The 115,343-nt window shown below is 38.9% G+C and carries 98 protein-coding genes and 1 pseudogene (1 of these 99 running past the window's edge); 26 read left to right on the forward strand and 73 right to left on the reverse strand.

What is annotated here, in order from left to right; translation table 11 throughout:
- Window positions 1–245: 245 nt before the first annotated feature.
- From E1I69_RS05925 to E1I69_RS05960, 8 genes and pseudogenes are all read right to left on the reverse strand, one after another.
- On the reverse strand, window positions 246–1,790 hold the full coding sequence (locus E1I69_RS05925) for an ABC transporter permease subunit (protein WP_136378685.1): 1,545 nt from the start codon (window positions 1,788–1,790) through the stop codon (window positions 246–248).
- A gap of 15 nt (window positions 1,791–1,805) precedes the next feature.
- A complete protein-coding gene (locus E1I69_RS05930) occupies window positions 1,806–2,825 on the reverse strand; it encodes an ABC transporter permease subunit (RefSeq protein ID WP_136378686.1) in 1,020 nt (339 codons plus the stop codon).
- Window positions 2,826–2,998: 173 nt separating this feature from the next.
- The gene (gene pdxA, locus E1I69_RS05935; protein WP_136378687.1) at window positions 2,999–4,015 is read right to left on the reverse strand and encodes a 4-hydroxythreonine-4-phosphate dehydrogenase PdxA; all 1,017 of its coding nucleotides are present in this window, start codon (window positions 4,013–4,015) and stop codon (window positions 2,999–3,001) included.
- A gap of 2 nt (window positions 4,016–4,017) precedes the next feature.
- Window positions 4,018–5,307 carry a four-carbon acid sugar kinase family protein gene (locus tag E1I69_RS05940; RefSeq protein WP_136378688.1) on the reverse strand — a complete coding sequence of 430 codons (1,290 nt, stop codon included), beginning with the start codon at window positions 5,305–5,307 and terminating at the stop codon, window positions 4,018–4,020.
- Window positions 5,308–5,443: 136 nt separating this feature from the next.
- A pseudogene (locus E1I69_RS05945) lies at window positions 5,444–5,664 on the reverse strand (2-keto-3-deoxygluconate permease); the annotation flags it as partial.
- Window positions 5,665–5,833: 169 nt separating this feature from the next.
- Entirely contained in the window at window positions 5,834–7,516 is a 1,683-nt protein-coding gene (locus E1I69_RS05950; RefSeq protein ID WP_242634544.1) for a sigma-54-dependent Fis family transcriptional regulator, read from the reverse strand.
- A gap of 487 nt (window positions 7,517–8,003) precedes the next feature.
- Window positions 8,004–8,831, reverse strand: a complete 828-nt coding sequence (locus E1I69_RS05955) for a lipoate--protein ligase family protein (RefSeq protein WP_136378689.1) — start codon at window positions 8,829–8,831, stop codon at window positions 8,004–8,006.
- A 97-nt stretch (window positions 8,832–8,928) separates the two neighbouring features.
- Complete coding sequence (locus tag E1I69_RS05960) at window positions 8,929–9,468, reverse strand: CarD family transcriptional regulator (RefSeq protein WP_136378690.1); 540 nt, start codon at window positions 9,466–9,468, stop codon at window positions 8,929–8,931.
- A gap of 209 nt (window positions 9,469–9,677) precedes the next feature.
- On the opposite strand from E1I69_RS05960, the gene E1I69_RS05965 reads away from it, so the two are divergent.
- On the forward strand, window positions 9,678–10,106 hold the full coding sequence (locus E1I69_RS05965) for a MarR family winged helix-turn-helix transcriptional regulator (protein ID WP_136378691.1): 429 nt from the start codon (window positions 9,678–9,680) through the stop codon (window positions 10,104–10,106).
- A gap of 157 nt (window positions 10,107–10,263) precedes the next feature.
- Here E1I69_RS05965 and pta read toward each other — a convergent pair whose 3' ends face one another.
- Window positions 10,264–11,235, reverse strand: a complete 972-nt coding sequence (pta, locus tag E1I69_RS05970; RefSeq protein WP_136378692.1) for a phosphate acetyltransferase — start codon at window positions 11,233–11,235, stop codon at window positions 10,264–10,266.
- A 294-nt stretch (window positions 11,236–11,529) separates the two neighbouring features.
- Between pta and hemQ the strand changes: the two genes are divergently transcribed.
- The 3 genes from hemQ to gerQ all read left to right on the forward strand — a co-directional run bounded on the left by hemQ (window position 11,530) and on the right by gerQ (window position 13,582).
- The gene (gene hemQ / locus E1I69_RS05975; RefSeq protein ID WP_116351927.1) at window positions 11,530–12,282 is read left to right on the forward strand and encodes a hydrogen peroxide-dependent heme synthase; all 753 of its coding nucleotides are present in this window, start codon (window positions 11,530–11,532) and stop codon (window positions 12,280–12,282) included.
- Window positions 12,283–12,621: 339 nt separating this feature from the next.
- Window positions 12,622–13,044, forward strand: coding sequence for a cell wall hydrolase (locus E1I69_RS05980; protein WP_136378693.1), 423 nt, complete (start codon window positions 12,622–12,624; stop codon window positions 13,042–13,044).
- A gap of 52 nt (window positions 13,045–13,096) precedes the next feature.
- On the forward strand, window positions 13,097–13,582 hold the full coding sequence (gerQ, locus tag E1I69_RS05985) for a spore coat protein GerQ (RefSeq protein WP_136378694.1): 486 nt from the start codon (window positions 13,097–13,099) through the stop codon (window positions 13,580–13,582).
- Window positions 13,583–13,654: 72 nt separating this feature from the next.
- Here the strand turns inward: gerQ and E1I69_RS05990 are convergent, their stop codons facing one another.
- Window positions 13,655–14,026, reverse strand: a complete 372-nt coding sequence (locus E1I69_RS05990) for a DUF423 domain-containing protein (protein ID WP_136378695.1) — start codon at window positions 14,024–14,026, stop codon at window positions 13,655–13,657.
- Between the two features lie 81 nt (window positions 14,027–14,107).
- Between E1I69_RS05990 and pxpB the strand changes: the two genes are divergently transcribed.
- From pxpB to E1I69_RS06005, 3 genes are all read left to right on the forward strand, one after another.
- Window positions 14,108–14,836: a 5-oxoprolinase subunit PxpB gene (gene pxpB, locus E1I69_RS05995; protein ID WP_136378696.1), complete on the forward strand. Its 729-nt coding sequence runs from the start codon at window positions 14,108–14,110 to the stop codon at window positions 14,834–14,836.
- Window positions 14,837–14,949: 113 nt separating this feature from the next.
- On the forward strand, window positions 14,950–15,708 hold the full coding sequence (pxpA, locus tag E1I69_RS06000; protein WP_136378697.1) for a 5-oxoprolinase subunit PxpA: 759 nt from the start codon (window positions 14,950–14,952) through the stop codon (window positions 15,706–15,708).
- Window positions 15,709–15,713: 5 nt separating this feature from the next.
- Window positions 15,714–16,640, forward strand: a complete 927-nt coding sequence (locus E1I69_RS06005; RefSeq protein WP_136378698.1) for a biotin-dependent carboxyltransferase family protein — start codon at window positions 15,714–15,716, stop codon at window positions 16,638–16,640.
- Window positions 16,641–16,724: 84 nt separating this feature from the next.
- On the opposite strand, the gene E1I69_RS06010 is transcribed toward E1I69_RS06005, so the two are convergent.
- A complete protein-coding gene (locus tag E1I69_RS06010; RefSeq protein ID WP_136378699.1) occupies window positions 16,725–17,012 on the reverse strand; it encodes a YwdI family protein in 288 nt (95 codons plus the stop codon).
- Window positions 17,013–17,398: 386 nt separating this feature from the next.
- Window positions 17,399–17,677 carry an HU family DNA-binding protein gene (locus E1I69_RS06020; protein ID WP_136378701.1) on the reverse strand — a complete coding sequence of 93 codons (279 nt, stop codon included), beginning with the start codon at window positions 17,675–17,677 and terminating at the stop codon, window positions 17,399–17,401.
- A 257-nt stretch (window positions 17,678–17,934) separates the two neighbouring features.
- On the opposite strand from E1I69_RS06020, the gene E1I69_RS06025 reads away from it, so the two are divergent.
- From E1I69_RS06025 to E1I69_RS06055, 8 genes are all read left to right on the forward strand, one after another.
- The gene (locus E1I69_RS06025; RefSeq protein WP_136378702.1) at window positions 17,935–18,213 is read left to right on the forward strand and encodes an alpha/beta-type small acid-soluble spore protein; all 279 of its coding nucleotides are present in this window, start codon (window positions 17,935–17,937) and stop codon (window positions 18,211–18,213) included.
- A 16-nt stretch (window positions 18,214–18,229) separates the two neighbouring features.
- Window positions 18,230–18,370 carry a hypothetical protein gene (locus E1I69_RS24360; RefSeq protein ID WP_154670398.1) on the forward strand — a complete coding sequence of 47 codons (141 nt, stop codon included), beginning with the start codon at window positions 18,230–18,232 and terminating at the stop codon, window positions 18,368–18,370.
- Between the two features lie 102 nt (window positions 18,371–18,472).
- Window positions 18,473–19,477, forward strand: coding sequence for a sugar-binding protein (locus tag E1I69_RS06030; RefSeq protein ID WP_136378703.1), 1,005 nt, complete (start codon window positions 18,473–18,475; stop codon window positions 19,475–19,477).
- Window positions 19,474–20,943 (forward strand): sensor histidine kinase, encoded by a 1,470-nt coding sequence (locus E1I69_RS06035; protein ID WP_347561788.1) that lies wholly within the window; start codon window positions 19,474–19,476, stop codon window positions 20,941–20,943. The genes E1I69_RS06030 and E1I69_RS06035 overlap by 4 nt, the downstream gene beginning before the upstream one ends.
- Entirely contained in the window at window positions 20,936–21,769 is an 834-nt protein-coding gene (locus E1I69_RS06040; protein ID WP_431731863.1) for a response regulator transcription factor, read from the forward strand. Before E1I69_RS06035 ends, E1I69_RS06040 begins: the two co-directional genes overlap by 8 nt.
- A 465-nt stretch (window positions 21,770–22,234) precedes the next feature.
- Window positions 22,235–23,458 (forward strand): ABC transporter substrate-binding protein, encoded by a 1,224-nt coding sequence (locus E1I69_RS06045; protein ID WP_242634547.1) that lies wholly within the window; start codon window positions 22,235–22,237, stop codon window positions 23,456–23,458.
- 64 nt (window positions 23,459–23,522) lie between these two features.
- The gene (locus tag E1I69_RS06050) at window positions 23,523–24,503 is read left to right on the forward strand and encodes a carbohydrate ABC transporter permease (RefSeq protein WP_136378705.1); all 981 of its coding nucleotides are present in this window, start codon (window positions 23,523–23,525) and stop codon (window positions 24,501–24,503) included.
- A complete protein-coding gene (locus tag E1I69_RS06055; protein ID WP_136378706.1) occupies window positions 24,500–25,321 on the forward strand; it encodes a carbohydrate ABC transporter permease in 822 nt (273 codons plus the stop codon). Before E1I69_RS06050 ends, E1I69_RS06055 begins: the two co-directional genes overlap by 4 nt.
- 51 nt (window positions 25,322–25,372) lie before the next feature.
- Here E1I69_RS06055 and E1I69_RS06060 read toward each other — a convergent pair whose 3' ends face one another.
- The 6 genes from E1I69_RS06060 to E1I69_RS06085 form a co-directional block, all read right to left on the reverse strand.
- Window positions 25,373–27,034 carry a glycoside hydrolase family 13 protein gene (locus E1I69_RS06060; protein WP_136378707.1) on the reverse strand — a complete coding sequence of 554 codons (1,662 nt, stop codon included), beginning with the start codon at window positions 27,032–27,034 and terminating at the stop codon, window positions 25,373–25,375.
- A gap of 30 nt (window positions 27,035–27,064) precedes the next feature.
- Window positions 27,065–28,750 (reverse strand): glycoside hydrolase family 13 protein, encoded by a 1,686-nt coding sequence (locus tag E1I69_RS06065; protein ID WP_136378708.1) that lies wholly within the window; start codon window positions 28,748–28,750, stop codon window positions 27,065–27,067.
- Window positions 28,751–28,767: 17 nt separating this feature from the next.
- A complete protein-coding gene (locus E1I69_RS06070) occupies window positions 28,768–29,787 on the reverse strand; it encodes a LacI family DNA-binding transcriptional regulator (RefSeq protein ID WP_136378709.1) in 1,020 nt (339 codons plus the stop codon).
- A 52-nt stretch (window positions 29,788–29,839) separates the two neighbouring features.
- Window positions 29,840–30,661 carry a carbohydrate ABC transporter permease gene (locus E1I69_RS06075; RefSeq protein ID WP_136378710.1) on the reverse strand — a complete coding sequence of 274 codons (822 nt, stop codon included), beginning with the start codon at window positions 30,659–30,661 and terminating at the stop codon, window positions 29,840–29,842.
- Entirely contained in the window at window positions 30,661–31,521 is an 861-nt protein-coding gene (locus tag E1I69_RS06080) for a carbohydrate ABC transporter permease (protein ID WP_136378711.1), read from the reverse strand. The genes E1I69_RS06075 and E1I69_RS06080 overlap by 1 nt, the downstream gene beginning before the upstream one ends.
- 109 nt (window positions 31,522–31,630) lie before the next feature.
- Window positions 31,631–32,932, reverse strand: a complete 1,302-nt coding sequence (locus tag E1I69_RS06085; protein WP_136378712.1) for an ABC transporter substrate-binding protein — start codon at window positions 32,930–32,932, stop codon at window positions 31,631–31,633.
- Window positions 32,933–33,343: 411 nt separating this feature from the next.
- Here E1I69_RS06085 and E1I69_RS06090 point away from each other — a divergent pair, with 411 nt between their 5' ends.
- Window positions 33,344–33,916: a TetR/AcrR family transcriptional regulator gene (locus tag E1I69_RS06090; RefSeq protein ID WP_136378713.1), complete on the forward strand. Its 573-nt coding sequence runs from the start codon at window positions 33,344–33,346 to the stop codon at window positions 33,914–33,916.
- Between the two features lie 96 nt (window positions 33,917–34,012).
- Entirely contained in the window at window positions 34,013–36,241 is a 2,229-nt protein-coding gene (locus tag E1I69_RS06095; protein ID WP_136378714.1) for a YhgE/Pip domain-containing protein, read from the forward strand.
- 60 nt (window positions 36,242–36,301) lie between these two features.
- Here the strand turns inward: E1I69_RS06095 and E1I69_RS06100 are convergent, their stop codons facing one another.
- From E1I69_RS06100 to E1I69_RS06110, 3 genes are all read right to left on the reverse strand, one after another.
- The gene (locus tag E1I69_RS06100; RefSeq protein WP_116351905.1) at window positions 36,302–36,520 is read right to left on the reverse strand and encodes a DUF896 domain-containing protein; all 219 of its coding nucleotides are present in this window, start codon (window positions 36,518–36,520) and stop codon (window positions 36,302–36,304) included.
- Window positions 36,521–36,980: 460 nt separating this feature from the next.
- Window positions 36,981–37,349, reverse strand: a complete 369-nt coding sequence (locus E1I69_RS06105) for a DUF5412 family protein (RefSeq protein ID WP_161974845.1) — start codon at window positions 37,347–37,349, stop codon at window positions 36,981–36,983.
- Window positions 37,350–37,351: 2 nt separating this feature from the next.
- On the reverse strand, window positions 37,352–38,152 hold the full coding sequence (locus E1I69_RS06110; RefSeq protein ID WP_136378716.1) for a DUF817 domain-containing protein: 801 nt from the start codon (window positions 38,150–38,152) through the stop codon (window positions 37,352–37,354).
- Window positions 38,153–38,396: 244 nt separating this feature from the next.
- Between E1I69_RS06110 and E1I69_RS24685 the strand changes: the two genes are divergently transcribed.
- Complete coding sequence (locus tag E1I69_RS24685; protein ID WP_165439145.1) at window positions 38,397–38,543, forward strand: hypothetical protein; 147 nt, start codon at window positions 38,397–38,399, stop codon at window positions 38,541–38,543.
- Window positions 38,544–38,734: 191 nt separating this feature from the next.
- Window positions 38,735–39,889, forward strand: a complete 1,155-nt coding sequence (locus E1I69_RS06115; RefSeq protein ID WP_136378717.1) for an ArgE/DapE family deacylase — start codon at window positions 38,735–38,737, stop codon at window positions 39,887–39,889.
- Window positions 39,890–40,018: 129 nt separating this feature from the next.
- On the opposite strand, the gene E1I69_RS06120 is transcribed toward E1I69_RS06115, so the two are convergent.
- From E1I69_RS06120 to E1I69_RS06155, 8 genes are all read right to left on the reverse strand, one after another.
- Entirely contained in the window at window positions 40,019–40,210 is a 192-nt protein-coding gene (locus E1I69_RS06120) for a hypothetical protein (RefSeq protein WP_242634545.1), read from the reverse strand.
- Between the two features lie 159 nt (window positions 40,211–40,369).
- Complete coding sequence (gene tnpB, locus E1I69_RS06125; protein WP_136378718.1) at window positions 40,370–41,527, reverse strand: IS200/IS605 family element RNA-guided endonuclease TnpB; 1,158 nt, start codon at window positions 41,525–41,527, stop codon at window positions 40,370–40,372.
- 76 nt (window positions 41,528–41,603) lie between these two features.
- Window positions 41,604–41,987 (reverse strand): NUDIX hydrolase, encoded by a 384-nt coding sequence (locus tag E1I69_RS06130; RefSeq protein WP_347561789.1) that lies wholly within the window; start codon window positions 41,985–41,987, stop codon window positions 41,604–41,606.
- A 30-nt stretch (window positions 41,988–42,017) separates the two neighbouring features.
- Entirely contained in the window at window positions 42,018–42,377 is a 360-nt protein-coding gene (locus E1I69_RS06135; protein ID WP_136378719.1) for a cupin domain-containing protein, read from the reverse strand.
- Between the two features lie 101 nt (window positions 42,378–42,478).
- The gene (locus E1I69_RS06140; protein WP_136378720.1) at window positions 42,479–43,438 is read right to left on the reverse strand and encodes an L-threonine 3-dehydrogenase; all 960 of its coding nucleotides are present in this window, start codon (window positions 43,436–43,438) and stop codon (window positions 42,479–42,481) included.
- A gap of 25 nt (window positions 43,439–43,463) precedes the next feature.
- The gene (locus tag E1I69_RS06145; RefSeq protein WP_136378721.1) at window positions 43,464–44,651 is read right to left on the reverse strand and encodes a glycine C-acetyltransferase; all 1,188 of its coding nucleotides are present in this window, start codon (window positions 44,649–44,651) and stop codon (window positions 43,464–43,466) included.
- Between the two features lie 735 nt (window positions 44,652–45,386).
- On the reverse strand, window positions 45,387–46,433 hold the full coding sequence (locus E1I69_RS06150) for a serine hydrolase domain-containing protein (RefSeq protein ID WP_136378722.1): 1,047 nt from the start codon (window positions 46,431–46,433) through the stop codon (window positions 45,387–45,389).
- Window positions 46,434–46,447: 14 nt separating this feature from the next.
- A complete protein-coding gene (locus tag E1I69_RS06155; protein ID WP_136378723.1) occupies window positions 46,448–47,398 on the reverse strand; it encodes a GNAT family N-acetyltransferase in 951 nt (316 codons plus the stop codon).
- 311 nt (window positions 47,399–47,709) lie between these two features.
- Here E1I69_RS06155 and E1I69_RS06160 point away from each other — a divergent pair, with 311 nt between their 5' ends.
- Entirely contained in the window at window positions 47,710–50,343 is a 2,634-nt protein-coding gene (locus tag E1I69_RS06160; RefSeq protein WP_136378724.1) for a glycosyl hydrolase family 18 protein, read from the forward strand.
- A gap of 73 nt (window positions 50,344–50,416) precedes the next feature.
- Here the strand turns inward: E1I69_RS06160 and E1I69_RS06165 are convergent, their stop codons facing one another.
- From E1I69_RS06165 to E1I69_RS06295, 27 genes are all read right to left on the reverse strand, one after another.
- Window positions 50,417–52,189, reverse strand: a complete 1,773-nt coding sequence (locus E1I69_RS06165) for an ABC transporter ATP-binding protein (RefSeq protein ID WP_136378725.1) — start codon at window positions 52,187–52,189, stop codon at window positions 50,417–50,419.
- 63 nt (window positions 52,190–52,252) lie between these two features.
- On the reverse strand, window positions 52,253–52,855 hold the full coding sequence (locus E1I69_RS06170; RefSeq protein WP_136378726.1) for a DUF2441 domain-containing protein: 603 nt from the start codon (window positions 52,853–52,855) through the stop codon (window positions 52,253–52,255).
- 69 nt (window positions 52,856–52,924) lie between these two features.
- Window positions 52,925–53,896 (reverse strand): N-acetylglucosamine kinase, encoded by a 972-nt coding sequence (locus tag E1I69_RS06175; RefSeq protein WP_136378727.1) that lies wholly within the window; start codon window positions 53,894–53,896, stop codon window positions 52,925–52,927.
- A 72-nt stretch (window positions 53,897–53,968) separates the two neighbouring features.
- The gene (locus tag E1I69_RS06180) at window positions 53,969–54,829 is read right to left on the reverse strand and encodes a MurR/RpiR family transcriptional regulator (protein ID WP_136378728.1); all 861 of its coding nucleotides are present in this window, start codon (window positions 54,827–54,829) and stop codon (window positions 53,969–53,971) included.
- Between the two features lie 133 nt (window positions 54,830–54,962).
- Entirely contained in the window at window positions 54,963–55,910 is a 948-nt protein-coding gene (locus E1I69_RS06185; RefSeq protein ID WP_136378729.1) for a GNAT family N-acetyltransferase, read from the reverse strand.
- Window position 55,911: 1 nt separating this feature from the next.
- Window positions 55,912–56,826, reverse strand: coding sequence for an N-acetylmuramic acid 6-phosphate etherase (murQ, locus tag E1I69_RS06190; RefSeq protein WP_136378730.1), 915 nt, complete (start codon window positions 56,824–56,826; stop codon window positions 55,912–55,914).
- 12 nt (window positions 56,827–56,838) lie between these two features.
- Complete coding sequence (locus tag E1I69_RS06195) at window positions 56,839–57,987, reverse strand: exo-beta-N-acetylmuramidase NamZ family protein (protein WP_136378731.1); 1,149 nt, start codon at window positions 57,985–57,987, stop codon at window positions 56,839–56,841.
- A gap of 53 nt (window positions 57,988–58,040) precedes the next feature.
- Window positions 58,041–58,664: a YesL family protein gene (locus tag E1I69_RS06200; RefSeq protein WP_136378732.1), complete on the reverse strand. Its 624-nt coding sequence runs from the start codon at window positions 58,662–58,664 to the stop codon at window positions 58,041–58,043.
- Window positions 58,665–58,757: 93 nt separating this feature from the next.
- The gene (locus E1I69_RS06205) at window positions 58,758–60,353 is read right to left on the reverse strand and encodes an extracellular solute-binding protein (protein ID WP_136378733.1); all 1,596 of its coding nucleotides are present in this window, start codon (window positions 60,351–60,353) and stop codon (window positions 58,758–58,760) included.
- A 98-nt stretch (window positions 60,354–60,451) separates the two neighbouring features.
- Window positions 60,452–61,372 (reverse strand): carbohydrate ABC transporter permease, encoded by a 921-nt coding sequence (locus tag E1I69_RS06210; protein WP_136378734.1) that lies wholly within the window; start codon window positions 61,370–61,372, stop codon window positions 60,452–60,454.
- A gap of 13 nt (window positions 61,373–61,385) precedes the next feature.
- Complete coding sequence (locus E1I69_RS06215; protein ID WP_431731864.1) at window positions 61,386–62,363, reverse strand: ABC transporter permease; 978 nt, start codon at window positions 62,361–62,363, stop codon at window positions 61,386–61,388.
- A 119-nt stretch (window positions 62,364–62,482) separates the two neighbouring features.
- Complete coding sequence (locus tag E1I69_RS06220; protein ID WP_136378736.1) at window positions 62,483–63,193, reverse strand: PIG-L deacetylase family protein; 711 nt, start codon at window positions 63,191–63,193, stop codon at window positions 62,483–62,485.
- Window positions 63,194–63,488: 295 nt separating this feature from the next.
- Window positions 63,489–64,427: an N-acetylmuramic acid 6-phosphate etherase gene (gene murQ, locus E1I69_RS06225; RefSeq protein ID WP_136378737.1), complete on the reverse strand. Its 939-nt coding sequence runs from the start codon at window positions 64,425–64,427 to the stop codon at window positions 63,489–63,491.
- 18 nt (window positions 64,428–64,445) lie between these two features.
- On the reverse strand, window positions 64,446–65,066 hold the full coding sequence (locus E1I69_RS06230) for a YesL family protein (RefSeq protein WP_136378738.1): 621 nt from the start codon (window positions 65,064–65,066) through the stop codon (window positions 64,446–64,448).
- Window positions 65,067–65,105: 39 nt separating this feature from the next.
- Window positions 65,106–66,002 (reverse strand): carbohydrate ABC transporter permease, encoded by an 897-nt coding sequence (locus E1I69_RS06235; RefSeq protein ID WP_136378739.1) that lies wholly within the window; start codon window positions 66,000–66,002, stop codon window positions 65,106–65,108.
- 11 nt (window positions 66,003–66,013) lie between these two features.
- Window positions 66,014–66,970 carry an ABC transporter permease gene (locus E1I69_RS06240; protein WP_136378740.1) on the reverse strand — a complete coding sequence of 319 codons (957 nt, stop codon included), beginning with the start codon at window positions 66,968–66,970 and terminating at the stop codon, window positions 66,014–66,016.
- An 81-nt stretch (window positions 66,971–67,051) separates the two neighbouring features.
- A complete protein-coding gene (locus E1I69_RS06245; protein ID WP_136378741.1) occupies window positions 67,052–68,665 on the reverse strand; it encodes an extracellular solute-binding protein in 1,614 nt (537 codons plus the stop codon).
- 106 nt (window positions 68,666–68,771) lie between these two features.
- Window positions 68,772–70,385: a beta-N-acetylhexosaminidase gene (gene nagZ / locus E1I69_RS06250; protein ID WP_136378742.1), complete on the reverse strand. Its 1,614-nt coding sequence runs from the start codon at window positions 70,383–70,385 to the stop codon at window positions 68,772–68,774.
- Window positions 70,386–70,408: 23 nt separating this feature from the next.
- Window positions 70,409–72,286: a beta-N-acetylhexosaminidase gene (locus E1I69_RS06255; RefSeq protein WP_136378743.1), complete on the reverse strand. Its 1,878-nt coding sequence runs from the start codon at window positions 72,284–72,286 to the stop codon at window positions 70,409–70,411.
- 200 nt (window positions 72,287–72,486) lie between these two features.
- Entirely contained in the window at window positions 72,487–73,455 is a 969-nt protein-coding gene (locus E1I69_RS06260) for a carbohydrate ABC transporter permease (RefSeq protein WP_136378744.1), read from the reverse strand.
- 12 nt (window positions 73,456–73,467) lie between these two features.
- On the reverse strand, window positions 73,468–74,388 hold the full coding sequence (locus E1I69_RS06265; protein WP_136378745.1) for a carbohydrate ABC transporter permease: 921 nt from the start codon (window positions 74,386–74,388) through the stop codon (window positions 73,468–73,470).
- A gap of 66 nt (window positions 74,389–74,454) precedes the next feature.
- On the reverse strand, window positions 74,455–75,792 hold the full coding sequence (locus E1I69_RS06270) for an ABC transporter substrate-binding protein (protein WP_136378746.1): 1,338 nt from the start codon (window positions 75,790–75,792) through the stop codon (window positions 74,455–74,457).
- A gap of 108 nt (window positions 75,793–75,900) precedes the next feature.
- Entirely contained in the window at window positions 75,901–77,064 is a 1,164-nt protein-coding gene (locus E1I69_RS06275) for an anhydro-N-acetylmuramic acid kinase (protein WP_136378747.1), read from the reverse strand.
- Window positions 77,065–77,430: 366 nt separating this feature from the next.
- Window positions 77,431–79,197: a SpoIID/LytB domain-containing protein gene (locus E1I69_RS06280; RefSeq protein WP_136378748.1), complete on the reverse strand. Its 1,767-nt coding sequence runs from the start codon at window positions 79,195–79,197 to the stop codon at window positions 77,431–77,433.
- A 378-nt stretch (window positions 79,198–79,575) separates the two neighbouring features.
- Entirely contained in the window at window positions 79,576–80,400 is an 825-nt protein-coding gene (locus E1I69_RS06285; protein WP_136378749.1) for a carbohydrate ABC transporter permease, read from the reverse strand.
- Between the two features lie 11 nt (window positions 80,401–80,411).
- On the reverse strand, window positions 80,412–81,362 hold the full coding sequence (locus E1I69_RS06290; protein ID WP_136378750.1) for a carbohydrate ABC transporter permease: 951 nt from the start codon (window positions 81,360–81,362) through the stop codon (window positions 80,412–80,414).
- An 83-nt stretch (window positions 81,363–81,445) separates the two neighbouring features.
- Window positions 81,446–82,744, reverse strand: coding sequence for an ABC transporter substrate-binding protein (locus E1I69_RS06295; protein WP_136378751.1), 1,299 nt, complete (start codon window positions 82,742–82,744; stop codon window positions 81,446–81,448).
- A gap of 541 nt (window positions 82,745–83,285) precedes the next feature.
- On the opposite strand from E1I69_RS06295, the gene E1I69_RS06300 reads away from it, so the two are divergent.
- Complete coding sequence (locus E1I69_RS06300; protein ID WP_136378752.1) at window positions 83,286–84,659, forward strand: dipeptidase; 1,374 nt, start codon at window positions 83,286–83,288, stop codon at window positions 84,657–84,659.
- A gap of 193 nt (window positions 84,660–84,852) precedes the next feature.
- Here E1I69_RS06300 and E1I69_RS06305 read toward each other — a convergent pair whose 3' ends face one another.
- The 4 genes from E1I69_RS06305 to E1I69_RS06320 form a co-directional block, all read right to left on the reverse strand.
- On the reverse strand, window positions 84,853–85,803 hold the full coding sequence (locus tag E1I69_RS06305; protein WP_136378798.1) for an aminoimidazole riboside kinase: 951 nt from the start codon (window positions 85,801–85,803) through the stop codon (window positions 84,853–84,855).
- A gap of 287 nt (window positions 85,804–86,090) precedes the next feature.
- Entirely contained in the window at window positions 86,091–87,530 is a 1,440-nt protein-coding gene (locus tag E1I69_RS06310) for a glycoside hydrolase family 32 protein (protein ID WP_136378799.1), read from the reverse strand.
- Window positions 87,531–87,639: 109 nt separating this feature from the next.
- Window positions 87,640–89,034: a sucrose-specific PTS transporter subunit IIBC gene (locus E1I69_RS06315; RefSeq protein ID WP_136378753.1), complete on the reverse strand. Its 1,395-nt coding sequence runs from the start codon at window positions 89,032–89,034 to the stop codon at window positions 87,640–87,642.
- Window positions 89,035–89,171: 137 nt separating this feature from the next.
- Window positions 89,172–90,158 (reverse strand): LacI family DNA-binding transcriptional regulator, encoded by a 987-nt coding sequence (locus E1I69_RS06320; RefSeq protein ID WP_136378754.1) that lies wholly within the window; start codon window positions 90,156–90,158, stop codon window positions 89,172–89,174.
- A gap of 165 nt (window positions 90,159–90,323) precedes the next feature.
- Between E1I69_RS06320 and E1I69_RS06325 the strand changes: the two genes are divergently transcribed.
- A complete protein-coding gene (locus E1I69_RS06325) occupies window positions 90,324–91,160 on the forward strand; it encodes a GNAT family N-acetyltransferase (RefSeq protein WP_136378755.1) in 837 nt (278 codons plus the stop codon).
- Window positions 91,161–91,300: 140 nt separating this feature from the next.
- Here E1I69_RS06325 and kynA read toward each other — a convergent pair whose 3' ends face one another.
- The 3 genes from kynA to E1I69_RS06340 form a co-directional block, all read right to left on the reverse strand.
- Complete coding sequence (kynA, locus tag E1I69_RS06330; RefSeq protein ID WP_136378756.1) at window positions 91,301–92,122, reverse strand: tryptophan 2,3-dioxygenase; 822 nt, start codon at window positions 92,120–92,122, stop codon at window positions 91,301–91,303.
- A 156-nt stretch (window positions 92,123–92,278) separates the two neighbouring features.
- Complete coding sequence (locus tag E1I69_RS06335; RefSeq protein WP_136378757.1) at window positions 92,279–92,710, reverse strand: threonine/serine exporter family protein; 432 nt, start codon at window positions 92,708–92,710, stop codon at window positions 92,279–92,281.
- A 17-nt stretch (window positions 92,711–92,727) separates the two neighbouring features.
- Window positions 92,728–93,471, reverse strand: coding sequence for a threonine/serine exporter family protein (locus tag E1I69_RS06340; protein WP_136378758.1), 744 nt, complete (start codon window positions 93,469–93,471; stop codon window positions 92,728–92,730).
- Between the two features lie 210 nt (window positions 93,472–93,681).
- On the opposite strand from E1I69_RS06340, the gene E1I69_RS06345 reads away from it, so the two are divergent.
- Window positions 93,682–95,343 (forward strand): glutamine--tRNA ligase/YqeY domain fusion protein, encoded by a 1,662-nt coding sequence (locus E1I69_RS06345; RefSeq protein ID WP_136378759.1) that lies wholly within the window; start codon window positions 93,682–93,684, stop codon window positions 95,341–95,343.
- Window positions 95,344–95,386: 43 nt separating this feature from the next.
- Here the strand turns inward: E1I69_RS06345 and E1I69_RS06350 are convergent, their stop codons facing one another.
- Both E1I69_RS06350 and E1I69_RS06355 read right to left on the reverse strand, forming a co-directional pair.
- On the reverse strand, window positions 95,387–96,958 hold the full coding sequence (locus E1I69_RS06350) for a SpoIID/LytB domain-containing protein (RefSeq protein WP_136378760.1): 1,572 nt from the start codon (window positions 96,956–96,958) through the stop codon (window positions 95,387–95,389).
- Between the two features lie 253 nt (window positions 96,959–97,211).
- Window positions 97,212–98,930, reverse strand: a complete 1,719-nt coding sequence (locus E1I69_RS06355) for an ABC transporter ATP-binding protein (RefSeq protein ID WP_136378761.1) — start codon at window positions 98,928–98,930, stop codon at window positions 97,212–97,214.
- Between the two features lie 288 nt (window positions 98,931–99,218).
- Here E1I69_RS06355 and E1I69_RS06360 point away from each other — a divergent pair, with 288 nt between their 5' ends.
- Complete coding sequence (locus E1I69_RS06360; protein ID WP_136378762.1) at window positions 99,219–101,309, forward strand: hypothetical protein; 2,091 nt, start codon at window positions 99,219–99,221, stop codon at window positions 101,307–101,309.
- A 41-nt stretch (window positions 101,310–101,350) separates the two neighbouring features.
- On the opposite strand, the gene E1I69_RS06365 is transcribed toward E1I69_RS06360, so the two are convergent.
- From E1I69_RS06365 to E1I69_RS06380, 4 genes are all read right to left on the reverse strand, one after another.
- On the reverse strand, window positions 101,351–103,213 hold the full coding sequence (locus E1I69_RS06365; protein WP_136378763.1) for a PTS fructose transporter subunit IIABC: 1,863 nt from the start codon (window positions 103,211–103,213) through the stop codon (window positions 101,351–101,353).
- Window positions 103,214–103,228: 15 nt separating this feature from the next.
- Window positions 103,229–104,140: a 1-phosphofructokinase gene (gene pfkB / locus E1I69_RS06370; RefSeq protein WP_136378764.1), complete on the reverse strand. Its 912-nt coding sequence runs from the start codon at window positions 104,138–104,140 to the stop codon at window positions 103,229–103,231.
- On the reverse strand, window positions 104,137–104,892 hold the full coding sequence (locus E1I69_RS06375; protein ID WP_136378765.1) for a DeoR/GlpR family DNA-binding transcription regulator: 756 nt from the start codon (window positions 104,890–104,892) through the stop codon (window positions 104,137–104,139). The genes pfkB and E1I69_RS06375 overlap by 4 nt, the downstream gene beginning before the upstream one ends.
- Window positions 104,893–105,209: 317 nt before the next feature.
- Window positions 105,210–106,115 (reverse strand): LysR family transcriptional regulator, encoded by a 906-nt coding sequence (locus tag E1I69_RS06380; protein WP_136378766.1) that lies wholly within the window; start codon window positions 106,113–106,115, stop codon window positions 105,210–105,212.
- A 233-nt stretch (window positions 106,116–106,348) separates the two neighbouring features.
- Here E1I69_RS06380 and gdhA point away from each other — a divergent pair, with 233 nt between their 5' ends.
- Window positions 106,349–107,728 carry an NADP-specific glutamate dehydrogenase gene (gene gdhA / locus E1I69_RS06385; protein WP_136378800.1) on the forward strand — a complete coding sequence of 460 codons (1,380 nt, stop codon included), beginning with the start codon at window positions 106,349–106,351 and terminating at the stop codon, window positions 107,726–107,728.
- 119 nt (window positions 107,729–107,847) lie between these two features.
- On the opposite strand, the gene odhB is transcribed toward gdhA, so the two are convergent.
- A complete protein-coding gene (gene odhB, locus E1I69_RS06390; protein ID WP_136378767.1) occupies window positions 107,848–109,101 on the reverse strand; it encodes a 2-oxoglutarate dehydrogenase complex dihydrolipoyllysine-residue succinyltransferase in 1,254 nt (417 codons plus the stop codon).
- On the reverse strand, window positions 109,098–111,938 hold the full coding sequence (locus E1I69_RS06395; RefSeq protein ID WP_136378768.1) for a 2-oxoglutarate dehydrogenase E1 component: 2,841 nt from the start codon (window positions 111,936–111,938) through the stop codon (window positions 109,098–109,100). Before E1I69_RS06395 ends, odhB begins: the two co-directional genes overlap by 4 nt.
- A gap of 454 nt (window positions 111,939–112,392) precedes the next feature.
- Here E1I69_RS06395 and E1I69_RS06400 point away from each other — a divergent pair, with 454 nt between their 5' ends.
- Window positions 112,393–113,118 (forward strand): Crp/Fnr family transcriptional regulator, encoded by a 726-nt coding sequence (locus E1I69_RS06400; protein ID WP_136378769.1) that lies wholly within the window; start codon window positions 112,393–112,395, stop codon window positions 113,116–113,118.
- An 87-nt stretch (window positions 113,119–113,205) separates the two neighbouring features.
- On the opposite strand, the gene E1I69_RS06405 is transcribed toward E1I69_RS06400, so the two are convergent.
- Together E1I69_RS06405 and E1I69_RS06410 are read right to left on the reverse strand one after the other, a co-directional pair.
- On the reverse strand, window positions 113,206–114,513 hold the full coding sequence (locus E1I69_RS06405; RefSeq protein ID WP_136378770.1) for a murein hydrolase activator EnvC family protein: 1,308 nt from the start codon (window positions 114,511–114,513) through the stop codon (window positions 113,206–113,208).
- A 290-nt stretch (window positions 114,514–114,803) separates the two neighbouring features.
- On the reverse strand, window positions 114,804–115,343 hold the 3' portion of the coding sequence (locus E1I69_RS06410) for an aspartate/glutamate racemase family protein (protein ID WP_136378771.1). 168 nt of this gene lie beyond the right edge of the window; 540 of the gene's 708 nt are visible here — the last part of the coding sequence; its start codon lies off the right edge, out of view; the stop codon is at window positions 114,804–114,806.

A 115,343-nucleotide genomic window follows, 5' to 3' on the forward strand; every position in this document is an offset into this window, starting at 1 on the left:
CGAAATTTCTCAACCTCCTTAATTACGATAGGGCGGATTTTAGCACCGTGTTTTCTCTTGAAAGCTTCCCAATGTTGGTGTTTATCAAAAAATATTCTTCTCAATATATTGGTCTCCATAAAATGAAAATACCACAGCTTAAATAACTGTGGTAGACCCAAATTTTTATACTTTCTTATCTTTTCAAAAAAACCCTGCCCTTTATTTTGTTTTACATTGGCGCGGGGTTTTTCTATAACTTATAGTTACAAGCCTTCCATTTCTACTTTTTCAATCGTTTTCTCTGGTGTAAGATGAAAGATTAATGTCATACCACGAATACTAACATATGTATAGCTTTGTTCCAATAGGGAACTTTGTAAACTGTATATATATTTGCTTTCATTATCTTGAAACTCTTTTTCAATCACTGCATCTGTTGGCAAATGATCTGCCAATAACCGATAAGCTTCCTCCACAGTGGCAACAGGCTCTTTAAAAGTGAAAACCGGAAGCTCACACCGACCCGCTCCAATTGTTCTACATTTAAGAACTAAATTATCGGTCTCGTAATCCCGATCGGATTTCTTTTCCATGTGAAAATCGATGTAATGTAACTTATCATAAAAACCACCTTTTGCTGTGGTAGCAACCGTTGTCGCTATTACTTTATTATTAACAAGCATATATTTCCCATCGCCATACAGATCTTTAGCATTCAGCACGGCTTGTTCTCCCACGTTGACCGTACTGGTTTTCGAACCGTTCTTAACACCGGAAACAACGAAAGCTCCAACTGCCACCACAAACACAACCAGTGTCACAACACCAGCCATTTTACTCGCCACAAATGCTTCACCTATCCGTTCAACTGCACGACGCACGACCCCATGTTTGTCACTCGCTGCTCGTCTTTCAAACAACCTCCTGAAACCTTCGCTTAACAATTGGAATGTTAGCAACAGCAATGTAAGGGCAATCGCAGGGAATAATGGGATCCACACGGCTTTTATAACCTCATAACGGGCTGCCGACAATAAACCTGGCCAATCAAACAATCCAGTCACAGAATTATAACCAGATTCATCCTGGAATACTCCACCGCCGGGTATATAGTCAATCGCATGCTCAATAAAGTATTGAAACAATGCAAGCTGTCCCAGCAACAACGTCACGCGTGCTAAGTCATTAAAAAAGTTAACAACTAAGCTTTGGGAAACGGATGGCAGGTAATGCATCACCGATAATTGGAATGGAGTGCTCCCAACCGTTACACTCGCTTGGACAAACTCTTTTTGAGACACCTCATATATTTCGTGGGCAAAAATATAGCTAACCCGACCAACTTCAATGAGCGCAATTAAGACGACCTTCCAATCCACCCCGTTTTCAAGACCTCCTACAGGGACTATTTCTAATAGTAAAATGGCTGCAAAAATCGTAGGGATACTACCGAACAAGGAATACCAACCATTTGACACCATATAGGCAATTCCTTTTTTGGTTGAAGCCAAAAAGGCCATCGGTATCGCAATAACGTACCGAACCAACGTGATTAACACAATAATTTTCAGCGTGTCCTTTGCTCCAAGAATAATCAAACTTAAAATATCCCTGGCTTCACGATCTGTCCCGAGAGGATCTTCCTTAGAAGGCGGGAATGGAGCTCTTCCAATTTCGCCTCCATCGTAAAATCGCATTCGATGCTCGGGAGGAGTATGCTCTATAAATGAAAGCTGTGGTCCAATAAAACTTATAAATAACATCAATCCGAAAAGAACTAATCCTGTCCAAAGCGACCAATTTTTCATAAGCACCCCACCTCCCTAGTTTTCTGGATTTAAGTACGAAATAATAAAAAGGACAAAGAACCAAATAAATATGTATTGAAAAAACACTTTTGTGAGTTGCAACCAAATGTTTCGCTTCTCAACCTCGTACTTGTTTTGCCAGATCACTGACACGATTTGCGTGATTAATAGAAGCACAACAAAACAAAATGAGATTTCTGCGACTAACCCCACTTCTGGAAATTGGGCAAACGGCTTGTTCTCCGGTTTATAGACATCTAACCGTTTGATCGCTACCATCATTCGCCATGCTGCTCCCTTATACTCCATCAACCACTCAACAATTAAGAGGTTCGAAACCACATAGGTCATGACAACACCAAGATGTTGTAAAATCGAGCGGAAACATTTTTTCAGGATATGCTTATGTATGACAAGTCTCTCGTTCAAACCCTTCGCGCGAGCATACTGGATATACATCTCGCCATCTTCATTTGCAAGGGATGTAAACGTGATTCTAGCAAAATACATCATTGGGTATAGAGACACAAGGATTCCAGGTAAAATAAAGTTAAACCACTGGTCATGACCAAAAAAGTCAATAAAGTTAAAGTGGATCAAAATGACCCATTGAAGGACAATAATCATAAAAAAATCTGGTAATGAATTGAGGATTGAGGTGACCCCTGTTCCAAGAAAATTTAAGTATGTATAACGATTTCGATAATCAAAGATTCCTTTCGTAACCCCGAACGTAACCGCTAACAAAAAAGCAGTCGCTATCACTGATAAACTTCTAGGAAAATATTCAAGGACGATTTCTTCAAAAACCTCCCCATTTTTTGTTGCCCCAAGACTTCCATCAGTTTGGATATTGCTTATAAATTGCTTGATCGCGCCAAAGCTATCCGAGGCAGGTAGCATTGTTTTTATTGTTGTGAAAAAATTTGCAACATCCCTATCCCCTAAAAAGTAAGCAATCCCTAGGACGACCAGTCCAAAGTAGAGAATTGAAATCACATCTCGCCCACTAAACACTCTTACTCTTTTAAGCAACCAAATCCCCCCTTACCAGATTACCAACTGTAAAAAACAGGAACATATACCTATAGACTACCATATATGTTATTTCCAGAGAATATCCATTTAATGAGACGAAAGAAAACTATAAGAAGTTTCATGTCGCAAGGATTACAAACAAAAAAAGCTAGGAAATGAATCTCCTAGCTTCAATCATGTTTTCTCCTTAATTTTCTTTTTGGAGCTAACTCAATTGCTGAATTAATTGCTGCAATCATACTTTGCTCATCGGCAATGTTTTTGCCTGCAATATCAAAAGCGGTACCGTGGTCCACTGAAGTTCGGATTATTCCACCCTTAAGCCCAACAGTAATGTTTACGCCACTTTCAATTCCCATTACTTTAATTGGTGCATGTCCTTGGTCATGATAACATGCAACCACGATATCAAAATCCCCTCTGCCTGCTCTGAAGAAAAGAGTATCAGCAGGTAGCGGTCCAGTTACATTTATTCCTTCTGCTTGCGCACGCTCAATACCCGGTTGTAGTTTTTCCTCTTCTTCACCATATCCAAATAAACCATTCTCCCCAGCATGTGGGTTAATTCCACAAACAGCGATCTTTGGATCGTCAAATCCTGCTCTTGATAGAGTCTCATGTGCTAATTTCACTACTTTATAAGTTCTCTCTGGATTAATACTATTAATCGCATCAATTAATCCTATATGTGTAGTTAAATGAATTACTTTTAGATTTGGTGTTGTTAACATCATCGAAAAATCCTCTGTACCTGTTAAATCCGCCAAAATTTCTGTATGTCCTGGGTACATATGACCGCCCTTGTGTAACGCCTCCTTATTCAATGGTGCTGTACAAATAGAATCAATTTTTTTACTTTTTGCAAGTTCAACAGCTTTTGCAATAAATTGAAACGCTGCATCTCCGGCAACTGGAGACACTTGTCCAAATGGTAAATCCTCAGGAATAATGTTTAAATCAATTACATCTATTGTACCTAATTCAAATTTAGCTTCATCAGGGTCGTTAATAAGATTTATTTTTGCATTTGAATGAACAATTGGCTGTACTCGCTCTAAAATTTTTGCATCACCAATCACGATTGGGCGGCAATTTTGATAAATTTCTTCATGAGTTAGGGCCTTTACAATTATTTCTGGTCCAATTCCTGCGGCATCTCCCATTGTAATTCCAATCACTGGTTTCATAATTATAGATCCCCCTTTAATTTTTTGATGGCATTAATAAATACTTCTTGTGTTCCGAACCCTCCAGCCTTTGTAATAACATATAAATTCTCATGTCCAAAAAACTTCGACAGCGGAACACCCATTTCCAATTCATCCAATAATTCAAAGCCTTTTACATCCCATAGATAACAGATTTGTTTAGCCGTGTCCCCACCGGTCATCGATACCCCTTTAAAATATCCCTGTTCCAGGAGGACTGAACATACAGAACCAATTGCCTTTACAATTTCATTGCTTACCTCTTTATGTGTTAAACCCTTAGTTTCACCAACTTGCCACGCTTTTTCGATATCATTCGCTTCACCTGTGGAGTAGATAACGACATCTAATCCTTGCTTTGCTTTTTCCATTGCTAGATTAAATACTCTTCTAATCTCTTTTTCACGTTCATTTTCATCTGAAACGGACTTAAATGACTCAAACGCAATTGGGTACACATTTGTTTTGTCTATTAAAAGCTGAAGCTGTGCCCTTGAGTTTTTATTTACACTTCCGACAACAGTAAGTATTGGACCGTCATTTTGGGGAATAATAAATTTTTTCTGCCTTTTGGGCATTTCATAATAAGCAGGAAGATAATTTGCAATTCCTGCCGAACCTACCCAAGAGAACTGATAACGTAGCTTTTTAGTATAGGCTAAAATTTGTTCAATATGATACTCCTCCGTTGAATCCACAATTATATATGCGGTTTTTTGTCGGAAATACGCATCTACTTTTTCTTGAATCCACCTATAGCCCTTATCTAGGTCATCAATCGTAATCGTACCTATTTTTTGCTTTGTTTGCTCCTTTAAAAGAGCAGGCAAATAGGATTGAGTAACAGGTGTCTTTGGATCCCTTGCAATTTCAGTCTCAGCAAGCGGAATTCCATTTAAATAGTGGGTTGATTGTAAAATAGTGCGATTGTTTTTGGGATACCCTGGTGCAATCATCATAAAGTCCGGTTGCAATACATCAAATACTGCATCAATTTCAGCACCAATATTTCCTCTCATCGTTGAGTCAATTTTCTTAAATATACAAGAAAAGCCTGCATTTTTTATAAATTGGATCGCCTCTTTTACCTTTTGATAGGCCTCTTCACAATCAATAGATCGGCTATCTGTATCAAAAACAATTGCTTCATACGCATGAATAGATTCTCTATCTATGTCAAACAATACAGAGGTTTTAAGACCATGCTTTGCTAATTGAACCCCGCTATCATTAGCACCCGTTAAATCGTCTGCTATGATTGCTAATTTCATTGTGTAATCCTCCTAAAAAGAAGAGAGCATTTTATCCCTCTTCTTAATTTTAAAGCTATAAAACTTTGAATATAGAACTTTCCTCAGGTATTTTTGTGATTTGGAAAAATATTCTAATTGTCTTAATTATATTTTGCTAACCGGCCATTTCTTCAAAGGGCTTTTCTAAGAATCCCCTTACAATTGGTAGTAAAATAGCTGTTGTTACAACACTTGCTGTGATTTGAACGGTTGCTAGTTCTGCAAATTCTGCAAAGCACACATTAGCTCCGGCGTTGCAACAGCATTTCCCGCTGTTGTACCTTTTGATGCACCAACAAGTGGGTTCTTAGCCAATCCATTAAATACTAGGTAACCTCACCACTAGTGTGAAGATTACTGTCCTTTATTTTTGCAGAGTGTTTACACTAGTAATATAGAATAAATTGTTTATAAAAGCAACGATTTTTCGATATAAATTAATAAAGAGAATAAAATAGTTAAAAAATGCAACAATTAGCCCATTTAAAAAGCGTAAACCTAAAGATTACTCTTTAAGCTTACGCCATAAGGTTGCTCGATTAATTCCAAGTCGTTCAGCAGCTCTTGTTTGATTATTATTTTCTGCTTTCAAAACTAATTTAATGATTTCTTTTTCGATTTCCTTTAATGTCCCTTGTTGAAAAATGACATCAGTCGGAAGATGCTCATTTGTAGCTACTCTCTCAATTGTTTCTTTTTGAATCACATAGTCCTTTTCATTCAAAGCAACCTGTTTAATAAGATTTTTTAGATTATCAATATTATTAGGATAGGTAAAATTCTCTAAAAACTGTATGGCCTCACTGTTGATTTTAACTGGTATCGTTCCGTATTTTTGATTGTAATATGCGATAAAGTATTGAGCAAGAATGCGAATATCCTCTTTTCTTTCAGATAAATCCGGCATGATGATCTTATTCATCTTTACCTCTTGAATGAACTCAGTAGGTAACATACTTTCTGTAAGGATAAAAATCCGTACATGATGTGTCAGACACTTTTTTATAAAATGTGATAGCTTTTGGTAGTTATCTATATATTCAGGATGTACAAGTCTAATCGTACGAATATTCCTTAGCGGCAATTTATCCAAGTAGTCATGATCGAGCTCTTTAAAATTGATTGTAAGGAGCAAACCTTCATCCGAATATCGTTGGTGAATATAACGAGTAATAAAGTCCTTACTAGTCCCTTTTCTACCTTGCAAAAGGATAATTTGATTATTGTTATAGAGGTTTTCAATATGATTGAGTATATTCCTAATTTCATCCGATGCTGCTGCAATTGGTTCACTTGTCGTATCGGTATCAAGAAAAAGACCCTTTTGTTCTAGAATAGAAGCTGTTTTTTCAGTAACAATGACCTTAAAAGAATGTTGACCGACTTGAATACAATAGCCAGTTACATCCAACAAGTTGTCCTGAACCATAAAGCTCCTTGTAACCTTCTGTTTATTTATTTCAAGGTCCGTACTTAATATATATAAATCATCTTCTGTTATTGGGTTAATTTGAAAATCACTCCAACGCTCATAGATAATCTCATTTTTATCGTCCAATATCATTATATTTTGATGGTCTTTTAAGATAAATTGCTCCATGACTTTCATTAGATTCTTTTTGGCATTTAAATAACCATAAACCAATTTCGCATCTTCTAATGCATTCATTACAGACTCTTTACCAGATTGTATTAAAAACCCCTTAAGACCATATGCGTTTGATGTTTTAACAGTAATTACATCCCCCACAATTTGCTGATATCCGGAGTTTTTAAGTTCTAAGATTAAGGGTGCTACCTCATCAGAATCAGCTACCGTGAAAACCTTTAAAGGGAGATCCAATAAATCTATGATCGACTGAGCGCCTGTGGTAATATTCGAAAATCCAACAATCGCCGTCTTACTCTCCAAATTCGTAGCTAAAGATAGCGACCGGATCATGTCATACCCGGAAAGCTGCATATCCAACACAGGGACACGGACATTTTTTTTAATTAATTGAGCCGTCCCACCTCTACTAATAATGATCTCTGCCCCATTACTCACGGCTTGAACCGCCTGCTTTACTCCTTCGTTTAAGTCACCTAATGAATATTGAATGTCAAATCCAGGAAAAAGACCAATGCATTCTTGAATAACTGGAATCATCGATTCATAGGGTGCCACGATGTGTATTTTAATGTTCATCTTCACACTTCAATCCCGTCTTCTAAAATTGGTAAACTAATATAGAACAAGTACTATTACATTATATATTTTACCATTTTTGAAAAGTGAAAGCATATAAAATGAAAAGCTGAAAGCATCTGGTGGTACCTTCAGATTTTTATATTTTAATAGTGAAAATGTCAGTAACCTGGTTTTTGGTATTTTATGACGCATATGTGCACGACTATGGCGCATTTATCATTTTTAATGCGCATTTCTGTCCTACTAAAGCGCAATTATCAAAATTAAAGCGCATTTCATGCCTACTAAAGCGCAATTATCAAAATTAAAGCGCATTTCATGCCTACTAAAGCGCAATTACCAAAATTAAAGCGCATTTCATGCCTACTAAAGCGCAATTATCAAAATTAAAGCGCATTTCATGCCTACTAAAGCGCAATTACCCACTCACGCGACCCTTTTTCAACACACAAAAAGGGACCAGGAGAACCGTCCCCCTGGACCCTTATAATACCTTGTTATTCCGTTCGAGCACTCGCAAAAGGTTGTGCTCGAATAGTGGCATTTCTTCTTCGGTAAGCTTTGATGCGTAGATCTTTTCACTTTCGTTTTTTAGGGTTTGAAGTAGCAGCAGCATAACATTTTGTACTGTTAGGTTTGGGTCAATCAGTTCTGCTAAGGACGCCATCGTTTCCGGCTCCACATCCGGATAAACAAATTTCGTCTCTGCCCCTTGAAGCCCCGCCTCGTAAAATTGGCGAATGATTTCCGCGCGCTCTGCTCCACTACCGGTTACTCCTAAATAAATTTGCACAGCCACCCCATTACGAAGGCGGCGCTGGGAAATCCCTGCAAACTTTTTCCCATCGATACTTAAATCATAGCTTCCGGGACAATATGAACCGACAACCTCACGTGCTACAATGTCGACTTCATATCCTTCGAGCATTTTTCGAATCAACTCAAGCATCGTATCGTAGCCACGGTTGATATCAATGCCTTTTTCTGTTTCAGGAAAGATAAGCGAAATGTTCAGGACTCCCTCATCAAGAACCACGGCTAGCCCACCGGAATTTCGTACGATCGCACGATAACCCAATGACTCAAGAAGTTCAATCCCCTCCTCTAGAAAGGGGAGTTTCGTATCCTGAATCCCGAGCACAATGGTCTTATGGTGAACCCATGCACGTGCAGTAGCTGGTGAATCTCCTTTTCCTACAAATGAACAAAGCGTATCATCTATCGCAAAAGATTGTAATGCATCAAATTGATAGCCTAGGCTAGATTGATCTATAATCCGCCAGCTTGGCTGGTGTAAAAGACTTTCAGTCATACGTCATACTCCTATTACATAAAAAGTACTTTTTATAATCGTAGATGAACCCTAAAAAACCAGGCATTGCCTGGTTTTAACATTCCCTATTTTACCGTTAATTGATGAAATTTGCTACCTCGTGATGGGAGGTCTTGCTCATTTTATGGGCGATCATCCGATTAATATCTTTCTCTACGGCCTTAACCGTCGTATCCAATGTAATGGCTAATTCTTTAAAGAGTATTTTTTGGATATGAAGAAGAAGTCGGCGGTCATGTTCAGATAACTTCTTATCAATCATTTCAAATTCATATTTTTTACTCATTAATGTATTTAAAATACTCGAAATTTCTTTTCTGTCACCAGATGAAACTATTTCAGAATATGTTCTATGGCGTTCCGATCCATTGTCAATCCACTGAATTCCCGGTAGCTTAAATGAGTCCAAAATCTCTTCCGACTCACTTTTCCCAATGATTCCACGCATTAAAATGCGGTCGTTATCTACTGGGTTTTGGATCGTTAAAGTGCTATCCTCAATTGGGCTCATAATATAATAGTTTCGAGTAACCCCAGAATATGTTTTTTCACATATATCATCTATTCGGCAAATTCCCATATTTGAATAAATCACCAGATCCCCAATGTTAAACATGTACCATGCTCCTATCCAATGGATTGTCAACTTAGTTGACTATACTCATCATACCCTATTTTGCACAAAATGTCAACTTGGTTGACATTTGAGGATTTCATTAAGACTAAATTCGCTCACTCTTCTTATTCTGCACTTTGTCAACTTAGTTGACAACCTCAATCGTTTTATGTATAGTAATGACGATTATAAAAACGGGAGTGGAATGTATGGATCCTGTACTTCAACAATTAGATCTCATTGACCTTATAAGTGAGAGACATGGTCAACTTCGAGGCATTGCAGAAAAATTATGGAACGAGACTAGCGACTTCGCGATTTCAAATTCCGAATGGTACATCATGTCGAGAATATATAAAAAGCAACCAACGATTGCATATGTATCAAAAAATGTAGACATCACAAGACAGGCTACCCATAAGTTTATAAAAAACATGAAGGCGAAAGGGCTTGTTAACGTGATGGATGTCGAACACAACCGGAAGGAAAAATCAATCGAACTCACACCATTTGGTGAGGAATGCTACGAGAAAAATGAGTCTCTTAAAGCGAAGATTGAAAAGCAACTAGCAGAAAAAATCGGCGAAGATCAAATTGAACTTCTTAAAAATGTATTAAAAATGGACTGGGGACTCTAATATATTATTTTAAGAGCCCGGGATGAGGGTTTACTGCCACTGTTTCTGAAATACTGCCACTAATTCAAAAAATACTGCCACTAATCCTAATTTACTGCCACTCACTAAATACAACCGCAAAAAATGGCCATGTTCCCGACATGGCCATTTCTTATTCCTATAAAGCTTGTGCTGCTGTAATTAACGCAAGCTTATACACATCTTCATCATTACATCCACGGGAAAGGTCGTTTACCGGCTGATTTAAGCCCTGTAAAATAGGACCTACTGCTTCAAAGTTTCCAAGGCGTTGGGCAATTTTGTACCCGATATTCCCCGCTTCAAGACTTGGGAAGACAAATACATTTGCGTCACCCTTAATCACAGAATCTGGTGCTTTTTTCTTCGCAACAGATGGAACAAATGCCGCATCAAACTGGAATTCTCCATCCAATACCAATGTTGGATTCATTTCTTTTGCAATCTTAACTGCGTCTGCTACCTTTTCCGTTTCAGGAGATTTCGCAGATCCCTTTGTTGAGAAACTTAACATTGCCACTCTTGGCTCAATATCGAACATATCTGCTGTATTGGCACTCTCGATTGCGATTTCCGCTAAATCTTGGCTGTCTGGTGCAATATTGATCGCACAATCCGCAAAAACATATTTTTCATCTTCACGTACCATGATGAACACACCAGAAGTCTTTTTCACACCTTGTTTTGTTTTAATGATTTGAAGTGCAGGACGAACTGTATCTGCAGTAGAATGGGCCGCTCCACTTACAAGTCCGTGTGCCTTACCAGTGTACACAAGCATCGTTCCAAAGTAGTTCTCATCCTTAAGAATTTTACGTGCATCCTCTTCTGTTGCTTTTCCTTTACGTCTTTCCACAAATGAAGCAACAAGTTGATCGAACTCTGGGTAAGATTGCGCATCATAGATTTCCACTCCATCAAGTGAAACGCCTATTTCTTTTGCTTTGCTTTCAACTGCAGATTTTTCACCTACAACAACTGGTACAAGTACCTTTTCACTTGCTAAACGGCTTACTGCTGTTAAAATACGCTCATCTAGTCCTTCAGGAAACACAATTTTCATGTCCTTTCCTGATACCTTTTCTTTTAATTGAGTAAATAAATCGCTCACTTTTATTCCTCCTAAATTAGTGCATTCTCATGCATTTTATGTAAATGGGAATTGTACCCCTGCAAAACTGCCAACCATAAGGATACGGCTTTTTTCTCAAAATGAAAACTAAAAAGCTTTATAAATCCTGTGACAGTATTATGACATTATCTTCAATTTTCCCAACTACCTTACAATTTACTCACTCATGCTTATGTTCACAAAATTGTTCCGAGTTTACTAAGTTGGCTATAGGGGAAACTATGATATAGTAGTGTTGAATACATAATCAATGTAATACGAGGAGTGATAGTAATGGCGGAAGCAGCACAAACGCTTGATGGCTGGTATTGCCTTCATGATTTCCGTTCGATTGATTGGACATCTTGGAAGACTCTTTCAAGTGACGAGCGCCAAGCAGCAATTCACGAATTTCTTGGTTTAGTGGAGAAGTGGAATAAGACACAAAGCGAAAGCCAAGGAAGTCATGCATTATACACAATTGTTGGTCAAAAAGCTGATTTCATGATGATGATCCTTCGTCCAACGATGGAAGAGTTGAATGAAATCGAAAACGAATTCAACAAAACAAAGCTTGCTGAATACACAATTCCTACTTATTCTTACGTATCCGTTGTTGAATTAAGTAACTATGTGGCAGGCGAAAGCAAAGAGGATCCATACCAAAATCCTTATGTACGCGGACGCTTATACCCAATTCTACCAAAAAACAAATATGTGTGCTTCTATCCAATGGACAAGCGCCGTGAGGGCAATGACAACTGGTACATGCTTTCAATGGAAGAGCGCAAGGAGCTTATGCGTAGCCACGGTATGATTGGCCGTCAGTATGCTGGAATCGTAAAACAAATCATCACTGGCTCTGTTGGCTTTGATGATTACGAATGGGGCGTAACCCTATTCTCCGACGATGTACTTCAATTCAAAAAGCTCGTTTATGAAATGCGTTTTGACGAAGTAAGTGCACGCTATGGTGAATTCGGCGCATTCTTTGTAGGAAACATTTTAACCGAAGAAAAAGTTCCACAGTTTTTACACATTAACTAAGAAAAGTTCAAGGCGCCGTTTAACGGCGACAAGCATAAGCCGAGCGCTGACAGAAGGTGCATTCTACCTTCAGAAGCGATTGGCTTATGACCTCGAGCCGTTGGCGCATGGAACTAGACAATAAAAAAAGAGAGGGCTTCCTCTCTTTTTTTTTCATCCATATTCATAATCCTTTTTCCTCTCTCATACAATTCATTGATGAATCCACAAAACATATCCACCAGAAATCTAATAAAATATCCCAAAAACGAATCAAAAAGTAGGAACCCATTTTTCACCTTATCAATACGTTAATAAAGAGACTTTCGACATGTCTTCTTTTTTAAGTGAGGTGAAAAAATGGCAGTCGTTGCGCACACGGAGGAAGATGTAAAGCTATTAGCAAGGCTGTTGCGTGCTGAGGCTGAAGGCGATGGCAGGCAAGGCATGCTCTTAGTAGGGAATGTTGGGGTAAACCGTACGAGATCTCGTTGTCTGGATTTTAAAGACATTACCACCATTCGAGAAATGGTCTTTCAAAGTCCCGGAGGCTTTGAAGCAACGCAAAAGGGCTATTTTTATCAGGCTGCTCGACCAACCGAGATCGCACTTGCTCGAAGGGTACTAAAGGGGGAAAGATTTCACCCTGCCAGGTTTTCATTATGGTTTTTTCAACCATCAGGAAACTGTCCGGCACAATGGTATAACCAGTGGAACGTAGGACGGTATAAAGCACATTGCTTCTACCAACCTACTCAGGAGGATTGTCCTGACGTGTTTTAAGGCAATTCCCCTTTTAGAAAGAAAAGAAAACATAATCTGAGGAGGGCTTACATTGAGTAAAGACAATCAACAATCGCAAAATCCATATGAAGCTTACGGGTATATCCCTCAAAGCTATGGGCAGTATGGATTCTACATGGATCCACGCCAATTCGGATATACGTATCCAACCCAACAGCAACAAGGGGGCTTTCAGGTACCGCAAATGCCATCACAATTCCCTACTGGTGGTGTAGCAGAAAATGTACCGGGTATGCTTCCACTTGAAGAATCCTATATCGAGAATATTCTGCGCCTAAACAAAGGAAAGCTTGCGACTGTTTACATGGGCTTTGATAACACGAACCAACAAAAGGTATTCAAAGGGCTTATTGAAGCGGCAGGACGCGACCACTTGATTTTAAGTGATCCACAAACAGGCATGCGCTATCTATTGTTAATGGTCTTCTTACAATATATAACATTTGACGAAGAAATCGAGTATCAATATCCATTTGGCGGTGGAGGCCAAGGTCTTGTCTCTTACCCACCACGCTAAAAAAGAAAGGAGTGTCCGCGGACGCTCCTTTTCGTATTATTGTCTAGCTTCAGGCGCTTTGCGCTTTTCTCATTATAAATGTTTTACGGCAGCCACCATCAACAAAACCCAGCCTAGTAAAAAGGCTACGCCACCTAGTGGAGTGATGGCACCTAGTATTTTAATTCCAGATACACTCAATACATACAAGCTTCCTGAGAATAAAATAATTCCGACGAACAAACTCCAACCTGCAGTTGTAATCAGGCTTACCTGTGAAAACTTGTCCGCTAAAAACGCTACAACAAATAAGCCTAGGGCATGAAACATTTGATATTGAACCGCTGTGTTCCATGTTTTTAAATATTTTTCTGTGATCTTACCTTCTAATCCATGCGCACCAAATGCACCAAGCGCAACCGCTAAAAATGCATGAATAGCTCCCAATATTAAAAATAGTTTCATTTTCGTTCTCCATCCTTTTTTGAAAATTCCTATTTCATTTTAACATATTCATTATAAGATAGTAGTAAGAGGTGTTTTGTTATGGACCTAGACATTTTACCCGTCGGAGACATGGCCTTACAGATTTTTTACAACAGCCCGGCTTCCAAAAACTTGCAGAGACAAATTCAGCAAACAACTAAACAAATTGAAAAAATGAGGGTACAAGGAGTCGTCGAGCTTGTCCCAGCTTTTCAGTCTATCACGATTTACTATAATCCCATTCTCACTTCCTATAAAAATCTTTCTGAGCAGGTTTCAGAGATTTGCAGAGGAATTTCTCCAATCGAGAATGCCTCTTTAGAAGAGGTAATCGTGATTCCAACCTGCTATGATGGTGAGGACCTTGAGAATGTGGCTCTTAGCTCAGGGCTATCGACCGAAGAAGTCATATCCATACATAGCGGCGTCGACTATCTCGTTTATATGATTGGCTTTTTACCTGGCTTCCCTTATTTAAAGGGGCTTCCAAATAGGCTTGCAACACCGCGTCTATCACACCCTAGACTTAACGTTCCTAAAGGAGCAGTTGGCATCGGTGGTGACCAAACTGGCATTTACCCTCTCGAATCACCAGGAGGGTGGAATCTTATTGGCAGAACGCCGGTACCACTATTTGACCCTAAAAAGAGCGAACCTTTTTTACTGAAAGCAGGAGACTTTCTGCGTTTCACACCGATATCGGCTGAGGAATATCAGGAAATTGAAAATCGCGTAAACGAAAATCGATACAACTTTATTCAGCAGAAGTCCCACACTTCTGCTAAATAAAGTAAAGCCTCCGGCGGATGCCACGATTTTTCAAAGGAAATTTTTCGAGCAAGCCCGAAAAAAATCGGGCGCAAATACGCCAAGGCGCATTTGATAGGTTGAGGTGAAAAAAATTGAAAACGATTGATTTGAATTGTGATTTAGGAGAAAGCTTTGGGGCTTATAAAATCGGCAACGACGAGCAGGTATTACCACATATCTCAAGCGCCAATATCGCTTGTGGATTTCACGCTGGCGACCCGCATGTGATGAATCAAACCGTCCAGCTCGCAAAAAAACATGACGTTGCCATTGGTGCCCACCCTGGGTTTCAGGATCTTGCAGGATTCGGCAGGAGAGCCATGGCTGTTTCACCGTCTGACGTCTATGATCTCATGCTCTATCAAATCGGGGCTCTTTCTGCTTTTTGCCAGGTTCATGATGTGAAACTCACACATGTAAAGCCACATGGAGCCCTTTACAACATGGCTGCGGTCGATATTAACCTTGCTGAGGCCATCGCACAAGCCATCGCCAATCTTGACCCTACACTAGCTTTATATGGCCTTGCCGGCAGCAAACTAATTGAAGCTGGGGAAAAATACGGATTAAATGCCGTTTCCGAAGTATTTGCGGACCGAACTTATCAACTTGATGGCACCTTAACACCAAGAACCGAGACAAACGCCGTTCTTCATGATAGTAATGAAGCCATCAGACAGGTTCTGCAAATGGTGAAAGAACAAACCGTCCAAACGATCACTGGCGAAGTCATTTCCATCAAAGCAGACTCGATTTGTGTTCACGGTGACAACTCCCACGCCCTCCAATTTGTACAACAATTACGGCATGCATTAACCAATGAATGCATCACAATTAAGGCAATCAGGTGATTAATATGGGACAACCACTTTTTACCGTCCTTAAAAAAGGGCTTTATACCACTTTTCAAGACTTAGGTCGCTATGGGTATCAACAATTTGGAGTCGTCACAAGTGGCGCAATGGATTCATATTCAAGCCAACTTGCAAATATTCTTGTCGGCAATCCGAGGGGTGAAGCTGTCCTTGAAATAACCATGCTTGGACCAACATTACGAGTTGAGAGCGACACCATTTCAATCGCAGTATGCGGTGCTGATTTAAGCATGACCGTTAACGGAAATAAAGCACCGTTATGGAAATCCTTTGTCGTGAAAAACGGGGACATGATTCGGTTTGGGAAACCAGTCTCAGGTACTCGTACATACTTAGCGGTTACTGGTGGCTTTCATGCTGAGGAAGTGCTCGGAAGTAAATCGTATTACCCGAAGGCAAAGCTTGGAACAGAGATCAAAGATGGGGACATTCTTTACGGAACTTGCACCCGTTTCCGAAAAAATATCGGGCTCTCACGTCATTTTATTCCAACGTTTGAAAAAGAGGTTACAGTCCGTGCCATTCCGGGACCACACGAGGATTACTTTACAAAAGAAACGATCGAAAAATTCTTCACAGACCAGTATCGAGTTGTTCAAGGCGATCGAATGGGCTATCGATTACAGGGGACAACGCCGTTACAGCATAAAGATAAAGCTGAAATCGCATCTGACGCCATCCCGCTTGGCGGCATCCAGGTCCCAAGCAGTGGTGTACCGATCATCTTATTAGCCGATCGCCAAACGACAGGAGGCTATCCACGAATTGCAACCGTCATTACTGTTGATATTTATAAAATTGCGCAACTGGCACCCGGTGGAACAATTCGCTTTGAGCGCTGCAGGATCGAAACCGCGCATGAACTCTACAAAAATAGAGAACTATTTCTTAAAAACCTTCAGAAATAACATTATCCTGAAGGTTTTTTATCATTTCGCGTTTTAGAATATCGGACTAATCCCAAAACTAACTCAAAAAAGGAAACTCTCTACTTAAAAATCAAATAGAGAGTCTCCGTTTGCATCGTCTTCTTCTAATTTCGTAGAGTTTTGAATCGTCGTTGGTTGCATCGTCTGAATGGGTTGTACAACTTTCTGCATAGGCTGCACTGGCACAGCTGCAACGCGTCTCGCCTCAGCAGGCGCCTCATCCAAGACAAGGTCACATAATGTTCGAATGGCCATTAACCGCTCTCTTACCTTTTGTTCGCTTGCTTCACTCTTTGCCACCTGTAATTCTTGTTGCATTTTATCTAAAATCTTACCGACAGATATATTCACAAATTTCAACTCCTATGCCCGAATATCTACGTTGTAGGAAGGCTTCTGCTTCGTTTGTAGCTGCTTTTCTTCAAACTTCATACAATGTGCCCCAGAGGAACGATACACCGTGATAGAAGGCATTGCTTGCGTTTTAAAGTTGAAGGCACGACACCCACGAGGAAATTTCGGGTCCCATGTCGTGTAAAAGTGTTTGCATTTTAAGCAATTGACTCTCTTTTGCATTCCTTCACTACCTTTTTGTAAAAATCGATACCCTCATTTTCCCACGTAGGAGGATGCGCGTCAAACTCACATTTTGTCAATCTAGCAATTTGAAGTCGAACCATATGAAAAAACCCCTCAGGTCATCTCTGAGGGGCATTTACGCAGATCATTATGTAAAATTACTTACCAGCAACTGCGTCTTTAAGAGCTTTACCTGGTTTGAATGCAGGTACTTTGCTAGCTGCGATTTCGATTTCTTCACCAGTTTGTGGGTTGCGGCCTTTACGAGCAGCACGCTCACGAACTTCGAAGTTACCGAATCCGATTAATTGTACTTTATCTCCGTTGCTTAATGCATTTTGAACAGCTTCAAATACTGCATCTACAGCTTTTGTTGCATCCTTTTTAGATAGTTCTGCACTTTCAGCAACTGCACTGACTAGTTCTGTTTTGTTCATTGTTCAATCTCCTCTCCAAATAAGCACATATTCTTTTTACCACTTTTTTCATAGGTTCGCAAGATATTAAGCGAATTTTCCCTATTAAACTGTTGGTATAAGCTATTACATCACTAGTTTAGCCAAAAAACAAGGGTTTCAAACTAAATTTCGATAAATATTTTAAAAATTTCTTGTTACTACCAAGTTTTACCGAAATTCTCGTTTTTATACTTGGAGATACTATTAAAAAATAAAGCATGAAAGGAGGACTCAAAATGGCTCGAAGAAAACGTCGACCACTTGTTCCAGAAGCACGAGAAGAACTTGACCAATTAAAAGCGAACGTTATGAAAAAGCAAGGGTATAAAACAGACCCATCTAATCCCGACAGCGTAAAATACGAGGTCGCAAGGGAATTAGGCATCCCGCTAAATGATGATTACAACGGCAACCTTACCTCCAAACAAGCCGGAAAAGTAGGCGGAAACATTGGTGGTAATATGGTCAAAGAAATGATCCGCATGGCGCAGGAAAACTTAAATAAACGCGGGTAAGGAGGCATTCCTCTATATGGCAAAAAAGAAAAACCGTGTCGGTCAATCTAATCACAGTCAATACAAGGTCGCAAAAGGGCCAAAAGCCAGCGAATCAGGATATGAGGCAAGCTATGAGTACACAACAGGAAATGAGATAGGAAAGAAAGATCAATAACGTAAACTGCCCAAAACTACGTGGGCAGTTTTTCTTTTACACCCCACCCAATTATCGCTAAAATGGATATACAAACGCTTTCAAACGGGAGGTGAATTCGCTTTGTCTGCCCTTTCAAAATCCTTATACGGCATTGGGGTGTTGTTATTTCTCATCACCTTTTCGCTTACCTGCTATTATGCCTATCAAATTTTCCATTTTGGGAACACTGCTGCAAAAGCAACAAACGAAGCGCCTCGCTATCATTTCGTGCTTGTTCCACAAGAGCTAGATAATGATTATTGGCGACTTGTGGAAAATGGAGCAAAAGCAGCTGCTAAGCATTTCAATGTTGTCCTTGAATATACCGGGCCTAAACAAGCTAATACAGAGGAGCATCTTAAGACTCTAGAGATGGCCACAGCTTCTAGGGTGGACGGCATTTTAACACAAGGTCTTCAAGAAGATCAATTTACTCCGCTGATAAACCAAATCGTGGAAAAGGGGATCCCTGTGATTACCGTTGATACCGATGCAGCAACAAGTAAGCGATTCGCGTATGTGGGTACGGATAATTACTATTCAGGCTTTATTGCCGGTCAGGCGCTTATTCAAGATACAGGCGGGAAAGCAAATGTAGCGATTGTCACTGGACATTTCTACGCCTCTCATCAACAACTGCGTGTTCAAGGCTTTAAGGATGCGATTCAGCAAGAGAAAGGGATTCATATTATTGCCATTGAAGAATCAAATATCACAAGGGTTCGAGCCGCGGAGGCCGCTAACAAAATCCTTAAAGAACATCCAGAGGTTACTGCCTTTTATGGAACAAGCGCCTTAGATGGCATCGGAATTGCACAGGTTGTTGAGCATTATCAGAAACAAGATCAAATCTACATTATCGGATTTGATACCATCGAAGATACCCTTCACTATATGAAAAAAGGCACAATCGATGCTACCGTCATGCAAGAGCCTTATCAAATGGGATATCGTTCCGTACAAATGATGATTGACTTAATCGAGGGACGAAACGTTCCGGATACAGTACATACAGAGACTAGAGTCATACGATCTCAAGACCTGCCACTTGATTCAAAGCGAATCATAAGGATGGATCCATCATGATGATTCGAATCCGTACGAAATTACTTCTTTATTTTATGATTGTCTTTATGATTTTAAATGCGGTTGCCTTTTTGTTTTATAAAAGCAGTGAAAAAATCGTTTCTGAATATGATGATAGCTTTGAAAAATTTCTTTTATTAAATGATATTTCACAGCAGGTTAACCTCGTCCATGAAAAAATGCAATCCTATATCGTTGAAGAGGAAGATACTTTCCTCAAAGACTATTTTCGCGCCAGAAAGCAGCTTTTAACCTATCAGGGGCAGTTGACCAATGAGCTATCCAATGAAAATAACGCCATTACTCTATCGAATTATAAAAATATCATTAGTAGTTATATTGAAGCCACTGATCTAACGATTGGCATGTTCCAGAACAAAGAAATTAATCGGTACTCCACACACCTGAATGAAGCAACGAAATTTGCTGGGTTTATTCAAGAGACAACGCTGTCATTAGTCAATAACGAACTAACTGATTATCAATTGTTTTATCAAGAAATCGAAAAGCAAAACCGCTATTTTAATTTAATGGGGATGTCCCTGTTTAGTTCAACATTTTTATTAAGTTTGCTTCTAGCCTTGTGGTTATCTGGTGGAATTACAAAACCAATTCGCCAATTATCCAAGGCCGCCACCGAAATTTCAGAAGGTAACTTTTCTGGTGATGAAATCAAGGTGACAACCAATGATGAATTAAAATTGTTAACGAATACATTTAATCAAATGAGGCTTAATATCCGGCAATTGGTAAGTGAGATCAAGGAACAATCAGAGCTTGATAAGCTACTAAAGGAAATGGAATTAAAAAGCTTGCAAAACCAAATCAACCCTCACTTCCTGTTCAACACACTAAATACGGTTTCTAAGATGGCTTACCTGGAAGAGGCTCAAAACACGTCTCGGTTGATTGAAGCGATTGCTGCACTGCTACGCTATAATTTGGGAGATTTACATAAATCTTCGACTCTCCAAAACGAAGTCAAAATTGTTAAAGAGTATTTCTATATCCAACGTACCCGCTTTGGCGAACGGATTGATTTTAAAATGGACGTTGACCCGGATTGCTTAAACATCGAAATACCATCTCTATCTCTCCAGCCCATCGTTGAAAATGCTTTTATTCATGGAATTGAATCGATGGAGGATGGTGGTATCATCAAGCTAAATGTGTTTCGAATGTCTAATCGAATATGTGTGGAGATTACAGACAATGGAGCAGGGATGGATGAAAACACACTAACTAAACTTAGGCAATTGGCAGATGGAACTTCACAAGAGGATGGTGTCTCTCTCGAAAAATCAACCGGGCATTCAACAGGGATTGGGATAAAAAATGTCATCCAAAGACTTCAGCTATTTTATAAGCGGATGGATGTTGTAGAAATAGAATCAATAAAAGATAGTGGAACCACATTTCGACTTTTGCTTCCTTATGATCAAAAAAGGGGGATGGATCATGATTAAAGTGATGATTGTCGATGACGAATTATTTGAACGCAAGGCCATTACAAAAATCATTCAGACCGAATGTAGGGATGTTGAAGTCATCGGTGAGGCTCCAAACGGAAGAGTAGCCATTGAGAAAGCTACACACCTCAAGCCAGACTTGATACTTATGGATATTAAAATGCCTGGGATTGATGGAGTTGAAGCGGTGAAGAGAATTAAACAATTACATCCTGATATAAAATTTATTATGGTATCTGCATTTAACACGTTTGAATATGCAAAAGAAGTGATGCAGCAGGGTGTGAAGGAATACATTTTAAAGCCGAGCCGTAAAGCCGATGTTATAGCTGCCATTGATAGAGTGAAAACGGAGATTACGGAAGAAAGACGACAGATCGAAGAACAAGCCGAGCTTAAAAATAGAATGAAAGAATTGCTGGTACTCGCGCAAAAGGAAGGCATCACATCGATCAGTGAGGATCATCCACATTCAACGGAACTATGGAAAAGTAATCAACTCCATGGGATATTATCAAAAGCAAAAAAGTATATAGATTTGCGTTACTATGAATCTTTAACACTCGAGGAAGTAGCGGAATATGTGGAACTAAGTCCATATCATTTTAGTAAGCTTTTTAAGGAAAAAATGGGCGTCACATTTATTGATTATCTCACAACCGTAAGAGTGGATCATGCAAAAAAGGAAATGGATGATCCTAGTAAAAGCTTAAAAGAAATCTGTTACTCCGTTGGCTACAAGGACCCCAATTATTTTAGCAGGGTTTTTAAAAAATATACCGGTATGTCACCATCCGAATATCGAAGCATCACATTGAAATAACCCCAAAAATCAGCTGAAGCTAGGCTGATTTTTTTGTGCAAAGAGTTTATAGTTGTCTAGCTCCAGGCGCCATCGGCTCTCTGGTCTAGCCAATCGCTTCGGAAGGTAAAATGCACCTTCTGTCAGCGCTTGTCTTATGCTTGGACTTGCACAGGACAAGGAAGGCTCCGACAGCATAATCATCGCACGAAGAAAATGCATCGCATTTTCGAGGAAGTGCTGACATCGACGTTTGCCACAGGACGTGGCTGTAGTTAGTCGATGTTCCGCTAAAAGGGCGCCTTGCGCTTTTCCTACTATCACAAAAAAGTGAAGGCATTCGCAAGAAAGTACAGATTGTAGTTTCTCTCCCTCCCTCTTATCCATGCTACATTTAGATTGTTAACGTTTTCATTAATAAACAAGGGGGATTATTACATGAAAAAAGGATTTCTTATGTCATTATTGCTTGTGTTTGTTTTCGTAATGACTGCATGTAGCTCTGAGACCGGCTCAAAGGAAAAAGATGGAGACAAAGCAAAGTTAGATATCTTCAGCTGGTGGACAGGTGCTGGTGAGGAAGACGGGTTAAAGGCTTTAATCGCCTTATTTGAAGAAGAATATCCAGATGTACCGATTGAAAATGCCGCTGTTGCAGGTGGGGCTGGAACAAACGCAAAGGCTGTTCTAGCAAGTCGGATGCAAGGAGATGATCCACCGGCCACATTCCAAGTTCATGGTGGTGCTGAGCTTAACGAAGGTTGGGTTGCCGCTGGAAAAATGGAACCATTAAACGACCTGTATGAAGCGGAAGGATGGAATGACAAATTCCCACAGGACTTAATCGATATGGTCAGTAAAGACGGCAATATCTATTCAGTCCCAGTGAATATTCATCGTGGAAACGTACTTTGGTACAACAAGCATGTGTTTGAAGAAAATGGTCTTGAGGCACCGACTACCTTTGACGAATTCTTCGAGGTAGCAGATGCCTTAAAAGCAAAAGGAATTACACCACTAGCATTAGGTGATAAAGAGCCTTGGACGGCTACTCACCTCTATGAAACAGTTCTGTTAGGGGTTCTTGGTACAGAAGGTTATGGGAAGCTCTGGACAGGGGAAATAGCCTTTGATGATGCAAAGGTTGTTGAGGGTACCGAAATTTTCAAGAAAATGCTTGGATATATTAATGAAGACCATGCGTCTCGTAACTGGCAGGATGCGTCTCAGTTAGTAGCAAATGGGGAAGCGGCTATGAACGTCATGGGTGACTGGGCAAAGGGTTACTTCGTAAACGACCTAAAGCTAGCAGTCAATGAGGACTTTGGATATACTCCAACTCCTGAAACAGATGGTATGTTCATGGTTATTACGGATACATTTGGATTACCAAAGGGACTTTCAAATGCTGATGATGTGAAGAAATTCTTATCTGTATTAGGTTCAACAGAAGGTCAGGATGCATTTAACCCGCTAAAGGGATCTATCCCTGCACGTGTAGATGCTGACGTTTCTAAATATGACCAATACGGAAAAGACACAATGGAAGATTTCAAATCTGCGAAGCTAGCACCTAGTCTAGCACACGGCTCTGCTGCTGCAGAAGGTTTCCTAACAAAGGTAAACCAAGCTGTTAACATCTTCGTTACACAACTGGATGTCGAGCAATTTACAGATTCACTTACTTCAGCTGCTGCCGAGTTGAAATAATTCCATGAAGGGGATGAGAGCTCTCACCCCCTTCTTTCACTATATAACCAGAGGAGGATTATCTATGGAACTAGCAAAACAGTCGAATAAATCCACTCAAAAACAAGCAGAAATCCTTCCTAAAAAGAAACGTGTATTCAATACAGATCAATTACTGGCGATTGCCTTCCTTTTGCCCTCTATTCTGTTAATTACCATTTTTGTGTACGGGTTTATCGGATGGACCGGATACGTTTCTCTTAGTAATTGGAATTCACTTGTTCCAGATATGTCGTTTGCAGGCTTGAAAAACTATCTTTATCTTTTCGGCGACTTCCGTTTCCAAGCGGATTTACGAAACACACTGGTCTTCACTGTATTATTTATTGGGGTCGTAATTCTGATCGGCCAGCTTTTAGCCATATTGTTAGACCAAAGTCTTTTAAAAGGGGAGTCCATCTTCCGAAATATTTTCTTTTTCCCAATGGCCTTATCTTTTGTTGTAACAGGTGTCGTATGGCAATGGCTGTTAAATCCCTCCACTGGGGTCAACTTATTTTTGGAAAAAATCGGACTTGATTCAAAATGGTACACCAATACCGAAATCTTGTTTGGATTTAATTGGGGAAAAATTGAGTTTGGTATTCCATTCGCGATCATCGCTGTCATCATTGCCGCCGTCTGGCAAATGACGGGATTCTCACTTGCGATGTATCTTGCAGGGCTTCGTGGAATACCGGAAGAAATAAGAGAAGCTGCTCGCATGGACGGAGCAAAGGAGTTTCAAATCTACATAAAGATCATCCTCCCCATCCTTCGTCCAATTACGGTGAGTGTCGTTATTATCATGGCACATATCTCTCTTAAAATATTTGATTTAATTTATGCGATGACTGGTCCAGGGGCAAACTTTGTAACTGACGTACCGGGAGTATACATGTTTGAAACAACATTCCGTGGTAATTATTATGCAAACGGGGCCGCTATTGCGATCATCATGCTCATCTCTGTTGCTATTTTTATTGTTCCGTATCTGATTTCAAGTAGAAAGGGTGAAGCATCATGACCATTAAAACAATTACTCGGCCATTGCTTTACCTTGTGCTAATTGGCCTCAGCCTTTTTTATTTAATGCCCATTTACGTGATTATCGTGACAAGCCTTAAGCCACTTGATCAAATATCCTTAAGTGAGATGTGGAAATTACCTGCTACACTTGATTTTAGCAGCTATCAACTCGCATTCGAAAAGCTTGTCCCAAATTTTCTTAATTCCATTTATTTAGTAATACCCGCAACTTTGTTGTCTGCCTTATTAGGTGCATTGAACGGATATGTCTTATCGAAATGGCGTTTTAAAGGCGCTAATACGTTATTTACATTGATTTTATTCGGAATGTTTATTCCGTATCAAAGCATTTTAATTCCCATGATTCAATTTTTACGAGAAGTTGGCCTTTATAACTCTATTACCGGACTTATTTTTGTCCATGTGGTGTATGGGATTCCGATTACGACACTTATGTTTAGGAACTTTTATGCCAATATTCCTGATGAAATGATTGAATCAGCAAAAATAGATGGAGCCGGCTTCCTGCGAATTTTTAGATATATTATGGTACCTCTTTCTATTTCTGGCTTTGTTGTTGTTGCCATCTGGCAATTTACAAATATTTGGAATGAGTTCTTATTTGCGGTTACGATTACAACATCAGACCAGCAACCCATCATGGTTGCCTTACAAAATTTATCAGGCAGTCAGATTGTCCAATGGAACGTGCAAATGGCAGGGGCCTTACTTGCAGCTCTTCCAACGTTACTCGTCTACATCTTCCTCGGCAAATACTTTGTCCGCGGGCTTCTTGCAGGTTCTGTGAAGGGGTAAATTAGTCCATAACAAAACCCCTATGTCACTCAAACATAGGGGTACTTAAAATTACGCTAATCGATACACTCGTGCCTCATACGGTCTTAATTCAACCAGATCAGTTGCCTCATGGGCCACAACCGGATAATTAGCTAACATTAGTCCATCGTACGTAAACACACCCTCAGGCACTCGACAAACCGCACTTTCAGAAGACAGATTCGTTACCACAATCACTTTCTCGTCACCAAGTGTTCGTGTGTATACATACAGTTGTGGATCATCCTCTAACAATAAATCATACACACCGTAAGTGAACACCTTGTTACTCTTTTTGAGTGCAATCATTTTTTTATAAAAATGCAAGACTGAATCGTTATCAGCCAACTGCTTTTCCACATTTATTTCAACAAAATTTGGGTTTACCCCCATCCACGGTCTACCTGTAGTAAAACCTGCATTTACATCACTCGACCATTGCATTGGCGTCCGTGAGTTATCACGACTTGTCGCCCAGATTCCCTTCATAATTTCTTCGTGTGAAATGCCTTCACTGCGCTTTTCCCGATACAGGTTTTTCGTTGCAACATCGTTATACTCGTCAATTGTCTGGAATTGAACATTGGTCATCCCAATTTCTTGACCTTGATAGATAAACGGAGTTCCTTGCATAAAGAAGTACATTGTACCAAGGGCTGTTGCGCTTTGCTTCCAAAATTCCTGGTCATTTCCCCATGTTGAAACGACACGAGGTTGATCGTGATTCTCGATAAATAGTGCATTCCAGCCTTTGTTTTCAAGTCCTTTTTGCCATCTTGTAAGAACCTTTTTTAGACTAACGACATCCAGCTCTCTTTTTTCTACATCCCAAAGACCTAGGTGTTCAAACTGAAAGACCATATTGAATTTACCTTGCTTCTCATCGACCCATTCGTCCGCGTCATCTGCACTGACACCATTTGCTTCCCCAACGGTCATAATGTCATATTTCGCAAACGTTTCTTCTTTTAATTCCTGTAAAAACTCTTGAATTCCCGGCCGATTCATATGACCATCATAGGACGGAACATATTTTAAACCGTTTGGATTTGGCATGTCTGGAAAACCTGGAACCTTTTTAATATGGCTGATGGCATCCACTCGGAAGCCGTCAATCCCCTTATCGAGCCACCAATTGATCATGCTGTATAACTCATGACGAACCTTTTTATTTTCCCAGTTTAAATCAGGTTGCTTTGTTGAGAAAATATGCATGTAATATTGACTCGTTTCCTCGTCAAATTCCCAAGCTGGACCACTAAAAATGCTTTCCCAGTTATTTGGTTCCTTCCCGTCTTTTCCGTCACTCCAAATATACCAATCACGCTTTGGATTATCCTTTGAAGAACGAGATTCAATAAACCAAGGATGCTCATCACTTGTATGGTTAATCACCAAGTCAATAATTAACTTCATTCCACGCTTATGCGTTTCCTCGAGAAGCTCATCAAAATCGGCCATCTTTCCAAAGTCAGCCATTATGTCCTGATAATCACTAATATCATATCCATTATCGTCATTTGGCGATTTATAGACAGGACAAATCCAAATAACATCAATGCCAAGGTCTTTTACATAATCCAGTTTTGAAATAATCCCTTGTAAGTCACCGATTCCATCACCATTCGAATCCATAAAGCTTCTTGGATAGATTTGATAGGCGACAGCTTCCTTCCACCATACCTGCTTCATTTTTTATCCCTCTTCTTTTTGCATTTCTACTCAGATAGTTAACCGATACACTCTTGCCTCATAAGGCTTTAATTCTATTTTTTCAATTGATTCATTTCCGTCTACTTGATAATTGCTAATCAATAATTCTTGTGTTTTGTAGCTAAAATCTTTTGGCAACTCAAATAATGAAGTCTCTTTTGAAAAATTCGTTACTACAAGTAACTTTTCATTGTCTAGTATTCTAGTATACGCATAGATCGTTGGATGCTCCGGTAACAGCAAATCATAGGTCCCATACACCATAATTTCATGCTGTTTTCGTAGCTTAATTAATTGTTGATAATAGGTAAAAATAGAATTCGGATCGCCAACTTGTTTTGCTGCATTAATTTCATGATAATTTGGATTTACGGATAGCCAAGGTGTTCCTGTTGTAAACCCAGCATTTTCACTGTCATCCCACTGCATTGGTGTACGTGCATTGTCTCTTCCTTTAGCGTAGATTGACTGCATAATCTGTTCCGGTTCTACACCAGCCTCTACTTTTTCCTTATACATATTAAGGGTTTCGATATCCTTGTAATCGTCAATCGAATCAAACTGAACATTGGTCATCCCAATTTCTTCACCTTGATATATATATGGGGTTCCTTGCAACATATGCAAAAACGTTCCGAGCATTTTCGCGGACTCAGCCCAATATTCACCATCATCTGCGAACCTGGACACCATTCTAGGCTGATCATGGTTGTTTAAATACAAGCTGTTCCAGCCAGAGCCTTCAAGCCCCTTTTGCCATTTCGTAATATTTTGCTTTAAATCTAGCAAATTCAATGGACGTACATCCCATTTTTCAGTCGGGCCTGAGTCTAAATCCATATGCTCGAATTGGAATACCATATTAAGTTCATTCCGGTCTGCTCCTGTGTAAGCTTTCGCCTCATCGACTGTTACACCCGGCATTTCGCCAACAGTCATAATGTCATATTTCGATAAAACCTGTTGATTCATTTCCTGTAAAAATTCATGAATTCGAGGTCCGTTCATATAATACGGTGCACCAGACGCATATTTTTTGCCTTCCTGAAGCTCACCATCTGGTAACCCAGGTACTTTTGAAATAAAATTGATTACATCCATACGGAAGCCATCAATTCCTTTTTTGAGCCAGAACGTCATCAGATCATAGACTTCCTGACGAACTTGTGGATTTTCCCAATTCAAATCAGGCTGTTTTTTACTAAATAGATGTAAAAAGTATTCGTCTGTTTGTTCATCATATTTCCATGCTGAGCCACTAAAGACAGACTCCCAATTATTCGGTTCCTTTCCGTCTTTACCAGGACGCCAAATATAGTAATCACGGTACGGATTATCCTTGGACTTTCGTGACTGTTGGAACCATTCATGTTCATCGGAGGAATGATTGACAACTAAGTCCATCATCAACTTCATCCCGCGATCATGCATATGGGAAAGCAACTCATCCCAATCTGCCATTGTACCAAATTCTTTCATAATTTCACGATAGTTGCTGATGTCATACCCGTTGTCATCATTTGGAGATTCGTAGACAGGAGAGAGCCAGATGACATCAACGCCGAGATCCTTTAAGTAATCAAGCTTTTCCGTTATTCCCTTTAAATCCCCAATTCCGTCACCATTTGTATCCTTAAAGCTTCTTGGGTAGATTTGATAAACAACGCTTTCTTTCCACCACGTTTTATTTTCCATTTCCCATTCCCTACTTTCTACTTAATCTGCGCACACGACTTTCGTTCAATTAACTTCGCCGGTATAGTAATCCGTTTCGGTAGGACATTCGGATCTTTTATTTTTTCAAGTAAACAACTTGCACCTTGCATTCCAAGCTGAAAAATATCAATATCCACTGAAGTGAGGGCAGGCTTTGAATATTGTGCAAGTAACACATTGTTGAAGCTTGCGATTGAAACATCCTCTGGCACTCGAATATTCATTTCCTCAAAATGACTCATTAGCTCGATTGCGATAAAATCATCCGTACAAACTAATGCAGTAGGGGACTCAACAGACCTTAAAAAGGACTTGATTGCCTCTTTCCCTTTACTTAGTGTACTTTTATGAACGATATAGTCCTCATTAAACGGAATCCCAGACTCACTTAGAGCTTGTTTATACCCCTCAAGGCGGTCCAGCATAAACACGAAGTCACCATCAAAACCAATAAACGCGATATTCGTATGTCCCAATCCAATCAGATATTCTGTTACGACTTTAGTAATATAAATATTGTCATTGTCTACATGGATAACACGTTCTGCACCAAGCACTGGACGACCAATGACTGCAAAAGGAAAATCAATTTTCTGTAGATACTTAATGACACGGTCATCCGTCCGAGAATAAAGAAGAATCAAGCCATCCACACGGCGACCTTGAACCATTCCAACGACTTCCTCAAAGATTTCTTCTTCAGTTCCAGCTGTTGAAAGATACATTCCGTACTTATGCTCACGGGCTTGAACACTGATTCCTCTAATGACTTCCGGGAAGAAGGGATCCTGGAGCACATGGGAAGCTGAGAATGGCATAACAATCCCGATTGTTGCCGTGCTCTTCACCGCTAAGCTACGCGCTGTAAAATTGGGGTGATACCCGAGCTTTTCCATCGCTTCTCGTACCCGTATTTTCGTTTCTTCACTTATTCGAGGATTATCCGCAATAACCCTTGAAACCGTGGAAGGCGATACATTTGCCTCTTTTGCGACATCTTTAATCGTAATAGCCATACATACCCTCCATTTATATAAAAAAAGGGGGAGTCCCCTTGATTATCCAATTTTATTTTACAGAGCCTTCCGCAATTCCCTTGATAATGTGCTTTTGCATGAAGAAATACACAAGAATCACCGGAATAATCGCTATTGTTAAACCTGCAAGAGCTAAATGCCATTGTTTCGTATATTGACCAAAGAAGAAGAACATCTTCAACGGTATGGTATGCATTCCTTCTTGGTTAATGACAAGGGATGGTAATAGATAGTCATTCCAAATCCAAATAATATTTAAAATGGCTACAGTGACTGAAATTGGCTTTAACATCGGGAAAATGATGTGCCAGAATATTTGCCATCTGTTTGCGCCGTCAATCGTAGCGGCTTCATCCAAAGATTTTGAAATTCCTTGAAGGGAACCATGATATAAGAAAATTGATAAACTACTACCAAAACCAAGATACATGAAAATAATGCCAAATCGATTTAATAAATCAAATTTACCAAACAGTGATACTAATGGAATCATGACCGATTGGAATGGAATCAGCATGGCCGCGATGAACAGGAAGAAAATCAGACCGCTAATTTTTCCTTTCCGACGGTTTAACGCATATGCTGCCATTGATGAAAAAAGAACAATCACCGCAACACCTAAAACTGTGATCAGCACAGAGTTAAAGAAGGTGCGAATAAAATCAAGCTCTTCAAATGCTTGAACATAGTTATCAAATGTAAAAACATCCGGTAGTTTTAATGTATCTGTAAAAATTTCACGTTTTGTTTTAAATGAGTTTACAATCATTAAATAGAAAGGGGAGAGCCAAATGAGGCCAAGAACAATGCCTAGTATTTCAATCAAGTATAATTTTCTTTTTTTACTTTTCATTACATTTCGACCTCCCGTTTCTTATTAATGTATACCTGTGTTAATGAAATCGCTGCTACGATCAGGAAGAAAATAATCGCTTTTGCCTGTCCGTATGCATACTGGTTGACTGAGAACGCTGTTTTAAAAATATCCATTGCCACCATTTGTGTTGAGTTAAATGGACCACCGCCTGTTAAACTTAGGTTTTGGTCATAAAGCTTAAACGTATTAGATAACGTTAAGAATAAACTAACCGTAAACGCTGGTGCTACAAGAGGGAACGTGATATTTCTAAAACGTTGGAAGCTGCTTGCTCCATCGATTTCTGCTGCTTCTAGTAATTCCTGTGGAACACTTTCTAGGTAAGAAATGTAGATAATCATGATATAACCTGACATTTGCCAACTCATGAGAATCACCAATGCCCAGAAACCAGTTGTTTCCGTTGATAACCAGCCTTTAAAAGCCGCAATACCCGTTAAATCTCCAATACTCGTAAATACCTTCATGAAAATAAATTGCCAAATAAACCCGAGGATCAGTCCTCCAATTAAGTTGGGCATGAAAAAGATGGTACGTAAAATATTACTTGATTTTAGCTTTTGTGTAACAAGTAAGGCTAATGAAAGCCCGAAAAAGTTAATTAGGAAAATGGACACGACTGAGAATTTCACGGTAAACCATAGGGATTTCATGAAATCTTTGTCCTTAGCGAGCTTTTGATAGTGTTCAAGTCCGACAAACTCGGTAATCTTGATTCCATTCCAGTTTGTAAAAGAGTAATAAGTTCCAAAAATTAATGGTACAACTACAACAACCGCAAGTGCCAATAAGGTTGGTGCTAAAAATAACCAATACCATAGATTCCGGTTTCGCATAATATAATTCCTCCATTTGCTCGAAATCCCGAAACATTCAAGTGAGTCAACGTTTTGTTAAAAAGAAAACAAAGCAACGTTGTGCTGCTCTGTTTTCGATTGTAATTTCTTATTTTCTTGAGTCTTCCCAAGCTTTTTGAGATTCCTTCACAAGGTCATCCCAACTCATTTCGCCACTGATGTATTTTTGAATATTTACACCAAGCTGTTGCTCTCCCCAACCAGTTGGGTAGCCCATGAATACCCAAGGAATTGTTTTTCCTTCTGTTGAATACTCATATACTGCTTTTCCTAGTGGATCAGAAACTTTTGAAGCGTCAAATCCTTCATATGCAGGGATGAATTTAAAGTCTTCTAATACAGATGTTTTTCCTTCTTCAGACGTGTATAACCAATCTAAGAAGTCTTTTGCTGCCTTAACTTCTGCATCTTCTTTGTTGCTGTTTACAGCCCAGTACATTGGGATACCAACTGGGATTGAATCTTCTTTGTAGCCTTCAACAGGAATTGGTAGAATACTCACACCGTTGTTAGCAAGGTCTTCATCAATACCAGCAATTGAACCATATACCCAGTTACCTTGTTGAATCATTGCTACACGACCTGTAGAGAATAGCTCTTCTACTTGCATTGCATAGTCTAAGCTAACTGTTGGTTGAACAGAATATTCATTTTGTAAATCTAACACTTTCTTAAATGCATCACCATATTCAAATTCTACAGATTTAGAATCGAAAGTTCCTAATACATTTCCTTCAAATTCAGGAGATAAGAATGCGTTTGATAAATGTAAGCCTGTTACCCATTTTTCTTTACCTGGTAGGGCAAACACTGCATCTAAACCTAATTCGTCTTTCTTGCTATCTAATGTTTTAACTGCTTCTTCTAAAGCAGCGAATGTTGTAATTTCATCTGGATTGATTCCCGCTTTTTCGAATACTGCAGTATTGTAAATCAATCCATATCCTTCTTGGTTAAATGGAAGTCCTAAAACTTTACCGTCTTGAGAAACACCTTCAAGAGTTCCTTCTAATGCAGCATCAGCAGCTGCTGTGTCAGAAAGGTCTGCTAGGCTGTCCGCCCAGTCTGCAACGTCTTGAGGTCCACCAATATTATAGATTGTTGGCTCTTCTCCTGAAGCAAATTTTGAACGAAGTGCTGCACCGTAATCTTCTCCACCACCAACAGTTGTGATGTTGATTTTAACTCCATCATGTGATTCCTCGTATTGTTTTGCAACAGCTTCAAATTGATCTTTAAATTCTACTTTGAATTGAAAGATATCAACTGTAGTTGTTGAACCGCTTTCACTTTTACTTGAGCCTTCTTCTTTTGAAGAACATCCTACAAGTGCAACACTTATTAAAATTAATAGTGCCATTAATGTAGGGATCATTTTCTTTGCCTTCATGGTAAAACCCCCATATGTTCATTTTTGAAAGGAAGGAACCGTTGCACAAATTAAGGAAATCGTTTGCATTAATTTTGATGATTTGTCGGATTTATTAATCGTACACAAAATGACAAAATCAAACTTTATACTTATAAAACCTTGGTATTAATAGGTTTATTATGTTATATTATATTTGCGCAACTTTGCGCAAACGGTTGCATTCCCTTTACAAGATTTATATTAGCATGTACAAAATAGAATTTCAATAAAAAAGTTTAATCGTTTTCATTTTTTCTATTAAAATTATTATTAACGTTAGGAATGAATGGATACTTGCAATGTCATTTTTAATGTGATATATTGTTCGTTGTGAATTGAATGACCAGATTTCTCATTTGGTCAACGCTACTAAAAACGGGGTGGTCGAAGGTGGCAATTGATAGAAGACAACTCATCATAGAAGCTGCTACAAAGTCATTCTCTTTATTCGGATACAAAGCGACGACAATGGATCAAGTTGCCAAGCTTGCCAACGTCGGAAAAGGCACGATTTATACCTTTTTTAAAAACAAAGAGGAATTATTCGATGAAATCATTACTACTTTAATACGGGACATGAAGGTTGTAGCCGAAGAAGCGATGGACAAAAATAGTACTTTTTATGAAAATGCACACCGTGTGCTCTTTCGATTGCTAGAATTTCGTAAGTCTCACCAATTAACAATCAAGCTCTTTCAGGAAGAAAGAGATATCGGAACGCAAGCTGTTGTTGAAGTCGTTCAACGCGTCGAGCAGGCCATCATCAACTATATGAAAGGCATCATTCAAGAGGCCATTGACCGTGATGAGATCAAGCCTTGCAACCCTGAAATTACCGCTTTTGTCATGTTAAAGCTGTATGTTTCGTTAATTTTTGATTGGGAACGAAATCACAATCCACTTGAAAAAGAAGAAATCTCACATTTATTTAAACTGTATTTCTTCAATGGATTAGAAAAATAGCCATATCAAGGGTCCTCACATTGAGTACCCATCTTATTTGGTTAAAAATGACCATTTGAACGAAATAGTCAATTATTTATTTAGGAGGAATTTTATATGAAGGGATCATCCTTTTTTGCTGAATTAAAAAGCATCCTTTCCAATCGAAAAGTCCTTATTCCTATTTTAGCAGTCGCTTTTGTACCGGTCCTATATGCTGGAATGTTCCTTTGGGCATTTTGGGATCCATATGACCATATGGAGGATTTACCGGTCGCGATTGTAAATGAGGATGCCGGAGCTAATTTCGAAGGGAACGATTTACAACTTGGAAAAGAGCTAACCGATAAGCTTTCGGATAACAACAATTTTACTTTTCATATGGTGTCAAAGGAAGATGGCTATAAAGGACTTGAAAACAGGGACTATTATTTACTAGTTGAGATTCCTGAGGATTTTTCATCAAATGCAACGACATTGTTAGATAGTCATCCACAAAAATTAGAGCTAAAATATGTGCCAAATGAAAGCACAAACTTTTTATCTTCACAGATTGGGGAAACAGCGATCGAAAAAATAAAGGCCGAAATCTCAAAGAACGTAACAGCCACTTACGCTGAAACGATGTTTGATAAGGTTCAAGACTTAGCAGACGGGTTAACTCAAGCAAGTGACGGATCTGAACAACTTGCTGAAGGCGTTGCGAAGGTTAATGACGGTTCAAAAACACTAGAAGAAAATTTAGCCGTATTAGCCTCAAAATCAATTGAATTCACAGATGGGGTCAAAAAAGCGTCGTCAGGTGCAAGCGATCTTGCAGCTGGAACTAACCAAGTAAAAGCTGGTCTTGGCGAAGTGAATGAAAAACTTCCTTCTTTAATAGAGGGAACAAACCAAGTCCAAGACGGGGTTGCCCTTATGAAGGACAAACTTCCAAAGCAAATCGCTGAAGGCATAACCGCCCAACTTAACGAAAGTGTTAATCAAGTAGATGCTGGTCTTGATGAGTTAGAAACCAAGCTTAGCACCGGCCTATCCACACAGCTTACAAATGGGATTGCCGCTAATCTGTCTGAAAAGTTGGCAGATCAAATGATTGCATCTCAAACGCAACAAATGGGTCAACTAAAGGCAGCATTAATTGATAATCAAATTATGGATGAGGCACACGCCTCTGCTTTTATCGACCAAATGGCACATGGACAGCCTACAAAAGAACAGTTGCAACAACAACTTGAACAACAATTAACTCAACAGCTTGAACCTAGCATAACAGCAGGAGTGGCTAATGGACTTAATCAGGGCTTCACACAATTCAAAACCGGTTTACACCAACAATTCGGCGCAGCAACAGCAGGCTTAGAGGACCAATTAGCCTCTCAAACTGCTCCTTCCTTTAACCGATTACTAGCAGGGCTCCAACAGGTTAAGGATGGTCAAGTCAGCTTGCAACAAGGAATTGACAAATTATATAATGGATCGGTCGCACTTCAAAATGGTGCCCAAGACTTAACAGCTGGTATGGGTCAATTAACAAACGGTGCTGGTCAATTACAAAGTGGTGCAGGACAGCTTGCAGAAGGTTCGAAGGAATTAGAAGAAGGTACCGTGCAACTTGCTGATGGTTCATCTGAACTTGCAGGGAAACTAGCAGAAGGTGCTGAACAAGCAAACTCTGTTGAGGCAAATGACGAAACCTATGACATGATGGGTGAGCCAGTTACTGTCAAAAAACAAGAAATTAACAAAGTGCCTAACTACGGAACCGGCTTTGCACCTTATTTTATTTCACTTGGTTTATTTGTTGGTGCATTGCTTATGTCCATCGTGTTTAAACTTAAAGAACCAGTTATTCAACCGAAAAATGCATTCCGTTGGTTCTTTAGCAAATTTGGTGTGTTAGCAATTGTCGGCGTCATCCAGGCAATTCTAGTCGATGTCATTTTACTAGAAGGATTAAAAATTGAGGTCGCTAGCATTCCATTATTCTTTATTACATCATTGATCACAAGCTTTGTCTTTTTAACATTAATTCAAATGCTTGTTACGATGTTGGGTGACCCTGGTCGCTTCATTGCGATTGTGGTCTTAATTTTACAATTAACAACAAGTGCTGGAACCTTCCCACTTGAGTTAATACCTAATGCACTACAACCAATTAATGCCTTGTTACCAATGACTTATTCGGTTCAGTCGTTTAAAGCGGTTATATCAAGTGGTGACTTTGCCTATATGTGGCATAATAACTTGATTCTCCTAACCTATATGGTTGCTTTCATGGCGATTACAATTGGGTATTTTGCCATTAAGATGAAGAAGGAAAACGTACAGGTTGAAATGAATTAAGGTATATGAAGAAAGCTAGGGATGCTCGTTCCCTAGCTTTTTTATTACGTATAAAAGTCGCTATTCGTCAGATTTTAATTTTTTCACTTTTTCAGGTGTCACGTCATTTCCAAGTGGATCAAGCACCTTTAATGATGAGAAAGTATGAGTTACTTGACCGCGAATTTCACGCAGGTAATCTTCACGTAATACTTGTTGTTCCACTTTTTCCGCTGGTGTTAGTCCTTCTTCACGCGCTTTTTTCGCTAACTCATTGATCCGTTTTAAACCCTCAATCATAGTATCGCTCCCTCTAATGTGCTTGAAAATTAGTTTCACCTTATTTTCACATAACATCCGCGATTGGACTAGTACTTGTGGGACAGAGGGACAGGTACATTGTCCCATCTCCGTCGGAACAAGTGAGGCAATTATTGATATATATGAAAAGTGAGAGATATTTTAATAATAATTTATAGCATTGAACTCGTAATAAAATGAATACATATTGTAACGAAAACTAAAAACACCATAAACCAATTGGATAGCATCATGATATTTCTTATTATGCTGCTCTTGTTATTCAAATTTTTAATCAAGATAAATCCAATAATAATTGAAATAAGCCAAACCAACATTCCCATACTCGAAAATAAATAACTCGAATTCCTAACCCATAGTATTAAAATTACGGATTGAAATACTATTAGTAGTAAAGAGACAAATTTCATTTAGAACACCTAGCTCCTCATACTTTTTCTTAATCTCCATTGAGACCCCATCTGTAATCATAAGTATCTTTGTAAATATTTACTTTCTTTTCTCCCACTAACAAAGTACGATTATCAATCCAAGTTACACCCTGACTGTCAGGTCCAAGCCATAGAATATTCTTTTTCTTGCCAGAGTTAAATAAATCCTCCAATTCATATACGTAACTATAATCTGATTTCAGGAGAACTCCTCCGTATAGATATAAATTGAGCTTATAATGATTATCTGGAGATGATATCTCACCAATTTTCTGCACTTCTTCTAACGAAAGACTACCTAGACTTGGATAAAATATAAACTTTACTGCCATCAGGGCTACTAGTAACAGAAACAACACGATTCTTTTAATTTTCATATTCATCCTTGACCAACGGTTTGACCCGTATCAACCCTTGTAGAGTTTTTCCCCTTAACAAGTTTTAACGTCGCGACGATTAAAAAGCTAACAATCACTAATAAAAGCCAGGAACTTACCTTTCCGAGATGAACGAGACTCCATGCTTTAGTTTGGTTCGGATACTGCCACGCTCCAAAAAATGTTGCGATATTTTCAGCGACCCAAATAAAAAATCCAATGAGGACAAACGATAGTGCGAGTGGCATTCGGTAGCGAGTTCCACCAACCTCGTATGTAACCCATGATTTCCAAAAAACAATAATTACCAGAGCCGATAACCACCAACGGACGTCTATCCAAAAGTGATGGGTAAAGAAGTTTAAATAAATCGCTGCTGCGAGAGGTACCACTATCAAAAACGGGGGCCACTTAACTAGATCCACCTTGAGCCTCCTCCATGCCTGACAAAGATAGCTTGCTACACTTGCGTACATGAATCCACTATACAAAGGCACTCCAAAAATTTTGAAAAACCCTTCCTCTGGATATGACCATGACCCCATATGTGTCTTGAAGATTTCAAGTGCTAACCCAATAAGATGGAATAAAGTAATAACCTTAAGTTCATCACGCGTTTCAAGCCCGGAGCGCACCATTACCCATTGCATCAGAAGACAGATGATGAGCAGCCAGTCATACCTTGGGAGAAATGGTAGTGGAATCACTTGAGTAATCGCCAATGAAGCAAAAATAACAACAGGGAACAAACAGGATAAGGCTTGCTCCCATCCAAAACGTACAAGCTGTCTTAAAGCTCTCATCAATTATGCCTCCTTTTTTGTAAATGGGACAAAGGGACAGGTACATTGTCCCAATAAGATGCCTCACCACTTTGTTTTATATTGATTCTAATATAAATTTTATTGATTTACAATAAAACATTATTGATATTTATGAAAAAATCATTCCTCGTGCAAAGGAATGCTTTTAAACTTTGAACTATTTTCATGTATTATCGCTTTATGTAAATACTAAGCCTTGTAAATCAAATTGAGGAGGATTCGAATGCCACAAAAACAACCAAGAAATAATAATATGAAGACAGATGTTGCCGGAACCAATCCAGAGAAAGTAAAACAAGAAATCCAAAAGGATGTCAGTCAAGGACAAGGTGACATAACTTCCCGTGAAGCCGGGGCAATGCGTGACTAACACCATCTTCTACCTCTAGACAAAGCCTGTATCGGATTACTTAGTAATCAATGATACAGGCTAAAAGTCTTTGTTTAACTGACATACCGCTACCACTGTCAGAAAGCATTTTAGATATTTCCAATGCAGCCTTCGGGTAAAATAAAATAGTATTCTTATTTTAGATTAGATAAAATGATGGAGGGATTCGTATTAAACATTTTACAGAAGAAGAAAAGATACAGATTTTAGCTGATATCATAGCGATCAAATCCATTAATGAAAACGAAATCGAAGTGGCAAATTACTTGAAAGATTTATTTGCAGAATACGGCATTGATTCTAAGATTGTTCCAGTTACAGACACTCGTGTTAACTTAGTGGCAGAGGTTGGAAGTGGGAGTCCAGTCATCGGTGTTTCTGGTCATATGGATGTCGTTTCTCCTGGTGATGAGAGCGAGTGGACTTCAGATCCATTCACATTGACAGAAAGAGATGGAAAATTATACGGGCGAGGAACAAATGACATGAAGGCAGGTTTAGTAAACCTTGCTTTAGTGATGATTGAACTCAAAGAGAATAATGAACTAAAAAGGGGTACTGTCCGTTTTATGGCAACCACTGGTGAAGAAGTCGGTGGCGTAGGTTCAAAAAAATTATATGACGAAGGCTATATGGATGATGTAGATTATCTATGGGTAGCTGAACCTTCTCATGACACGATCATTTACTCCCACAAAGGATCACTTAACTTGCGTGTAATGTCTATTGGTGAAGCTGCACACAGTTCAATGCCTGACCAAGGGTATAACGCAATTAATCCATTGATGGAATACCTTTTAGAGGTAGACAAAAAATTGAATGGCGATGATCGGAAAAATGAGGTTCTAGATAAGTTAGTTATGAGTACAACTATTTTTAATGCAGGGAACCAAGTAAACTCAGTTCCTGCAAAAGCAGTTGCTGAAATAAACGTGAGGATTATTCCAGAATTTGATAACGATGAAGTGATTGACATCTTCAACACAACAGCTGAAAAATACAATAAAAAGGGCTCTGAGATTGGTGTTGAAGTCACAATGTCACTACCAAGCGTCTTCACTTCTGGACAATCTAAAATGGTTGATCTTGCTAAAGAACTCGGTAAAAAGCATTTAGGCTTAGAAATTTCTGTTAAAGGTTCGCCTGGGGTGACAGATGCATCAAACTTATTACGAGATAAAGATGAAAACTTCCCTTTCATGATGTTTGGTCCAGGCGAAACAAAAATGGCACACAAAACAGATGAATATGTCTATAAAGATTACTACTTTGCATTCTTCGATATCTATAAAGAATTAATTTTAGGCTATCGAAATGAAACATAATATTTTTAACAAGTAAGAGGTAACTGCCATTTTGGGTGATTATCTCTTTTTGCTTTGGTTTTACTTGATAAAAATAAACGGATGAAACGCCTATCCTCCGCTTTTTCCCAGTCACATTCCCAATCCTTCTTAAACATGTTCGTGTATTTTTTGAATGACTTCTTTATAAAAAGAAACTTGATGTGGAACGAATTTATCCCTATTTACTTTTTCTTTAATTCTTTTCTTTTTTCCATCATCCTCTATTTCAAATCCACTGATTTCAATTTCATCTTCTAAACCAGACCAAAGTTGATAAAAATCAATAAATTTAGCTTTCACTATTCCAGAAACCTCTTCCACTTGAAGAGTGAAGTCATCAAGGGTGTTTTTGCACTTATTTGAACTACTCGTCACTAAAGTAACGAGATTCCTGCGAACACCAGTGTAACCACCAGTTATTAAGCAGGCTAACCCCGTAGTTCCTACGGTTTAAGACTTCTATGCACTTAAGAGTCTTTTTCCTTCTTGAAGGATATTGCGACTTGCGTTGATGTCACGATCATGCAATGTTTGACACGAAGGACATGTCCACTCTCGCAAGTTGAGATTTTTGACTTCTTTATGCTGATAGCCACAGCAGGAACATAGTTGACTGCTTGGAAAGGTTTTTGCAACAATTTGCAGTTTCTTTCCGTACCAATTAGATTTATATGTCAACATTGTGCGGAATTCTGCCCAAGAAACGTCACTAATCGCTTTAGCTACTTTGTGGTTTTTAAGCATATTGGCTACTTGTAAATCCTCGATACAGATAACATCGTGGTTTTTGATGATAACTGTGGAGATTTTATGTAAATAGTCTTTTCTAGAATTAGTGATTCGCTCGTGGATACAAGCTACTTTAATGCGTTGCTTCTGCCAATTCGATGAACCGATGGTTCTTCTTGATAAGATACGTTGTTCTTTTAGTAGTTTTTGCTCCATGTTTCGCAAGAAATGAAGGTTTTGATACACTACTCCATTGGAACAAATAGCGAAATCCTTTAATCCAAGATCGATGCCAACTTCTTGTTGAGTTTTCGGAAGAGATTGAATGTCTACCTCTCCCAAAATTGACACAAAGTATTTGCCAGAGGCATTTCGTCTAATGGTGGCATTTAGGATGCGACCTTCCACTTCTCTGCTTTTGGCAAAACGAATCCATCCAAGTTTTGGTAATTTTACTTTATTGCCATCAATCGCAATATTTCCGTTTATGAATTTTGTAGTATAGGATTGCACAGGGTTCTTTTTGCTTTTAAATCGTGGTACGTTATTTTGCTTTTTGTAATAGCGGGTGTAGGCATCATGGAGAATTTCAACCGATTTTTGTAGAGAAATACTGTCTACTTCTTTGAGGAATGTATAATGTTGCTTTAGTTCTTTTACTTCTTTAATCGCTTCATATTTGTTAAAGAAATCGCCTTTCCAGTTGTTTTGAGGTAGTTGACCATTTTGAACCATTTCTTCCACAGTACGCCAATACGCATCGATTTGTTTTTGTTTCCCTAAGAAATGGTTAAAGACAAAACGAGTACAGCCGATGGTCTTATTGATTAATGTCGCTTGTTCTTTCGTTGGATAGATGCGAAATTTATAGGCTTTATGCTGTTTCAAACGGTACACCTCCCCTAGAATGACTCCCCTATTATAGAACGTATGTACTTATTTGTAAAGAGAAAATCGGTTCCATTCATCTTATGACTAAAGTCAAAAGTGTTCTGGAACCATTCATAAAATCTTCTTGCACAACAGAATAATCAAGAACACCTAATTTTATTAGCTCCTCAAAAGCAACATCTATCCCAAGTTCTTCTTTAATTTCTCTTACTCCATCTTCGACTGTTTCATCAGCTAGCAAATGTCCAGCAGCAGTAACATCGAATAGATTAGGATAGTCCTTTTTATTTTTACTACGCAGCTGTAGATAGATATAATCGATTCCCTCTTCATTATCAATAAACCAACAGTGAAACACTTCATGCCAGTATCCAATCCTGTGTACATCGCTCCGAGAAGCAACACCAATTGGGTTCTTATGATCATCAAAAATCTTTATTCTTTCTTGCTCTCCCATAAATTTCTCCCTTATCTCTTATCCGTATTGTCAAAGCTTCTTTTCCGGCATGAACAATGACGGACTCAGTTCTTCACTTTCAATGACAATCGCAGTTAATCCAGTATCTGTTCTCGTTTCGTGCCATTCATCCTGTTCCCAAAATACGGCATCACCAGGCAAAACTTTCACATACTCATCTTTTTCATTTCGGACAGATCCTTCACCGTTGACCACTAAAAATAGTTGCGGTACAGTAGCTTGGTGGTACCCAACAATCCCATTTTCCCCAAGATGCATACAACCAATGTGGGCTGGTTTACTGGTTTGGATAATACGGGACATAATGAAATTGGAATTAAACTGTGATATTTGTTTACCACTACCTATATCAAATTTATAAAATTCCATGATATGACCTCCTCTAACCGTAATTATTCAGTAGAAGCCATTGAATACCCTTCTTTCCCCATTAAAAAAGGAGTATGAATTTCTCCATACTCCTCATTTATTCATCCTGCGCTCTTTACGATCTTCATAGTTAATTGATCGAGCATATCCTTTGTCATTGTTTCAAGATTGTATCTAGCCTTAAAGCCCCATTCTTCTTTTGCCGCAGTGGCATCAATTGAATTTGGCCAGCTTTCTGCGATGGCTTGGCGGACTGGGTCTACCTCATATTTCATTGCGAAATTTGGAATATGCTTTTTAATTTCTGCAGCAATTTCCTCTGGCGCAAAGCTCATTGCCGTTACATTAAAGGCATTTCGATGTTTTAACTTGCACTCATCCGCTTCCATCAAATCAATAATAGCTTGAAGCGCATCTGGCATATACATCATATCCATGTATGTTCCTTCTGCAATATATGAAGTATAGCTTTTATTTTTTAGAGCTTCATAAAATATTTCGACTGCATAGTCCGTTGTACCGCCACCAGGTGGGGTCACATACGAAATGAGTCCTGGAAAACGCAAACCTCTCGTATCTACACCAAATTTATGATTGTAATAATCACAAAGCAATTCACCTGAAACCTTGTTTACACCGTACATGGTTGTCGGACGCTGGATGGTGTCCTGCGGGGTTCCATCCTTTGGTGTAGATGGACCAAAAGCTCCAATTGAACTTGGCGTGAAGAACTTGCAGCGCAACTCACGAGCAACCTCCAATGCATTAACAAGTCCACCCATGTTTAAATTCCAGGCTAACAGAGGCTTTGCTTCTGCTGTTGCAGACAGCAATGCAGCTAAGTGAATGAACGTATCAGCATCGTATTTTCTCGTAATGTCATACATGGCTTTTCCATCGGTTACATCTAAAAGTTCAAACGGCCCAGATTGGACAACCTCACAATCCGTTTTTCGAATATCTGTCGCAACAACATGATCAGCACCATAAACCTTGCGAAGCTTTGTGACAAGCTCTGAGCCAATTTGGCCCAGTGCTCCAGTTACAATAATTTTCTCCATTATTCATTCCCCCAAGTTGGTAAAGTTAGATAATGTTCATTTCCTTACCTACTTTTTCGTAGATGGCTACTGCTTGGTCGAGCATTTCCTTTGTATGTGCTGCAGTCGGCATATTACGTACCCTTCCTGTTCCTTGTGGGACAGTTGGGAATACGATTGATTTTGCATAGACGCCTTCTTCAATTAATCTCTTACTGAATTCCTGTGTTTTCACTTCTTCCCCAACAATAACTGGTGTGATAGGAGTTTCACTGTGACCAATATCAAAGCCGCGTTCCTTTAACTGCTGTTTGAAGTAGTTAGCATTATCCCATAGCTTGTCGTGGAGTTCTGTACTGTTCATTAAAATTTCGATCGCTTTTGTTGCAGCAGTAACATCAGCAGGTGTCACAGCAGTAGAAAATAGGAATGGTCTGCTACGAACCTTTAACCAGTCAATTAGTTCCTTTTTACCTGCTACATACCCACCAACAACACCAATGGCTTTTGAGAGAGTTCCAATTTGGAAATCAACTTTGTCGGAAAGACCAAAATGCTTAACCGTACCCGCCCCTTTTCCTAATACGCCTGAACCGTGGGCATCGTCTACATATGTAATAAGGTCAAATTCCTCAGCGATTTGTACGATTTCAGGTAGTTTTGCAATATCACCATCCATGGAGAAAACACCATCTGTGATGACCATCACTTTGTTATATAAACCAGATTCAGTTGCCTCTTTTGCTTTCTTACGCAAATCATCCATATCAGAGTGGTTAACACGGATGATTTTTGCTTTTGATAGACGGCATCCATCGATGATTGACGCATGATTGAGTTCATCAGAAAGGATCGCATCGTTTTTATCCATAACAGCTGAAATGGCAGCCATATTGCAATTAAATCCAGATTGATAGGAAATAGCCGCTTCTGTGTGCTTAAACTCCGCAAGCTTTTCTTCTAGTTTTAAATGAAGGTCAAGAGTTCCGTTGATGGTCCGAACGGCACCTGCACCAACCCCATACGTATCAATTGCTTCCTTCGCTACCTCTTTTAAGCGCTCATCTGTAGCTAAACCTAAGTAGTTGTTAGAGGAAAGGTTAATCAGTTCCTTCCCATTGATTTTGATGACAGGTCCGTTTGCACCTTGAATAGGATCAATCACATTATAGAGACCTTTCTTCTTTAAATCTTCCAGATTTTCATGCAAAAATGAGTCCAGCACCTTCGACATGGAATATCCTCCTTTTGTATGTTTGTAAAACACATGTGTACTTTCCGGGAATACACTATTGTTTTTACAAACCCTTTTATATCAACATTTATACTTTATACTTTACCACATTATTCATCAAATGTTTATACCCAGTGGACACTTTTTCTAATTATTATTATATTATTTGTCAGTTTTAAAATTGTGATACAAAAGGTCATTTTTTGTGGTTCAGAGACAGGTTTATTTGAGTGTACTTTTGGAGAATTTAGGGAAATGTTGAGGAATAAAAGTGTATTATAGATGGAGTTTTGGGAATTTTAAGGAATAGTCATTTGTAAAAAATTGTGTTACGGGAGGGATTTTGGGTATTTGTGAAAAACCGATAACATAAAAGTGGGATAAGCTATGAGTTTTGGATGTTTCTGGAATTACCTGTAATATAAAAGATAGTTTCGCATAGACTTTTGGGTATTTTCGAAAAAACCCTTCACATAAATGCATGGTATGCTATGAGTTTTGGAATAAAAAGTAATAACTCATAACATAAAGCATACTGGAGTGCCACCGATTTCCTTTTTCTAGGAGAATAACTACCCTCCAAACCCTCTGGAGTGCCACCATTTTCCTTTTTCTAGGAGACCAGTGACATCCCAAGTCCATTCGAGTGACTCAATTGCATATTTCTAGGAAATCGAGATCCCTCCCCCCACACTTTCAACCAACAAAAAAAGACCATCTCTGGTCTCGTGTAATCTAAAAATACGATCGAATCATATTATGCAATCTTGGTCTAAGACGTAAGATATGTGGGTGTCTCCCGAAATGAACGCGGTTTGTTAATAGAATGACATTAAGGTTTACTTCTGGATCGAACCAAATACTTGTCCCCGTGAATCCTGTATGTCCAAATGCCCCCGCTGAAAACAAATCACCACATGATGACAGAACTGGGCTTTTTAAAATCCAGCCTAACCCTCTGTACTCTTGATCAAAAGAGGTAAAGTTCGTTCTCGACAAATGTAGGACCGTTTCTGAGAGGATTTGTTTCCCTTTATATACCCCATTATTCTCAATCATCTCTGCGAATTTTTGGAGGTCTTTAATGGTTGAAAACAATCCAGCATGACCGCTAACTCCACCCATTGATTCTGTATTATCATCGTGGACGATTCCATATTTATAGTCTTTTAGTTTCTCGCTATACTCTGTAGCTGCATATCGATCTTTTTGAAAAGTGGGGTTAAAGCCTGTTTCAACCATTTCAAGTGGGGCAAAGACCTCTTTTTCAACAAACCTTTCAAATGGTTGGTCAGTCACAAGCTCGATAATTTTGTAAAGTGTAATTAATCCCAAATCACTATAAATCACCTTACTTCCGGAAGGAACTTCAAGTGACTCTGCATAAATCCGCTCCATGATTTGTTCTGTTGATAAATTCTCAATATAAAATTGCTTATGGGCTGGCAATCCCGATGTATGCGTTAGCAAATGTCTCAAGGTAATACGTTCCTTACCGTTTTGTGCAAATTCAGGAAGAAAAAAAGCAACTGTATCATCTAGACGGATTTCCCCATCATCGATTAGTTTTAAAATAACTGGTAAGGTTGCAACTACCTTTGTTAAAGAAGCAAGGTCAAATACGGTATTTTGTTTCATTGGCAATTCTTTCGGATACACCGCACGATTACCAATCGCCTTCTCCAAAAGGACTTTTCCATTGTGAGAAACACTGATAACGGCACCCGGAATATGTTGCATTTCAATTTCCTTGTGAAGAAACGCCAGAATCTTATCCTCCATCACAATCTCCCCCTTTATATCTTTTTAAAATAAGAATTATAGCTTTTACAAACTTCAAAACCAAGCTTGTTATAAAACGTTACTAATCCTGTCCAATCGATTAGCATTGAGCGAATATGGCGCTTATGTAAATACGAGACGGCAGCTTCAACAATAAATAGTCCATATCCATGTTTTCGTTCATTCAAATCAATACCTAAGGGACCTATACCTCCTAGTTCCTGTTGATATAATGCTGACCAATAGACATTTTGAGCAATAACAGGTGATTTCGAATCATTTATTCGGCAAAACCCAATGATCTGATTATTCCTTTTAAGGACGACGAACTCTCTTCCTTGACCCCCTTTTTGAAAGTATTGAATCGCTTCATACTCCCATCTACCAGGGAAACAACGATGCATAAAGGATAAAAACTCATCCTTTTCCTCCAGTTTAAGAAGGGAATGCTCAACTCCATCTAGTGAAGGACTCCCTATTTCATCCTCTTCAAAATGACAATCTAAATCATATTCCTGTGTACCTTTTTCATAGCCTCGTTTTTCAAACCAGTTTGCAACATCCTCATATTGAAACGGAACTCCCGGAAAATAGTGCCACGTATCCTTTCCAAGCCAAATATGATTGACACCGCTTTCTTTTAAACTACTTTCTGCATGCTGAAGTAATTTTTTACCAATCCCTTGGTTGCGGTAATGTCGGTCCACAAGCAACACTTGGATCCATCCCATTTCTTTACTTATCCCAACATCTATTTCATCCTGCCATCTTTTGGCTACAACAAATCCAACTACTTGATTTTCTTGATTAATCGCAATATGAGAACCCTCTGTAAACACGTTACAATCGTCAAAACTATTTTGTTTAAATAATTCAGCACTCATCGGAAAATCATGACCTATCTCCTGATTCCAAAGACCCAACAGCTCTTCTAACCTATCAATACTCCAACCCCTGTATTCCATACATTCATCTCCTTATTATAGGTTTTCAAATGGCTACCCCTGACTTTCATCAAAATTAGTTTCTATTAATCCGTCGTTTAAAATAATAATTTATACCTATATTAACAATATTGAAATAAAAATTCAACGGTGATAAACTAGATTTAAAATATCAATCCTTTTTTCCTAGGTTGATAGAATCAGTGGGAGGTGATTTTTAAGATAACCTTCACCAAGCTTTTACAACCACGACATGTTCCTGATAGTTTCCTCAAGAATAAACACAAGTGCATTTTCAAAAATTGGTCTAATTGATAAGGGGATGAAGAAATTTGTCGAGATTTTTCCGAATATTTTGTCTAATAATTATTATTTTTGGAAGCGTTATCACTAGTGCTTTTGCACAAGACGGTAATTCCAACTCAGCCTCCCACATCGATGTTACCACAACGGAAGAAGGTGGAAATACTGTAAAAGGCAGTCCGTTAGTTACAGCTTTTCCAGACCCTTCAAAACCAGTAGAGAAAGTACAATTCTTTGCAAAGGCTATTAATGAGCCAGATTCAATCTATTATCCGTATGCTCCATTAACAAAGGCACCTTTCTCTTGGAGTTGGCCAACAGGAGATCCGTGGGTACCAGATGGAGAATATAGCTTACGAGTAGATATCACCTATACATCAGGTGAAGTTGAAACAGTTACAAGAAACATCCTTGTACAAAACTATGCGGAGCCGACGTCTCCTGAGTCGCCTAAGGATTTACGGGTAACATCTCGAACAGCTTCAAGTGTTGCTTTAGCATGGACTAAATCTACTTCTACAAAACTATATAACTATGAAATCTACCAAGATGGGGCAAAAATTGCTGAGACAAAAGATATGTCTTATGTGATAGAAGGTCTAAATGCTGACGCTTTATACCAATTCAGAGTAAAGGCAAAGGACATCTATAATAATGTTTCTATTGATGATAATTCGATTACTGTCTTAACCAATGAAACAGTCACATCTCAACCGTTTATCAGTGAAATCCAAGCTCCTGAGCCAAATGGTGTGTCCCCTAGAAGCGAGGGGTATTCCGGCAAGATTAACGTTTCAGTCTCTGTGGAAGACCCAAGTGTAGAAAATGTTGAGATTTTTGTTAAAACAACGGCTGCACCTGAAAGTGACTACTGGAAGTTTCCTGGTACAAAAAAAGACGGTGATGTATACAGCGTTGGTTGGGATACAACATCTGCACCTGAGGGTACTGCAATTATAAAAGCAGTTGCTACAGATTCACATGGGCAGAAAACAACTGTTACAAGAGTATTTCTTGTAGATAATGTGGTTGAGGGATATATTCCACCTCAATGGGATCCTGCTGACACGCCACCTGCCAATTACATGATTGCCTATTTAGCTGGTTGGGCAACCTTAAGTGGATTTAGTATCATGCATGATTTAGATGCTAGTCGCCTTACACATATCAACTATGCATTTGGACTTGTTGGCCAAGACCATAAGATCAAAATGAGTGATCCTACAAATGATCCAATTAATTTTGCAGAACTCCGCAAATTAAAGGAAAAGTATCCACATTTAAAAACAACAATTGCTGTTGGTGGATGGGGTGGTTCTGCAGGTTTCTCAGAAGCTGCGGCAACTGATGAAGCAAGAACAATCTTTGCCGATAGTTTAGTAGAATTTATTACTGAACATGGCTTTGATGGTGTTGATTTAGATTGGGAATACCCAGTTAGTGGAGGAGGTCCTGGCACATACCCGAACCCTGCTGACAAAGATAACTACCCTCTCCTTTTAGAAAAGATTCGTGAAAAACTTGATGAACAAGGGGAAAAGGATGGTAAGCATTATTCGCTTTCTATTGCTGGAGCTGCGAATACAGGCTTTGTAAAAAATGCAACACTCGGGAAATCCCAACAATATCTAGACTATGTACAAATCATGACATATGACATTCATGGCACTTGGGAACCACTTGCGGATCATAACGCCCCGCTTTATGATGATAACGGGAAAACATGGAGTGTAGACAAGGCAGTAACTGCCTACTTAGATGCAGGTGTACCTGCTGAAAAAATCGTAATGGGTGTTCCATTCTACGGATACCGTTACAATGTAACTTCAAGTGAAAACAATGGTCTTCGTCAACCGTATGAAGGCAGTGGTTCAGCAACATACAATCGAATAATGCGTGATGATTATTTAAATAATGGGTATGAGCGTTTCTGGGATGAAGGAACACAAACACCTTATTTATTTAACGCGGAAAATTCGATTTTTATCACCTATGATGACCCAGAATCAATGCAGATCAAAGCAAACTATATCCGCGAAAGAGGCCTTGGTGGAGCAATGATTTGGGAAGTAAGCCAAGACCATGGTATCGATCTATTAGACTCTTTATATCAGGTTTTAAAGGATCCAATTCAGGTAAATTTAGATTCGGTCAATATATCTGTTGAAAATGAAACAACACAACAAAATCTTCAAGCAGAATTCAGCCTTGAAGGAATATTAGCTAACAACCAAAAAGCTGACCTGACAAATTCAGAAATTGATTGGTTTAGTTCTAATTCCAATGTTGCTTCAATTGAAAACGGAAAACTGACTGCAAATAATGCGGGAACCACAGAAATATACGCAATTGTTTCCTATAAAGGAAAAGAGGTTAAATCGAACATCATTACCATCACCGTTGAGGCAACAACCGTATCTTTAACTGAACAGATCACTAGCTTAGAGGAAAATGGTGTGATCGAGCATTCTTTATTTAAACAGTTAACAAATCGACTAAACCAGGCAGAACATCATTATCAAAAAGGAGATAGTGAACAAGCAATTAAGCATTTGGTCGATTTTGTAAAGCACCTATATAAGAGTGATGCCTCCCAAGAAGTTAAAGCGATGTTGGAAAGCAACGTGAAATCGATTGAAAAATCGTATCTAAATAAGGAATAAGTTGTAGCAAAAAAGAAGGTTTTCTTGAACGTTAGAAAACCTTCTTTTCATTTTACAACGAAAAATGGCGCAATTAATGGACCGCTTGGTTTTGAATATTGCCTTCTGTATCATTGGCCCTTTGCAAATGATACAGCCTTGCATATGTCCCACTTTTCCTCAATAGCTCCTCATGGGATCCCATTTCGGTGACTTTTCCGTCATCCATTACCAAGATGATATTTGCATTTTTTATGGTTGATAACCTGTGTGCAATGATAATAGTTGTTTTATCTTTCATTATTTGATCTAATGATTCCTGTAACACTTGTTCAGACTCGGAATCAAGTGCAGAAGTAGCCTCATCAAGCAATAATATAGGAGCATCTTTAAGAACTGCTCTTGCGATAGAAATACGCTGCTTTTGTCCACCTGAAAGCCTTGTTCCTCGTTCACCAACTTGGGTATTATAGTCATCATTTAACTCCATTATAAACTTATGGGCGTTAGCTATATTTGCTGCCTCTATTATTTCTTTCTCACTAGCACCATATTTTCCAAAAGAAATATTTTCTCTTATTGAACCATTGAATAAATATGTATCTTGAGGAACAATTGAAAAATAACTTCTTAATTCAGAAATAGTCATTTCTCCTATCGATTTACCATCAATAAAAATTCTTCCTTTATCAGGCTTACTTAAACCCAACAACAATTGAAATAATGTACTCTTACCAGAACCACTTGGCCCAACTATTGCTACAACATCACCTTTTGAAATTGTTAGACTAAGGTTCTTAATTATATTTTTTTCTTCATATGAAAAGGAGATTTCCTCTAGTTTGATGCCCTTTTTTAAATCATTTTCCTCATGCCTTTTTGACAGTTCTAATAGTTCCATTTCCTTTGGACTTTCTAAAAGAGAAAACAATCTTTCGACGGCTGACAAGGAACGTTGGAAATCAGCCCAGATATTAGCCATCCCTGTAAATGGTGAAGTTATATTTTGTAGCAAACTTACAAACGCCAACAGTGATCCAATTGAAAGTGTACCATTTACGACGAAGAAAGCTCCTAGACCTAATGAAATCATAAATGACATTGAACCAACACCTGTTACACTACCCTGCAATCCTCCTCGAAGTTTCCCATCCTTCAATTCTAGCAATAAAATGCGCTCACTATCATTTTGAAATTGATTTGAAATTTGTTGTTCTAATCCAAATACTTTCACAATAATTCTTCCAGAAAAGGTATCCTGCAGAAAGCTATTAACCCTGCCTGTTTCAATATGAATTTTTTTACTATTTGACCTTAAAGCTTTACCAAAAAGTTTTCCTAATAATAAAGCCGAAGGACCTAATAACAAGGTTAATAAAGATAATTGCCAATTTATCGTTAACAAATAAATAAAGGAAACAAGGGCAGCTAAAGGGTGACGGAATAAATTTATAATATTACTACCAATCGCACCACCAATATTATTTGCATCGTTATTTAATCTTGATACGATATCTCCTGAATGGACTCTAGTAAAATAGTAATTGGAAACACATAGAAGATGATTAAAAACATCGGATTTTATATCTTTTTTTATTTTATTTACGGAAACAGATTGGAGATATGCGTTAAAAAAGCTAATGATGACATTGGTAATTATTAATAGTGCCCCCAACAGGAAATACCATTTCACCTTCTCAAAGTCGCCCGCGACCGCTGAATCAGTAATATTTTTTAAAAACCAAGCGAAAAATAAGTCCAGAAAAACACCCATTACTAGTAACGCAAATAATAAAATATAACTTGAGGAATATCTTTTAATATAAGGCATTAATAGATAGAAAGAATGTTTTTTGGGTTGAGCCATTTATTGCCTCCTTAATCGAACTATTTCTCAATGATTGTCAATATCAAAAAAGGTTATCCACCTCTAGAAAGATATCGGTGAAAAATCATCAATAATTTCGACAACTTCAATATCTCCGTTAATCAAAATCTCGGGAAGTTCACTACTGATATTACCCTTCCAATATTCTCTCGCTTGCTCAATTTTTTTAGAAAAAGGAACCCTATCTTCCTTAGGCAAAAGATTTCCATCACTCTCAAAATAATTTCCAATGACTCGTAACTTAACAATCTGCAATACTTTACGGTTGTAGGAGTCAAATAACTCTTTCCATTTGATAGCGCCTTCATAATTTTTCGCAGCGTACAGACATGACAGTCTTGAAGGGCATTCAGGGTAATTCTGTAGTCTAACCATTTCTACTATCACTTCTCTAATCGCCCTGTTGGTTTGGTCCATATACCTAAAGGCTACATCTGAATCCTCTTTATTCAAAGTCAATCCTTCAGTTGAAATTTGACTGTTTAAAATATGAATGAAATCTTCACCTTTGGTATTTAAATGTTCTCTTTCAAAAAAGAAGCGATATAAGGTATTGTGCTGATTTTTATCAAAATTAATTTTCTGCCCACAGATCATTTTTTTCTTGGTAACAACGTGATAAACATGAAACTCATTTCCCTTCATTTTCCACCCCAATCCGAATCCATTCTACCTCACCGAAAGTTCGTTCATTTCCGGAAACTTGCATTACAATTAATGCTTACTAAATCGCTCAATAAACCCCTCATCCACTTCAATATTTTCTTCAAGTAGCCCCGCAATAACAGCCCCACCAACAGGCTCAATCCCGGGTCGAATTAACTTAGCTTTGATTGAATACTTTTCAAAAATCTCTTCCATTGGTCCCTTAAATAAATCAAGCCGATTAAAAAGACCTCCTGCAAGTACAACCGGTAATTCATGCGCTCTTTCTTTTTCGCTGAATTGCTTGTTTATTAAACAGCTAACCGCTTCTCCAATATGATTGGCATTTTTTTGAATGATTGCTTGAGCAACCATATCTCCATGATCTGCTGCTGTAAAGACATGCCTACTTAAAGAAGCAATCAGCTCTTTTGGATTTACAGCATTATAAATGGAATGAATGATATCTGGTAGGTTTTGAACTTGAAAATGCTCACATAGCAATGTGATTAATTCTGTCCCATCTGCTAGACCGTCATGAGAGCGAAAAGCTTCTTGTAATCCTTCACTACCTACGGCAAAACCACTTCCGCCCTCACCTAGTAAGTAGCCCCAGCCACCAACTCGGTCAAGAACCCCTTCACCGTTTAGACCAAAGGTAATCGAACCAGTACCTGCAATTTGAACAACTCCTGGCCTTCCCAAAGTACCTGAATACAGAGCCGTGATTGCATCATTATTAACTGTCACTGGAATGGCTTTAGGTAATACGGATTCCAGCAGCACCTTCATCTCTTTACGTGCTGACGGATGATCGACACCAGACATCCCTGCATAAACTCTTTTCACCTCTTTAAAGGCTTCCTTGCTCTCGGTCTTCAACATATCTATTAACTTAGCAAGCTCTTTTTGCAAATCTTCCTTTTTTACATTATTAGGGTTCGATGCACCTACTGTAGCTTGGGCTATAATAATTCCTGCTTCTGTGGCAATAACCCCTTTAGTTTTCGTTCCACCACCATCAATGCCTATAATATACATGAAAGGATTCCCCCGTTATTTGTGATAAAAAAGACTAACCCATTTTCGAGTTAGCCTTTGATTTTAGTTGGTCTACTTATTCTTACCCATTAGAAACTCTACGGCTTCTCGAGTGGCATTTAAATGCATCAACGTATCATCGTATTGTAATGAGGCTACACACATAAAAAGAATGTCAATAACTTGCAGTTGCGCAATCCGAGAGGAAGTAGCACCACTCCTAAACGTCGTTTCCTTTGTTACAGAAGTGTACAATTTGATATCCGCGGCATCGGTTACAATTGAACTACCGTATTTTGTTAAACTAATCGTCGTAGCCTTCTTCTCTTTTGCTAACTGTAAAACCTTAGCAACCTCTTTTGTTTCTCCTGAAAAAGAAATTCCTACAACCACGTCACCCGCTTCTGCATTTGCGACCTGTGTAGCTGCCATATGCATATCTGCAAATGCATAGGCTGTTTTATTGATTCGAAGAAATTTTTGCTGCGCATCCTGAGCGATAATACTTGAGGCGCCTACTCCAATAAAATGGATTCTCCTTGCATTTCTGACTACCTCAATCGCTTTTTCCAGTTCATCAACACTTAATAATTCTGCCGTTTCGCGAATCGTTTGAATACTATTATTGGTCATCTTTTCAATAACTGACACAATCGATTCATTCGGCTCGATATCACTAAATCCTAAATCATTCGTTTTCTGAAGGTCTCCCGCTATACGAAGCTTTAAATCCTGAAAGCCTTTTAGATTTAGTGATTTACAAAGCCTGATGACGGCCGCCCCACTCGTTGAGCTTCTTTTTCCTAATTCATTCGCAGTTAATGAAATAGACTCCTGGGGATTTTCAATAATATAAGAAGCAATTTTCTTCTCAGAGGGTGGTAAGCTTGGTAGCATCTCGGTAAGAATGACAAGTCCTCCATTTGTAGACATACATGTATCAGCTCATTTCTTTTTATCTAAATACGAGTGTTAACGGGATTTCAAAGAAATGAATCCCAATTATAACAATAGACTATTCTAATCTTTAATTTCAACTGATAGAGGACAAATTCCTCCTATAAGATTATAAATCCTTCTTCATCACATGGAAGGTACGAGTGATTGTGAATCCTGTTTTCTTATAAAGATACCCCGCTGAAGTCTTTTCACCTGTCCAAAGGAACCAAGCTCCATGTAAGCTTTCTGCTTTCATGTTTTGTAAACATAAATGTAATAAGATTTTGCCCAAGCCTTTTCCTTGTTGCTCTGGGTCAACCCCAAATGGACCGAACCGATCCGGAACCTGCTCATAGCCTCCATAAATACAGAATCCTACAACTTTATCACCCTGCCTTGCAACAAGAATTCGCTCCATCGGCAATCCCTGTAAAACGCCTTCACGGATGGCTCTTCCCCAATCTGGGTTAAACTTCAAATTAGCAAATTGGATAACCTCGTAAAGGTCTTTATCCTCTGCTTTCCTAAAGGTATAGCCCTCTTCTTCTCTTTGTTTCACAAGCTCTTTTATCTCATCGGAAAGCTTGTAATCAACTAAATTACGATCCATTGCTATTGGAGAATATAGCTTAGTAAAACCTTGTGCCTGTAAAAACTGGTAGGCATCTGGATAAGCAGCCTCATCAATCCCTGGCATGATGTAATTTGGTGCATAAGAAGAGAAAAATACATGCTTTCGATTATTCTCTCTTAAAAAGTCAACAGCCTCTTTCATCAATTGTGCACCAACACCTGTACGTTGGTAACCTTTATCAACGAAAAAGAAAGGTATCCATCCATTTTCTGGTTCTAAATCTGTTCCAAACATCGGTAAAAGTCTTCTTACTGCATACACACAGCCTATTAATTTATGATTCTCAAAAGCTAGCCTCATTCCCGCTGGATCAAAGTTCGCATCTAATAAAACTAGATTCCGAAAACGCTTGGAAGTGATCGGATCCTTCCATAAGTTTTGATTCCAAAGCTCTACAATTTGTTTTTCATCACCTGATTGATAATGTCTATATTCCACCATATTAATTCACTCCCTTACTAGCCAAATTAATTGCCTTTCGTACAAATCCATTAGCTGAATTAATGTGTTTTTTTGCGTCTTCGAAGGAAACACCTGCTTTTATCATGACAATTGCTGGCTTAACCTCGTAGTTTGTTTTCTCCAGTATCTCTGTTGCTTTTTCATAAGAAACATTTGTAATAGTGGAGACAATATTTTTGGCACGTTCCTGTAGCTTGATATTGCTTACTTTTAAATCAACCATTAGATTTTCATATACTTTTCCAACCTTTATCATTGTTGAGGTTGTGATCATATTTAAAATTAATTTATGGGCAGTCGCAGCCTTCATCCGGGTTGAACCGGTCACTACTTCAGGTCCAGTTTCAACTTCAATAGCAATGTCCGCATGCTGACTAATCTTTGAGTTTTTATTACTAGATAGGCTAACTGTCTTCGCACCAATTTGCTGAGCATATTGAAGCGCTCCAATCACATATGGTGTTCTTCCGCTTGCAGCAATCCCGATAACAACATCAATTTCTGTGAGGTTTCTTTCCTCCAAGTCGATAGCACCTAAATGGATATTGTCTTCCGCACCTTCCACTGCTTGAATAAAAGCATTACTTCCACCAGCAATAATCGCTTGCACAAGGTTAGGAGGAGTACTATATGTTGGTGGGCATTCAACAGCATCCAAAATGCCAATTCTCCCACTCGTGCCTGCGCCAATATAAAACAATCTGCCACCTTGACTTAAAGATTGATAGGCGATTTCTACAGTCTTTTCTATCTCGGGCAGAACATCTTCTACACGATAAGCGACTGTTTTATCCTCATTATTAATTGTCTTTAAAATTTCCATAGTGGACATGTTATCAATATTTGCAGAACTTTTATTTCGCAGTTCGGTTGTTAAAGCTGATATGTTTGTCATATGTTTACCATCCTATTTATACAAAAGATATGGTTCTCTTTGTTTTTTGAATGAAGCCACTTGCCCCTCACATGCCTCCAAGAAGTCTACTGAAGTTCCATGTAAAATGGAGTCCCTAAGCTTTTTCGTTCCTGCTAATAAATCAAAAAAGTATTTTCCATTATTACTACTGATGAAGCTGAAATCATGAGGATACATGTCAGCTATCGTCTCTATAAGTAAAATTCCCGCTTCCAAAGAATTTAATTTTCGTCTATCAACTACATGTAGTTGTATTCCTCGACATATTTCGTCTTTATGTTTTTGATAGGTAGGAATAAACGATGTAGGGCGTGCTAACACACCTGAAATCTTTTTTTGGTTAAATGTCTTCGCTAACCTTTGCCCATCTATAAATGGAGCACCAATGTATTCGAAGGGTCTCGTCGTTCCTCTTCCTTCTGATAAATTTGTTCCTTCCACAAGACATGTACCTGGATATAAGATGTTCATATCAATGTTTGTTGTGTTCGGAGAAGGCGGTACCCAAAAAAGACCTGTTTCATCATAATACATATCTCTTTTCCATCCTTGCATTGGAACAATGGTCAACTCGCAATCATATCCAAATTCATGCTTAAATAATATAGCTAGTTCCCCGACAGTCATACCATGTCTGTTCGGAATTGGTAATAAACCTACAAATGACCTAACATCCTCCTCAACTAAGTTCCCTTCTAATTTTTCTCCTGAAACAGGATTAGGTCGATCCAAAACAACGAATTCCTTTCCGTATTCCGCGCAAGCTTCCATCACATAGGCCATCGTGTAAATGAATGTATAATATCTTGAGCCAATATCCTGAAGATCAAAAACTACCACATCAACGGGCTCTAACATTTCCTTAGAAGGTTTTCGGCTTTCGCCATATAAACTAAAAACAGGTAACCCTGTATCTGGATCTACTGTCGTTACAACCTTTTCCCCTTCTTTCGCATCTCCACGAATGCCATGCTCAGGTGCGTATAAGGCAGTTAATTGAATGTCTGGGTGTTCATAAAATAGATCAATTGAAGGAACAAGGTTCTGATTTACACCCGTAATATTTGTTACGAGCCCAATTCGTTTACCTAGATAGCCTTTATATTGGCTCTCTAAAAAAACATCTAAACCAATCTTCATTAAACCACTCCTAACCATCCGTTTCTAAATAGAACTGTTCATGTTAATATTCATCATTCTTGGATTTCTTCTTTTGGAAATGATTTAATTGATATCCACATAAGTACATAACACAGTAAAGAACCACCGAAATAAATAATTAACATAGGTACCATTCGTAATAGAGTGAGAACCAAAAGACAACCTAGGATCATGAATAGAGTTTGAAAAGGACGACCAATCGCCATAATTAATGCATATTTGATATATTCTAACGTTTTAAACTGGTAATGAACGAATACCGGAAAAATATAGAGCACAACTGTAAAATACACCAATAATAAAAATATAAATAAATAAGAGAGAGCAAGTGTAATGATTCCATCAGATGATTGGAAAAATCGAAGGTCAACGTAAAGCAATGCGCCTATTAACGCCAATGCATAACCGAGTATGTTCGATTGAATAAATTCGGATTTGTAGTATTGCCAGAATGTCTTAAAGATTGGAATGTCTTTCTCACCTAGCATCCATTTTCGAACAACTGAAAACATCGCAGCTGTAGCAGGAAAAAAGCCTAAAACAATGACACCCAATAATGAAAAAGCTACCCAAAGAAGATTGATATACAATATTCTAGTTATAGCCTCCGCTATTCGATATATTTTCCAAATCAATCCTTCAAAACCTATACCCATTACATTTCACCTCAAAACTTGCGCCCTATTTGGGACAAGGAACCTGTCCCTGTGACCCATATGTGGTCCAGGGACAGCTCATCCTTTGTGTTATTATTTTGCTTCTGCCCAACGATCGTATGCTGCTTGGTTGATTTTTGCCATTTCTTCAGCACCTAATTTGTTTAAAGTTTTAACGAAGTTATCCCACTCACCATCAATGGATGCTTGACCCGAAACAAATTTTGCTTCCATTTGTTCTAGATAAGAATCTAAGTCTGGTTTAATTGTATTGAGTTTCGCTTGTTCTTCTTCTGTAAAGTATACTTGTGGGAATGGTAATTTTGCATATGGTAAATATTCATCTTCAATCCAACCTGAAATTAAGTGGATAGTTGGGTTATCTTCTTTCGCAAAGAATTCCTGTTCTAATACCATTGGTACAGGAGATCCAGCACCTGGAGCATGCTGTGCATTTGCTTGTGTTGTATTCATTCCTTCTGGAGCTAACAGCTTCCAGTTTCCTTTATCATCCCACTCCCAGTTCTCGCCTTCAACACCTAAACGTGCTAGGTAAGTTCCTTCTTCGGAATACATATGATCTAACCAACGCATTGTTGCCTCAGGATGCTCGTTATCTGAAGTGATCGCAGCGCGTCCTCTTTTAATTTCAGAGAGTTTTGTCATAAGCTTTTGATCATTAAACTCACTTGTTAATGGTGGTAATAGTGGATAATTTGCCCCTAATGCTGGATCAGCGTAGCCCACCATTACAATTGGCCAAGTTGGGAAAACACCTACAAGATCTTCTGCTCCTTTTGCTACATATTGTTCCCATGTATGAGAGAATACCTGTTGGTCTAAAAGCTTTTCAGAGTATAATCGGTTTAAGTATTTTAAGTATTCCTTATATCCATCCTGAACGAATGCATATCCAACCTTGCCGTCCTTTTCAAAAATTCCGCCTTGTTGGTTAATTCCGAAAGCCGGCATAAAGTGATATCTAAGTTCAGCAACACTTGAGGCAGTTAAAGGAATTTCATCCGCTTTTCCATTTTTATTCGGATCTTTTTCTTTATAATCCTTTAATAACTGGTAAAGTTCTTCTGTTGTCTCTGGTCTTTTGTCAATGCCTAAATTTTCTAACCAGTACCCATTCATCCACATAATTGGTACTTGAGAAGTTGTAGATGTATCAATCCCAGGTAGTGCATAAATATGTCCGTCTGGCGCTGTAATCGAAGACTTTAGATCTGGATATTTTTCCATAACCTTTTGTAGATTTGGTGCGTATTGGTCGATTAGACCCTCAAGTGGTGCTAGCAATCCTTGTGCCCCATAATCAACTTCTTCTGCAGCCGTGAAATTAGCCCCGAAAAAGAGGTCTGGAAGCTCCATACTTGTAAATGCTAATTGTTTTTGTTGCGCATATTGGTCTGATGTTGAAGTTCGGTAGGTGAAATCAATATTTGTTAACTCATTCATTTTCTTGAAGAAGTTCATATCTCCCCAATTTGGCTGAAGCGGAGAGCTCTGTCCCATCATTTCTAAAGTAAGTGCTTCATTTACAATTGGATAACCTGTTTCATTTAAGTTCTTTGGTGCTTCTTTTTCTTTCGATACTTCTTCCTTATTCGAACATGCTCCAAGAAGTAAACTTGATGCTAGCAACACTGTTCCAGCTATTTTCATTTGCTTTTTGAATTTCACAAAGAATCCCCCTTAAATGTTGTTATTTTTTATCTTATAAATGCCTCTTACCGTAAAATTTTTCCCTTCATTCTCACCTCCTTGTGAAATGGAAACTTTTATCCTTTTACAGAGCCAATCATGACACCTTTTAAGAAGAAGCGCTGTAAGAAAGGATAGGCGATTAAAAGTGGAGCCGCAGATACAATCATGACTGCATACTTCACAATACTTGCGATACGTGCTTGTTCCCCAATCGCCTCTATGTTTCCACCCTGCATCATAATTTCAGTTGCGATTTCTTGCTGTATTAAAATTTCCCTTAAGATAAGTTGAAGTGGGAAAAGTTCTCGATCAGTTAAATAAATCAAAGCTCCAAAATACTGATTCCAGTGGCCTACTCCATAGAATAGAGCCATTACTGCAATAATGGGTGCTGATAATGGTAGCACGATTTGAAAGAATGTTCTGAACACAGAAGCACCATCAACCTCCGCTGCTTCCTCTAATCCCCTTGGAATGGTTACCTTAAAGAACGTCATCGTTACAATGATATTCCACACAGATGCTGCACTTGGTATAACCATTGCCCAAATGGTATTGACCATTCCTAGGTCCCTAACGAGGAGGTAAGTAGGTACAAGTCCACCATCAAAGAACATAGTAAAAATCAACATTCCCATGATGACACCTTTTCCGACTAATTCTGTTCGGGATAGAGCGTACGCACATGGTAAAGTAACAGCTAGATTAATAAAAGTACCCAGTAATGTGTAAAAGATCGTGTTTCGATATCCAATCCAAATGTCTTTACTTTCAAAGACCCTTTGGAACCCTTCAAATGTAATATCCTTCGGGAACAACCACATTTCACCGGAATTTACGAAACTAGGGTTACTAATGGAGGCACTTACGATATAAATCAGTGGGTACATGATAATAATGATAAAAAACCAAACAAGAATTTTATTCGTTATATCAAATATTCGGTCTGATTTTGTTTCCACTATTTTGCTAGACTTTTTCGGTTTTATTTTCATGCTGGATACTCCTTTACCATAGACTTGTACCCGTTCTTCTTGCCAGTCTGTTAAATACGATTAAAATGATAAAGTTTATAACGGAGTTGAATAATCCTACTGCAGTCGAGTAGCTAAACTGACCATTCAATAAACCAATGTCATATACATAGGTTTGAATGACTTGTGAAGCTTCTAAGTTTAATGGATTTTGCATTAATAGAATTTTTTCAAAACCAACTGACATAAAATTCCCCATATTTAAGATAAGGAGAATAATAATCGTCGGCATGATTCCTGGTAGGTTAATATGCCATATCCGCTGCAATCTCGTTGCTCCATCTACTTTTGCGGCTTCATGCAACTGTGGATCAATACCTGCTAATGCTGCTAGATAAATAATGGCTCCCCATCCAAGGTTTTGCCATTCCCCAGAGAACACGAAGATTGTTTTAAACCAGGCAGGGCTTGTCATAAAATCAATAGGTTCAAAGCCTAATAATTGAATAAAATGATTGATAATACCTGTCGCGGGATCCAAAAATGCAATGAGCATCCCAACAAAAACAACGACAGAAATAAAATGTGGTGCATAGGTAATTGTTTGAGCGGTCTTTTTGAATTTCCCATCCCTTAATTCATTTAGTGATAATGCAACAATTATAGAAACGGGGAAAAGCAATAATTGATACAAATTAATCGATAGTGTATTCCACATTAAATCCCAGAAATAATATGATTCAAAAAAACGAGTAAAATGTTCAAACCCAACCCATTCACTACCAAGAATTCCGTCTACAGCCCTAAAATTCTTAAATGCAATTTGGACACCATACATGGGGTAGTATTTAAATACTAGAAAATAGATAATAGCTGGTGCAAGTAAGATATATAACTGCCAATGCTTAATGATCTTCCCCATTCTCTGTGTTCTTACTTTACGTTTTTTTGGTGCCCCTTTTGAAATGGTTGTTTTAAGATCATCGGTTTCAATCTTCATTGGACTATTCATAAGAGTTGAGACAACCCCTTTCATTCATATATAAGGGAAAAATCTTTGCGCTACGCTTTTGCATAGCGCCTCTTTAAGTAGTTAATCTTAAGAAATAGGGGGATTGTTCTTCTCAGACCTTAAATTTCATGTCCTGGAATAAACCCTCTTCTCACGTTACCACCAGTTGGGAATTTTAGCGTTTGAGCATATTTTGCGCGACTCACACAGCCTCGAACTGTCCCTAGTGCTTTGTAATAGTCATAGTAACGGAATGATGTTGAATTCATGATGAACCAATAGTTTGACAACGCTTCCAGATATGTGTCAAATTCTTCAGACACATCTACGAAAATATCAGGAACGTATCCCTCCATGTCCTCCCAGTTTTCACTATGATAGAATGGGTAGAAATGTGCAGGTAGACCATCTAAGTCAAATCCTGGTAGACCAGTTTTTAATTGAGCTGCTTCGACAATTCTTGCACAAGTTGAATGGTCCGAATGGATACTGTTCACCCAGTGAGTGATGACAACAGTTGGGCGAAGCTTACGCATTAATGTTGCTACACGAGTAACAATCTCATCATCTAGTTTTAATTCTGCATCCTTATAATCTAGTGTTATACTTTTCCCACCTAAGATCTCTGCTACTTTTTCAGCTTCTTTAATCTTCTGTTCACGGTATTCCTCTACTGAAAGATGTGGTGGATTACCCTTTTCACCTGCAGTTAAATGAACAAAAGTTACATCCCACCCGGCTTTTGCATATTTATGTGCGATTGCTCCACCTTGAATCTCAACATCTCCACAATGTGCACCTACTAGAACTAAATGCTTCTTTTTTTCCATTTCGTTTACACCTCTCCTATTTTTTGTTAATATGTAATTCTTTTCTAGAATACTCCTGTTATTGCACCAAAGGCTATAGGGATTAATTACCATACGTTACAAAGATAACGCTTTCAATATTAATCAAAAAAATATTAACTCTTCTATACTAAACTTTTGAACTACCATCAGTATATCACGGAATAAAAATAAATGAAATCAAATTTTATTATAAAATATAATTTATTGTATTTATATTTCATTAATTTTAATCATATTCCTCTTAAGCAAAAATTCAGGCCGACTCATGTTAGAGTCAGCCCTGTTTGTTTTTACTATTCAAATAAACTTCTTGCTGTGCTACTTGAATTGCCTCTCGAACAAACCCATTAGAGAGTTTAATACACCTTTTAGCGGTTTCCAAATTAACGCCTGCCTTAATCATCACAATGGCTGGTTTTACTTCATAATTTGTCATTTCTAGTATTTCTTCCACCTTGGGATATGGTTCATTTGTTATAGTAGATACAATGTTCTTTGCACGTTCCTTTAATTTCACATTACTAGCATTTACGTCCACCATTAAGTTTTCATAGACCTTACCTAGTTTTATCATGGAGGAGGTAGTGATCATATTCAATATAAGTTTATGAGCGGTTGCTGCTTTCATACGTGTTGAACCTGTTATGACTTCTGGTCCTGTCATCACTTCAATGGCTATATCGGAGTACCTACTAATGATCGAATCCTGATTACTTGATAAACAGATTGTTTTCGCACCAATCTGTTTAGCGTACTGAAGAGCACCAACTACATAGGGTGTTCTTCCACTAGCCGCAATTCCTACTACAACATCATCGTGGTCAAGTTTTTTTGCACTTAAATCCCTTGCCGCTAAATGAGGGTCATCCTCTGCACCTTCAACCGCCTCGACTAAAGCCCGACTTCCCCCAGCCATGATTCCTTGAACCAATTCAGGCGGGGTACGAAAGGTTGGCGGGCATTCCACGGCATCAAGGATTCCAAGACGTCCACTAGTACCCGCTCCTACATAAAATAATCTCCCTCCATTAAGAAGAGATTCATAGACGATTTCAACACTTGCTGCAATTTCAGGTAATACAGCTTCTACACGACTTGCAACCGTCTTATCCTCATCATTAATGGTCTTTAATATCTCACGGGTCGACATTTGGTCAATACTCACACTGTTATCATTTCTCATTTCTGTCGTTAAAGCTTCAATTTTTATCATGTATCATCCATCCTGTATTCATATTTCTGATGCCTTCTCATATTTAGGAAACGTTTTTGCTGCCCCCCACATAACGACGTAAGCTATTACACTTCCTCCGAAAAAGAAAAGGAACGCCGGGAAAAATTTCAATGATAAATAGGTGCTTAAACAAATTACCACCAGTAAAAAGACCGTTAGAATAGGGTGAACCATCCCAATCACGAATGACCATTTTACATATTGTCCAATCTTTAACTTGAAATGAACAAATAAAGGAAAGATATACAAAAGAATAATAATGTATATGAGAAAAAGCGCTAAAACCCCATAGCTTGCTATAAAATAAGATAGACTCTCTTGGCTTCTTAAAATTTGGAATTCAATAGACAATAAATAACCAATCAATAACATACTCATTCCAACAATATTTGATTTTATAAATTCTTTTCTATATGACTTCCAAAAGGTTTGAAAAATATTTATATCTTTTTCTCCTAATATCCATTTTCGGACAACCGCAAACATCGCTACCGTAGCTGGCATAAACCCAAGAACAATCAATCCTAGTAAGGTAAAAACAATCCATAGCAAATTGAGATATGCGAACTTAGTAATTGATACACATAAACGATAATAACCACTTACTATGCCATTCAAGTTGACAACCTCCTAAAGATTGATAGTTTTTGTGTAGCCTTATTCTTTAACAGAACCAATTAACACACCTTTAACAAAAAACCTCTGTAAAAACGGATAGACAATGAGTAACGGTAAGGCCGATACAATGATCACTGCATATTTTACGAGTGAAGCCGTTTTTACCTGGTCAACAAAGGACTGAGCTGTCCCCGCTCCCCCTGCAATACCTTCAGCACTTACTTCATTTAAGATTAAAATTTGTCTTAAAATAAGTTGCAATGGATATAGACTCTCATCAGACAGATAAATTAATGCATTAAAATACTGATTCCATAATCCAACAGCATGGAAAAGTGCCATTACAGCTATAATGGGTAACGATAAGGGTAAAACCACCTTGCGAAAGATAATAAAGTCAGAAGCACCGTCTATTTTAGAAGCCTCCACCAATTGATCCGGAATCGTCTGCTCAAAAAAGGTTTTAGCGACAAGAATGGACCACGCCCCGACGACACCAGGAATCACAATTGCCCAAATAGTATTCAACATCCCTAAGGACTGAACAACAAGGTAGGTTGGAATTAAACCGCCACTAAATAGCATGGTAATTAAAATTACCCATAACAAGATCTTTTTCCCTTTAAGTTCTTTTCGAGATAAAGCATATGAACAAGGAAGAAGAACGATTAGGTGAAGTAAGGTCCCCACGATGGTGTAAATAATTGTGTTTTTATAGCCAACCCATATGGCGTCATTTTGAAAGACCCGTTGAAAACCAGCGAATGAGACGTCTACCGGCCAAAGCCACATCCTACCGCTATTTACCGCATCTGGGTCACTAATGGAAGCACTAATAACAAAAATTAATGGATATACAATGATTAATGTAATGACTGCTACAAATATTGTATTCATCACATCGAACGCTCTATCTGATAAACTAAATGTTTTCATGTTATCACCTCTTACCACAAGCTATTGTTACTAACACGTCTTGCTAAATAGTTAACAAGTACGAGTAATATAATGTTTATAACAGAATCGAACAATCCAATAGCAGCAGCAAAACTATATTGTCCTTCAATCAAACCTGTTTGATAAACGAATGTTTGAATGATGTCCGATGTCTCGGCATTTAAAGAATTTTGCATCAATAAAACCTTCTCAAAACCGATAGACATAAAACTTCCGATATTTAAAATAAATAACACCACAATTGTAGGAAATATAGATGGAATATTAATATGAATAATTCGTTGTAATCTTGTCGCACCATCCACCCTTGCCGCCTCATGTAATTCTGGATTTACTCCTGCTAATGCAGCTAGGTAAATTATCGTCCCCCAACCAAGTGACTGCCATTGACCGGACCAAACATATATATGTCGAAACCAATCAGGGTCTGTTAGAAAGCGAATCGGCTCACCGCCAAGGGAAACAACAATATGATTAACTAAACCAGTTACAGGATCTAGAAAGGCAACTAACATACCAACGACAACAACCACAGATATGAAATGTGGGGCATATGTGAGTGTCTGTGACCATTTTTTAAATGGTCCATTCTTAAGTTCATTTAAAGCGAGGGCAAAAATGATTGGTAACGGAAATAGTATTAAACCATATGCACTTAATATGATTGTATTTTTTAAAAGTCTCCAAAAATAATAGGAGTTAAAAAAACGTTCAAAGTGCTCAAAGCCTATCCAAGGACTTCCTACGATACCTAGATTCGCATAGAAGTCTTTAAAAGCAATTTGGACCCCGTACATAGGGATGTAATGAAAGATGATGAAATATGTGAATGCTGGAAGTAAGAAAACATATAATTGCCAGTTTAGTAAAAAATTCTTTTTAGCACGTTTTAATCTACTCCCTGCAAATACTTGTGCTTGAATGGTTGTTTCTGGTTTTGCATCCATCTTATAGCCCCCTTTCCTAATTAAAAACAGGGGAGAAGAGGTTCTCCCCCCAACACGTCAATTGTTTACCCGTTTTTGTTGTTATTCTCCTTTATAACGGTCGTATGCAGCTTGATGAATTTCCATTAATTCTTCAAGTCCCATCTTTTCAATCGTTTCTACATACTTGTCCCATTCTGAGAATGGAAGGTCACCAGAAATAAATTTATCTCTTTGTTCTGCCACATATTTATTAATATCTGCTCCTGTAGACGATAGAAATCTATTTTCCTCTTCTGTATACAAGAATGCTGGCCAAATTTCTTCAGGAACATATGGCGTGATTTTTTCCGCCGCTTCTAATGAAGTTGGAGCATTTTCAGAGCCTTGGAAATATTCTTGTTTGATAATACCTTGAATCCCGCCTAACCAAGTTAGATACTTCGCTATTTCCTGTTCCATCGTTAACCCTTCTGCACTATTAACAATTTTGTCAGTATATACGTATTTTCCATCCGCAGTTTTCTCGTACGTTTCCCCCTCTACACCCATGTAATAAAGTCTCGCACCTTCATCACTATAGAAGTAGTCCATCCATCTGACTGTAGCCGCTGGATTTGGATTTTCACTCGTAATAACAAAGTTCCCAATGGATGATACTGTAGGGGCAACCTTAGAAAATTCTTGATGTCCATTAGGACCTTTTAATGCTGATGCACTTACATAATCACTACCAATTTCATCTCCAAAGAGTTCAATTGGATCATAGAATACGGTACTTGCATACTTTCCTTCTGAAGCATTCGCTAAGTATTGACCCCAATCAATAGAGAAAATATTTTGTTCTACTAATCCTTCAGAATAAAGCTTATGCACATATTCTAGTAATGCTTTAAAATCATCTGATGTTGCATAAAAGCGAACCTCTTCTTCATTTTCTGGGTTTACATCAATATTCGCATTTCTGACACCCTTATTACTGACTCCGAATGAGCCCTGTAACCAGGATACAAGTTCAGCCATGCTTGTCCCACCGTATGGAATTTTCCCCGTTTTTTCTTTTGTTGCTTTTAAGAATTGGTAGAATTCCTCGGTTGTTTCTGGTACTTCCATTCCCGTTGCATCAAGTACTTCTTGACTAAACCAAGGTCTACTTGCAATACGAACTGACATAAATTCAGGTGAAACAATAGATGGTAAGGAATAAATATTTCCATCTGGGAAAGTAATTCCTTTTCGAATCTCTGGATTCTCTTCCATTAGTTTCTTTAGATTTGGTGCATATTGATCAATTAGATCATTTAACTTAATAAAGGTCCCTTGCTTCCCATATTTAAAAAGGTCTAAGGTTGGCATTGCAGATAAGAAAAACACATCAGGAAGATTTCCACCTGCTAAAGCAAGGTTTCTTTTTTCCTCTAAGGAGTCTGTTTGGATTTGTTCCCATTCAAGATTTACATTAGTCATTTCCGCATACGTATTCCAAATCAAAATGTCGTTCCAATCGGAATTAACATTTTGAGCTGATTTCCCTGTAAAGACTTTCAATGTTAAAGGATCTTTGACAATCGGAAATCCTGTTTCATTTACATTTGCTAACGCTTCTTCATCTACTTTTGGATTATCTTCCTTTTTTGAAGATGTATTATTGCTACATGCAGCGAGGAGCATGACTAACGCTATAACTACTACAAATAATTGCTTGGTCAGTTTCATATTCTGAATTCCCCCTTCATTTGTTCCCTTTTCCTTTATTTAGATTCAAAACAAACAAATTTTCTCTTCATTACCACCTCCCTTTCGTAGAGCTAAATAGAATCTTTTATTTCCCACCTACTACTCTCTTTATAACCGTTACAGGAAGGCTCCCTTTTACCTCTTCTTTTCCAAAAATAGCGCCAGCAGCCACCTTCAAGGCTGGGTAGGTAAACTCATAGGTATTTATATAAGCTGGAACATCTGGTAAATATCCATAATCATATGGACTTCTCATCGCAATCACAATGACAGAGTCCTTTTCCTTTATTAGCTTTTCAACTAAAGTGATTTGGTTACTACTTGGTGTAATTGTGAGTGTACCAACAATTACCGTGTCATACCCGCTTGCCTTTTCAACAATAGCTGCAATCTCTTGTTCATCTAGCGCACTTGAAAACTGAAAGATATCCGCATCCTGCTGATATCCTTTGATCGCCTCACCTAACGAAAGGTTCGCATACCGCTTATCCTCCACCTGCATTGTGGTGCCATTGTCAGGATGCACCACAAGAATTCGCAAACCATTATTAGTTGTGAGTGGAAAAATCCCTTTATTCCTCACAATCGTCACACTATCCTTATAGGCTTCAAACGCAATCTTCTCATGTTGCTTACTTCCTACTGTTTCAGGTACTTCCTGTTCATCATCTAAGGGAATATCTTCCCAACTCAAGTATTTTTCTTTAAGTGCATGGATTCTTTGAAGTGCTTGATCAATTTCTTCTTCCGTTAACTCGCCATTTTCAACTGCTTTCAAGATTTCCTGAATTGCTCCAACCTGTCTTTCAAGGGTATGGGAAATCATCACATAATCTACTCCAGCTTTGAGCGCCGCAACAGCGCCCTTTTCCGTTCCGACGCCATGTAAAATGGCGTTCATTTCCATACAATCTGTAGTGACCACACCACTAAATTTTAGTTTTTCACGCAATAAACCTGTGATTACCTTTCTGGAAATGGTTGCTGGTACACCTGGTTCTGTCTCAATCGATGGAAAATATACGTGTGCAGTCATGATCGTATCTGCACCCTCTGCAATACATTCTCTAAATGGTTTTAATTCAATTTTTTCAAGGCGATCCAACCCATGTGGAATAGTCGGCAAATCCAAGTGTGAATCAACATTGGTGTCCCCATGGCCTGGGAAGTGTTTTAAGGTTGTAGCAATTCCAGCTTCCTGCATCCCTTGCATGGAAGCCCGACCAAATTTTGAAACACTTTCAGCCGATTCTCCAAATGAGCGAACTCCGATCACAGGATTATCCGGATTATTATTGACATCAAGAACTGGAGCAAGGTTCCAGTTAATCCCTAAAGCCTTTAATTCATTACCTGTAGCAACCCCCACATTGTAGGCATGGTTCGGATTACCTGTAGCACCAAGTGTCATAGCACCTGGAAAGATAGTAGCTCCTTCACCTAAACGACGAACCACTCCATTTTCCTGATCCACACATATCAAAAGTGGGTGTGTATACCCTGCCTTTTTTGCCTCTCGCTGGAGATCTGTAGTAAGTGCCAGTACTTCTTTAGGTGTTCCTATGTTTCTACCAAATAAAATAATTGCTCCAATATGGTAGGTATGAATTAAATCTCGAATTTCCTGCGGGACTTTTATTCCATTAAACCCAATGACAAGTAATTGTCCGGCCTTTTTTGCCAATTTTTCATGATCCATGCTTACACCTTCCTTTTTAAAAATTAGGTTAGATTACCTGCTGTCACAATCCTTCGGTAAATATTCCGACCTATCGAGCCTTCTGGCATTTTATATGGTCCTTCAAAATAAAGACGTTCTTCCTCAAGTTCTTCAATTCGGCTGATATTACCCTTCAGCCATTCATCGATTCTAAACTTTGCTGTTTCTAGACGGGCAAGCAATCCACCATATCGAATTTCAATGACTTCCCACCCAAACGGTTTATTCATCGAAAACCAGAGATTCCTGTGTTTCAGGCGTAGCTCTTGTGTGCTTTCTATTAATCTACCTAATTGAGTTTTAATCGATTCTATTTTCTTTTTATCCACCGCATCATATGCTTCTTTAAGGTGGATTCCAATCTCTGCCTTCACACTTAGGACTCGTGCCAGTTGCTCATAAAATCCAAACATATCTTTCCATTCAGGATTATTTTGACTTACCTCTTCTAATCTTGGAATCAACCTTTCGTAATGCTGATTCATTGGTAGACCTTGGATATTCTGATCATATAGACCAATTAAGACATCCTGCCAAAGTAAAAACTTCGATGGGTTTGATTCATGTAAATTATTCTCGGATACACCAGGTGTTTCATCAAGAAGATTTAAAACCATGAAATCGTTGTAAGTGCCACCTGTACAAAAGTGAAAACGTTCCGCAACCTCTTCTTCTGTTACGGTTTTATGATAGGAATGCTCTGCAAAAAGCTGAAGGATTGGCAAGGATGTTGCTAGTGGAGTTTCAGCACCATTGTCTCCCCACATCGTTGCAAACACTTCTCTTACCCCTTCTTTTTTACATGCATTTAAAGCCGCTTCGGTTGTAGCAATCGCCTTTCCATAATTGGGCGATATCCCATTCCACGTCCAAACCCCTCCTGCAAAAATGGGATCAGAGCCAAGTTCTTTATGCTTTTGAATAAAAGTCCGATAAAATTCCTCGTCTGAATGGTAGTAATCCCAATATACAAGCTGAGTATTTGGAATAGATGCAATAACATCCTGAGGCATTTCCGCGTCCAAATCATAATAACCCCCGTATTTTGAGCCTAATCGGAAGTACATATCACTCCAAATCATTGACTGTAATCCGAGCTCTTCAGTGATTTTCACTACTTTTTCAAGGTGGTTGTTCATAATCGCAAAACGCTCTTCGTAGCCATTTTTATCTAAATAACGTCCCAACCCTAACTGATGTGCTTCGTCCATTCCGATATGTATCCTTTTTGATTTAAAAGGCTTTGTGGCAGCAGTAATGATGTTTTCCAAGAATTGATAGGTTTCAGGTTCGCCTACTAATAGAATGTCTGCTGTATCTCTTATATTCGATGCGTAATTCCATTTAAGAGCTTCGGTTAAATGTGCAAGTGTTTGGATACATGGGATCATTTCAATACCTAAAGCCTGAGCATATTCATCACATGTTCTAAGCTCTTCTTCCGTATAACGCCCTCTCATGTAGCCGAAATATGGTAACTCCTTTACTTCATATGTATCTTCTGTATAGACCATTAGAACGTTCAATCCCATTACTGCCATTTTCCGCAACAGACTCTTAATCTCACTAACTGTCAAAACACCATTTCTAGAAGCATCTAACATCGCCCCTGTCATTTCAAACTGTGGTTCTTCTGTTATTTCAAACGCTCCGCCTTTTTTGAAATGTTCAAGCCATATCCCTAATCCTCTAAAAAAATGGATCTTTTCCTCAAAATGAATTTCTGCTTTATTTGCTTCATTTTTAACAAATATTGGACCTTTTCTCTGAACGACGTGAACCTGGTAGCCTTCATTCCCCTCATGAAATGATAATTCTGGGGAAAGGATATGTATGCCGTCTTTGATATTTTCGATCTCACCCGTAAATCTAATTTTCATTTTGAAAATATCCTCCTTGTTCAGTTATTGGTAACGTTTACAAACTGAAGTTTCCCAACCACTGTTACTACTAATAAAGATATCATAAAAGAAAATGTTTTGAAATATAATTTTATATATTTTATTAAATGTTTGTATAAATATTTCAAAACAACAAAAAAATACCCCAGTTCTTTAAGAGAGTAGGGGCATCGATTTTTTTATTCCTTCACTCCACCAAGTGTTAATCCTTTTACAAAATGACGTTGGAATAGCATAAACACGATAATCATTGGGACGGATGCGATTGCTGCTCCACTCATTAGAAGCTTGAAGCTTGCCAAGTTTGCGTCCTGCAATGTTTTTAATCCGACGGGCAATGTATATAAATTTGCATCATTTAACACGATAATCGGCCACAAAAAGGAGTTCCAGACGTTCATAAATGTAAAGATTCCTAGTGCAGCAAGACCTGGTTTCGCAAGTGGCAGGATGATTTTCCAATATGTTTTCCATTCGCTTGCACCATCAATTTTCGCTGCATCTATAAGCTCATCCGGAATTGAGTGCATAAATTGTCTCATTAAAAATACCCCAAACACCATTGCAAGGTCCGGGAATATAAGCGCCCAGTGAGTATCCATAATCCCAAAATTCCGAACCATAATAAATAACGGCACTAGGGTAACCTGTCCTGGTATCATCATTGTCGCAATAATTGACCAGAAAATGAGATTCCGTCCCGGGAACCGTTTTTTAGCGAGGACGTACCCTGCCATCGAGTCAAAGAGGAGAATTCCAATTGTTACGACGACTGCAATATAAAAACTATTAAAAAACCAGATGCCTACGTTATTTTTACTAAACAATGTCGTAAATCCTGAAAATGTATCTTCCATGATGTTATCCATCACTTCTCGGTGATAGGTTACAGCTTTTGCATCACCAGATTTTTGCGCATCTCTGGCTTTTCCCCAATGCTCAAAGTACTCTGTAATCCCCATTGGGTACATTTTCGGTGGGTTTGAATCAACATATGATACTTGACGTTCTAGTTCTTCATCCTGGTAGCTGCTCAGCTGCAAGGATGTACTGAAAACCCAATACAATGGTAAAAGGGAAACAATTGCGAAGATGGACAAGAGCACATAAATTATAAGCTTGTTTACTTTTTGAATACCTGATGTCATTATGTTTCCCTCCTAGTCATCGTACCGAAGTAAACGGAATTGAATAACAGAAAATAGTAGAATAATAAAGAATAAAATAACGGATTGTGCCGCAGCAAAACCAAATTCAAAATCCCTAAAACCAGTTTTATAGATTAAGTGAACAAGGGTTTCTGTCGCCGTTCCTGGTCCTCCACCCGTCATCATAATGATTTGCGTAAACACCTGAAACGAACCAATGGTACTCAGTAAAACTAAATATAATGTTGAAGGTTTTAATAATGGCAATGTAATGTGAAACCATTTTTGAAAGCTATTTGCCCCGTCAATGGTAGCTGCCTCATATAAGGTATTTGAAATCGAACCCATTGAAGCAAGGTAAAGAATAATCCCGACTCCGAATGGAATTAAACATTGCATAATGATTAGAGCCCAAAGTGCGGATGAGGATTGACCTAACCAGTTAAGTGGCTCCATACCAAACCACCCTAACACATAGTTAAATAATCCAAAATCATAGTTATACATCCAGCGCCATACCATCGCTACAATAACCATCGATGTAACGGTTGGTAAATAAAAGGCTCCCCGGAAGAAGCTTTGAGATAATTTTCCAAGAGGGTGGATGAGAGAAGCAATGATAAGTGCACTTATTACGTTAAAAGGTACCGTTACAACTGTAAAAAGGAATGTATTACCTAGCGCATCAAAAAAGGCTTCACTTTTAAACACCTTTATATAGTTGTCGAGACCTGCCCATTCACTCCCAAAAATTTTGTATTCCTGGAAGGAGATGATAAACGCCCACACCACCGGGATCGCAATAAATGCAATAAACAGGATAAGTTTTGGAAGTAAAAATAAATATGCGGAATAGTTCTTTTTCATTTCTTTCCATATCTTCGACTTTTTTGTCAGTACTACTGCATTGGCAGCTTGATGAACGGGTTTCACCGCGATTCCCCCAATCTTTCATTTGGCAGCAGGCAGCCCAACGTGGACTGCCCACCTTGCCAATTACTACTCACCTAATAATTCATTGACCTTCTTCTCAGCCGCTTTCATCGCTTCTTCAGCCGTCTTTTCACCATTGAATACTAACTGAAGCTCTGTTTGAATCGCTTCGTCAATTTTCTTCCACTCAGGATGACGTGGTAGCATCACGACTTGTGAAGACATTTCTTGTGCGCGCTTCATTTCTGGATTGTCCTTATATGGATCCATGTCTGCAGCACTCTTACGTGCAGGGAAAATTCCATACTCAGTTGCCATCGTAAATTGCTCATCTGTTGTTGAGATGAACTTAATAAATTCGCCAACCATTTCCTTCTTACCTGCATCCTCTTGGTGGAACATTGTCCAACCACCTACACCACCGATTGTGACAGGCTCACCTGATTTACCTGTCGGGTAGTTTGCAACTGCAAAGTTTGTAGGATATTTTGTTTGTGCTGAGCTGATTGCCCAAGTAGCCCAAGGTTGCATTGCAACAGTACGTTGCTCTTCGTTTGCCCACGCTTGGAATGTACCACCCACATCTTGACCCCCTAACGTTTCAGGGGCTACATTATGCTTTAATTTTAAATCGGCTAGTTGTTGAATCGCTTCTACTGCTTCCGGCTCTGTAAATGTGAATTTTGACATATCCTCACTCAACGGACTTCCACCATTGATGTAGAAGAATGGCCAAGCCTCATAATATCCAGGAAGGATATAAGTTGAGAATCCGTATACATCTGTTTTCCCATCGTTATCACGGTCAAATGTTAGCTTCTCTGCTGCTGCAAAGAATTCATCCCATGTCCAATCACCGTTGGCAGGAGGTTCAACTCCACGCTCTTCAAATAAATCTAAGTTTAAAAGCATTGCATGTACGGTTAAAGAGTTAGGAACACCATATAATTTTCCATCAAATGTATAAGCATCAAGTGCATTCTCATAAAAATCCTTTAGCTCATCTTCAGTAAATAAATCATCAACCGGCTCAATGACACCTTGTTCAATATGATCAATACTTACCGCACTTCCGCTAATATCAACTGGCGCAACATCTGGCCATGATTGCCCTGCAATCGAAACACCTAATTTATCAGGAAGTTCTGCCCATGGAACCTGAACTAAATCAACCTTTACACCTTCATGAGCTGCTTCGAATTCTTTAATTTTGCTTTCCATCCAGTGGAATTTATTATCTTTGTCATCTGGCCAACGCGGTCCATCCCACACTGTGATCGTTCCTGTCCAAGCCTTCTCACTATCTCCGTCGTCGCCTTTTGTTGTATTCTCTTTCTTGCTGCATGCCGCTAACAATCCAATTACTAAAATACTTATAAGAAAAAGACTAAGCCATTTTTTCATATTACTTTTCCCCCTTACGTATCTTTCATCATTGTTTTCATTGCAGTGCCAACACAAACTTTATTTAGTAGCTCTTGCCCTCGCCTCCCTTCAATATGTTTTTTGTTTTTATACCAGAGCAATTTTCCCCATAATGACAGGCATGCTTGCTCCTGTTGCTGATGGAAGATTATTCGGCCGTTTGTTGATGCATTGGTATCCCAGTAATGCAAATACAATCGCTTCCTTAGCATCAGCCGGGAGCCCTAATTCATCTGTGCTACCTAGTCTGATTAATGGAGGCAGATGTTTTTGCAATCTTCTTCGCAGTGTTTGATTGTACCAGCCACCACCGCTTATAAAAATCTCACTAATTTTATAGGAATCTACATATCTCTTACATTCATCTGCGATTGTACGAGCGGTTAACTCCGTAATCGTCGCTATCTTATCCTCCGGTGCCAAATCAGTTTTTGTATTCCAAAGATCGTTAGCATATTGAAGTCCAAACAGCTCGCGACCTGTACTTTTGGGTGCTGGCAAACCGTAATAATCATGAGTTAACAGCTCTTCAAGCCACTGTTCATCCACTTTTCCCTTTGCTGCCAGCTCCCCACTTTTATCATAAGTTTGCTTTCCATGTGTCGCCCTATTTGTAAATGCATCAATGAGCATATTCCCTGGACCAGTATCAAACGCGAGTACTTGTTCATCACTGTCTGAAGGTGGTAAAACGGTTATGTTGGCAATTCCACCAATATTGGCTAGGATTCTACCATTTGATTTTGTCCTAAATAGAAGATTATCGGCATATGGAACTAATGGTGCGCCTTGACCACCAACTGCCATATCACGCGTGCGGAAGTCTCCTACCGTCATGACACCAGTACGCTCTGCAATTACTGCGATATCTCCGATTTGTAAGGTTGATGTAAGATTATAACCTTCTACGGGTTTACCTTCCGGCTGGTGAAAAATTGTCTGACCATGTGAGCTGATTAAATCCACGTCTTTCATCTCAAGACCCGCTTCAGCAACAACCTTTTTCGTCGCTTTCGCAAACAGTTCACCCAGAAGCATATTAGTTAAAGAGATCTCCTCGAGCCTGGCTCTATTTGGGTCACACAGCTCTAATATTCGTTCTCTCATTAATTCCGAAAAGGAAAGTGTTGAAAAATGAATGAGTTTTACTTGGATTTTTTGATTGTCACTTTCAGAAATATTGACTAAAGCTGCATCAATGCCATCCAGCGAGGTTCCTGACATTAATCCCACAACTATTTTCTGACTCATTTCAACCTCTCCCCTTTTTTACTGACTAGATTGTTCTCAAAAATCTCTATAATTAAAACGCTTTCATTTTTGTTTTGTCGAGCTGACTATTATTCCTTTTTAGGGATAAAATGTAAAATTATTATAACAAATATTTCTTATTTTTAAAATTAATATTCAAATTAATAACTAATTATTTGTATTAATATTTCACACAATTCCTACTTATTTCTAAAGCTACAGCACCGTATCACTATATTATTATGTATGTGTAGGAGAAATATCATTTTAAATACTTCATATGGTTTATAAATTAGTATTTTGTATATTCTTGTAGCACAAAAACCGCTGCCCTTTTTTCGAACAGCAGTTTTTCGTGCCATCTTCTTATTTTCCTTCAGTACTCAAAACTGAAATATTCTCTAACGACATATTTGGATAATAGGAAGTTAAAATTCTATCAAACTCGTATCCTAAAGTTGTGCCAAGATAATAGGCCCCATATTGACTCATACCAACACCATGGCCATTTCCGCCCCCGAAGAACGTAACGCCATTCTCTTCATCAAGTTCAAAACCGAAGAAGGCTGATGGGAGGATGGTATAGTTATCTAGTGTGCCTGTGTAATCTGAGCTTCCTGCAGTAGCACGATGCAGGACAATAGTTTCTCCCTGTGTAAAGGCATTAGATGGTCTAATCGTGAAACGAATATTGTATTCTTTAATGATTTTGTACGTCCCTGTTGTACCTTCGATGACAAGCTCCATGATGTTTCCGCCGTCACCTCGTTTTGCTACGTACATATCAACAAACTCCCCAATTCCTTCTGCTGGGATTGGTTGACTTACAAATTCTCCTGCTTCATTTTTTGTTAATACAAACTTAGGATCAGCTGCTTGTCTACTTATAATGTTCGCATTAATTGTATTCTCCAACTCTTCCTTAGAAAGGCTTACCTTCCATCTAAACCATGGAGAATTTCCGTCGTATCCTGTATGAGATAAGGTTTTATAAAATTCGAGAATTTCCGCCTCGTTTTGTGTATCAATTTCTAACATTTTACTAGGATCATTTGGATCAAATGTGTGGCTTTGAGCAATTAAGTATGGTAATACCTTGCTTGGAAATGTCCCGTCAGCTTCAGCCCATACCTGATGCTTTGATGCACCATAGCCACCTGACGTTGAATAATATCGTGCATCTACTAAACTACCATCTTCACCTAACATAATAACTCCCGCTGTTTCATTCACAGCTTGAGTTGTAGCGGTGTTTTCAGGTGTATTGTTATAAACCTGACTCATCACACTATCTAATACAAAGAATCCATCCTTCGCAAAACGATCGCTTAAATAGTCACCTAAAGCATAGGTCCTAGCCGCCACAGCCTGGGCTTTTAGAGCCTTTATACCAAAGTATGCAGGCATTTCACTTGGAACCACTTGATATAGATACTGCTCAAAATCAACTTCATTGATTAGGTTTAGTTTGTCTCCTGTAGAGGAAGTCGTAATTTCAAAGAACCCACGATATGATGGGTCACCACTTGCCCGTGTGATATTTTCAACCTTAATTTTGCTTTCCTCTTCGGTAAAAGCATAAAGTCTGTTTGGTGTTGTATATAAAACATCACCCGTAGCACTAGTGACAGTGATTTCATTTTCAGAAGGTGTGAACGTAATTTTCTCGTTTGCTGGGACTGTGAATGTTTCTTCTGCAACTTTATCAACGATTTCAAGCCCCGCTTGAGAGCTTAATACAATTGTATCGTGGTCAACCGTTGCAAAACCTGATGTCATTATTCCCACACGCATCGTTTCAATCGGAGTAGGTCCATCAATAAAAATTTTTGTAATTTCATCTTTGTGGTTTACTCGAACCGTTACATTTTCCGCACCAACTCTTACATCAGAAAGTGATTTTTGGTACACTCGATTTTCCCCTCTTAAAGTTACATCATAGTTCTTTGCTAGCTTTTTTGTACCTTGAAGTTCAAGTTCTAACGTTCCATTGTCTTGGTCCTTCGCCATCACTTTTTCTGTGTATTCAACCCATGATCTGTTTTCCTCAGCCGCAGAAGCTTGGCCCGTTTGAGAAAAAAGACCAATAGCTAGTACAACCATTACCGCAATGCTAAAACACTTTTTCACCATTATAACTCCCCACTTCCCTACTATTTTTAACCGGCAAGCTTTCCCTTGGTGCGAATTCAGAAAAATATTACTAGTTTACTTATATTCTTTATTTCTTTAAGTCAGCGAAATTTACCTTCATACTTTTTTACTATTTTTCAAAATAAAATTTCACTCCTTTGTTTCAGGGTTCGTTTAGAAAAAGCAAAAAAAGACCATTTCTGGTCTTATCTTTGTTATTTCTTTTTAATTAGGTTATGTAATACATTACATATAGCATCACAAGTCCCCTAGTTATAAATGACGTCCAATTCAGCTCACTTTGCTTCTACAAACTATTTTATTAATAAATAAACCCCGTCTTTAGTTCCTCCACAATCAATCCGACTATAGGAGTCTTTATTTAACTGCACCGGCTGTCAATCCCTCCATAAATTGCTTAGATGCAATAAAGAATAAAATAATCATCGGAAGTGAGGATAATGTTAACCCTGCAAAAAGGGATCCCCAATCAGCAGAATATTCTCCAAATAATTTCATCATTCCAACTGGAATCGTTTTCTTCATTTCATCAGTGATAAAAATTAACGGGAAGAAAAAGTCGTTCCAAGCTTGAATAAAGTTAATAATCATTACGGTTCCTAATGCTGGTCTCATTAAAGGGAGAATGACATTCCATAAAATACGTAAATCAGAAGCCCCATCCATTCTAGCCGCTTCCTCTAATTCTCCTGGGATTGTACGGAAAAAACCTGTTAAGATTAAGATTGATAATGGGATACCCTGTGCTGTATACATAAAGATTAGGGACCATAAAGAATTTGTTAAACCCAGGTCTTTCATTAAGATAAAAAGTGGTACAATTCCCAGCTTAATCGGAATCATCATACCCATTAAGAAGAAGAAGAAAATAAAATGATTCCACCAGAACGTATAACGGGCAATATAAAAAGCTGCTAAAGAAGTTGTTACTAAAATAAGTATGACTGAAACAACACTTACTACGACACTATTATAAAAATAAGTCATAAAAGGAATCTGTTCTAACAAGTTTCGATACGTCTCCAAACTAAAGCTATTTGGCAACGATAGTGGATTCATAAATATCTCTGCGCTCGGTTTAAAAGATGAAAGCATCATTAAAATAATAGGATATAGACTAATAGAGGCAAATACAAAGGCAATTACGTAATACAATGGTCTAGTCCAAATCGTTTGTTTCACCTTACTCCCCCCTACATCTCTACTTCTTTTTTGCGCATATATTTTAATAATAGTGCTGTAAATGTACAAATAAAGATAAACAATACAACTGCTAATGCCGAGCCCAATCCGATTGCAGTTGAATCACCTGATGACCCTCCGAATGCCAAACGGTAAAAATATACTGCTAATGTGTCAGTAGAACGGTATGGTTCTCCTTGTGAACCTTGCATTGCATAAACAAGCTCAAAAGCCTCAAACGATTGGATAAATGTCAGTACTGTCATAATCATAATCGATGGTACCATCAACGGAAGCATAATGCGTCTTAAGATGATCATTCCTCTTGCACCATCTAATCTTGCTGCTTCGATAAGCTCTTTAGGAATAGATTGTAAGCCTGCTAGGAAGATGAGTACTGCAAACCCAATACCAAACCAGCAGTTTACTAAAATAATAGCCATAAGTGCTGTTTTTGGATCACCTAGCCATGCTTTTTGAAGTGATTCAAGTCCGAATTTTCCAAGCAGGACATTCAGTGCACCGAAATTAGGATTCAAGATCAGTTTCCACAAAAACCCAACAACAATTACAGACAATAGCCTAGGTAGAAAATAAGCAATTTTGAAGAACTCTGCTCCGCGGATTTTCTGATAAATAATAAAAGCTAGAAGAAACGCTATTCCGTTTTGAACAACCATTTGGACAACAAAATAGAGAATGTTATGTTGAAAAGCATTCCAAAACATTCCACTAAATGGCTCAAGTGTAAAAAGATCTTTATAGTTAGCTAGACCAATAAATTCTCCTCTTCTTATTCCATTCCAGTCAAAAAAGCTATAAGAAAGAGCTGCTAATAATGGATATACGATAAATAATCCGTAAATTAAAAGGGCGGGAATAGGGAATAGATGTACTTTCCAATTTCTATACTTCCTATTATTTACTTGTTTTACGGCATTTAGCTGTAACTCACCTGCCATTTTTATCACCGCCTCCTTCTTTATCTATGGTTAAGCACCATAAAAAGGTGCTTAACCATCCTGCTCATAAATTTAAACTTTTCTTATTTAAAAGGCTCAAACCAAGTCTCTGCATTTTCTTGTACTTTTTCCGCAACACCTTCTGGAGTTTGCTGACCTAAGTACATGCCTTGTAGCTCCTGTTCTAGTGTCGCTTTTGAAGTTGGATTACCGCCTGCAAAATAAACTACAAACATATAAGGAGTAGAAATCTCGGAAACTGCTGTACCTAATGCATTTACCAATTCATCATTGGATTGCACTCCTTGTATCGCACTAATCATCTTAAATTCTTTTGTAAATAGTTCGCCAAATTCCTTCGTTGTTAAGAATTCAAGGAATTTCTTTGCCTCCTCTTTATGTTTTGAATTTGCATTAATTGCGAATGAACCATCTACCCAAGCAGTAATCGTTGGTTCATTTCCTACAGCTGAAGGCATTGGAAAGAACCCAAGTTCTAAGTCAGGATTCATTTGGCGCAATACTTCGATTTCCCAACTTCCCATTGGGAACATTGCTGCTTGACCCGTAAAGAACAACGTACGGATATCTTCCATTCCTAATCCTTCGTAATTTTTAGGGAAGTATTTTTTAAGTTCATCCATTGCTTTGATAGAATTTACAAACTCTTCACTCGTAAAATCAGTTTCACCAGCTGTAATTTTTTCAACAAAATCATTACCTCCATAATGGGCAGGTCCTACAATTCCGTGTACTGCAGATAATAACCATCCTTCTTTACTACCTAATGCAATTGGTGTAATACCCTCAGCAAGAATTTTTTCATTTAATTCAACAAACTCATCCCAAGTCTTTGGTTCTTCCAAACCAAGATTTTTAAAAATTTCTTTATTATAAAACATTTGCGTGGTACTCATATTTAGTGGAATACCATATTGTTTACCATCAGTGCCTTTTGAAGCAGCTAGTGCTTCATCAGAAAAATTCTCTAATCCACTTATACCATCTAATGGCTCTACAAATCCTCCATCGGCAAGTGCAATCCCAGGTGCATATGGTCTTAGATGAAAAATATCTGGACCTTCTCCACTCTGTAATGCTGTGTTAAGAATAGTGTTGTATTCAGTATTCTTAGAAGGCTTAAATTCAACCTTAATATCAGGGTACTTTTCGTTGAAAGCCTCAATTACTTTTCCATATGCAGCTGTATCTTCTGTTCTCCAGCTACCTATTTCTAAAGTAACTGTTTCCTTTTTAGGCGTATCTTCCCCTTTTGAATCATTTGATTCTCCTGCAGTATCCTTGTCATTTGAACAAGCCGAAGCAACAACTAATAACAAGGAAAAGAAAACAACTAACCAAGACCTTTTCACTTTTTTCATAGTACATTGACCTCCTTATACTTTCTTAAAATTTTTATTTATTTATCCCTACGTAAGGTAGAGAAAATAACCAAATATAATTCCTTACGAACTTTCTTTGAGTTAGTGTTTCATGGACTTCCCGATGAATGATTTTGTGAAGCAAATAAAAACTTATTATCAAAAATTATTAGATTCGTAGTAATTGATAAACCCCATGGCCAATACAAAACCAGAAGATAGAAACTAACTGATTCCTGTAGGTCAACCTCATTGATAGACATTAAGCATAGTACTTTTGAAGGCGTTACCATGATATATATTAAGGAAGCTAGATCAAATAGCGGATTTTGATAAACTGATTGTTTTACATTAACTGCGTTATTGTAAAAAAACGACTTTCCCCCATCTCTTTACTACTTCTAATGAAGTATATAAAATATCGAACCAAAAAAAGAACTTGATACTGTAATTTATTCCGGTTTTAATATTTGCTATTATTAATTCATGAAGCACTACAAAGTTTTAAAATTACAAAAAATTGATATAAGGAGAAGTCGAAATGATTCCAAACATTCAAACCTATCTAAAAGAAAACCGCGAATCACATTTACAGGAGCTTTTTGAGCTACTTTCCATTCCGAGCATTAGTGCATTGCCTGACCACAAGGAGGACGTAAACCGAACTGCAGAGTGGGTTGCTGAGGCACTTCGTAAAATTGGGATGGAGAATGTCAGTATCCATCCCACGAAAGGACATCCCGTTATTTATGGGGACTGGCTACATGCTGAAGGCAAACCAACTGTATTAATTTATGGACATTATGATGTTCAGCCGGTTGACCCCCTTCATTTATGGGACAGCCCTCCATTCGAGCCAGAAATTCGCGATGATAAAATTTTTGCACGTGGAGCAAGTGATGATAAAGGGCAAACCTTCATGCATTTGAAGGCGTTAGAAGCCATTTTTAAGTCGGAAGGGACATTGCCGCTTAATTTCAAATTCTGTATTGAAGGTGAGGAAGAAATCGGAAGCCCGAACCTCCCTGCTTTTGTTAAGGAAAATAAAGAGTTACTCGCTGCTGATGTCATTGTTATTTCTGACACAAGCATGAACGAACGTGGAAAACCAACGATTTGCTACGGTGTACGGGGACTGGCAGGTCTTCAAATCGATGTGAAAGGTTCTAACAGCGACTTACACTCCGGTCTATACGGTGGTGGTGTACATAACCCAATTAATGCGCTTGTTCAATTATTGGATACCTTCCATAGTGAGGACGGAAAAGTGACTGTTGAAGGGTTCTATGAGGATGTGCTTCCATTAACAGATGAAGAAAAACAAGCATATGAAGCGTTAAACTTTGATGAGGAAAAACAACGTCAAGAGCTTGGTGTTCCTGCTCTTTACGGTGAAAAGGGCTATAGCTATCTTGAACGCACATGGGTCCGTCCAACTCTTGATATTAACGGCATTTATGGTGGATTCCAGGGTGATGGCATTAAGACTGTAATTCCATCTGAAGCTCATGCAAAAATCACATGTCGTCTTGTTCCAAATCAGGATCCTGATGTTATTGTTGAACAGCTAAAACAACATATTGAGAAAAATAAACCAGTTGGTGTTGAAGTCAGCCTTCAGCTATTTGATAAGGGCGCACCATATGTGACACCATTCGACCATCCAGCGATTCAAGCAGCAAGCCGTGCTTATGAAGAAGTATACAAAGTGCCAACATCATTTACTCGTGGTGGTGGATCATTGCCAATTATCGCAACCTTGGATGAAGTTCTACATGCTCCAATTGTATTGATGGGCTTTGGACTTCCAACTGAAAACTTCCATGCACCAAACGAGCACTTCCATCTTGAGAATTTTGACAAGGGATTGGAAACTTTGTGCACATACTGGTTTGAGTTAGAGAAGTCATTGTAAGAAAAAAGGTGGATTCCCGTATTGGGGTCCACCTTTTTTGGTTGAAGCTTGCTATAGCGCAATTATCAAAATTAACGCGCATATCTTAAGGATTAGTGCGCAATTAATAAAAATAAAGCGCAATTCCATGAAATAAGGCGCAATTACCGTTCAGTAAAACGCAATTCATCAACAGAATCTCTTTGACTACACCTTACTTTCCTTCCAAAAACGCTTGAACCTGTTCAATCGTTGGCAATGCGCTCATAGCTCCTTTTTGCGAGACGGCAAGCGCACCAGACACACTAGCAAAAGTAGTGATTTTATTGATTTCGTCTAAAGTATAATCCGTTATCTTTTTATCTCTCTCACTAAACTGGTACAGCAAACCTGACACAAATGCATCTCCCGCACCTGTCGTGTCAACGCTTTTCACTTTCTGAGCTTTCACAAAAGTAGACTCACCCCGATAAAAAGCATGCACACCATCCTTACCGAGCGTGATGAATAAAAGCGGAATATTGTACTCAGCTAGTTTTTCAACTCCGCGTTCAATATCCGTTTCACCCGTAATGAACTCTAACTCTACCTCTGATAATTTAACGACGTCCGCCTCACTTAACATGGAAACTATTTTCTGTTTCGCTATGTCGAGACTCTCCCAAAGCAACGGTCGCAAATTCGGATCATAGGAAATAACGAGCCCATTTTCCTTGGCCAGTTGGAGTGCCCTTTTCGTTGCAGATTCTGCCGGATTGTCGATTAAGGATATTGAACCGAAGTGAAACACATTATGCTCATCGAAAAGAGACGTGGGAATCTCATTAGGAGTTAAAAAGCGATCCGCGCTCTTTTCAATATAAAACGAAAACTCTCGCTCACCGTCTTCAGCAAGTGTTACAAACGTTAGAGCTGTGCGAGCTTCCTTTGAAAGATACATAGCCCCCGTTTGGACATTGTAATTTTCCAAGGTCTGTTTTAAAAAATTCCCAAGAACATCGTCCCCAACTTTACCAATGAAGGAGGACTTCGCACCAAGCCTTGCTGCTCCAACCGCTACATTCGCCGGTGCTCCTCCTGGGCTTTTTAAAAATTGCATATTGTCTTGGTCAAGTGGAATGAAATCAATTAAAGCTTCACCTAAACAAATGACTCCCTGTTTCATCGCTTCACTTTCTTTCATTATTATTATATTGGTTAAACCTTGATACATCCTTAAACATTTTTCGCTTAAGCATGTAACGCGAAACCTTTCTTTCGGTACACGCTTGGGACTTTTTCACTTTAGCATGTACCATGAGACGTCTCTTACGGTACACGCTTGGGACTTTTTCGCTTGAGCATGTACTGCGAAACCCCTCTTACGGTACACGCTTGGAATTTTTTCGCTTAAGCATATACCAAGAAACCTCGCTTACGGTACACTCTTTTTTTATTATTCAAAGATATACCTCAAGCTAAATCCCATTTCTTTATATTAAATTGAAGATTCCTTTCCGCTTTAAAAGAAATGGACTCATTTTTCGTACTTGGGTAAAATCGTGCTGTAAAAACTTCCTCACCATCATTTACAAAAATCTCAATTGAGGAAGTATCCAAAAACACGTGTAGCTTTTTAATCCCATAAATCTGACAATGCCGAGATTCCACACGCCCATCTTTAAAGTTCTTCCGATGGAGACTCATTTTATTGTCTTTTGCAGAATAAAAGAAGCTCGCAGCCCCTCTGAATGTGATTTCAAAGGAATCTGAATGGTATGACATTCCATCAATAAGCATTTCCATTGTTTTCCCGTGTATCTTATCCAGCGTCACAATCTCTGTGTTAACTTGAACATTCTCATACGCAACTTCATTTTTCCGTAACGGCTTTAGCTCTTCTACAGGCTGTTGGATTACTTTTTCACCTTTAATCGAAAGAACCCGTGGCAATGTCATCGCATGAATCCAGCCGTTTTCAATCGTTGGCTGATATTTCTCATAATCATCGGTCATTCCCATCCATGCAAAAAGAAGTCTTCGTCCTTTTTCATCAATAGTGGTTTGGGGAGCATAGAAATCAAAACCACGATCTAATTCAGCAAATGCACCATGCTGATAGGACGGCTTTTCATAATCCAACTCGCCCACAAAATAGCCCGCTTGAAATAAATTATGATACAAATCACCTTCCGGCTCAAGGCCTTGAGGAGAAACAAGGAGAATATCTTTACCATCCAATTCAAAAAGATCAGGACACTCCCACATGTAGCCAAACGGTCCTAATCCGTTCAGATCCGAACCTGTAATGTCACCATGAAATTCCCAATCCGTTAAGTTCTGTGAAGAATAAAGAACGACCTTCCCTTGTTCGTTGAGATCTTGTGCACCCAACACCATGTACCACGTATCTTCTCTTTTCCAAACCTTTGGGTCACGAAAATGGGCTGTATACCCTTCTGGAAGATGGATGACAGGTCCCATTTTCTCAAAAGTGAAACCATCGCTTGAGACCGCCATACATTGATAAGTCTCACGTTCACCCTCTTCACTTTTCACATTCCCTGTATAAAATAATACCATTTTTCCGTCATGCTCAATTGCACTTCCCGAATAACACCCATTTTTCTCAAACCATTCACTTGGAGCAAGTGCAATCGGCTCGTGTTCCCAATTCACGAGGTCTTTTGAAGTGTAATGTCCCCAGAATTTCGAACCGTGTGCCGTTTCAAAGGGATTCCATTGGTAAAACAAATGGTAGACACCTTTATACTGAATGAACCCATTCGGGTCATTTAATAAACCAACAGGCGGCATTAAATGAAATTTCAAACGGTATGGGTCGCTTTCGACCTTCTCCCTATTTCGCTCAACTTCCTGATTTGCTTTTTCGATTAAATCTTGCTGATTCATGATGAACTCCTTACGTAAAGAAGGCAAGTGATTACTTGCCTTCTGTTTTTGTCTTGCCATGCGCCATTGGCTCGGGGCATAAGCCTATTTGCGGGCGCCTTGCAATTTCTTATTTTTCTTGCATTTTATCTGAGTAGCCGAACATCCAAGTAAGAACGAAGGCAACAGCAATGGCTACTACGTTCACAAGGATATAGAGTAAAATTTGTCCGTTTAAATAAAGCAATGTTCCTGGGATTACCGTGATTGCCATTCCAGTTGCCTTAAGACCAAAGATTGAAGCTAAGAAGCCTCCAACACCACCGCCGATGAGTCCCATGATAAATGGTTTCACATAACGAAGATTAACCCCGAAAATTGCGGGCTCTGTTATTCCTAAGAATGCAGATAAGGTAGATGGTAAAGCTAAAGCTTTTAATTTTACTGATTTTGTTTTTAATCCTACGGCTAAAGCCGCTCCACCTTGAGCTGCCGTCGCACACGTGACAATGGCGTTATATGGGTTGAATCCAAATCTTTCAAGTAATTGAATTTCTAAAAGGTTAAAGACGTGGTGGACACCTGTAACAACAATAATCTGATTTAGGAATCCAATAATTAACCCTGCTAAACCAAATGGCCATTCAAGTACAGCCACTGTTGCATCTAATATGACATTTTCAACTGTATGGAACACTGGTCCGATTGCAAATAGAGCTAATGCAATCATGATGAGTAAAGTTAAAAATGGAGTCACAATTAAATCTAGTGCTTCTGGAACACGTTTGCGGATCCATTTTTCAAGCTTTGCCCCAACAATACCAGTGATAAAGGCCGGAATAACTGAACCCTGGTAACCGACTACTGGTATGAATCCAAAGAATTTGATAGGTTCAACGTCACCGCCTGCAACACCCCATGCATTTGGCAAGGACGGGCTAACAAGCATTAAACCAAGTATAAGTCCGATGGTTGGGTTACCCCCAAACACACGGAATGTGGACCATGCGACCAGAGCTGGTAAGAAAATAAAGGCTGTGTCTGTTAAGATTTGTGTAAATAAAATAAAGTTTTGAGGAATATCCGCGGGTGTTAAACCAAACCATGCTAGAATTTGCTCTTGCATCACTAATCCACGAACACCCATGAACAGACCTGTTGCAACTAGTGCAGGTATGATTGGGACAAACACGTCACCAAATGAACGAACTGCACGTTGAAAAGCATTTCCGCTTTTCGCGGCTTCTTTTGATTGATCGGATTTTGTTGTTGTTTCGATTCCGAGCTTTTCAACTTCTTCATAAATCCGATTTACTGTTCCCGTACCAAGGATGACTTGGAACTGACCAGAGTTAAAGAATGCCCCTTTAACCTTATCTACATTTTCAACCTTTTCCTGGTTGATTTTTTCTTTGTCTTGAACCATAATTCGTAATCTTGTTGCACAATGTGCAGCAGAAAGAATGTTTTCTTTACCCCCAACTGCTTCGATAATTTCTTCTGCAATTCGACGATTTTCTGACATTTAGAATCACCCCTAAAAATAGTGTCTGTATGGAATCGATTACATATACATTTAAAGAATAGGTAATCGATTACACATTTCTTTAAAAAATATAAAGACCTCCTGTGTAATCGATTACACATTTAGTACGAGACTGATTATATACTATCTCGAATCATTAGTCTATAGTCGATTTGTTTTTTTTCTATGGAAGTCCCTTCCTGTAAAATTTCTAACAATGTCTTAGCTGCCTCAGCCCCTGTATATTCACTAAGAAAATCAACGGTCGTTAATTTTGGAGAAACATACCTTGATAAATCAGATGCCCCCATACCGGTTAAGGCTACATCACCGGGAATCTCCAAGCCCTGTTCTTTTAAATATTCCATTGCTCCAATCGCCAAACGGTCAGTTACAGCCACAATGGCAGTTGGTTTTTCGATAGAAGCTTCAAATATTTTCTTAGCTGTCGAATATCCAGATTCAATTGTAAATTCTGCTTTTCCGAGCCATTTGTTGGCGACAGGTAGTTGATTTTCTTCCAAAGCCGCTACGTATCCCGCTTTCCTTTTGTATCCTACCTCATAATCCGTCTCATCTACACCAATAAATGCAATGCTCCGATGACCTTTTTCTATTAACAGATTCGTGATTTCCTTTGCTGCTTGGAAGTTATTATTAATGACAGAAGGTACCCCCTCCATCTCCTGTCCAGTCGCAACAAACGGAATCCGTAGTTTTTTGATTTCCTCTAACAGCTCCTCACCACGATTGGTTGCAAGCAAAATGATCCCATCAACTTGTTTGCTTTTTAAAAGCTTCACATACTCAATTTCTTTTTTCGGATCCAAATTTGTATTTGTAAGTAAGATTTGATAGCCGTGTTTTGCGAGTTCTTCGCTGATTCCATTAACGATTCTACTTGCTGTTTCTGTGCTCAACTTTGGTAAAATGACACCAATGACATTGGATTGCTTGGTCCGCAATGCTTTTGCATGCTCACTTGGTATATAGCCTGTTTCCTCGATAATTTTTAAAATACGCTTGCGAACATCATCACTTACATACCCTGAATTGTTCAGCACGCGCGAAACAGTCGCACTCGACACATTCGCCAATCTCGCAATTTCCTTCATCGTCACCATGACATTTCCTCCAGTACTGTTCATTCCTCTCTATTTTACACAATTCGTTCAAGTACAAAAGGAATTTTAGTAACTTCGAAAAATATTTATTCTTTAGAATGTTGGAATCCATTATAATAAAATGAATATACAGGGGTATTTGAATTGGAAAAGGTCGTGGGGTAAATGATTGATAAACTTAAAAAAGGTAACTTTAAAGTAGTAAAGCCACTTCTTCCGGGATTAGCGAACCATCCAGTTATTAATGGTGTTATTGATGGGAACAATCCAGGAGAGATTTTTGTAGACAATCTGAATCATCCCGAAACAGCATTTATTTGGGCGAAAAATGAGATGTTCTATCTTTGTGGCAAAGTTGATAATCAAGAGTTTAATTCTAAACTTGAGGAATACATTGCATCCTTGATCAGGGTTGAGGCACTCCCTGAGGACGATACATTAAATCTCGAAATTTATTCAAACCATCAGTGGAATGGATCCATTGATTCGATTTTCACACGAGTTCCCTTGCTGAAAGGTGAACGTGTCCCTTTTGTTTTTCATAAAGCATGGTTTATTCCAAACGATGCGCTGGAAATCCCTGAGGGCTATGAGTTAAAAATAATTAATAAGGACCTTATTGATTGGGATGAAAGCCACATCGTTAAAAATGAAATCACAAAGTTTTGGGGCGAATCCTTGGATGCATTTTTTCAAAAAGGATTCGGGTATGCCGTCGTTCAAGGTTCAACGATTATCGGAACGTGTTTGTCTGTTTTTGTATCGAAAAATGAATACGAGATTGGAATTAATACATATGACCCAAGTCATCGCGGAAAAGGGCTTGCTACAGCCATGGCAAGAGCCTTTATTAAGGAATGTCTGAGTCGAAGCGGAAACCCGCACTGGACAACAGAATCATTTCGCAAAGACTCCATTGCGATTGCCAAGAAAGTTGGCTTTGAACAACTTGATCATTACCCCGTTTATTACTTGCCGTTTGATCAATTTGTCATTAAATAAGGAGTTCTCCTCGCGGTTAACTCCTTTTTTTATCTAGACAACTTATATGGTAAACTCCTGAATCGAACAGTTTCTCTTCCGAAATTCTTTCTCTATTGGAGCCGCTTGAATTTGAATGTCCATTTTTGAGTTATACACCTCTATAGTTTTGTCCGGATATTCCACAACTCTGGGAAAAAGCGATGGTTCATGACCTGCTTCAAATACTCGACACCTGCCGAGCCACCTGTCCCTCTCTTGTACCCGATAATTCGTTCGACGGTAATCATGTGATTGTATCGCCATTTTTGTTGGTGTGATTCGATATCCACTAGCTTCTCCGCAAGCTCGTAAAAATCCCAATATTTTTCAACATTTTGATAGACTTCAAGCCAAGCCTGTTCGACGCTTTCGTTGGCCTTATAGTCCTCCGTCCAATCTCTATCCAAGCAGGTTTTGTCAATCGTAAAGCCTCTTTTCGAAAGAGCAAGAATTGCCGCATCATAAATACTCTTTTCTCTAATCGCGGTCTCAACCTGTTTATAAACTTCAGGTTGATGCTTATAAACACCCAGTACATTCGGCTTTTTATGTCCTAACGCAAACTCAATTAGCCGATTTTGATAGGACTGGAAGCCTGAGGATTTTCCGAGTTCACCTCTAAATTCCATGTATTCTGATGGAGTTAACGTTGATAGAACATCCCATGATTGAATCAATTGCTGCTGAATGCGTGAGACCCTTGATAGCATTTTAAATGCAGGTTCAAGGTCACTTTTTAAAATAGACGCTTTTGCTGCATTCACCTCATGCAAAATAAGCTTCATCCATAACTCACTTGTTTGGTGAATGATGATAAACAGCATCTCATCATGATGTTCAGAGAGTCGATGCTGACTCGAAAGTAAAGAATCTAACTGAAGATAATCTCCATATGTCATGTCCTTTGATAAATCATCATAAATACCGTCGTTTTTACTCATACACATCTCCTTTCCATTTTGAATCCTAATCTTTACTTTCTATGAATATGCCGAAAAATCCTACATATTTATGATTTTCTTTAACCGCACTTGGCTCTGTCGATCGTTGCAAAAAATAAATAGCCACCTGGAAATCCATTTCCTAGTGGCTTCAACCTATACTTTTTTTCTTCTTCTAATAATCAACTGATTCAATACCTCTGATATGACGAGCCCGAATGCAATGGCACCCGAAATCATAAACGCCCTTGCCGCTAGTGGTAAAGCAGTTGAATAGTCATTTTCAACAAAGTTCCTCATCGCGTCATATGAGATTCCACCTGGCACCAACGGGATAATTCCGACGATGCTGTAGATAATAACTGGGTTTTTATATACTTTAGCAAAAATATGGCTGATGATCGCGACTAAAACGGAGGCAGCAAGCGTCGCATAAACCGCATCAACGCCTCTCAAAAATAAACTGATATATAACATCCAACCAATCATCCCAACTAGTCCACATTTTAAAAGGGACTTTTTGGGAACATTGAAGATGATCCCGAATGTGCTAGAAGCAATTAAGCTAGTAACCAAATGAGCAAGCATTGTAGACTCCTTTCATCTTAGAAAATCGCAAGGACCACTGCTACTCCCGTTCCAATTGCAAAGGCTGTTAAAAACGCTTCTGCCCCTTTAGATATCCCAGAAACGAGGTGTCCCGCAATCAAATCACGAACTGCGTTTGTAATCAGTAAACCTGGAACAAGTGGCATCACAGATCCGATGATAATTTTATCAAGCTCTGATCCAATCCCAGTCCTGATAAATAGATAGGCAACCATTCCTATTAAAAATGAAGCCAAAAACTCCGCAAAGAATTTGATTCGAATCAGCCGGTGAAGGTAGATAAAAAAGGCAAATCCTACTCCTCCCGCCACACACGCTGGTAAAAAATCCGTCCAGGTTCCAAGGAACATGATGGTAAAACAGCCACTAGCAAGGGTTGCTGCAAGAATCTGTATCCAGACGGGATAGGAAAGATCCTTTTTTGAAAGGGCGTCTAGCTCATGCTTTGCCTCCTGAAGTGTTAAATCCCCGCTGCTGATTTTGCGTGAAATGCTATTCACGAGGGTTACCTTTTCTAAATCAGTGGAACGCTCATTGATTCGTATTAAATTAGTGGGTTCTGTATCACTCATCGAAAACATAATGGCAGTTGGTGTCACATAACTATGGGAAGATAAAATCCCAAATGCAGCGGCCATTCGGTTCATCGTATCCTCTACTCGATACGTCTCTGCTCCACTTTCAAGCATTATTTTTCCTGCCAACAAGCAGATTTCCATGACTTCACTCTTTTTTTCCATAAAACACCGCTCCATGATTAAAAAATAACATATTGTAAAGCTTATATGAAAGACAGCCTCATAATCAACTTAAAGTTTGGTAAACATGAGAATAATGGTAATTCTTCTGGATTTATGATATATTCATCCATTATAGAGGATGTTCAAAAAGACACGAATCGATTGTGATTTTTGAACGTTTAGTACAGGATAACGAAAGAGGTTATAAGCGTGGACAATAATAACGTTTCAAACTTTATTAGAAATATTATAATCGATGATTTAGAAACAGGAAAACGCGATCATGTCGTTACCCGGTTTCCTCCAGAACCAAATGGGTACTTACATATCGGGCATGCCAAATCAATCATTCTAAATTTTGACCTTGCGGATGAATTTAAGGGTCGAACAAACCTGCGATTTGATGATACAAACCCCTTGAAAGAGGATATTGAGTTTGTAAACTCCATCAAAGAGGATGTAAAATGGCTTGGTTATGATTGGGACGGTCTCTTTTTTGCTTCGGATTACTTTGAAGAAATGTATAACCGGGCTGTTTTACTCATTAAAAAAGGTCTTGCCTATGTGGATGATTTAAGTGCAGATGAAATCCGTGAATACCGCGGAACTCTAACAGAGCCTGGAAAAGAAAGTCCATACCGTGACCGTACGATTGAGGAAAACCTTGAGTTATTTGAAAACATGCGTGCAGGCAAATACGGAAATGGTGAAAAAGTATTACGTGCAAAAATTGATATGAAGTCGCCGAACATTAATTTACGTGACCCAGTTATTTACCGAATTTCACATACAGCTCATCATAATACAGGTGATAAATGGTGTATCTACCCATTGTATGCTTTTGCTCACCCAATTGAGGATGCAATTGAGGGTGTAACTCACTCTATTTGTACGATTGAGTTTGAGGATCAACGTCCTTTTTATAATTGGGTTGTTGAGCAATGTGAAATGGAAAGTAAACCTCAACAAATTGAATTTGGTCGTATCAATTTAACAAATACTGTCATGAGTAAGCGTAAATTGAAGCAGCTAGTTGAGGAAGGTCATGTGGACGGATGGGACGACCCTCGCATGCCAACTATTTCTGGACTAAGAAGAAAAGGATATACACCTGAGGCAATCCGTACATTCTTGCGTGAGTTAGGGGTCGCGAAAAACAACGGTACCGTTGATACACAAATGCTTGAGCATTTCGTTCGTGAAGATTTAAAGTTAAAAGCACCACGTACAATGGGTATCATTAATCCACTTAAAGTCGTCATAACGAACTATCCAGAAGGTCATGTGGAAATGCTCGATGCTGAGATTAACCCTGAAAATCCGGAAATGGGAACTAGACAAATCCCGTTCTCTCGTGAAATTTATATCGAACAAGAGGATTTCATGGAAAATCCACCGAAAAAATATTTCCGTCTCTTCCCTGGTAATGAGGTTCGTCTAAAGCATGCTTACTTCATTAAATGTGAAGAAGTAATCAAGGATGAAGAAGGAAATGTAGTGGAACTTCGTTGTACGTATGACCCTGAAACAAAGAGTGGTACTGGCTTTACGGGTCGTAAGGTAAAAGGTACGATTCACTGGGTGGAGGCTACACAAGCGGTGCCAGCTGAATTCCGTCTTTATGAGCCACTGATTTTAGATGCGGAAGAAAATGAGGATGAGGAAGAAGACAAAACATTCCTTGATTATGTCAATCCAAACTCCCTTGAGGTTTTAAATGGATTCGTTGAACCTAACATGAAGGATGCGAAGCCACATGATAAGTTCCAATTCTTTAGACATGGCTACTTTAATGTCGATCCAAAACACACGACAGAAGACCATCTCGTCTTTAACCTAACTGTTTCATTGAAAAGTTCATTCAAATTATAAAAAAGAGACTCGTGCACACAATCGTGTTGCACGAGTCTTCTTTTTAGTATCTGTCCTCTAGATCGATCCCTTGGTAATAGTGCTTAAGGATTTCCTCAAAAGTTGCGCCTTTTTCAGCCATACCGACTGCACCTGTTTGTGACAAGCCGACACCATGACCCCAGCCACCACCGTATACTTTAAAGCCTACAATTTCTTTATTTTGGTCTTTCACCGGCTCAATATGGAACAAAGTACTTAAAAGTGAGGCCTGGTTACCACTTGCATTAATGTATTTTAACGTCGTACGAATTCGGTCTTTGTATTCATAAAAAGTACCATTTTCTGTAACAAACTCAATTTCGAGCACGCGGCCTGAGCTTGAGCGCTCATTCACATTAATTTCATATACCTTACCTACTTCTATATTATATGACGTGCTTAACACATCGCTGATTTCCTCTGCCGTCCATTCAAAATTCCAGCGATGGTATTTCGACCAATCCGCTTCAAAATCTCCTTCTTTTGCTGCTCGTAAGGACTTAGAATTGCTGTGGTTTTTAAAGACCTCCAGCGATGGAACATGCTCGAACGCCTTCCCTCTTTGTGCATCAGGCACCCCTCTTAGGTAAGGAACAGGGTCTGAACTCCACACATCTTCATTATTTGCTGAGAATCCCCCGCTAGTAGAGTTAAAGACAGCCGTGATTAATTTACCTTCATACGTTGCGACAATTCCTCGTGTGCCATCAACTGCACCATTTGAGATGGGGTGTTCAGCTTCAAAACCGCCATACACTTGGTCAGATGTTGTCGGAAGAAGGTCATAGCCATCCTTGCCTCTCTTCCCCATATTGGATAAGGCATAGGTTCTAGCCGCAATCGCCTGTGATTTTTGTGCTTCTAATTCACCATATGGAACAGGTGGCAGCTCACGTGGTACTACGCCATATAAATACTCCTCAATTGGAAGTTCATTGATTCCTGCAAGTGCCCCAGAACTGTTAAAACCAACCTCCGCTATACCTCTGTATTTTTTTCCGTTAATTGTAACTAAATCACTTGAAATGACTTGAATGGGGTTAGTCGTTGTTTTTGCTGTTTCACCATCAGAAACCTTGATTGTGGACTCCCCTTCAACAGTCGTAATGAGTCGCCAATAAGCATCGCTTGCACCTAAACCTTTGGAGATGATTTCATTTTTAAAAGCATTTCTCACTGAAAATGATGCATCTGATGGAAACTCTCCTATCAATAATCTCCAACCATTATTGTATTCCTCGATATATGTTGGATACCCATATGATTCGGCTCGTTGCAACCAATCAGCAATATAAGCATTGCTCGTTGAAAACGCAACCTGTAATCGGTAGTTTGTCTTAACAACGGATGATCCTGCTAATTCGACTTGTACTTCATCGTTAGATCCTGTTGAAAGGATTTCGCCAGTTACTTTGTCTGTGATATCAAAGCTACCGACTCCCCCTACTGTAAGTAACTCCTCAGAAGGCATAACCCCGATGCGAATCGTTGGTTCTTCTCCCTCACTTGCTTCTGCTAGATTGTTCCAATTCCCTTGTAGCGATAAAATGCTAACAATAGCAAACACAAAAAATAGTTTTAAAAATTTCTTCACTTACGATTCCCCCCTACTAATTTCTCGTTATATAGAATAGTTCGGTAGGGGAATGAAATTACCTTTCATACTATTTTACTATTTTTCGAAATTTAATTTCAACCGTATATTTTACTAGCTTTCTATCTTTAGATAGAAAACGACATGATTCTTTTTTCTTCTCTTCTTTTTATGGGAATGAACCGCATTTTGGCTGAAATTTTCTTATGTCCATTGACCTAGTCAATAAAAAATGACCAGGATTTCCTGGCCATTAAGATTGATATTGAACTTGATGCAGATTCGCGAAGATGCCACCCTTTTCAAGCAGCTCATCATGACCGCCTTGTTCGGCTATACCATCCTCCGTTACCACTACAATGCGGTCTGCATTACGAATAGTTGCCAGACGGTGAGCGATGACAAGGGTTGTGCGATTTTTCGAAAGCTCTGTTAGCGCCTTTTGGATAATTTGTTCGGTTTCTGTATCTAGTGCTGAAGTAGCTTCATCTAAAATTAAGATCGGCGGATTTTTTAAGAACATCCGGGCAATCGCAATCCTTTGTTTTTGACCACCTGAAAGCTTTAGTCCCCTTTCTCCAACCTGTGTTTCGTACCCATCGGGTAGACCAGCGATAAAGTCTTCTAAATGGGCACGTCTTGCCGCTTCTTCAATTTGTTCGTCCGTTGCCCCAAGCATCCCGTACGCAATATTTTCCTTCAATGTTCCTGTAAACAGGAAAACATCTTGCTGCACAATTCCGATTTGTGACCGCAACGATTGCTTTGTCATTTTTCGAATATCGATTCCATCAATAGAAATGGAACCTCCATCCACATCGTAGAAACGTGGAATTAAGGAACAAATGGTTGTTTTCCCTGCTCCAGACGGACCAACAAACGCGACCGTTTCACCTGCATGAACCTTAAGATGGATATCCTTTAGAACAGGACCCTGCTTTTCATCATAGCCAAAAGTGACATGATTAAACACGATGTCGCCACGAAGGGATGGAACCGCTATGGCATCCTTTGCATCCTCTACCTCTGGCTCCATATCGAGAAGCTCTGTAAATCGTTTGAAGCCTGCCATACCCTTTGGATAAAGCTCTAATAAAGCACTTATTTTATCAATTGGCTTAAAAAGCACATTAACGTAAAGGACAAACCCAACGAGTTCCCCGTAAGTCAGGTCTCCATTAAAACTCAGCCATGCACCGACAACTAACACGATAAGCACAAACAAACGTGTCATGAGGTAGATCCCTGCTGAAGTTGATCCCATAACCTTGTAAGCACCTAGCTTAGAGCGGCGGAATTTACAATTGTCTACCTTAAACCTTGAAATTTCAAATTCTTCATTTGTGAAGGACTGGACCACTCGTGCCCCTGCAACACTGTCCTCTACCCGCGCATTAACATCAGCGATATTGCTATACATCGCTTTCCACGCACGATTCATACGGACATTCGAAAAAGCAATGAGCCAAATTAAAAATGGCACAACAATGATTGCGATTAAGGCTAGCTTCACATTAATCGTTAGCATAATCCAAAATGCCCCGACAAAGGTCATGATGGCAATGAATAAATCCTCTGGACCATGGTGGGCAAGCTCCCCAATATCGAACAAATCATTTGTAATCCGACTCATAATATGACCTGTTTTTGTGTTATCAAAAAAGCGAAACGATTGTCGTTGGACATGCTGGAACAGCTGCTGACGCATATCTGTTTCAATGTTAATTCCAAGCTTATGACCCCAATAGCCCACGATAAATTGCAATCCTGAACTAACTACGTATAAAACTAAAAGCCCAATACTCACCCACGCAATTGCTGACCAGTTTCTGCTTGGCAGTAGTGAATCAATGAACCACTGCACCGCAAGCGGAAAGGCAAGTTCTAAAATCGCCACAATTACCGCACAGCTGAAGTCGATTAAAAATAGCGTCCGGTGCGGCTTGTAATATGTAAAAAAACGTTGAATCATCTTATTCTCTCCTTATGACATATACCTATTTCGAATTATAAGCTGTTACACGTGAACTTGACAAATTATTTTGATGGTCGAAATATTAGTTTTGAGGTTGAGGTTGAGGTACATGCTCTCACACTTTTTCTCTCTGCATGTACCTCTAGGCCCTACTTGCGTCACATAATCTCACGCTTTTTCTCTCGGCGTGTACCTTAAGACCTTTCTCACGGTCATTTCCTCCTCCCCAATAATAAGTACTTTCCTGAACCACAAGAACCGTCCCCACGGTCCCTGAATAGCCAAGTGGATATTCCAACGATTTTATCGGGGCCAATTCTGCGCCGTGTTGAGCCTTCTCATATCTATATTTGGATTGCTTTAAGCAAACGATACAAACTTGGGGCAAAGCTGTACCAATTTGAAAATAAAGAGGGTACAACTAGTTCGTACCATGAAATCAATTGTGATTCTGAAACGACCACATTTCGTGCGGGTAAACAACTTTATATCAGCCTAATCAAACTGATACCACATGAAACTCAATTTCCAGCAGACACACTACTTGGGTATAATATCCTTTTTCAAAAGAATAATGACATTCTAGGCCTACAGGATTTCGGTCTCTTAGGGAAAGATCAACCACATTCTATAACGTATGGAGACCTTCCATTACCGAGCTTTTTTATTCCGGACCCCTGCCAGGAACAGACGAATCTTCTATATGGTTCATGTCGTAAGCTCCACGGTAAAGGGGAGGATGCCCTTGTTCAAGGAGACGAAACGATTGAAAAGAATTTCCTTGACCTCGAGAAACGCCCTAGCACCTTATTTCTAATGGGTGACCAAATTTATGCAGATGATGTGCCAGACCCGGTTTTTCCTATCATGGTGAAAGCCGGTAAAAACCTTATTGGAAAAGGTGAAAAGCTTACTGAAATCGAGCCTCGTCTTAACGAGAAACCTTTTAAAAAATCAATCTTCCAAACTCGTGGGAGACAATATATTATGGAGCGTTTTTGTAAATTCACCTCCTCGCATTCACGTAATCATGCGATGACATTTGGTGAATATGCATCCTTATATTTACTATCTTGGTCACCTGAGCTTTGGAATGCTTATGTAGACAGTGAGCATTTCCCTACATTTAAAGAAGCCACCAAGAAGAATCAGATTTACTTTATTTACGAAAAAAAGAAGAAAAACAAACGAAAAAGAGAAGAGAAGATTTACAAAAAAGAATATAAAGAGCATGTGGCCGATGTGAAGGAAACATATCAAGCTCTTTCAAAGGTGAGAAGATTACTAGCCAACATTCCGACTTATATGATTTTTGATGACCATGATATCACAGACGATTGGAATATTAGCCATCATTGGAAGAGTAGCGTATACCAATCGAAGCTTGGAAGACATGTGATCGCCAACGGGCTTATGGCTTACTGGTTGTTTCAAGCTTGGGGAAATGACCCTGACCAATTTGCCCCATCTTTTCTTCGGGAAATGTGGAAATATAGTAAAACCTATGATACTTCTTCACATTCCCATAAAGCATGGGAGGAATTACTTTGGAACTTTGATGAATGGCATTTTGTCGCACCGACAAACCCTACTTCAATCTTTCTTGATACACGGACACAAAGAAAATACGATCCTTCCCCACTTCCTGTTTCCCTTGGTCGAAATATCAAAGAAAAAGAGCGTCCTCCACAGCTTATCGGTGAACAAGGCTGGCAGAAAACGACAGAAAGTTTGTACGCAAGTGGTTGGAAAAACGGTGAATCACTTTTAGTTATTTCTCCAACACCCGTCTATGGAATTGGCTTAATTGAGTCTTTTCTCAATCAATATATTTATCCATTAAAAACAATGGAAATCCCGGTCACAACAGCATTCGATTTTGAATCATGGAAATACAACGGAGAGGGTTTTAGTGAACTCCTACACCAGATTAAGGAGTGGAAACCTAGTCATTGCTTTATTTTATCAGGTGATGTCCATTACGCATCTGCTGTTAAAACCAATGTTGAATTCAATAGCAACGAAACCTTATGTATCTATCAATTTACAAGCAGTCCACTAAACAATATGAGCTTTTCAGGCATGCAAGGCGGATTAATGAAAGCAATTGTCACTATCAATGCAGCTAAACGAAGGAACAAAGAAATCAATCGATATTGTGATGACACCTACGATATCGTAAAGCAAAAAAGAAAGGAGCCTTGTCCTGCCAATTTTACATGGAAAGAAAAAATCAGGTATCTATCAACAAACCAAGGTCCCATTATTGAAACCGAAAATAACCTCGGACATCTCATTCTCACCCCGGACACTGTTAAAAATGAATTGCTCCAAACTAATCAAGTAATCACCTATGACCCTATTTCACTCTCATAAAAAAATAACCCCGTGCTCACTTTAGCACGGGGTATATATCCTTATTTAATCGGCTTCTTTAAGAATCCAACTAACAGTGCTGTCACAATTGTACCAATGATAATCGCAAGTACATATAACATCCAGCTACCTGTCACAAACGGAATGACAAAAATTCCTCCGTGAGGAGCAGGCAACCCAATTCCAAACAGCATGGTAAGTGCACCAGTTATTGCAGATCCAATCACAGCTGATGGGATGACACGTCCTGGGTCGGCTGCTGCAAATGGGATGGCACCTTCTGTAATAAATGAAGCTCCCATGAAATAAGCCGTTTTTCCAGCCTCACGTTCTTGTTTTGTAAACTTATTTTTAAATAATGTAGTTGCTAAGGCGAGTCCAAGGGGTGGGGTCATACCACCTGCCATAATTGCCGCGTGTGGTGCGTAGTTTCCAGCGTCAATCATGGCAATACCAAAGGTAAATGCCGCTTTATTGATAGGCCCACCCATATCAATCGACATCATTCCACCTAAAATTAATCCAAGTACGATTAAGTTACCGGTTCCTAATCCTTCAAGCCAAGCAGTCAAGCCATCCATAACAAATTTTAACGGACCTACTAGAACATACATAACTGCACCTGTAATTAAAATTCCAAAGAACGGATAGATCAATACCGGCTTAAGTCCTTCAAATGACGAAGGTAAGCCTGAAACAACTTTTTTCACTAAGAGCACAACATAACCAGCGAGGAATCCAGCAATAAGTCCGCCTAAAAATCCTGCTCCACCCGTTGTCTCCATTAAACCACCAATCATACCTGGTGCTAATCCTGGCCGATCAGCAATACTCATTGCAATAAAACCTGCTAATACAGGAATCATTAATTGAAAAGCATTGGCACTTCCGATTGTCATCAAAGCGCCAGCAATCGGGTTATAAGATGGGTCAGTAGGGTCTGAGGCATTGATTCCAAATATAAATGAAATGGCAATCAACAAACCGCCACCCACTACGAACGGAAGCATGTTGGAAACACCATTCATTAAGTGCTTATAGAAGCCGCTTTTTTCTCCACCTTCCGCTTTTTGCTTCGTTGTTTGTTCGGCATGGTAGATTGGCGCGTCCTGGTTAACGGCTTTTGTTAACAACTCTTCCGGTATGCGAATCCCTTGAGCAACAGGAACCTGAATGACTTTTTTTCCATTAAAACGAGCCATTTCCACTTGTTTATCGGCAGCAACGATAATCGCAACTGCTTCATCAATATCTTCCTGGGTAAGTGCATTCTTCACACCTGTTGAACCATTGGTTTCAACCTTAAAATCAATGTTCATCTCTTTTGCCTTCGCTTTTAATGCGTCTGCAGCCATATACGTATGAGCAATTCCAGTTGGACAAGCTGTTACCGCTAAAACCTTCTTCTGTCCTTCTTTTTTCTCGATTGGCGCTTCTTCTACCTCCGACTCCCTTTCTTTTTCATTAATCAGTTGAATGAGTTCATCCGGAGTTTGTACTTTCATTAACTTTTCACGAAAACCAACGTCCATTAACAATGAAGACAAGCTTGATAATGTTTCAAGATGCGCGTTATTTGCCCCTTCACTTGCGGCAATCATGAAAAATAAATGACTTGGCTGTCCATCTAATGCTTCATAATCAATTCCGATTGTCGAACGTCCAAACGCAATCGCTGGTGTTTTCACCGCAGCTGTCTTCGCATGCGGAATGGCAATTCCCTCGCCAATTCCTGTTGTACTTTGGCTTTCCCTTGTTAAAATCGCTTGTTTGTATTGTTCTCTATCTTGAAGTCGTCCAGCTTCATCAAGTTTTGAGACCAATTCGTCGATGACCTCGGCTTTCGAAGAAGAAGAAAGTTCGATAATAATCGTATCTTTCTTCAACAGATCCGTAATTCTCATGCTGCATGTTCCTTTCTATAACTTCTTCACTTGTACTTGTGAAAGTAATGTATTTATCTTCTCTTCTGTTGCTAATCCTTCTAAATAGGCCGTTGCACTTCCTGCCGTTGCCCCAAAGTGAAAGCTTTTAGTTGCGTTTTGATTTTTTGAATACGATGCAATAAAACCTGCCACGACAGAGTCTCCAGCACCAATCGAGTTTATAAACTTTCCATCTGGAATATTTGCAGAGTAGACTTCGTTTCCTACAAAGAGCAAACTACCCTTGTCTGCCATCGAAACGATGACGTGCTCCGCTCCCATTTCAATGAGCTTTTTCCCATATGGTATGGCTTCTTCTGCATTTTTTATCTCAACATCAAAAATTTCACCAAGTTCGTGATGATTAGGTTTGATTAAAAATGGCTTATACGGAAGGACTCCGACTAATAAGTCTTTTGTAGCATCAACGACAACTTTAACTTCCTTGTCCTTTAAGTTGCTCGCGATTTGCTGGTACAATGTAGACGGCAATGATGACGGAATACTACCTGCAAGTACCAACACATCCCCTTTTTGAAGCTGATTAACCTTTTCAAAAAGTTGCTCAAGCTCGTCAGATGAAATTTTCGGACCAGCTCCATTTAGCTCTGTTTCGATAGTTGAATGAAGCTTTACATTAATTCTTGTATCCCCTTCAACGGGGACAAAGTCTGTCTGGATGTTCTTTTCCGTTAACGTATCGACTATAAATTTCCCTGTGAAACCGCCAACAAACCCTAAGGCAACGCTACTAATTCCGACATTTTTCAACACCATTGAAACGTTTATCCCTTTTCCTCCAGGGCTTTTCCGATCATTTTTAATGCGATTTAGTTCTCCTACCTTAAAATCATCCAACTCAATAAAATAGTCGATGGAGGGGTTTAATGTAACTGTGTAAATCATGTTGTCACAACCTTTATGTTGATATGTTCCTGATAGGATGTAAGTTCTTTTTTTGTTAATCCATCATCTGTGATTAAAACAGCATCTTTAAATGAAGAAACTTTTGAAAATGAAACCTCATTGAATTTTGAGTGATCTGCTAAAATGAAACTTTTCTTCGCCAAGCCCATTGCTGTTTGTTTAATCAGGGCTTCTTCAGGATCCGGAGTTGTAAAACCGTATTTCAAATCAATCCCATTTACCCCTAAAAAGCATTTATCAAACCGATACAGGTTTAAGCTCGATAATGCTCTACTCCCGATCATGGCTTTTGTTTGTGGTTTAATAATCCCACCAATCAGATAGGTTGCAATTCCTTTTTCAAGCAATGGCTCAATTAAATGTACACCATTCGTTACTACTGTAAGTCCCTCTTGGTCAAGAAACGGGATGAGTTCCTGTGTAGTTGTCCCTGCATCTAGAAAAATGGAGTCGCCCTCTTGAATGAGCTGAGAAGCAAATTTAGCGATCGCTATTTTTTCTTTTATATTCTTTGCTGTTTTTTCTTTATAACTCGGCTCTGTTCGATTTCTATGAATAAGAGCAGCTCCACCGTGAACCCTTTTCAATTGATTTTCTTGTTCAAGCTGGACTAAATCACGACGAATGGTTGATTCCGAAGAATTTGTTCTTTCAACCAACTCATGTAGTTTCACTACACTCTGTTCCTTTAATAAGGATAAGATAAGCTGATGTCTTTCTGGAGTTAACATCATGTCACTTCCTTAATGGATTGTACTCTCATTATATTGAAGCCTTTTTTATAAATCAATCAAAAACATTCATTTTCAATCAAATTCAACCATGTGTAATTATTTCCTTTTTCCCACAAAAAAGCTTAAAGCTGGGATACTTAATAATCCGCCGAAATAACCGGATATTTTTTGTCTTGTTGAGTCATATCATGAGCAGATGAAGCGATTCAAGTGAGGGCTATTTGTGAGGACTCGACAACAAACTTTAGGGAGCTTTTACTCGGCTCCCCAATAATCGACAATCCTCCCCTATTTCCGAGGAAATACAACGAGGGTTAATATTGGAATTTGTCTAAAAATGAGAAATAGTCCTTTAAAAAGTCATAAAAAAGTTGTTCCGTTGGGAGCAATTTTCTCTCTCTGGGAATAATAACACCTACTGAACGGGTTACTTCTGGGTGTACAACTGGGAGTTTTACAGTCGAATGCGGAATATTTTCAATCAAGGTTACTTCCGGTATGATGGTAATCCCCAATCCTGCTGATACTAATCCCTTGATTGCATCGATATCTTCACCTTCGAATGAAACAGTCGGTTGAAAACCGAGTTGATTACATGCTTTTACGATAATATCTCGTAACACAAACCCATTTGGAAATAACACAAATTGCTCTTCCTTTAACTGACTTAGACTTAACGACTTATTTGATGACAGTGGGTGTGAGCGATGCAATAGCGCTACCATTCTATCGGTAAACAAAGTTGTTCCAATCAGTTTCTTTTCCTGGTTCGGTACAGGTCCAAGCAACGCCATATCAATTTCACCGGTTTTAACCCGCTCGACTAACGAATAATAATTCCCTTGTGACAATGAAAACTTCACTTTAGGATGCTTGTCCCGAAATGCAGATACAACCGTTGGTAACGTATGAGCAGCCAAACTACTTGGAAATCCTATTCGAATCGTTCCACGTTCTGGGTCTAAATATTCTTCAATCTCACGTCTAGCATTATCCAATACATTCAATGCCTGCTCAACATGATCTAAAAAAACTCTTCCAATCGGTGTAAGTTTCACATTTCGTCCATCTCGTATAAATAAGTCCACGCCTAATTCGGACTCCAGATTAAATAATTGTCTACTAACCGCTGATTGGGCAATATGCATGGAATTTGCCGCTTCTGTTACATGTTCTCGCTTAGCAACTTCAATAAAATAGGTGAGTTGTCTGAGTTCCACTGTGTTTCCTCCTCGATTCATCTCATTTCGGCATCGTTTATATCTTTTATTAATATTGTTTAGATTAATTATTCATTATACAATGATTAATATCAAGAATTTACAGATAAAAATTTGTCCCGTTGATTTTAAATGATGGGTTTGTCAAAAAAAGGAAGATGAAAATTCACTTTTCTTTTTGAACTTCCTTAAAAAAATATATAGCAAAGAAAGGGTGAATGTACACGATGGCTATGATCGAACAGTCTATTCCTGTACCAGAGTTAAAACAAGCAACCGATTATATGAACAAAGTATATGAGGAGGTTAAGAAGAGAAATCCTCACGAACCTGAGTTTCACCAGGCAGTGAAAGAAATTTTCCTTTCGCTTGTACCTGTATTTGCTAAAAATCCAAAATACATGAAGCACGCCATACTAGAAAGACTAGTTGAACCGGAAAGAATGATTACATTCCGAGTACCTTGGGTTGATGATCAAGGCCAAATACATGTGAATCGTGGCTATCGTGTTCAGTTTAACAGTGCACTTGGACCATACAAAGGCGGATTGCGTTTCCACCCTTCCGTAAATGCAAGTATCATTAAGTTCCTCGGCTTTGAGCAAATCCTGAAAAACTCCTTAACAGGCTTACCAATTGGTGGCGGTAAAGGTGGTTCTGATTTTGACCCGAAAGGAAAGTCAGAAAACGAAATCATGCGCTTTACACAAAGTTTTATGACAGAACTAAGCAGACATATTGGACCGGACGTTGACGTTCCAGCTGGAGATATCGGAGTAGGAGCAAGGGAAGTTGGCTATATGTTTGGACAATACAAAAAACTTCGCGGTGGCTTTGAGGCAGGTGTCCTTACTGGAAAAGGTCTTGGGTACGGTGGTAGCTTAGTTCGTACTGAAGCAACAGGTTACGGCACTGTCTATTTTGTAGAAGAAATGTTGAAAGAACAAGGTCTTTGTTTCGAAGGAAGCACAGTAGTCGTATCAGGATCCGGTAATGTATCAATCTATGCCATTGAAAAAGCAGAACAGCTTGGTGCCAAGGTTGTGGCATGTAGTGATTCAAACGGCTATATTTACGATGAGAATGGCTTAAATCTAGAAACAATCAAACGTATCAAAGAAGTAGAACGCAAACGTATTAAAGAGTATGTGGTAGAGCACCCAGAAGCAGAATATGTTGAGGGCTGCACAGGTATTTGGTCGATTCCTTGTGATATTGCATTACCATGTGCCACACAAAATGAGATTGATAGCGATTCTGCTCAAACTCTTATTTCAAATGGAGTGAAAGCTGTTGGTGAAGGTGCCAACATGCCTTCTACATTGGAAGCAATTGATTTATTCCTTGAAAGTGGTGTTCTCTTTGGACCTGCGAAAGCTGTTAATGCTGGCGGGGTTGCGGTTTCTGCTCTTGAAATGTCACAAAACAGCATGAGACTTTCTTGGTCATTCGAAGAAGTGGACAGCAAGCTACAAGATATCATGGCTTCTATCTATCGCAACAGCATGGATGCTGCTGAAGAATACGGTCATCCAGGAAACCTTGTATATGGAGCAAATATCGCTGGCTTCTTAAAAGTAGCTGACGCGATGATCGCTCACGGTGTCATCTAATATAAAGATAAACATATAAAACGCTGTTTTCCTATAATGGAAAGCAGCGTTTTTTGTTTTCCCCCTAAAGCAAAGAGCACATACCCCACTAATTGGAGCATGTGCCTTAATTTTCATTATCAACCCTCTAATAACAAGTCTTCTGGGTCTTCTAATAGTTCTTTTACTTTCACAAGGAATCCTACAGCATCCTTACCATCGATAATTCGGTGGTCATAAGACAAGGCCACATACATCATCGGACGTACTTCAACAGTGTCTTTATTATCTACAACTACTGGACGTCTTTGGATTTTGTGCATTCCTAAAATACCAACCTGTGGTGCGTTAATAATCGGAGTTGAATTTAGAGAACCGAATGTACCACCGTTTGTAATTGTGAATGTACCACCTTGTAAGTCACTTAAACCTAGTTGGTTGTTTCTTGCTTTTTCTGCTAGGCGAGCAATTTCACTTTCAATCCCTGCAAAGCTTAATGTATCAGCATTACGTACAACTGGTACAACTAACCCTTCTTCTGCAGAAACAGCAATGCCGATATCGTAGAACTTTTTAAGAAGAATCTCGTTGCCTTGGATTTCAGCGTTAACAAATGGATATGCCTTTAATGCACCGATAACAGCTTTCGTAAAGAAGGACATGAACCCAAGTTTGACGCCATGCTTTTTAAGGAAAGCATCTTTGCGACGAGCTCTTACATCCATCACAGCTGTCATATCTACTTCGTTAAATGTTGTTAGCATCGCAGCAGTATGCTGTGCTTCAACAAGACGTTTTGCAATGGTTTGACGACGTCTAGACATTTTAATACGTTCTACACGTGGGTCGTCATTTACTACTGGTGCTGCTGCAGGCTGTTTTGCCGCAGCAGCTGGTGCTGGAGTTGCTTGTGCTTGCTTATAAGCTTCTACTCCTTCAACGCGAACGCGACCAAGTGGATCTTTGTATGGAACTTCATTTAAGTCAATACCAAGCTCTCTTGCTCTTTTTCTAGCTGCAGGTGAAGCAATAGCTTGCTTGCCTTTTTCTTCTGCAGTTTCAGCTGCAACTGGCTCTTGTTTTTCTTCTGGTGCTGGTGCTGCCGCTTTAGGCTCTTCAGCTGGTGCTGCTTCTTGCGCCGGAGCACTTGCTTCAGATCCATTTTCATCAAGCTTTGCAATCACTTGACCTACTTCGACATTATCGCCTGGTTGGAACAAGAATTCCTTAATAACACCTGTATATTCACTGTTAATTTCAACATTTACTTTGTCAGTTTCAAGTTCAGCGATTGACTCACCTTTGTTAACGAGTTCGCCTTCTTTTTTTAACCATTCAACAATTGTTCCTTCTGTAATGGACTCAGCTAATTCCGGTACTTTAATTTCGATCATTGCTGATTCCCTCCTTTGTCTATATGCAATGCATCTTGCATGATCCAAGCTTGTTCTTGTTTATGAATATCTGGGTCGCCCGTTGCTGGACTTGAACGCTTCGGTCTACCAATATAATCTACTTTAATGTATTCAGATAAAACGTCCATTAATACTGAGTGTAGAGCTGGCCATGCTCCCATATTCTTAGGCTCTTCTTGAACCCAAACAACCTCTTTAAGATTTGGATACTGACTAACTAATTCCTCTACTTCTTTCTTAGGGAATGGATACAGTTGTTCCACTCTCGCAATATGCAAGCTGTCTGCTAGTTCAGCAGGTAAGTTAGCCGCTTCTGTTGCTAGGTCAATTGCTACTTTACCCGTACAAAGTATTAAGCGTGTCACTTTCTCTTTCTCAGTTCCCATTCCTGGTTGCTCAAGTAATGGCTTGAAGCTTCCATGGGTTAAATCTGCTAGCGACGAAGCTGTTTGCGGATGACGTAGCAGACTCTTTGGTGTCATCACAATCAATGGTCTTGCTTCTTCGGTTGAAGTAAGCAAGGATTGTCTTCTTAATAAATGGAAGTATTGAGAAGCACTAGTTACGTTCGCCACAATCCAGTTGTTTTCACCAGCTGCATTTAAGAATCGCTCCACTCTACCACTTGAGTGCTCTGGACCTTGTCCTTCATATCCATGTGGTAAAAGCATCACAAGACCTGATTTTTGTCCCCATTTCGCATGACCTGAAGAAATGAATTGGTCAATAATTGGCTGAGCTACGTTCACAAAGTCACCAAACTGTGCTTCCCAAAGGACAAGCGCATTCTCATCTTGAACACTATACCCATACTCAAATCCAAGAACAGCAGTTTCAGATAATGGGCTGTTATAGATGGAGAATGAAGCTTTAGCTTCTGGGATATTGTGTAATGGGATATATTTTTCATTAGTTTCATAGTCATTTAATGCCACATGACGATGGGCAAATGTTCCTCTTTCACTATCCTGACCCGTTAAGCGAACTGTTTTTCCTTCTGCAAGAACAGATCCGAATGCTAGTGTTTCTGCCAATGCCCAGTCTACTTTATTGTCTTCATCCAGAGCATTTTCGCGGCGCTTTAAAATACGCTCAAGCTTTGGATACACAGATAAAGATTGTGGCCATTGTAGTAATCCCTTATTCATACTACGTAATAGCTCAGCATCTACTGTCGTATCGAATTCCGGAATAGCAGATAAAGCTTTTGGCTTCTTAGGCTTCACACGCTCTTCATTTTCGACAAAATCATCATAAATGGCTTGAAGACTTTGCATGAATTCTTCACGTTTTTCTACAAGTTCCTCGGCTGTCATCACGTTCCCGGCAACAAGTTCATTACCATATTTATCAGCAATAACAGGGTGATTTGCAATTTTCTTGTACAATAATGGCTGCGTTACACTTGGGTCATCCATTTCGTTGTGACCAAAACGTCTGTATCCAACTAAGTCAATTAAAATATCTTTTTCAAAACGCTTACGGTATTCATAAGCAAAATGAATCGCGGAAAGACATGCTTCAGGGTCATCTGCATTAACACGCAAAATCGGAATTTCATATCCTTTTGCAAGGTCACTCGCAAAACGTGTTGAACGAGAATCTGTATTATTGGTTGTGAATCCAACCATATTATTGGCAATGATATGAACCGTTCCGCCAGTTTCATAGCCTTTCAATCTGCTTAAGTTTAATGTTTCAGCTACTACACCTTCACCAGGGAAAGCCGCGTCACCATGTATAAGGACACTAATTGCACTTTGCTTATCTTGAACAGGGTATCCAGCTTTTCTAGTGTTGTCCTGTGCAGCACGGGTAAGTCCTAATACAACAGGGTTAACGAACTCTAGGTGACTTGGATTGTTCGCAAGATTAATACGAGTTACATGTTCCTTAGGGCCTTTAAACTTTCGATCAGCTCCCAAGTGATATTTCACATCTCCAGACCACCCATAGTTAATCCCTCTTGAACCTTCAGATGGAATTAAATCTTTGTTTGGTGAATGATGGAACTCGGAGAAAATCAGTTCATATGGCTTGTGAAGGACATGTGCCAACACATTTAATCGGCCGCGGTGAGCCATACCGATCATAATATTGTCGGTGCCATCACTACTGCCTTCTTGAATTAAGCGTTCCAGCATTGGTACAAGCATATCCAATCCTTCGATTGAGAAGCGCTTTTGACCAACGAATGTTTTGTGTAAGAACTTCTCAAAGCCATCCACATTCATGAGACGCTCTGCAAGTTGTTTCTTTTCGTCAGCAGTAAGCTTTAACCCGATTCCATTGATTTCAACCTGCTGTCTTAACCATTGTCTCTCATCTTCAGCATCAACATGTCCAAATTCATAAGCAATGGTTTGCGTATAAACAGCTTTTAAATGTTCATAGGCATCCCAACCGGTTTGAACGGATGGAGGAGCTTCCTCCCAAATATATGTCGCTGGAATATCCATTAATTCTTCTTTCGTGAGGTTGTAATAACTAGGCTCTAAAAAGCTTGTATCTGGCTTCGGTCTAGTGCGAAGCGGATAGATATCAGCTGCTAAATGCCCATATGCACGAATGTTTTTGATTAATTTACTTCCAGATGTAATCGTCTTGATTGTCTTCGGTGAGATCCCCCCACTTACTAATTCTGCTGTTGTTTCTTGCTCATCTGCTGGTGGTGGACCAAGTTCTTCGAAAAGCGCTTTCACAGAAGGGTCTACTGAACTTGGATCATTCTTGTATTTTTCATACATGTCAAAGACATACCCCATATTTGGGCCATAGAATGACTCCCACACATTTTTCCTTTGTTGGTTATCCATTTTGTTGTTAGCCTCCATATTACATTCATACTTTGTAATACTTAATAGACAAATTTTTATTTTATAGAACTATGACGTCTACCCATACTATACCCCATTACCAGTTAATTTCTAGTAAAATGCTTACATTGGAATTTTCCAGAAAAAAGCCAGAAAAACAGGCAAAATAAGAGTCATTATATAGTCATAATTCTGATTAAATATGTTATCCTTATCTTATAGTTGAAAGCAGAAAGTTTCCTTGATATAAATCAAGTTTTCAAAGGAATTTTGCTAAAGAAAAATATATGATTTGGAATAACATAAAGTGAAGTCTCTATTGTAGTACAATATTCCACTTGAAGTAAAGAAACCGTTAGAAAAGTTGTTGATTGATTTACACTTTTAGAACCAAAAGACCGTTTAGACTTCGAACAGGGTAGGTAAACTAAAGTACAACAGGAGTCCGCATTTTATGGGCATTTTGAAAGGAGAAAAAGTGTTCTGTATGATTAGCAGTCCACATGATCCAAGCTATATTTGTCACGTACCTATTTTTCAAGGTTTAAATGAGGAGGAAATGAATCTTTTACAAAAGGTCGTTCAGATTCGTGATTATCACAAGGGGGATGTGATTTTTAGAGAAGGTGACCCTTCTGACACTCTCTATATTATTGGGGAGGGCATTATTAAAATCACAAAAGTGGCAGAGGACGGAAAGGAACAAATTGTTCGCCTCTTATTCCCTGACGACTTTTTTGGACAGTCTGCAATGCTTCAATCAGAAAATCATTATGCAAATGCGGTTGCGATTAGTGACACCGTTATCTATACCATTCAGAAACAAGATTTTTTCAATACATTAGAACGCAATCATAAAATGGCACTTCGATTCATGCGGGCATTAAACGAAAGAATTTATCAAGCCGACGAGTGGATGAGTTTACTAAGCTTAATGGAGGTCGAGCAACGGTTAGCAAGTGTCCTCCTTTTATTCAATGACCGAGTTCGCTCCAAAGATGGTCGTTTTAAGCTTCCTATTACAAAAAAGGTTTTGGCTTCTCTAATTGGTACAACGCCTGAAACCATCAGCCGGAAATTTGTTAAGTTCATTTCAGAAAACCTCATTGAGGTAAATGGTCAAAGGAATATTCATATCCTTGATCTTGAGGGCTTAAAAAAGAAGGCAAAAACATTATAAAGGTGTAGCCCCACATTCGAAAATGTGGGGTGTTTTTTTGTCGCAAAATAAAACGCCCGACCATTTTGGCCGAGCGCTTTTACACCATTAATATGACACATATAGAAGTGGGTTGACTGCGTTTGAGTGCCCTCCACTGTATTGGGTTGGACTATATGGTCCGTCATAGATTTCAAAATGAAGATGTGGTCCCGTTGAGTCACCTGTATTTCCCATGTAGCCAATCAATTGACCTTGTTCTACTCGGTCATACTGACTAACAAAACGTTGATCTAAATGTGCATAGACAGTAGTCATTTGCCGTCCATTGATATAGTGGGTAATCATAATGACATTTCCATAACTACTTTCTAGACGGGATCGTGTAATCGTGCCGCTTGCTGCTGCATAGATTGGAACATTTCCTACACGACCACCTTTTCCAATATCAATCCCAAAGTGCATTTTTCCCCAACGCATTTCAAAACGCGAAGTTAAACGCCCTGTTGTCGGGTTTATAAATGCCCCATTGTTCACAACAGGAGGTGGCGGTGGAGGCGGTGTAGTCCCTTCCGCTTCCGCTTTTTTCCGCTCTTCCTCAGCTTTTCTTCGCTGCTCCTCGAGCTCTTTTTGCTTTTGGTTCCACGCGTTGATTTCCATCTGGATCGCCTTTTCCTGTGAGGCTAATAACTCTCCGACATCCTCCAATGCATGGAGCTCCTCGTGCATCTTTTGCTCCTCAACCTCTAATTGGGCCATTACTTTATTTTGTTCTTGAATTTGACCCTGTAGCTGGACTTCTAACCGATCAAGTTCCTTCAACTGATCTTCCTGCTGCGCAAGCAAAGTTTTAACTTCTTCTTTGTTTTCTTCAAGTTGTTTAATGTCTGATTCATGCTCCTTCATGATTTCACGGTCAGCTTGTACGAACGTAGATACCGCGCTTACCCGATTTATAAAATCGTTAAAGCTTTTGGCACCGAGCAACACGTCTACATAACTAACCACTCCACCACTTTGCTGGAGGCTGCGCATCCGCTCTTTAATAAGCTCGTCCCGCTTGTGAATACGTTCCTCAAGAATCTTCATTTCTGCTTCTAGTCGTTCAATTTCTTCTTTCGTTTCTTGAATTTGTGCTTTTGTACCATCAATTTTACTGCGCGTTTCACTTACGGCAGCATCAAGTCGTTTAATTTCCTGTTCAACACCGACTTTTTGTTGTTTAATTTCGCCAATTTTTTCTTCTTTTTGAGTAATTTCAGACTCTAGCTCAGATTTCTTTTCCTGAACTTCTTTCTTTTCATTTTCTAGCTGTTCATTTTTTTGAATCGCTAATGCAGTATTAGGCATGGCCGTCAATAAACTTCCGAGTCCTATTGATATACCTACTCCAACCATTAGAAGTTTGCGCTTCAACGAAATAGCATCCCCCTTCTACCAACCTAGCAATCTATCATTTTAATGTGTGATAAACATATTCTTCTTTCACCACATCTATCATATTTTGCTATATATTCTCATGTTTTGTATTATAACATAAAAATTTGTCTTAAAACGTCAAAGTAATATTACAAATATATTTCACATTCTATTGAAAACACTGGATTCAGGAAAGATTTTTCGACAAACAAAAGAGACGCACTGACTGTATCTCAAAATAAAAAAACTCGCCTTATTAGACGAGTTTCCTATCATTCTCCGAACATTTATTTAAGACGTTTGCCAGAGCGTAATATGGATCTTTCCACTAGTACATTCATTGCGTCAATACTATACTTCGCAGCATGATTATTTAATTTTATACAAGATAATTCCGTACACGCCAAAATGACTATTTTGCACTTTTCTTTTTCAACAAGATGCATGATCAATTCTTCAAGCTCACTCGAATCAACGTCAAGGTCACTTTTGACATTATTATAAATAATATCCATAACCTTTTCTTGTAAGCTATCATTCGGGGCATGAAGAGTTAGGTTATACTTTTTACAAACATCCGCATAGATTCCGCTCTGAATTGTCCCATTTGTCGCAAGAATACCAATCCTCGTACCTTCCCCAAACCTTTCATGGATATCCTTAATGGTCTCTTCGACCATGTTGATAATCGGGATCTTTGTCATCTTTTGCAGCTCATCGTAAAAATAATGAGAAGTGTTACAAGGAATGGCAATGTTTGCGACCCCTGCTGCTTCTAGCAGCTTGAAATCCTGTTTGACGTCGTTTAAGAACGTTTCACCTGTATT

Origin of the sequence: Bacillus timonensis (assembly GCF_004799755.1) — a bacterium.
GTDB classification, from domain to species: domain Bacteria; phylum Bacillota; class Bacilli; order Bacillales; family Bacillaceae_L; genus Ferdinandcohnia; species Ferdinandcohnia timonensis_A.

Coding starts and splice junctions, on each gene's coding strand:
- E1I69_RS06210 (WP_136378734.1), bottom strand. CDS start 61,372: ATGAAAATAAAACCGAAAAAGTCTAGCAAAATAGTGGAAACAAAATCA.
- E1I69_RS06275 (WP_136378747.1), bottom strand. CDS start 77,064: ATGAGTCAGAAAATAGTTGTGGGATTAATGTCAGGAACCTCGCTGGAT.
- E1I69_RS06165 (WP_136378725.1), bottom strand. CDS start 52,189: ATGGCTCAACCCAAAAAACATTCTTTCTATCTATTAATGCCTTATATT.
- E1I69_RS05960 (WP_136378690.1), bottom strand. CDS start 9,468: ATGTTTAACATTGGGGATCTGGTGATTTATTCAAATATGGGAATTTGC.
- E1I69_RS05980 (WP_136378693.1), top strand. CDS start 12,622: ATGGCAGTCGTTGCGCACACGGAGGAAGATGTAAAGCTATTAGCAAGG.
- E1I69_RS06035 (WP_347561788.1), top strand. CDS start 19,474: ATGATGATTCGAATCCGTACGAAATTACTTCTTTATTTTATGATTGTC.
- E1I69_RS06065 (WP_136378708.1), bottom strand. CDS start 28,750: ATGGAAAATAAAACGTGGTGGAAAGAAAGCGTTGTTTATCAAATCTAC.
- E1I69_RS06105 (WP_161974845.1), bottom strand. CDS start 37,349: ATGAAAATTAAAAGAATCGTGTTGTTTCTGTTACTAGTAGCCCTGATG.
- E1I69_RS06005 (WP_136378698.1), top strand. CDS start 15,714: ATGGGACAACCACTTTTTACCGTCCTTAAAAAAGGGCTTTATACCACT.
- pxpB (WP_136378696.1), top strand. CDS start 14,108: ATGGACCTAGACATTTTACCCGTCGGAGACATGGCCTTACAGATTTTT.
- E1I69_RS06145 (WP_136378721.1), bottom strand. CDS start 44,651: ATGTCGAAGGTGCTGGACTCATTTTTGCATGAAAATCTGGAAGATTTA.
- E1I69_RS06185 (WP_136378729.1), bottom strand. CDS start 55,910: ATGGTGGAATATAGACATTATCAATCAGGTGATGAAAAACAAATTGTA.
- E1I69_RS06295 (WP_136378751.1), bottom strand. CDS start 82,744: ATGAAAAAAGTGAAAAGGTCTTGGTTAGTTGTTTTCTTTTCCTTGTTA.
- E1I69_RS06255 (WP_136378743.1), bottom strand. CDS start 72,286: ATGAAAATTAGATTTACGGGTGAGATCGAAAATATCAAAGACGGCATA.
- E1I69_RS06020 (WP_136378701.1), bottom strand. CDS start 17,677: ATGAACAAAACAGAACTAGTCAGTGCAGTTGCTGAAAGTGCAGAACTA.
- E1I69_RS06170 (WP_136378726.1), bottom strand. CDS start 52,855: ATGAAGGGAAATGAGTTTCATGTTTATCACGTTGTTACCAAGAAAAAA.
- E1I69_RS06400 (WP_136378769.1), top strand. CDS start 112,393: ATGGGCATTTTGAAAGGAGAAAAAGTGTTCTGTATGATTAGCAGTCCA.
- E1I69_RS06335 (WP_136378757.1), bottom strand. CDS start 92,710: ATGCTTGCTCATTTGGTTACTAGCTTAATTGCTTCTAGCACATTCGGG.
- E1I69_RS06140 (WP_136378720.1), bottom strand. CDS start 43,438: ATGGAGAAAATTATTGTAACTGGAGCACTGGGCCAAATTGGCTCAGAG.
- E1I69_RS06080 (WP_136378711.1), bottom strand. CDS start 31,521: ATGCGAAACCGGAATCTATGGTATTGGTTATTTTTAGCACCAACCTTA.
- E1I69_RS06135 (WP_136378719.1), bottom strand. CDS start 42,377: ATGGAATTTTATAAATTTGATATAGGTAGTGGTAAACAAATATCACAG.
- kynA (WP_136378756.1), bottom strand. CDS start 92,122: ATGAGTAAAAACGACGGTATTTATGATGATTTATCAAAGGACATGACA.
- E1I69_RS06245 (WP_136378741.1), bottom strand. CDS start 68,665: ATGAAACTGACCAAGCAATTATTTGTAGTAGTTATAGCGTTAGTCATG.
- nagZ (WP_136378742.1), bottom strand. CDS start 70,385: ATGGATCATGAAAAATTGGCAAAAAAGGCCGGACAATTACTTGTCATT.
- E1I69_RS05990 (WP_136378695.1), bottom strand. CDS start 14,026: ATGAAACTATTTTTAATATTGGGAGCTATTCATGCATTTTTAGCGGTT.
- pfkB (WP_136378764.1), bottom strand. CDS start 104,140: ATGATTTACACAGTTACATTAAACCCCTCCATCGACTATTTTATTGAG.
- E1I69_RS06095 (WP_136378714.1), top strand. CDS start 34,013: ATGAAGGGATCATCCTTTTTTGCTGAATTAAAAAGCATCCTTTCCAAT.
- E1I69_RS24685 (WP_165439145.1), top strand. CDS start 38,397: ATGCCACAAAAACAACCAAGAAATAATAATATGAAGACAGATGTTGCC.
- E1I69_RS06150 (WP_136378722.1), bottom strand. CDS start 46,433: ATGGAGGATAAGATTCTGGCGTTTCTTCACAAGGAAATTGAAATGCAA.
- E1I69_RS05940 (WP_136378688.1), bottom strand. CDS start 5,307: ATGAAATTAGCAATCATAGCAGACGATTTAACGGGTGCTAATGATAGC.
- E1I69_RS06215 (WP_431731864.1), bottom strand. CDS start 62,363: ATGAATAGTCCAATGAAGATTGAAACCGATGATCTTAAAACAACCATT.
- E1I69_RS06305 (WP_136378798.1), bottom strand. CDS start 85,803: ATGAAACAGGGAGTCATTTGTTTAGGTGAAGCTTTAATTGATTTCATT.
- E1I69_RS06395 (WP_136378768.1), bottom strand. CDS start 111,938: ATGGATAACCAACAAAGGAAAAATGTGTGGGAGTCATTCTATGGCCCA.
- hemQ (WP_116351927.1), top strand. CDS start 11,530: ATGGCGGAAGCAGCACAAACGCTTGATGGCTGGTATTGCCTTCATGAT.
- E1I69_RS06130 (WP_347561789.1), bottom strand. CDS start 41,987: ATGGGAGAGCAAGAAAGAATAAAGATTTTTGATGATCATAAGAACCCA.
- E1I69_RS06180 (WP_136378728.1), bottom strand. CDS start 54,829: ATGTCTACAAATGGAGGACTTGTCATTCTTACCGAGATGCTACCAAGC.
- pdxA (WP_136378687.1), bottom strand. CDS start 4,015: ATGAAACCAGTGATTGGAATTACAATGGGAGATGCCGCAGGAATTGGA.
- murQ (WP_136378737.1), bottom strand. CDS start 64,427: ATGATAAAAATTGAAGCTTTAACGACAGAAATGAGAAATGATAACAGT.
- E1I69_RS06355 (WP_136378761.1), bottom strand. CDS start 98,930: ATGATTCAACGTTTTTTTACATATTACAAGCCGCACCGGACGCTATTT.
- E1I69_RS06320 (WP_136378754.1), bottom strand. CDS start 90,158: ATGGTGACGATGAAGGAAATTGCGAGATTGGCGAATGTGTCGAGTGCG.
- E1I69_RS06315 (WP_136378753.1), bottom strand. CDS start 89,034: ATGTCAGAAAATCGTCGAATTGCAGAAGAAATTATCGAAGCAGTTGGG.
- E1I69_RS06270 (WP_136378746.1), bottom strand. CDS start 75,792: ATGAAAAAATGGCTTAGTCTTTTTCTTATAAGTATTTTAGTAATTGGA.
- odhB (WP_136378767.1), bottom strand. CDS start 109,101: ATGATCGAAATTAAAGTACCGGAATTAGCTGAGTCCATTACAGAAGGA.
- E1I69_RS06195 (WP_136378731.1), bottom strand. CDS start 57,987: ATGAAGATTGGTTTAGATGTTTTTTTAGAGAGCCAATATAAAGGCTAT.
- E1I69_RS06040 (WP_431731863.1), top strand. CDS start 20,936: ATGATTAAAGTGATGATTGTCGATGACGAATTATTTGAACGCAAGGCC.
- E1I69_RS06200 (WP_136378732.1), bottom strand. CDS start 58,664: ATGGGTATAGGTTTTGAAGGATTGATTTGGAAAATATATCGAATAGCG.
- E1I69_RS06025 (WP_136378702.1), top strand. CDS start 17,935: ATGGCTCGAAGAAAACGTCGACCACTTGTTCCAGAAGCACGAGAAGAA.
- E1I69_RS06240 (WP_136378740.1), bottom strand. CDS start 66,970: ATGGATGCAAAACCAGAAACAACCATTCAAGCACAAGTATTTGCAGGG.
- E1I69_RS06260 (WP_136378744.1), bottom strand. CDS start 73,455: ATGACATCAGGTATTCAAAAAGTAAACAAGCTTATAATTTATGTGCTC.
- E1I69_RS06300 (WP_136378752.1), top strand. CDS start 83,286: ATGATTCCAAACATTCAAACCTATCTAAAAGAAAACCGCGAATCACAT.
- E1I69_RS06155 (WP_136378723.1), bottom strand. CDS start 47,398: ATGGAATACAGGGGTTGGAGTATTGATAGGTTAGAAGAGCTGTTGGGT.
- E1I69_RS05955 (WP_136378689.1), bottom strand. CDS start 8,831: ATGACTGAAAGTCTTTTACACCAGCCAAGCTGGCGGATTATAGATCAA.
- E1I69_RS24360 (WP_154670398.1), top strand. CDS start 18,230: ATGGCAAAAAAGAAAAACCGTGTCGGTCAATCTAATCACAGTCAATAC.
- E1I69_RS06235 (WP_136378739.1), bottom strand. CDS start 66,002: ATGAAAACATTTAGTTTATCAGATAGAGCGTTCGATGTGATGAATACA.
- E1I69_RS06100 (WP_116351905.1), bottom strand. CDS start 36,520: ATGATTGAGGGTTTAAAACGGATCAATGAGTTAGCGAAAAAAGCGCGT.
- E1I69_RS06340 (WP_136378758.1), bottom strand. CDS start 93,471: ATGGAAAAAAAGAGTGAAGTCATGGAAATCTGCTTGTTGGCAGGAAAA.
- E1I69_RS06365 (WP_136378763.1), bottom strand. CDS start 103,213: ATGAGAATTACGGATCTGTTGAAGAAAGATACGATTATTATCGAACTT.
- murQ (WP_136378730.1), bottom strand. CDS start 56,826: ATGACAAACATATCAGCTTTAACAACCGAACTGCGAAATAAAAGTTCT.
- E1I69_RS06110 (WP_136378716.1), bottom strand. CDS start 38,152: ATGAGAGCTTTAAGACAGCTTGTACGTTTTGGATGGGAGCAAGCCTTA.
- E1I69_RS06085 (WP_136378712.1), bottom strand. CDS start 32,932: ATGAAGGCAAAGAAAATGATCCCTACATTAATGGCACTATTAATTTTA.
- gdhA (WP_136378800.1), top strand. CDS start 106,349: ATGATCGAACAGTCTATTCCTGTACCAGAGTTAAAACAAGCAACCGAT.
- E1I69_RS06045 (WP_242634547.1), top strand. CDS start 22,235: ATGACTGCATGTAGCTCTGAGACCGGCTCAAAGGAAAAAGATGGAGAC.
- E1I69_RS06070 (WP_136378709.1), bottom strand. CDS start 29,787: ATGGCTATTACGATTAAAGATGTCGCAAAAGAGGCAAATGTATCGCCT.
- E1I69_RS06075 (WP_136378710.1), bottom strand. CDS start 30,661: ATGAAAAGTAAAAAAAGAAAATTATACTTGATTGAAATACTAGGCATT.
- E1I69_RS06325 (WP_136378755.1), top strand. CDS start 90,324: ATGATTGATAAACTTAAAAAAGGTAACTTTAAAGTAGTAAAGCCACTT.
- E1I69_RS06055 (WP_136378706.1), top strand. CDS start 24,500: ATGACCATTAAAACAATTACTCGGCCATTGCTTTACCTTGTGCTAATT.
- E1I69_RS06050 (WP_136378705.1), top strand. CDS start 23,523: ATGGAACTAGCAAAACAGTCGAATAAATCCACTCAAAAACAAGCAGAA.
- E1I69_RS06280 (WP_136378748.1), bottom strand. CDS start 79,197: ATGGTGAAAAAGTGTTTTAGCATTGCGGTAATGGTTGTACTAGCTATT.
- E1I69_RS05925 (WP_136378685.1), bottom strand. CDS start 1,790: ATGAAAAATTGGTCGCTTTGGACAGGATTAGTTCTTTTCGGATTGATG.
- E1I69_RS06375 (WP_136378765.1), bottom strand. CDS start 104,892: ATGTTAACTCCAGAAAGACATCAGCTTATCTTATCCTTATTAAAGGAA.
- E1I69_RS06220 (WP_136378736.1), bottom strand. CDS start 63,193: ATGGAAAAAAAGAAGCATTTAGTTCTAGTAGGTGCACATTGTGGAGAT.
- E1I69_RS06290 (WP_136378750.1), bottom strand. CDS start 81,362: ATGGCAGGTGAGTTACAGCTAAATGCCGTAAAACAAGTAAATAATAGG.
- E1I69_RS06060 (WP_136378707.1), bottom strand. CDS start 27,034: ATGAAGCAGGTATGGTGGAAGGAAGCTGTCGCCTATCAAATCTATCCA.
- E1I69_RS06175 (WP_136378727.1), bottom strand. CDS start 53,896: ATGTATATTATAGGCATTGATGGTGGTGGAACGAAAACTAAAGGGGTT.
- E1I69_RS05950 (WP_242634544.1), bottom strand. CDS start 7,516: ATGAACATTAAAATACACATCGTGGCACCCTATGAATCGATGATTCCA.
- E1I69_RS05965 (WP_136378691.1), top strand. CDS start 9,678: ATGGATCCTGTACTTCAACAATTAGATCTCATTGACCTTATAAGTGAG.
- E1I69_RS06310 (WP_136378799.1), bottom strand. CDS start 87,530: ATGAATCAGCAAGATTTAATCGAAAAAGCAAATCAGGAAGTTGAGCGA.